This is a genomic window from Alteromonas sp. 4NS20-0143 (genome assembly GCF_057542855.1).
Genome location: NZ_BAAJLR010000001.1, coordinates 230685 through 346027 on the forward strand (window position 1 = coordinate 230685; position 115343 = coordinate 346027).

94 protein-coding genes, 2 tRNA genes and 1 other RNA gene (2 of these 97 cut by a window edge) are annotated in these 115343 nt (G+C 44.4%); 55 read left to right on the forward strand and 42 right to left on the reverse strand.

The genetic code is table 11. The annotated features are described in order from the left end of the window. Nucleotides 1-261: the 3' portion of a DsbA family oxidoreductase gene (locus AC27HD_RS00945; RefSeq protein WP_032096591.1), read on the forward strand. Its footprint begins 378 nt before the window's first position; 261 of the gene's 639 nt are visible here — the last part of the coding sequence; its start codon lies beyond the left edge, outside the window; it ends in the stop codon at nt 259-261. Between the two features lie 98 nt (nt 262-359). Here AC27HD_RS00945 and AC27HD_RS00950 read toward each other — a convergent pair whose 3' ends face one another. Next, nucleotides 360-767, reverse strand: coding sequence for a GGDEF domain-containing protein (locus tag AC27HD_RS00950; RefSeq protein WP_487103217.1), 408 nt, complete (start codon nt 765-767; stop codon nt 360-362). 189 nt (nt 768-956) lie between these two features. Between AC27HD_RS00950 and AC27HD_RS00955 the strand changes: the two genes are divergently transcribed. From AC27HD_RS00955 to AC27HD_RS00970, 4 genes are all read left to right on the forward strand, one after another. Continuing rightward, nucleotides 957-1643, forward strand: coding sequence for a histidine phosphatase family protein (locus tag AC27HD_RS00955; RefSeq protein ID WP_032096588.1), 687 nt, complete (start codon nt 957-959; stop codon nt 1641-1643). Nucleotides 1644-1654: 11 nt separating this feature from the next. After that, nucleotides 1655-2869, forward strand: a complete 1215-nt coding sequence (locus tag AC27HD_RS00960) for an acyl-CoA dehydrogenase family protein (protein WP_163107134.1) — start codon at nt 1655-1657, stop codon at nt 2867-2869. A gap of 39 nt (nt 2870-2908) precedes the next feature. After that, nucleotides 2909-3940 carry a phosphotransferase family protein gene (locus AC27HD_RS00965; RefSeq protein ID WP_487103880.1) on the forward strand — a complete coding sequence of 344 codons (1032 nt, stop codon included), beginning with the start codon at nt 2909-2911 and terminating at the stop codon, nt 3938-3940. 93 nt (nt 3941-4033) lie between these two features. Continuing rightward, nucleotides 4034-5008: an NADPH:quinone oxidoreductase family protein gene (locus AC27HD_RS00970; RefSeq protein ID WP_487103220.1), complete on the forward strand. Its 975-nt coding sequence runs from the start codon at nt 4034-4036 to the stop codon at nt 5006-5008. A gap of 217 nt (nt 5009-5225) precedes the next feature. Here the strand turns inward: AC27HD_RS00970 and AC27HD_RS00975 are convergent, their stop codons facing one another. The 3 genes from AC27HD_RS00975 to AC27HD_RS00985 form a co-directional block, all read right to left on the reverse strand. Continuing rightward, nucleotides 5226-5504, reverse strand: a complete 279-nt coding sequence (locus tag AC27HD_RS00975; RefSeq protein WP_152561564.1) for a hypothetical protein — start codon at nt 5502-5504, stop codon at nt 5226-5228. Nucleotides 5505-5815: 311 nt separating this feature from the next. Then, complete coding sequence (locus tag AC27HD_RS00980) at nt 5816-6580, reverse strand: SDR family NAD(P)-dependent oxidoreductase (protein WP_487103222.1); 765 nt, start codon at nt 6578-6580, stop codon at nt 5816-5818. A 43-nt stretch (nt 6581-6623) separates the two neighbouring features. After that, nucleotides 6624-7529: a haloalkane dehalogenase gene (locus AC27HD_RS00985; RefSeq protein WP_487103224.1), complete on the reverse strand. Its 906-nt coding sequence runs from the start codon at nt 7527-7529 to the stop codon at nt 6624-6626. 243 nt (nt 7530-7772) lie between these two features. Here AC27HD_RS00985 and AC27HD_RS00990 point away from each other — a divergent pair, with 243 nt between their 5' ends. The 4 genes from AC27HD_RS00990 to AC27HD_RS01005 all read left to right on the forward strand — a co-directional run bounded on the left by AC27HD_RS00990 (nt 7773) and on the right by AC27HD_RS01005 (nt 13995). Continuing rightward, nucleotides 7773-9893, forward strand: a complete 2121-nt coding sequence (locus tag AC27HD_RS00990) for a 3-hydroxyacyl-CoA dehydrogenase NAD-binding domain-containing protein (RefSeq protein ID WP_487103226.1) — start codon at nt 7773-7775, stop codon at nt 9891-9893. Nucleotides 9894-9904: 11 nt separating this feature from the next. Beyond that, nucleotides 9905-11086 (forward strand): acetyl-CoA C-acyltransferase, encoded by a 1182-nt coding sequence (locus AC27HD_RS00995; protein WP_032096579.1) that lies wholly within the window; start codon nt 9905-9907, stop codon nt 11084-11086. Between the two features lie 9 nt (nt 11087-11095). Next, nucleotides 11096-12895 (forward strand): acyl-CoA dehydrogenase C-terminal domain-containing protein, encoded by a 1800-nt coding sequence (locus tag AC27HD_RS01000; RefSeq protein WP_032096578.1) that lies wholly within the window; start codon nt 11096-11098, stop codon nt 12893-12895. Between the two features lie 104 nt (nt 12896-12999). Further along, entirely contained in the window at nt 13000-13995 is a 996-nt protein-coding gene (locus AC27HD_RS01005; RefSeq protein ID WP_487103228.1) for an alpha/beta fold hydrolase, read from the forward strand. Between the two features lie 137 nt (nt 13996-14132). Here AC27HD_RS01005 and AC27HD_RS01010 read toward each other — a convergent pair whose 3' ends face one another. Beyond that, on the reverse strand, nt 14133-14531 hold the full coding sequence (locus AC27HD_RS01010; RefSeq protein ID WP_032096577.1) for a DUF3718 domain-containing protein: 399 nt from the start codon (nt 14529-14531) through the stop codon (nt 14133-14135). Between the two features lie 329 nt (nt 14532-14860). Beyond that, nucleotides 14861-15763, reverse strand: coding sequence for a LysR family transcriptional regulator (locus AC27HD_RS01015; protein ID WP_487103230.1), 903 nt, complete (start codon nt 15761-15763; stop codon nt 14861-14863). Between the two features lie 221 nt (nt 15764-15984). Here AC27HD_RS01015 and AC27HD_RS01020 point away from each other — a divergent pair, with 221 nt between their 5' ends. Then, nucleotides 15985-16431, forward strand: coding sequence for a MaoC/PaaZ C-terminal domain-containing protein (locus AC27HD_RS01020; RefSeq protein WP_032096575.1), 447 nt, complete (start codon nt 15985-15987; stop codon nt 16429-16431). Nucleotides 16432-16804: 373 nt separating this feature from the next. On the opposite strand, the gene AC27HD_RS01025 is transcribed toward AC27HD_RS01020, so the two are convergent. After that, a complete protein-coding gene (locus tag AC27HD_RS01025) occupies nt 16805-16960 on the reverse strand; it encodes an entericidin A/B family lipoprotein (RefSeq protein WP_081926709.1) in 156 nt (51 codons plus the stop codon). A 62-nt stretch (nt 16961-17022) separates the two neighbouring features. Next, the gene (locus AC27HD_RS01030) at nt 17023-17928 is read right to left on the reverse strand and encodes a mechanosensitive ion channel family protein (RefSeq protein WP_032096574.1); all 906 of its coding nucleotides are present in this window, start codon (nt 17926-17928) and stop codon (nt 17023-17025) included. A 410-nt stretch (nt 17929-18338) separates the two neighbouring features. Between AC27HD_RS01030 and AC27HD_RS01035 the strand changes: the two genes are divergently transcribed. The 10 genes from AC27HD_RS01035 to rpsO all read left to right on the forward strand — a co-directional run bounded on the left by AC27HD_RS01035 (nt 18339) and on the right by rpsO (nt 28962). Then, a complete protein-coding gene (locus AC27HD_RS01035; protein ID WP_032096573.1) occupies nt 18339-21035 on the forward strand; it encodes a TonB-dependent receptor in 2697 nt (898 codons plus the stop codon). Between the two features lie 163 nt (nt 21036-21198). Next, nucleotides 21199-21501 (forward strand): 4a-hydroxytetrahydrobiopterin dehydratase, encoded by a 303-nt coding sequence (locus tag AC27HD_RS01040; protein ID WP_487103233.1) that lies wholly within the window; start codon nt 21199-21201, stop codon nt 21499-21501. Between the two features lie 193 nt (nt 21502-21694). Continuing rightward, nucleotides 21695-21771 (forward strand) — tRNA-Met (locus tag AC27HD_RS01045). Nucleotides 21772-21824: 53 nt separating this feature from the next. Then, nucleotides 21825-21901: transfer RNA gene (locus tag AC27HD_RS01050), tRNA-Met, on the forward strand. Between the two features lie 584 nt (nt 21902-22485). After that, on the forward strand, nt 22486-22944 hold the full coding sequence (rimP, locus tag AC27HD_RS01055; RefSeq protein WP_032096822.1) for a ribosome maturation factor RimP: 459 nt from the start codon (nt 22486-22488) through the stop codon (nt 22942-22944). A gap of 45 nt (nt 22945-22989) precedes the next feature. Further along, nucleotides 22990-24486 (forward strand): transcription termination factor NusA, encoded by a 1497-nt coding sequence (gene nusA / locus AC27HD_RS01060; RefSeq protein ID WP_032096571.1) that lies wholly within the window; start codon nt 22990-22992, stop codon nt 24484-24486. Nucleotides 24487-24510: 24 nt separating this feature from the next. Beyond that, the gene (gene infB, locus AC27HD_RS01065) at nt 24511-27093 is read left to right on the forward strand and encodes a translation initiation factor IF-2 (RefSeq protein WP_349377715.1); all 2583 of its coding nucleotides are present in this window, start codon (nt 24511-24513) and stop codon (nt 27091-27093) included. Nucleotides 27094-27183: 90 nt separating this feature from the next. Next, nucleotides 27184-27585 (forward strand): 30S ribosome-binding factor RbfA, encoded by a 402-nt coding sequence (gene rbfA / locus AC27HD_RS01070; protein WP_032096569.1) that lies wholly within the window; start codon nt 27184-27186, stop codon nt 27583-27585. Next, nucleotides 27586-28560: a tRNA pseudouridine(55) synthase TruB gene (gene truB, locus AC27HD_RS01075; RefSeq protein ID WP_487103236.1), complete on the forward strand. Its 975-nt coding sequence runs from the start codon at nt 27586-27588 to the stop codon at nt 28558-28560. A gap of 132 nt (nt 28561-28692) precedes the next feature. Then, nucleotides 28693-28962 (forward strand): 30S ribosomal protein S15, encoded by a 270-nt coding sequence (rpsO, locus tag AC27HD_RS01080; protein WP_032096567.1) that lies wholly within the window; start codon nt 28693-28695, stop codon nt 28960-28962. Between the two features lie 181 nt (nt 28963-29143). Here the strand turns inward: rpsO and rluF are convergent, their stop codons facing one another. From rluF to AC27HD_RS01095, 3 genes are all read right to left on the reverse strand, one after another. Further along, nucleotides 29144-29890: a 23S rRNA pseudouridine(2604) synthase RluF gene (gene rluF, locus AC27HD_RS01085; RefSeq protein ID WP_032096566.1), complete on the reverse strand. Its 747-nt coding sequence runs from the start codon at nt 29888-29890 to the stop codon at nt 29144-29146. A 145-nt stretch (nt 29891-30035) separates the two neighbouring features. Next, nucleotides 30036-30851, reverse strand: a complete 816-nt coding sequence (locus AC27HD_RS01090; protein ID WP_487103239.1) for a hypothetical protein — start codon at nt 30849-30851, stop codon at nt 30036-30038. Between the two features lie 224 nt (nt 30852-31075). Then, nucleotides 31076-32626, reverse strand: coding sequence for a carbon-nitrogen hydrolase family protein (locus AC27HD_RS01095; RefSeq protein WP_032096564.1), 1551 nt, complete (start codon nt 32624-32626; stop codon nt 31076-31078). A gap of 220 nt (nt 32627-32846) precedes the next feature. Here AC27HD_RS01095 and AC27HD_RS01100 point away from each other — a divergent pair, with 220 nt between their 5' ends. Together AC27HD_RS01100 and AC27HD_RS01105 are read left to right on the forward strand one after the other, a co-directional pair. Further along, nucleotides 32847-33527: a 2OG-Fe(II) oxygenase gene (locus tag AC27HD_RS01100; protein ID WP_487103241.1), complete on the forward strand. Its 681-nt coding sequence runs from the start codon at nt 32847-32849 to the stop codon at nt 33525-33527. Between the two features lie 170 nt (nt 33528-33697). Beyond that, complete coding sequence (locus AC27HD_RS01105) at nt 33698-35452, forward strand: response regulator (RefSeq protein WP_487103243.1); 1755 nt, start codon at nt 33698-33700, stop codon at nt 35450-35452. A gap of 95 nt (nt 35453-35547) precedes the next feature. On the opposite strand, the gene AC27HD_RS01110 is transcribed toward AC27HD_RS01105, so the two are convergent. Then, nucleotides 35548-38172, reverse strand: coding sequence for an ExeM/NucH family extracellular endonuclease (locus tag AC27HD_RS01110; protein ID WP_487103245.1), 2625 nt, complete (start codon nt 38170-38172; stop codon nt 35548-35550). Nucleotides 38173-38561: 389 nt separating this feature from the next. Beyond that, a complete protein-coding gene (locus AC27HD_RS01115) occupies nt 38562-39881 on the reverse strand; it encodes a DUF2252 family protein (RefSeq protein ID WP_487103247.1) in 1320 nt (439 codons plus the stop codon). Between the two features lie 284 nt (nt 39882-40165). Between AC27HD_RS01115 and ahpC the strand changes: the two genes are divergently transcribed. The 5 genes from ahpC (at nt 40166) to AC27HD_RS01140 (ending at nt 46854) form a co-directional block, all read left to right on the forward strand. Then, nucleotides 40166-40723, forward strand: a complete 558-nt coding sequence (gene ahpC, locus AC27HD_RS01120) for an alkyl hydroperoxide reductase subunit C (RefSeq protein ID WP_442853199.1) — start codon at nt 40166-40168, stop codon at nt 40721-40723. Nucleotides 40724-40891: 168 nt separating this feature from the next. Then, the gene (gene ahpF / locus AC27HD_RS01125) at nt 40892-42505 is read left to right on the forward strand and encodes an alkyl hydroperoxide reductase subunit F (RefSeq protein ID WP_032096559.1); all 1614 of its coding nucleotides are present in this window, start codon (nt 40892-40894) and stop codon (nt 42503-42505) included. Between the two features lie 201 nt (nt 42506-42706). Then, on the forward strand, nt 42707-44890 hold the full coding sequence (locus tag AC27HD_RS01130; RefSeq protein ID WP_487103249.1) for a TonB-dependent siderophore receptor: 2184 nt from the start codon (nt 42707-42709) through the stop codon (nt 44888-44890). An 8-nt stretch (nt 44891-44898) separates the two neighbouring features. After that, entirely contained in the window at nt 44899-45435 is a 537-nt protein-coding gene (locus AC27HD_RS01135; RefSeq protein ID WP_032096557.1) for a hypothetical protein, read from the forward strand. Between the two features lie 9 nt (nt 45436-45444). Next, nucleotides 45445-46854, forward strand: a complete 1410-nt coding sequence (locus AC27HD_RS01140) for a PepSY-associated TM helix domain-containing protein (RefSeq protein WP_487103251.1) — start codon at nt 45445-45447, stop codon at nt 46852-46854. Between the two features lie 140 nt (nt 46855-46994). On the opposite strand, the gene efpL is transcribed toward AC27HD_RS01140, so the two are convergent. The 3 genes from efpL to AC27HD_RS01155 form a co-directional block, all read right to left on the reverse strand. Beyond that, nucleotides 46995-47561 (reverse strand): elongation factor P-like protein EfpL, encoded by a 567-nt coding sequence (gene efpL, locus AC27HD_RS01145; protein ID WP_032096555.1) that lies wholly within the window; start codon nt 47559-47561, stop codon nt 46995-46997. A gap of 474 nt (nt 47562-48035) precedes the next feature. Continuing rightward, the gene (locus AC27HD_RS01150; protein ID WP_032096554.1) at nt 48036-48665 is read right to left on the reverse strand and encodes a demethoxyubiquinone hydroxylase family protein; all 630 of its coding nucleotides are present in this window, start codon (nt 48663-48665) and stop codon (nt 48036-48038) included. Between the two features lie 12 nt (nt 48666-48677). Next, nucleotides 48678-49079, reverse strand: coding sequence for a DUF4149 domain-containing protein (locus AC27HD_RS01155; RefSeq protein WP_032096553.1), 402 nt, complete (start codon nt 49077-49079; stop codon nt 48678-48680). 353 nt (nt 49080-49432) lie between these two features. Here AC27HD_RS01155 and AC27HD_RS01160 point away from each other — a divergent pair, with 353 nt between their 5' ends. The 3 genes from AC27HD_RS01160 (at nt 49433) to AC27HD_RS01170 (ending at nt 52921) form a co-directional block, all read left to right on the forward strand. Beyond that, nucleotides 49433-50563, forward strand: a complete 1131-nt coding sequence (locus AC27HD_RS01160; RefSeq protein ID WP_487103254.1) for an SMP-30/gluconolactonase/LRE family protein — start codon at nt 49433-49435, stop codon at nt 50561-50563. Nucleotides 50564-50792: 229 nt separating this feature from the next. Then, nucleotides 50793-52484, forward strand: coding sequence for a S41 family peptidase (locus tag AC27HD_RS01165; RefSeq protein ID WP_487103256.1), 1692 nt, complete (start codon nt 50793-50795; stop codon nt 52482-52484). Continuing rightward, nucleotides 52484-52921: a hypothetical protein gene (locus AC27HD_RS01170; protein ID WP_032096551.1), complete on the forward strand. Its 438-nt coding sequence runs from the start codon at nt 52484-52486 to the stop codon at nt 52919-52921. Before AC27HD_RS01165 ends, AC27HD_RS01170 begins: the two co-directional genes overlap by 1 nt. 179 nt (nt 52922-53100) lie before the next feature. On the opposite strand, the gene AC27HD_RS01175 is transcribed toward AC27HD_RS01170, so the two are convergent. Beyond that, nucleotides 53101-55419: a YgiQ family radical SAM protein gene (locus AC27HD_RS01175; protein ID WP_487103258.1), complete on the reverse strand. Its 2319-nt coding sequence runs from the start codon at nt 55417-55419 to the stop codon at nt 53101-53103. 182 nt (nt 55420-55601) lie between these two features. Here AC27HD_RS01175 and AC27HD_RS01180 point away from each other — a divergent pair, with 182 nt between their 5' ends. After that, complete coding sequence (locus tag AC27HD_RS01180) at nt 55602-56063, forward strand: EVE domain-containing protein (protein ID WP_487103882.1); 462 nt, start codon at nt 55602-55604, stop codon at nt 56061-56063. Between the two features lie 89 nt (nt 56064-56152). Here the strand turns inward: AC27HD_RS01180 and AC27HD_RS01185 are convergent, their stop codons facing one another. Next, nucleotides 56153-56596, reverse strand: a complete 444-nt coding sequence (locus AC27HD_RS01185) for a hypothetical protein (RefSeq protein ID WP_487103260.1) — start codon at nt 56594-56596, stop codon at nt 56153-56155. Nucleotides 56597-56740: 144 nt separating this feature from the next. Between AC27HD_RS01185 and AC27HD_RS01190 the strand changes: the two genes are divergently transcribed. The 9 genes from AC27HD_RS01190 (at nt 56741) to AC27HD_RS01230 (ending at nt 69289) form a co-directional block, all read left to right on the forward strand. Then, nucleotides 56741-59086 (forward strand): TonB-dependent receptor, encoded by a 2346-nt coding sequence (locus AC27HD_RS01190; RefSeq protein ID WP_487103262.1) that lies wholly within the window; start codon nt 56741-56743, stop codon nt 59084-59086. A 19-nt stretch (nt 59087-59105) separates the two neighbouring features. Beyond that, a complete protein-coding gene (locus AC27HD_RS01195) occupies nt 59106-61259 on the forward strand; it encodes an FAD-dependent oxidoreductase (protein WP_487103264.1) in 2154 nt (717 codons plus the stop codon). Between the two features lie 152 nt (nt 61260-61411). After that, the gene (locus tag AC27HD_RS01200) at nt 61412-62236 is read left to right on the forward strand and encodes a DUF547 domain-containing protein (RefSeq protein ID WP_487103884.1); all 825 of its coding nucleotides are present in this window, start codon (nt 61412-61414) and stop codon (nt 62234-62236) included. 95 nt (nt 62237-62331) lie between these two features. Continuing rightward, entirely contained in the window at nt 62332-63546 is a 1215-nt protein-coding gene (locus AC27HD_RS01205) for an ABC transporter substrate-binding protein (RefSeq protein ID WP_487103266.1), read from the forward strand. Continuing rightward, a complete protein-coding gene (locus tag AC27HD_RS01210; protein WP_487103268.1) occupies nt 63546-65393 on the forward strand; it encodes an ABC transporter permease in 1848 nt (615 codons plus the stop codon). Before AC27HD_RS01205 ends, AC27HD_RS01210 begins: the two co-directional genes overlap by 1 nt. A gap of 26 nt (nt 65394-65419) precedes the next feature. Continuing rightward, on the forward strand, nt 65420-66058 hold the full coding sequence (locus AC27HD_RS01215; protein ID WP_487103270.1) for an ATP-binding cassette domain-containing protein: 639 nt from the start codon (nt 65420-65422) through the stop codon (nt 66056-66058). Beyond that, complete coding sequence (locus AC27HD_RS01220) at nt 66052-66702, forward strand: CDP-alcohol phosphatidyltransferase family protein (protein ID WP_487103272.1); 651 nt, start codon at nt 66052-66054, stop codon at nt 66700-66702. The genes AC27HD_RS01215 and AC27HD_RS01220 overlap by 7 nt, the downstream gene beginning before the upstream one ends. A gap of 29 nt (nt 66703-66731) precedes the next feature. Continuing rightward, a complete protein-coding gene (locus AC27HD_RS01225) occupies nt 66732-67547 on the forward strand; it encodes a sterol desaturase family protein (protein WP_487103274.1) in 816 nt (271 codons plus the stop codon). A 275-nt stretch (nt 67548-67822) separates the two neighbouring features. After that, the gene (locus AC27HD_RS01230) at nt 67823-69289 is read left to right on the forward strand and encodes a sensor domain-containing diguanylate cyclase (protein WP_487103276.1); all 1467 of its coding nucleotides are present in this window, start codon (nt 67823-67825) and stop codon (nt 69287-69289) included. A gap of 122 nt (nt 69290-69411) precedes the next feature. On the opposite strand, the gene AC27HD_RS01235 is transcribed toward AC27HD_RS01230, so the two are convergent. Continuing rightward, nucleotides 69412-71874: a TonB-dependent receptor gene (locus AC27HD_RS01235; protein ID WP_487103278.1), complete on the reverse strand. Its 2463-nt coding sequence runs from the start codon at nt 71872-71874 to the stop codon at nt 69412-69414. 450 nt (nt 71875-72324) lie between these two features. Between AC27HD_RS01235 and AC27HD_RS01240 the strand changes: the two genes are divergently transcribed. Continuing rightward, entirely contained in the window at nt 72325-74910 is a 2586-nt protein-coding gene (locus AC27HD_RS01240; protein WP_487103280.1) for an HWE histidine kinase domain-containing protein, read from the forward strand. Next, on the forward strand, nt 74903-77299 hold the full coding sequence (locus tag AC27HD_RS01245) for an EAL domain-containing protein (RefSeq protein WP_487103282.1): 2397 nt from the start codon (nt 74903-74905) through the stop codon (nt 77297-77299). The genes AC27HD_RS01240 and AC27HD_RS01245 overlap by 8 nt, the downstream gene beginning before the upstream one ends. Nucleotides 77300-77367: 68 nt before the next feature. On the opposite strand, the gene ssrA is transcribed toward AC27HD_RS01245, so the two are convergent. Beyond that, nucleotides 77368-77724: a transfer-messenger RNA gene (gene ssrA, locus AC27HD_RS01250) on the reverse strand. A 129-nt stretch (nt 77725-77853) separates the two neighbouring features. Between ssrA and AC27HD_RS01255 the strand changes: the two genes are divergently transcribed. After that, nucleotides 77854-79092 (forward strand): NADH:flavin oxidoreductase/NADH oxidase family protein, encoded by a 1239-nt coding sequence (locus AC27HD_RS01255; RefSeq protein WP_487103284.1) that lies wholly within the window; start codon nt 77854-77856, stop codon nt 79090-79092. An 80-nt stretch (nt 79093-79172) separates the two neighbouring features. On the opposite strand, the gene smpB is transcribed toward AC27HD_RS01255, so the two are convergent. After that, entirely contained in the window at nt 79173-79652 is a 480-nt protein-coding gene (smpB, locus tag AC27HD_RS01260) for an SsrA-binding protein SmpB (protein WP_032096540.1), read from the reverse strand. 194 nt (nt 79653-79846) lie between these two features. Here smpB and AC27HD_RS01265 point away from each other — a divergent pair, with 194 nt between their 5' ends. Beyond that, entirely contained in the window at nt 79847-80278 is a 432-nt protein-coding gene (locus tag AC27HD_RS01265; RefSeq protein ID WP_032096539.1) for a type II toxin-antitoxin system RatA family toxin, read from the forward strand. Next, entirely contained in the window at nt 80275-80619 is a 345-nt protein-coding gene (locus AC27HD_RS01270) for an RnfH family protein (protein ID WP_269519588.1), read from the forward strand. The genes AC27HD_RS01265 and AC27HD_RS01270 overlap by 4 nt, the downstream gene beginning before the upstream one ends. A gap of 5 nt (nt 80620-80624) precedes the next feature. On the opposite strand, the gene AC27HD_RS01275 is transcribed toward AC27HD_RS01270, so the two are convergent. Together AC27HD_RS01275 and AC27HD_RS01280 are read right to left on the reverse strand one after the other, a co-directional pair. Next, nucleotides 80625-81104 (reverse strand): MarR family winged helix-turn-helix transcriptional regulator, encoded by a 480-nt coding sequence (locus AC27HD_RS01275; protein ID WP_032096537.1) that lies wholly within the window; start codon nt 81102-81104, stop codon nt 80625-80627. A 28-nt stretch (nt 81105-81132) separates the two neighbouring features. After that, a complete protein-coding gene (locus tag AC27HD_RS01280) occupies nt 81133-83097 on the reverse strand; it encodes a BCCT family transporter (RefSeq protein ID WP_032096536.1) in 1965 nt (654 codons plus the stop codon). A gap of 326 nt (nt 83098-83423) precedes the next feature. Between AC27HD_RS01280 and AC27HD_RS01285 the strand changes: the two genes are divergently transcribed. Together AC27HD_RS01285 and AC27HD_RS01290 are read left to right on the forward strand one after the other, a co-directional pair. Then, a complete protein-coding gene (locus AC27HD_RS01285; RefSeq protein ID WP_032096535.1) occupies nt 83424-86114 on the forward strand; it encodes a TonB-dependent receptor in 2691 nt (896 codons plus the stop codon). A gap of 95 nt (nt 86115-86209) precedes the next feature. After that, nucleotides 86210-88231 carry a tetratricopeptide repeat-containing sulfotransferase family protein gene (locus tag AC27HD_RS01290; protein ID WP_487103288.1) on the forward strand — a complete coding sequence of 674 codons (2022 nt, stop codon included), beginning with the start codon at nt 86210-86212 and terminating at the stop codon, nt 88229-88231. A gap of 226 nt (nt 88232-88457) precedes the next feature. On the opposite strand, the gene ppsR is transcribed toward AC27HD_RS01290, so the two are convergent. Then, nucleotides 88458-89270, reverse strand: coding sequence for a posphoenolpyruvate synthetase regulatory kinase/phosphorylase PpsR (gene ppsR, locus AC27HD_RS01295; RefSeq protein ID WP_349377262.1), 813 nt, complete (start codon nt 89268-89270; stop codon nt 88458-88460). A 263-nt stretch (nt 89271-89533) separates the two neighbouring features. Between ppsR and ppsA the strand changes: the two genes are divergently transcribed. Then, complete coding sequence (ppsA, locus tag AC27HD_RS01300) at nt 89534-91909, forward strand: phosphoenolpyruvate synthase (RefSeq protein ID WP_032096532.1); 2376 nt, start codon at nt 89534-89536, stop codon at nt 91907-91909. Between the two features lie 134 nt (nt 91910-92043). Here ppsA and AC27HD_RS01305 read toward each other — a convergent pair whose 3' ends face one another. The 7 genes from AC27HD_RS01305 to AC27HD_RS01335 form a co-directional block, all read right to left on the reverse strand. After that, complete coding sequence (locus AC27HD_RS01305) at nt 92044-92262, reverse strand: PGPGW domain-containing protein (RefSeq protein WP_032096531.1); 219 nt, start codon at nt 92260-92262, stop codon at nt 92044-92046. Between the two features lie 198 nt (nt 92263-92460). Beyond that, nucleotides 92461-92919: a GNAT family N-acetyltransferase gene (locus tag AC27HD_RS01310; RefSeq protein WP_487103291.1), complete on the reverse strand. Its 459-nt coding sequence runs from the start codon at nt 92917-92919 to the stop codon at nt 92461-92463. A 21-nt stretch (nt 92920-92940) separates the two neighbouring features. After that, nucleotides 92941-94053 carry a cupin domain-containing protein gene (locus tag AC27HD_RS01315; RefSeq protein WP_032096529.1) on the reverse strand — a complete coding sequence of 371 codons (1113 nt, stop codon included), beginning with the start codon at nt 94051-94053 and terminating at the stop codon, nt 92941-92943. A gap of 107 nt (nt 94054-94160) precedes the next feature. Beyond that, nucleotides 94161-95528, reverse strand: coding sequence for an adenylosuccinate lyase (gene purB / locus AC27HD_RS01320; protein WP_032096528.1), 1368 nt, complete (start codon nt 95526-95528; stop codon nt 94161-94163). A 44-nt stretch (nt 95529-95572) separates the two neighbouring features. After that, complete coding sequence (gene hflD / locus AC27HD_RS01325; protein ID WP_487103294.1) at nt 95573-96199, reverse strand: high frequency lysogenization protein HflD; 627 nt, start codon at nt 96197-96199, stop codon at nt 95573-95575. Beyond that, a complete protein-coding gene (mnmA, locus tag AC27HD_RS01330) occupies nt 96199-97308 on the reverse strand; it encodes a tRNA 2-thiouridine(34) synthase MnmA (protein WP_032096813.1) in 1110 nt (369 codons plus the stop codon). The genes hflD and mnmA overlap by 1 nt, the downstream gene beginning before the upstream one ends. Nucleotides 97309-97679: 371 nt before the next feature. Next, a complete protein-coding gene (locus AC27HD_RS01335) occupies nt 97680-98228 on the reverse strand; it encodes an rRNA large subunit pseudouridine synthase E (RefSeq protein ID WP_487103296.1) in 549 nt (182 codons plus the stop codon). 31 nt (nt 98229-98259) lie between these two features. Here AC27HD_RS01335 and AC27HD_RS01340 point away from each other — a divergent pair, with 31 nt between their 5' ends. From AC27HD_RS01340 to AC27HD_RS01350, 3 genes are all read left to right on the forward strand, one after another. Further along, entirely contained in the window at nt 98260-98451 is a 192-nt protein-coding gene (locus tag AC27HD_RS01340; protein ID WP_487103298.1) for a hypothetical protein, read from the forward strand. A gap of 406 nt (nt 98452-98857) precedes the next feature. Next, complete coding sequence (locus AC27HD_RS01345; RefSeq protein ID WP_032096525.1) at nt 98858-101077, forward strand: NADP-dependent isocitrate dehydrogenase; 2220 nt, start codon at nt 98858-98860, stop codon at nt 101075-101077. 299 nt (nt 101078-101376) lie between these two features. Then, nucleotides 101377-102246 carry a polyphosphate kinase 2 family protein gene (locus AC27HD_RS01350; RefSeq protein WP_487103300.1) on the forward strand — a complete coding sequence of 290 codons (870 nt, stop codon included), beginning with the start codon at nt 101377-101379 and terminating at the stop codon, nt 102244-102246. A 421-nt stretch (nt 102247-102667) separates the two neighbouring features. On the opposite strand, the gene cspD is transcribed toward AC27HD_RS01350, so the two are convergent. Further along, nucleotides 102668-102886, reverse strand: coding sequence for a cold shock domain-containing protein CspD (cspD, locus tag AC27HD_RS01355; RefSeq protein WP_032096523.1), 219 nt, complete (start codon nt 102884-102886; stop codon nt 102668-102670). A gap of 208 nt (nt 102887-103094) precedes the next feature. Here cspD and clpS point away from each other — a divergent pair, with 208 nt between their 5' ends. Together clpS and clpA are read left to right on the forward strand one after the other, a co-directional pair. Beyond that, nucleotides 103095-103415 (forward strand): ATP-dependent Clp protease adapter ClpS, encoded by a 321-nt coding sequence (clpS, locus tag AC27HD_RS01360; protein ID WP_032096522.1) that lies wholly within the window; start codon nt 103095-103097, stop codon nt 103413-103415. 24 nt (nt 103416-103439) lie between these two features. Continuing rightward, complete coding sequence (gene clpA, locus AC27HD_RS01365) at nt 103440-105716, forward strand: ATP-dependent Clp protease ATP-binding subunit ClpA (RefSeq protein WP_032096521.1); 2277 nt, start codon at nt 103440-103442, stop codon at nt 105714-105716. 259 nt (nt 105717-105975) lie between these two features. Here clpA and infA read toward each other — a convergent pair whose 3' ends face one another. The 4 genes from infA to trxB all read right to left on the reverse strand — a co-directional run bounded on the left by infA (nt 105976) and on the right by trxB (nt 108742). Then, nucleotides 105976-106194 (reverse strand): translation initiation factor IF-1, encoded by a 219-nt coding sequence (gene infA / locus AC27HD_RS01370; protein ID WP_013784390.1) that lies wholly within the window; start codon nt 106192-106194, stop codon nt 105976-105978. A gap of 75 nt (nt 106195-106269) precedes the next feature. Then, nucleotides 106270-106983, reverse strand: coding sequence for an arginyltransferase (locus tag AC27HD_RS01375; RefSeq protein WP_487103304.1), 714 nt, complete (start codon nt 106981-106983; stop codon nt 106270-106272). Continuing rightward, complete coding sequence (gene aat / locus AC27HD_RS01380; protein ID WP_032096519.1) at nt 106980-107726, reverse strand: leucyl/phenylalanyl-tRNA--protein transferase; 747 nt, start codon at nt 107724-107726, stop codon at nt 106980-106982. Before aat ends, AC27HD_RS01375 begins: the two co-directional genes overlap by 4 nt. Nucleotides 107727-107776: 50 nt before the next feature. After that, nucleotides 107777-108742 carry a thioredoxin-disulfide reductase gene (gene trxB, locus AC27HD_RS01385; RefSeq protein ID WP_487103306.1) on the reverse strand — a complete coding sequence of 322 codons (966 nt, stop codon included), beginning with the start codon at nt 108740-108742 and terminating at the stop codon, nt 107777-107779. 392 nt (nt 108743-109134) lie between these two features. On the opposite strand from trxB, the gene yfbV reads away from it, so the two are divergent. Then, complete coding sequence (yfbV, locus tag AC27HD_RS01390; protein ID WP_032096517.1) at nt 109135-109584, forward strand: terminus macrodomain insulation protein YfbV; 450 nt, start codon at nt 109135-109137, stop codon at nt 109582-109584. Here the strand turns inward: yfbV and AC27HD_RS01395 are convergent. From AC27HD_RS01395 to AC27HD_RS01415, 5 genes are all read right to left on the reverse strand, one after another. Then, a complete protein-coding gene (locus tag AC27HD_RS01395; RefSeq protein WP_081926717.1) occupies nt 109581-110075 on the reverse strand; it encodes a SprT family zinc-dependent metalloprotease in 495 nt (164 codons plus the stop codon). The two genes, yfbV and AC27HD_RS01395, sit on opposite strands and share 4 nt — an antisense overlap. Before the next feature lie 150 nt (nt 110076-110225). Then, nucleotides 110226-112091: a signal peptide peptidase SppA gene (gene sppA, locus AC27HD_RS01400; protein ID WP_487103309.1), complete on the reverse strand. Its 1866-nt coding sequence runs from the start codon at nt 112089-112091 to the stop codon at nt 110226-110228. A 328-nt stretch (nt 112092-112419) separates the two neighbouring features. Beyond that, a complete protein-coding gene (locus tag AC27HD_RS01405; protein WP_487103311.1) occupies nt 112420-113367 on the reverse strand; it encodes an MBL fold metallo-hydrolase in 948 nt (315 codons plus the stop codon). A 66-nt stretch (nt 113368-113433) separates the two neighbouring features. Further along, nucleotides 113434-113610, reverse strand: coding sequence for a hypothetical protein (locus AC27HD_RS01410; RefSeq protein WP_487103313.1), 177 nt, complete (start codon nt 113608-113610; stop codon nt 113434-113436). Between the two features lie 66 nt (nt 113611-113676). Next, a complete protein-coding gene (locus tag AC27HD_RS01415; protein WP_487103315.1) occupies nt 113677-113925 on the reverse strand; it encodes a hypothetical protein in 249 nt (82 codons plus the stop codon). Between AC27HD_RS01415 and AC27HD_RS01420 the strand changes: the two genes are divergently transcribed. Continuing rightward, nucleotides 113916-114467 (forward strand): NAD(P)H nitroreductase, encoded by a 552-nt coding sequence (locus AC27HD_RS01420; RefSeq protein ID WP_487103317.1) that lies wholly within the window; start codon nt 113916-113918, stop codon nt 114465-114467. The two genes, AC27HD_RS01415 and AC27HD_RS01420, sit on opposite strands and share 10 nt — an antisense overlap. A gap of 107 nt (nt 114468-114574) precedes the next feature. Here the strand turns inward: AC27HD_RS01420 and AC27HD_RS01425 are convergent, their stop codons facing one another. After that, nucleotides 114575-115343 carry the 3' portion of a DUF2797 domain-containing protein gene (locus tag AC27HD_RS01425; protein ID WP_081926719.1) on the reverse strand. The gene runs 74 nt beyond the window's last position, so only the last 769 of its 843 coding nucleotides appear in the window; its start codon lies off the right edge, out of view — the gene reads right to left on this strand; it ends in the stop codon at nt 114575-114577.

Below are 115343 nucleotides of genomic sequence, written 5' to 3' on the forward strand. Positions count from 1 at the left end.
TATTTTACGGAAGGAAAGGATATCAATAATATAGATATTCTTATTCAGGAGGGCAGCAGCATTGGTCTTGATGTTCAAACCATTAAAGACGTGCTTGCCGATGAGCGGTACAGCGACGCCGTGAGGCAACTAGAATCGGCTTGGATGCAACGAGGAATCCAAAGTGTTCCTACGTTTGTCATAGGCAATCAGGGCGTAGCAGGCGCACAAGATCCCGAAACCCTAGCCGCTTTCATCAAAGAAGCGGCCGGCGCTATTTAATAGCGAATGAGGGTTTACGCCTTATCACCCTTTTCCTGAGAGTGTGGCTGAGCAAAAATAAGATAGTCATTTGGCGCCGTTATTTTATTTTGCTTAGCTTAGTACATTGCGATATCCGCAAGCTTTATTAGTGTATTGATATCTCGGCTCATGCGGGGGTAAAACGCAACACCGACGCTCATGGTAATAACGATAGGCGTAGTTTCGTTGTTAAAGTAAAATGGCTTCTTAACCCCATCACTCACTTTCGATATGGCCGTTTTCACAGACTCTTCATCTTCGGCTTGTAACAGCAAAACAAACTCATCACCCCCCCAGCGAATTGCCATATCGTTTAAGGTCAATTGGTAAAAACGCTCGCCGTCTTCAGTGATCAATGGGCTGGCAATTAATTGAACCCAAATGACATTTTTATTCACTGACTTCAGTTTGAATTCGCCCGTTGCAAACTCATTGCGAGAAAATGACTCCAGTAGCGTCCCTTTAATGGCGGTAGGGTTTTTCAAACAGGTCGCTCAACAACTCGCCATAGTTTTGAAAAAGGCTTTTGGGTATTTATTTCATTTCATAGCCACGGCCAATTCCGCTTATGTCCGAATAGTTTCACATGATGAACTCCCATTCAAAATATCAATTAAACTTATGCAACGAGTTTTCTTAGTATGGTTAACATATTGGTAACATAAGAGTGTGTAATGACAGATATCTATTTAGTTCGTCACGGACAGGCGTCTTTCGGTAAGGCGAATTACGACAAGCTAAGCGAACTAGGCGCACAGCAAGCCGTGTGGTTAGGTGACTATTTTCACCATCGCGACATTCAGTTCGACAGCGTCTTTATGGGAGATATGGTTAGACACCGTGAAACTAACGAGGGTATTGCACAAGGGTTATCCGCTGGAGGGAAATATTTACCAGAGGCTACACGAGACAGTGCACTTAACGAGTTTAATTTTCAGGCGGTTGCTGCTGCGTATCTTAGTCGTTTCCCTGAAGATAAAGTGCCAGAGGGGGCATCACCTGCTGAGTTCTATCGATTATTGAAAAAGGCCATGCTTGCGTGGTCACAAGATGAACTAGAGCATGGGTTGCTCGATGAAACCTGGGCGCAATTTGAAGGGCGTGTAGGTTCAATGCTCACACGTTTGCAAAATAGCGATGCAAAACGCGTACTTGTGGTCAGTTCTGGCGGCGCTATCGCGATGATGCTGAAACATATTTTAGGCTACGATTCTGCAACGGTTATCAACATGAACTTGCAAATACGTAATGCCAGCTTTTCACAATGCTTTGCTAATAAGCGAGGCGTTCACTTAAATAACTTCAATAGCGTACCTCACCTGGATGTGACTGACAGGTTACACGCCATTACCTATAGCTAAACGGGACAGCGATGAATTTTGAATATAACGAAAAAACACAGGCGCTTTTAGAAAAACTAAGAGCGTTCATGAAAGACGAAGTGTATCCAATTGAGCAAGAGTACATTCATGCCGTAGAGAATGGAAAAGACCGTTGGAAAACCCCAGCGATGATGCAGGCATTAAAACAAAAAGCGCGCGAGGCAGGGCTGTGGAATTTATTTTTACCAGAAGAGTACAAGCCCTACGGAGCCGGGCTGACTAACGCCGAATATGCACCACTTTGTGAAGAAATGGGGCGCGTGTTGTTCAGTTCTGAAATATTCAACTGTAGCGCGCCAGACACTGGCAATATGGAAGTATTAGCCAAATACGGCAACGAAGCGCAAAAAGAAGAATGGTTAGTGCCTTTGTTAAACGGAGAGATTCGCTCTGCGTTTGCGATGACTGAGCCTGCGGTGGCGTCGAGCGATGCAACAAATATCGAAACGTCTATTACGCGCGACGGCGATGAGTATGTTATCAATGGTAAAAAATGGTACACCAGTGGCGCAATGAATGAGAATTGCAAAATTATGGTGGTGATGGGTAAAACTGATTTTGATGCACCTCGTCATCAGCAGCAATCGCAAATACTCGTGCCTATGGATACCAAGGGCGTCACCATTGTTAGGCCTATGGCAGCAATGGGATTTTATGATGAACCGATTGGCCATGCCGAAGTCTTGTTTGAAAACGTACGTGTACCTGCAGAAAATTTACTTGTGGGTGAGGGTAAAGGGTTTGAAATTGCTCAAGGTCGCCTTGGTCCAGGTAGAATTCACCACTGCATGCGTTTAATCGGATGTGCACAGCGCGCATTAGATATGGCCTGCGAACGAGTAGAATCTCGAATTGCCTTTGGCAAGCCGTTAGCAAAACAGCAGTCTATTCGTGAAACCATTGCCAAGATGCACTGCGATATTGAGCAGGCCCGTTTATTAACGCTAAAGGCAGCCGATAAGATGGACAGATACGGTAATAAAGTATCTCGCGACCTTATTGCGGCGATTAAAATTGTTGCGCCAACTATGGCGTGCAACGTGATAGACGACGCCATTCAAATGCACGGTGCGGCTGGAACGAGTCAAGACTTTGTATTGTCTGCAATGTATGCATATGCACGCACCATTAAGCTTGCCGATGGCCCAGATCAAGTGCACATGATGCAGTTAGGTCGTAATTTAATTGCTGATAAAAACGCATAAGGAGCTGTTTTGACTGCACAAAACACGACTGCACCTCATATGTTAGATTTAGCGGTACTAAACACCTACCTGACTACCGCGTGCCCAGAAATTGGGCACGTTCAGGAGGCTGAAAAGTTTTCTGGCGGCCAGTCGAACCCGACTTTCAAGCTACTTACTGACAATGGCACCTTTGTTTTACGGCGCCAGCCTCCGGGCAAGCTGCTTAAATCAGCGCATGCGGTAGACCGCGAATTCAGAGTAATTAATGCGCTGCAAAATTCTGAAGTACCGGTTCCGAAGGCGTATCACCTGTGCGAAGACCCAGATATTATCGGCAGTATGTTTTATATCATGGCCCATGTTGACGGTGATATTTTTTGGAATAGTGCGCTGCCTGAGATTGCTGCTTCCAGCACCCGTACGGCGATGTATGATGAAATGAACAGAGTGCTTGCGTCATTGCACAGCGTCGATGTTCAATCTGCAGGGCTTAGCGATTATGGAAAGCCCGGAAGTTATTTTGAACGCCAGTTAAGTCGCTGGACTAAACAATACCGAGCGTCTGAACTAGAGCATATTAAAGAAATTGAAGACCTTATAAGTTACTTAGAAGCTAATTTGCCTGATGATGATGGACAGGTTTCGTTGGTCCATGGCGACTTTAGACTCGACAACATGATGTTTGATATGTCTGATACCAACCAACCTAAGGTAATAGCTGTGCTTGATTGGGAGCTGTCTACACTTGGACACCCTTATTCAGACTTAGCGTATCAATGTATGCAGCTGCGCCTTCCTTCAGACATTGCTCACGCAGCAGGGTTAGGAGGGCTAGATCGCGAGGCTTTGGGTATCCCTTCAGAAAAAGCGTATATTGATGCGTACTGTAAACGACGGAATATTGGAAAAATTGATAATTGGACGTTTTATCTCGCGTTCAGTTTCTTCCGACTCGCCGCTATTTTACAAGGCGTAGTGAAGCGCGCTCACGATGGTAATGCATCTAGCGAGAAGGCGATGCAGTTGGGGGCGATGGTACGTCCTCTAGCGCAAATAGCGAATCAAACCATACACCAAGACAGTGAATAACAGTCACACTTGTTTCCTATGATTTAACCCTTGTGTTAATGCGTTTTGGGTTTTTTTGCCGAATACATAGAGAAAACAGAATACGGAGAAAAGATGAAAGCCATTGTATGTGAAGCCTTTGGGCCAGTAGATGATTTACGTGTAAAAGACGTTGCCGATCCTGTAGCAAAACCTGGGCATGTTGTTGTTGATGTTCAGGCGGCAGGGGTTAACTTTCCAGACGGGCTCTTGGTACAAGGCCTGTATCAAATGCAACCTGACTTTCCGTTTATTCCTGGCAACGAAGTGGCTGGAGTTGTCTGTGAAGTGGGTGAGGGAGTCGGTCACGTCAAAAAAGGACAACGGGTTATCGCGCTCTCTAATCTGGGCGGTTATGCAGAAAAAGTAGCTGTGAAAGCAAGCCACGTTATGCCGTTACCAGACCCTATTCATGTAAATGAAGGTGCGGCGCTTGTTACTGCTCATGCTACTGCTCACCATGCCTTAAAACAGCGTGCGAAGTTACAGCCTGGCGAGACGCTGGTTGTTACGGGTGCAGCTGGTGGCACCGGCCTAGCGGCGGTTCAAATTGGTAAAACAATGGGGGCTAAGGTAATTGCAGTATGTTCTACAGAAGAAAAGCTTGCCCTAGCAAAAGAGTATGGCGCAGATGTACTCATCAATTATAAAGACAAGGATCTCAAAGAGACGCTGAAAGAGGTGACGGGCGGTAAAGGTGCCGACGTTATTTATGAATGCGTTGGTGGTGATACTTTTCATGCTTGTAGTAGAAGTATGGCGTGGGAAGGTAGGTTGCTTGTTGTGGGGTTTGCTGGCGGAGAGATACCTAAGTTCCCAGTAAACTTAGCCCTAGTAAAAGGGTACTCGGTAATGGGCGTATTTTGGGGCTCGTTTACTCAGCACGATCCCAAAGGGTTTGCCGAAAATATGCAAGAACTCCTGACGTGGTATGTACAGGGAAAAGTAAAAGTCGTTGTTGATGAAGCCTTGCCTCTAGAGCAAGCAACTAAAGCGATGACAAAGGTTATGAATAGGGAAGTGAAAGGGAAAATGGTCATCACACCCTAGTTAGCTTTGCCACTTCCACTAAGCCCACATCACTGTGGGCTTTTTTATGTCTGTGTTAAACATGAGGCTGATAGGCGAGTAAACCGAGTAGGGCAAGATACGGTTCTTGAAAATGTCTCAGCAGATTGACACAGACGTAAATGAGAACATTCAGAGCAATTAATTAGAACAGCCAAAACAGTAGGCCTGAAGAGTTTAAATTAACGAAGTTTGCGACTTACTCAGATTGCGACAAAGTGTATGGCAACGCTGTATGAATAAGATGGGCTTGCTTTAGCGAGGTTTTACTATTTCGCGAAGTGATAATGCGTTGTGATACACGGTTAGATAGACCGTTAGAGCTGCGGCGCATTTTTTTAAAAATCGGTTGCGCTTGCTCTGAACTATTGAGATTTGGCTGGTGTTTAGCATCTTCTGCTGCAGCCAAATTGTGAGGAAAAAGGGCAGCCGTTAAACAAGTACTAAGCAACATCATGCTGGTAAATGTTTTCATCATTGGCTCTCTTCTAATGTTTAGTTCAGTCTCCGGTTTATTGCAGTATTTTATTACAGTACTGGGTGCAATAAACGAGAGAGAAAAGACGTCAGAGGCGGTTGCACTCGCCTCATTCGTCAGACTTTGTTTGTTCACCTCCATTACAACTAAAGTCGATGTAAAACAAAACAGAGTAGCTCATACCATGGTATGAAAATTTATACTGTATGCTAGGCAATGCAGCGGCTTTCTGTCTTGCGGTGAGGCCTCTCGTTATCGGCGGTGAGGCCTCTCTATTGGCGGTGAAGCCTCTCCATTGGCGGTGAAGCCTCTTACCACGCGGTGACGCCGCCATCAACGGCTATAGTTTGGCCGTTCATATAGCTGTTTCCAGGAGACAGCATTAGCATCATAGTGTTAACTATTTCCTGTGGCTCTCCTAGCCGCTTCATTGGGCTGCCCTGACCAAGTTGAGCTTGGGCTTCTGGTGTATTGTACCCGTCCACATTTAGAATGTTGGTTGGGCTGTAAAATGGGCATATTGCATTTACACGCACATTCTTTCTTCCATACTCTACTGCTGCGGTGCGAGTGACGCCGGCAACGGCATGCTTTGCTGCTGCATAGGCTGCGCCTTTCGGTGCGCCGCCGAGGCCAGCAAGAGAACTCACGTTTAACACATGCCCCTTTTTCTGAGCGAGCATGGCAGGAATTTGGTATTTCATGCCAAACATCACGCCTTTTACATTAACCCCAAACTGACTATCCATGATGGCCTCAGTCATTTCATGAACGGGCGCTGGCGTGTGAGCAATACCTGCGTTATTGACGGCAATATCCAAGCGACCAAATTTCTCTAACGCTGCGTCTACCAGCACCTTATTCAGACTTTCATCTGCAATGTTGCCTGCGATGCTCACCACATCGGTAACACTTTCAAGTTCATTTATTACCGAGTTGAGCGACGTTTCGTTTATATCGCTGAGCACGAGCTGTGCGCCGCGCTGTGCAAGCCCTGTGGCCAAAAGCCGGCCAAACCCGCTGCCTGCGCCAGTAATAAGCACAACGTGGTCGGTAAAGTTAAGTAGTGAATCCATGATGTTTCCTTAATGTGTTCTGAAATATCTAGGTCAACACGCCCTAGTAATTGTGAATAAATGAAATAAGAACCTGAGCTAATTCTTCACCCTTGTCCTCTTGTAAAAAGTGACCACCAGATTTAATTGTGGTGTGTTCTATTCCCTTACACCCTAAAATGGTGTGCTGCATAAATTTGTCACCGCCTGCCGTCACAGGATCGCTATCGCTAAAGGCGGTCATAAAGGGTTTGTTGAACTGCTTAAGCGACTGCCAAGCGTTTCGATTGGCTTGAGAGTCTGTGCTGTCGGGCTGTGTAGGAACCAAAAGGGGGAACATTCTTGCGCCCACTTTATAAGTCTCATCAGGAAATGGTGCGTCGTAAGCCGCTTTAACACTATCGGATAAGTCGGTTACTGTGCCTTTATCAATGATATCTGAGGTTGGAAACTCCGGCACGTCTTGAGAAAATCGACGCCATGCCGTAAATGCTTTACTGGGCTTTTGGTCGCCTGTGGGTAGCCCGGTATTTGCAGCCACTACACCAGAAAAGCGCTCAGGCATATCTGCCACAAGTCGAAGACCTAACAGGCCTCCCCAGTCTTGACAGAACAACGTAGCGGGTTGCTTCACGACCTGGTTAAACCATTCGCGTACCCAAATTAGGTGCCTTGCATAAGTGTAGTCGCTGCTGCGTGTAGGTTTGTCTGAACGACCAAACCCGATAAGATCGGGTGCAAGCACGTTGAATCCCGCATCAGCTAAAATAGGGATCATCTTTCGATACAGATAAGCCCAGGTTGGTTCACCGTGTAGTAAAACAACGGGATGACCGTCAGTCGGTCCTGCTTGGTAGTAGGCCATGGACAGTTCGCCGCTGACGGTATCAGTTACTTGAACATACTGTGGTTCGTACGGAAAATCAGAGATATTCGAAAAGGCGCTTTCAGGTGTTTTCAGTATCTGCATAGCTTACTTGTCCCTGTAAATTAAATGTAAAATAATTAACGGTATAATAACAAAAACACCCTTATCTCATTCTGTCAATTAATCTGTAACTCCTGTATTACCTAGCGTGAGAGCGGATCCGATGAAAAAACAGGGTTTCGTTGCCGTATTAAATATTGTGATAAATGTCTATAACACCAATAAACTTGGATGATTGGCAACACTGCAATAACATCCGGTTAACGTGATAAACAGGATATGGTTATGACTCAGACGGAAAACAAAGCAGTAGCGTATGATGTGCAGCAGGGTGTTGCCACGCTTACTATGCAGAGCGCACCAGTTAATGCACTCTCTCGAGCACTTCGCGTAGGCCTAATAGACGGCATTGAACAAGCGATTAACGACGAAAGCGTGAAAGCTATCGTGGTGACATCCGCACTGCCAATATTTTCAGGTGGCGCAGATATTAGCGAATTTGCAGGCGGTGATTTATCACCAAACTTACCTGAAGTTTTAGAGAAGATTGAAAACGCGTCAAAGCCGGTCGTTGCCGTTTTACCGGGGCCAGCGTTTGGCGGCGGTTTAGAAGTTGCCTTAGCATGCCATCATCGCATCACGTTTGCCGACATTAAAGTGGGTCTACCAGAAGTTAATCTAGGTATTTTACCAGGCGCTGGCGGAACGCAGCGTTTACCTCGCTTGGCAGATGCGCAAACAGCCTTAACAATGATAGTGACAGGTAAGCCCACTTCTGTACTCAAATTACCAGGCGTATTTGACAAGATATCAGATAAGCCGGAACACCTCTTAGAAGATACCAAAGCGTATTTAGCGTCGTTAGGTGGTGCAACAGCTATTAAGCGTACCTGTGATATTTCCTTAACAATGTCTGATGAAACACAAGCCGTTTTTGACGCAGTAGTCGCTCAAACGAAAAAAGCATCAAAAGGGTTTTTCGCACCGCTTAAATGTATCGAAGCGGTTCGCGGCGCATACACGTTAGCTTTTGAAGATGGCCTTAAAAATGAAGGCAAGTTGTTTATGGAGTGCATGAACACGCCACAAGCGCGAGCGCAGCAGCACTTTTTCTTTGCAGAGCGCGCGGCGGGTCATGTCGGTGACTTCGATAAATCAACACCTGAGCGCGCTATTGAGAAGGTAGCCATTATAGGCGCTGGAACCATGGGCGGCGGTATTGCGATGAACTTCGCCAATGCGGGTATTCCAGTAACGATGCTTGAGCTTAAAGAAGAAGCCTTACAGAAAGGGCTCGCTCTTATTCGCAAAAATTACGAAAACAGCGCTAAAAAAGGCAAGCTTACGCAAGAGCAAGTTGAATCTCGCATGGCACTGCTTAGCGGCACAACCACCTACGATGACTTAAGTGACGTAGATTTAGTGATTGAAGCTGTGTTTGAAAAGATGGAAGTGAAAAAGACGGTATTCTCAACGTTAGATAGAGTATGTAAACCAGGCGCTATTTTAGCTTCGAATACATCTACGCTTGATATCGATGAGATTGCTACGTCGACCTCTCGTCCACAAGACGTCATTGGGCTTCACTTCTTCTCTCCTGCTAACGTCATGCGTTTGCTTGAAGTCGTAAAAGCTGAGAAGACATCGCCTGAAGTTATTAAAACCTGCATGAAGATGGCTAAGCGCATCAAAAAAGTGGCAGTGCTAGTGGGTGTTTGCTTTGGTTTTGTTGGTAATCGAATGATTGAGCCATACGGGCGAGAAGCAAACCGCTTATTGTTAGAGGGCGCTTCACCAGAGCAAGTGGACAGGGTACTTACCGATTTCGGCATGCCTATGGGGCCATTTACAATGGGCGATATGGCTGGGCTTGATATTGGTTACTACGTTCGCCAGTCTCGCCAAGAACATATTGCCCACGACCCGGCTTACGGCGCTGTTGCCGACCGCTTGGTAGAAATGGATCGCAACGGCCTGAAAACCGGTCGCGGAACCTATAACTATGAACCGGGCAGTCGCGTTCCTATTCCAGACCCTGAAGTACTCGATATTGCGAAGAAAGAAGCACAGAGACTTGGTGTAGCGCAGCGCTCTGACATCAGCGATGATGAAATTTTGGTGCGAGTCATGTTCTCTCTTATCAACGAAGGTGCCTGTATTCTAGAAGAAGGCATCGCTGCTAAGTCTAGCGATATCGATGTGATTTACGTCTACGGCTATGGCTTCCCTGTGTTCCGTGGTGGTCCTATGCAGTATGCAGATGAAGTAGGGCTTCAGACTATTCTCGATAAGTTAACCACGTACCGCGACCAACTTGGCGACTACGGAAAGATGTGGCTAGAGCCTAGCGATTTACTTGTAAAATTGGCGCAAGAAGGCGGCAGTTTTAAGCACTATAAAAAATAAGGAACAATACTATGCGTGATGCAGTAATTGTTAGTACCGCAAGAACACCTATTGGCCGTGCCTACAAGGGCGCGCTCAATAATCTACCTGCGCCGTCACTTGGCGGGCATGCGATAAAGCATGCAGTTTCTCGCGCTGGTATTGATCCAGCAAGCGTAGATGATGTTGTGATGGGTGCAGCCCTAACACAAGGCAGTGGAGGAATGAACATTGGTCGCCTAGCAGCGCTTGCTGGCGACCTACCAACGTCCGTTGCTGGAATGACATTAGACAGGCAGTGTAGCTCTGGCATGTATGCTATTGCGACGGCAGCGAATGCAATTCGCACCGGCGATACCAACATCATGGTTGCTGGCGGTTTAGATTCTATTTCACTAGTGCAAAACAAAAGCATGAATATGCATCGTGCGGTAGACCCAGCATTAGTTGCAAAGCATAAAAATATTTATATGCCTATGCTGCAAACCGCTGAAGTGGTTGCTAAGCGATACAACATCAGCCGTGATGTGCAAGACGAGTACGGCTATCAAAGCCAAATGCGAACAGCCGCGGCTCAGTCAGCAGGCAAGTTTGATGACGAAATCGTACCGATTACGGCAACGCAGACACTCTTTAATAAAGAGACTGGCGAAACAAGCGAACGCGAAGTCACGCTGTCTAAAGATGAAGGCAATCGTCCAGAAACATCACTGGAAGGTTTACAAAGCTTAAACCCGGTGATTGAAGGCGGGTGTATTACCGCAGGTAACGCAAGCCAACTATCTGACGGTGCAAGCGCTACTGTTATTATGGATGAGCACTCTGCGGCAAAAGGCAAAGGGCAACCCCTTGGTATTTATCGCGGGATTGCGGTTGCAGGATGTGAACCAGATGAAATGGGAATTGGCCCTGTATTTGCCATTCCTAAGCTATTAAAGCAGCATGGATTAACCATGGACGACATTGGTCTATGGGAGCTTAATGAAGCATTTGCAGTACAGGTATTGTATTGCCGTGACAAGTTAGGCATTCCAGACGAATTATTAAACGTTAACGGCGGTGCCATTTCTATTGGTCACCCCTATGGCATGAGCGGTGCTCGTATGGTGGGTCATTCACTCATCGAAGGTAAAAGACGTGGTGCGAAATTTGTTGTTTGCACTATGTGTATCGGTGGCGGCATGGGCGCTGCTGGTTTATTTGAAGTTCTATAGGTAATTAGTATGGAAGGTTATAAAGCTCCACAACGCGACGCCATGTTTGTAACACATGAGCTACTCGACTTTCAAAGTCACTATCAAAAGCTAGGCTTCGATGAAGCCTCTGAAGACTTGGTATCAGCCATTTTTTCTGAAGCAGCGAAGTTTTCAGAAAACACGCTAGCCCCAATTAATCAGTCGGGCGATGAAGAAGGCTGTAAATGGGAAGACGGTGTGGTAACAACACCTAAAGGCTTCAAAGAAGCTTATCAGACCTATGTAGAAGGCGGTTGGCCGAGTATGGCGCATCCGGAAGAGTTTGGCGGACAAAACCTACCTTACTCACTGGCTTCTATTATTGCCGAATGGTTCTCTGGTGCTAACCACTCATGGGCAATGTACCCAGGCCTAAGTCAAGGCTGCATGGAAACATTAAAAGCGCACGGTACTAAAGAGCAGCAAGAAAAGTTCCTTCATAAGCTTATTAGCGGTGAATGGACGGGCACCATGTGTCTTACAGAAGCGCACTGTGGTTCTGATCTTGGTATGCTGAAGTGTCGCGCCGAGCCACAAGAAGATGGAAGTTATAGCCTTACTGGCACTAAGATTTTCATCTCTGCTGGTGAGCACGATATGTCTGAAAATATCGTACACATTGTACTTGCCCGTTTACCGGATGCGCCAGAGGGCACAAAAGGTATTTCGTTATTCGTTGTTCCTAAATTCAACGTGTCTGACGACGGCGAGAAGCAAGATAGAAACGCAGTAAGCTGCGGCAGTATCGAACATAAAATGGGCATCAAAGCGAGCGCGACGTGCGTAATCAACTTTGATGGCGCGAAAGGGTTCCTAATTGGTCCTCCTAACCGCGGCTTAAACTGTATGTTTACCTTTATGAACACTGCACGTATCGGCACTGGTCTTGAAGGTTTGGCGGCATCAGAAGCGTCTTTCCAGGGTGCGCTTAAGTATGCCAAAGACAGAGTGCAATTTCGTTCAATGACAGGACGCAAGAACCCAGACGGTCCTGCGGATCCTATTATTGTGCACCCAGACGTGCGTCGTATGCTGTTAACGCAAAAAGCATTTGCCGAAGGTAACCGTGCTTTAGCTGCGTACTGCATGCAAATGGTAGACGTAACGCTTTACGGCGACGATGAAGTTGCTAAGCAAACAGCAGAAGCAAAACTTGCATTCTTGACGCCGATTGTAAAAGCGTTTTTGACTGAAACCGCGCAGGAAACCACAAGCTACGGTATGCAGGTTTACGGCGGCCATGGTTTCATTAAAGAGTGGGGCATGGAGCAGCTTGCACGTGATACGCGTATTTGTACTATGTACGAAGGCACCACGGGTATTCAGGCAGTGGATCTACTTGGCCGTAAGGTAATGGGGTCTAACGGTGAATTGCTCAATGTATTTGTTCAGGAAGTTCGCGATTACTGTAACTCTCTTCGTGACAATGCACAGTTTAGCGCGTGGACAAACGCCCTCAATTCTCACCTCGATGAGTGGCAGCAAGTAACCATGGATATCGGTAAAGCGGCTGCGTCTAACCCAGATGAAATTGGCGCGGCGTCAGTTGATTACCTTATGTATTCTGGTTATGTCACAGTAGCTTACTTCTGGCTTCGTATGGCAGTAAAAGCGCAAGAGCAGCTTGATGCCGGAAGCACAGAAACTGAATATTATAAGAGTAAAATACTGACTACAGGCTTCTACTTTGACCGTTTGCTGACTCGCACGCGCTCACTAGTATCAGCGATGCAGTCAGGTGCAGACAACCTAATGTCTATGCCTGAAAGCATGTTTGCCGTTGAGTAATTAACGCTTACAACATCTTGTGGTAAAAGCCGGGTGGGGGTGAATGCGCTAATACGTATTTCACCCTTCCCGGCTTTTTTATTTCCTGCCTATGAGGGAGTGTTATGTTGCAATCGCAATACGTGACAATTGATGGAAAACGCATTCACTATTTGAGTAAAGAGCCTTCAGCGGCTTTAGGTAGAGAGCCTTCAGCGGGCTTAGGTAGAGAGCCCTCAGCGGAGGTAGGTAAAGAGCCCTCAGCGGGCTTATGTAAAGAGCCTTCATCGCAACTAGGTAAGGAACTCACCAGTGATAATACATTGTTTGTATTATTTCATGGCTTTCCTGAAAACGCCCATGCATGGGAAGCTTTTATTCTTACCTTACCTTCGCACTACGATATTGTTGCGCCAGACTTACCTGGTTATCATCTTTCCGATCCCTTAAGTGAAGAACGGCAATATGAAGTTCCTACGTTAATAAAACGTATGGCCACCTTTATTGAGAAGGTTAAAAAAGGCAGAAAGGTGATTCTGGTTGCTCACGACTGGGGAGGTGCTATTGCTTGGCCGCTCACTGCTTTTCATCCCGACTTAATTCATAAACTGGTTATATTGAATGCTGCGCATCCATCCACATTCACTCAATCTTTAATCGTTAGCAAACAACAACGAGTGAAGAGCCAGTATATCTCTTCGCTACGTGATAAAAACACAGTGTCGAGTTTGATATCGACAGATTTCAAATTACTTAAAGACATGCTTGGAGAGACGTTTTTTGAGCAGCAATGGGATTATGCCTCCACGTTGTTGAATGATTGGAGTCAAGAGGCACGCCTTAGCGCAATGCTTAATTACTACAGATGCATGCCTCAAGATATCCCTTCTGTTGATGCGTCGGACGAAGAGCTACAGGCTATACATGTTCCCAATATTCATATTGGGGTACCTACGCTAGTGCTGTGGGGAAGAAACGATTTGGCGTTTGATGATGCAGTGCTACACGGGATTGAAAAGTATGTACCTCATTGTGAGGTTATTTATCACGAAACCGCAACACATTGGATCCACAGAGAGTTTCCAACCTGGGCGTCTGATAGAGTGCTAGCGTTTATTTAGCGCTTATTTAACGTTTTATTTATCAATGATAGGAGCTGGGCTATCTTAACTATGAGGCTATATAGCCTATTAGGCTGCCATTAAATCAAAGAAAGCGCCTTATGAGGCGCTTTTTATGCTCTAACGATTCGTGAGTCTTAAATTCTGCTGTTTAGCTCTTCAGAGATTGGAGAAGACTGCAGTCCCTGTTCTGCTATCCATGCTTGCAGTGTTTTACCGTCTGCTTCAGGCGTTTGTAAAACTTTACTTGGCATTTTCTTAACCAGTAATGTACCTACTTCAACCGCATTGCTAGAAAGTGCTGTTCTAATCAAGCTTTGCCCACCACACGATATACCCGAGTAATAATCATGTAATTTTAATCTGTAATCTGACTGCACACGACGCATCTTTTTACGTAGTTCGCCTTTGTCGTCTGCTTCTACAATAGTGCAGATGTTAGCAAGGGCATCATTAATATCGTCTGCCTGAGCAACGTTTGAAAAGGCGACAGTAGACGCAGCGATAAGTAAAGAAGATTTAACTATTTTCAACATGGTTAAAATTCCTATTCGATATGGGGTGGTTGTTTTGTGTACGACTTAATTAAACGCAATGTCGGGGAAAGCAAAAACATACAAACAGATAACTAAGTATGAGCATTCATACCCTATACTAAAGTTCATGCTACTTTAGTGTTGCTTTTAGCTTTTAGTATTAATGATTTGCGTGTTTTAAATGCGCTTTATCGCCAATGATTGAAAATCACAATTTTGTTAGAAAAGGGGGTTGCTAGTGTCGAAAGGCAAACATAGAAAAGCCCCAATCAGCTTATAAACTCATTGGGGCTTAACATGAGGTGTTTAACAATTGATATCTAAAAGGCTCAGTGAGGCTTAAAGGTGCTCGCTACTTCCATAATCTGCTCTCGCATCCACATATGGGCATAGTCATGGTCAGCACTGACGTGCCAATACAGATAATATTCTACTGGCGGTAAATCAAAAGGCACTTCATAAATAGCAAGGTCGTAGTGCTTGGCCAAATGGAATGGCAAACACGCAATCAAATCGGTCTTAACAATGGTGCTTGGCACTGTTAAGAAGTGCTGTCCGCGCATCACTTCTTTCCGACGCTTACCCATTTTATCCAGTGCAACATCGATAGAGCCTGCTCCCGACTTTCTTTGAGACACATTAATATGACCTAAGCGCAAAAACGTTTCTAAATCGAGGCCGTTCTTAAGCGCCGGATGATTTTTTCTCGCTAATACCACAAACCGATCTTGAGCAATTTTATCTTTGCATAAATGAGGGTCGGTAAAGGTAGATGCATCGGCAAAAAAATCTAATGTGCCGCTTGCCATTGCTGACACCACCTGGCTTCGTGGAATTTCGTAATTGGTTATACCGATATTAGGTGCTAAATTTTGAAGGCGAGACACTAGGCGGGGCATAATACTCGCTTCTAACAAGTCTCGACTCGCAAAATTAAATGATTTTTCAGCCGTAAGCGGGTCGAAAGTGTGACTTTCTTGCACACTTTTTCGCAATAGAGCGAGTGCTTGTCTTGCAGGAACAATGATATTTTGCGCTACGGGCGTTGGCGTCATACTGTGACCTGTGCGCACGAATAAGGGATCGTTTAACATCTCTCTTAATCTTGCTAATGAGTTACTCACGGCAGGTTGCGTTATACAGAGGACATCGGCTGCTTTTGTTAAGCTGCCAGCTGTGTATATCGCATCAAACACAGCAAAAAGGTTCAAGTCGACTCTATTGAGATTCATAAGTAATCCTTCAGTGGGGCGAGTGCCCTGAAAAAGCCAATAGATAAAACGGAAGCTATGATGACGTAATTAAATGTCACAATTATGTTCACAGCAACCACTAATTGTTTACGAGAGTGTAACAAGAATATTTATAAATACCTATTATTAAAAGTTAATTGAAACATTCATCTTAGTAATAGTAGTTTAGTAACATTACAAATAGGACAGGATACAAACCAATGAAAACACTCATCGATTTATCAGTAGGCGATACATTTGAACAGTCAGAATGGCTTGTCGTGTCACAAGACATGATAACTCAGTTTGCCAATGCCACTGGCGACCACCAATGGATCCATTTAGATGAAGCACGCTGCGCTAAAGAAAGCCCATTTAAAACAACCATTGCTCACGGCTTTCTATCTGCATCGTTGATGCCCAATGCATTTTCACAAGTTGTAGGGCACAGCGATAAAATTGCTTCAACGATAAACTATGGCATGGATAAGCTACGCTTTTTAGAGCCTGTGAGACGTGATGATGCTATTCGATATCAATTTAAAGTCACTGATATTTCTGATAAACCTCAGGGTAAATTGTATAAGGTCGAAGCTAGCTGCATGCTAAAATCAAGCGGAAAACCCGCACTGGTCGGGACATTTTTAATGCTTGCTGTATTGGCCTAACGCTAACCCTTTCGTTTACTTTAAGCTCGGTTTTAGGGTAGGGCGACAGAAAATCTGTAAAAAGTTTGGACGTTTGGTGTATGAAAAAATGCGGGTGCAGATGAGAAGGACTTGGTGGTTTAAAGGTTTGATGGTTAAAAGGTTTAGTAACGTTAATGCAACTTGAAATAAGCAGTTGATAGTTAGCGGCAGCCGTTGCTAAAGTTCAATACAGCTTACGTAAAACGAACTTGTAAAAACATAAAGCTGTACACATAAAGCAAAGCCGAAACCAATTCAGCGGATAGTGCGCACCGTGTATAAAAAGCACGGCGCACAGTGTCCGCTTAGCTGTTTTCACATCATTGATGTTTTAACTATTAGCTGTACTCGCTTATGACGCGTCGTCAGCAGCATCTTCAATGGCGTCGCCAGCGCTTTCAATATCTTCTCCAGCGCCTTCAACCGTGGCACAGCCGCCAATGCTTGCACCCATTACTAGTGCAAAAAACGCTGTTCTTAAAATCTTTGACTCTATTAACTTATTCATAATGTATCTCCGTTTTATGATTTGAATAGTCATTCTATCCATTGGTTGTCGCACATCAGTGTTTACTGAGTTTCTTCTTTGTCCTTGAGCATAGTGTCAAGGTTATCGCTCCCTTTTGAATTAAAATCCAAAGTACGAATTGGGAACGGAATTAGAATATCGTTTTCTTCCAGCACGGTTTTAACCGTACAGACTGCATCGTGGCGAACGTCCATGAAGCCATGTTCACCCGGATAGCTTATCCAAAACCACAGCACTAGATTAATACTAGAGTCGCCAAAGGATTCGGCATATACCGCAGTTTCATCATTAATAATGACGTATTCTTTGTCTTTCATCGCCTCGACAATGACCGTGCCGGCTTTCTCAATATCATCGGCATAGGATATGCCAACAGGAACTTCTATCCGTCTTTTTCCGAGGGTGGAGTAGTTAGTAAGAATATTTCTAAACAAAATCTTGTTCGGAATAACTTCTAACTGGCCGTAAAATGTTTCTACCAATGTATTGCGCAGGTTAATACTTTTTACGTTACCAAATACGCCTTCTGCTTTTATTACATCACCAATTTCAAACGGCTTGCGGATGCCCATTGCGATACCGGCGATAAAGTTCTCTGTCATATCCTGAAACGCAAAACCGATAGCTAGGCCAATAATACCTGCGCCGGCCAACAGCGATGTCACCGTGCCCTTTAATCCCACGAAATCAAGAGCAATAAAAATACCGGCGATCAAAACAAGCGATTTAACAATAGAAGTAAGTAACCCCGCAATCTGGCGAGATTCAAACGTACGACGCATCACAGTACCGGCGATATTTCCTACAATCCTTGCGATAAAGCCAAATGCGATAGCAATCAGCAATGCAACCACTATGTTAGGAAGAATAGTTATTGCGCTTTCCATCCAAGTTTCTAGCTTTCCGGTGAGCAATTTATACACGTCGTCGATGCGAGGTATTTCCATAAGCGTGTTGTTTTCTTCTATTTGTGACTAATAAAAGGGAGTTAACAAGAACCGTTCCGCATTTCCAAGTTTTTTAAGGTTATGAATTTGTTGATGTTTATATTTCATTCTGAACAAGAGAGCTGCAGGTCGTGTACTAATTTCACACCTAATCCGCAATTTCTACCCATTATTATCGATATTCACCGCAACGCTTATCCTAAAGTATAACTGGTAAGACCATGTGTAAAATTAATGTAAACATATTATTCACAATAAATTTACAAACTTAGGAATCAGGCATAGTATCAATTTGAGGACATAGGTTGTTTATGCCCTTATAAAAATAACAGAAAATCGAATAGCAGGTCGCTAGCGGAACGCGAGATTATATTTGCCGGTAGTGAAACGCCCAGATTTGGAATCACACTATGAAATTGAATACGCGTAAAACTGCAGTTGCTGCTTATGTTGGCGCTGCATTACTTTGCTCTCCCATGATCGCAACAGCCCAAGAAGCTGACACCGAAAATGAAAAAGAAGCAAAACGGGATGTTGAACTTATTCTTGTTACCGGTAGTTTCGTTCGTCGCAGCGAAAACTTTGAATCTCCTTCTCCTCTAGCAGTGGTAGATAGCGTCGCAATCGACTCGATTGGTGCAAAAAATATCGCTGATATCACACAAACGCTTACTATTAATACTGGCGCAGAAAACAATCCTGACGCATTTACTCAAAATGCGACAGCAGGTACATCTAATATAAACCTTCGCGGTTTAGGTGTTGCATCTACGTTAGTGCTTCTAAACAACAAACGCCAGGTTGTTACCGCTCAGCCTACCAACCAAGGTCTTAACTTTGTTGATACGAGCTCACTCGTACCAATGATAGCGATAGACAGAATGGAAGTAGTGAAAGACGGTGCGTCTGCACTATACGGTTCTGATGCGGTAGCTGGCGTAGTGAACTTCATCACAAAGCGCAACTATGACGGCGCAATGATTACAGCCGACTATCAAGACGGTGCCCATGGCGATAACAGCGAATACGTACTCCAAGGTCTTTGGGGAGCGTCTGGCGATAACGGCAATGTAATGGCCGCTATTAGTTACACTAATCGTTCACCCTTATTTATCGCTGACAGACGTTTAAGTCGCCCAGAGGATGATACCAGTGCGTTAGGTAACCCAGGCTCTTACTTCTTACCAACAGGCACACCCATTATCGACCCTTACGGGTGTGAGGAATTTGGTGGTTCTGAAAGGCTATTAGCGCCAAGTGGAACAGCGCCAGGCGGCTTAGAAGTTGGCTTTTGTCAGTTCGACTTCGGTAAGTTCTACTCTTATGTACCTGATGAAAGTCGCCTCAATACCTATGTTAGCGCAAACTATGAGTTTGATAATGACATAACGTGGTCTGCAGAGTTCGGTATGGCAAGAAACCGCGCTGAACGTGGCGGGGCACCTAGCTTTCCTATCTTAACGTCGCCGATTGTTCCAGATTACCATCCACAAAACCCATTCGGCACAGGCGTTGCGTTTTTCGGCCGTGCAGAGGGTAACGGTTTTGCTGGCGACCCTGCTAACACAGAGTCAGATACATTCAGATTCAGCACAAACCTTCAGGGCGTAACAGACACCGGTTTCTGGGAAGTAAGCTATACCAGAGCAGTTAACGACTTTATGTTCCAAGTACCTGACGTACTGAATACAGAGTTCCAGTTGGCGCTATTCGGTTTTGGTGGTTCAGATTGTAACCCGGTTACAGGCACGCCAGGTGCAGGCAGCTGTGAGTTCTTTAATCCGTTTTCAACGTCTTACACATCGGCGCCTAACTCAGACTATGTTGTTGATTCATTCACAGCAAAACAGGTTATTGATTCAAAATCTGACTTAGAAGTGATTGAAGCGTTCACCTCATTTGATGTATTTGAAATGGACGGTGGTTTTGCTGCGTTAGCGCTTGGCTTACAGTACAGAAACCAAGACCTCAGTATGGATTACGACGCACTATCTAACCAAGATAGCTTTACGTTTGTAATCGGTAACCCTGACATTGACGGTAGTCAGGACGTCTGGGCTGCATTTGGTGAATTAGCATTGCCAATTAACGATCAGTTAGACGTTCAGGTAGCCGTGCGTTACGAAGACTACGGCGGTACTATTGGCAGTACGGTAGATCCGAAGTTAGCGGTTTCTTACAGAGCTACTGACGAGTTTTCACTACGAGGCTCAATATCAACCTCATTCCGAGCACCTACTGTATTCTTAGCTCAAGGTGGCGCGACGACCCTACAGCAGCTTCAAGATCCAGTTCAGGGCGCAACAGCATTCGTTGCAGTTAGAACGGAAGGTAATGAAGATCTTAAGCCAGAAGAGTCAACAGCTTATAATATCGGCTTCTCTTATGAGCCATTTAGAGATCTTTCCATTGAAGTTGATTATTGGAACTTCGAGTTTGAAGACCTGATTATTCAAGAAAATGCGCAAGCAGTATTGAATGCAGACCCTACAAATACTGATCGCGTATTGCGTGCCGGTGACCCACTTACTGGGCCTGTGCTACAAATAAACAATACCTATGTCAATGCGAGTTCATTGGAAACGTCGGGTGTTGATTTTGTTGCAAGTTACAAACTTGAGTCAGATGCAGGCGTATTTACACCTTCATTAAATGCAACCTACATCACAAAGTATGACCTTTCTGACCCACAAGCTGGAAGCATCGACGGTGCGGGAAGACGTAACTTCAACAATATCGGAACTTCGTCACCAGAGCTTCGTGTTAACGTAGGTCTTGGATGGAAACACGACGTTCACGCAGCTAACCTGTTTGTACGCTATATCTCTTCGTACGACGATGATCAAAACTGTGCTGACGGTACCTCTAATACAGGTACATGTGCTGGCGGCTTCTTTGAAGTAGACAGTATGGTAACTGTAGATGCGCAGTATAATATCGATATTGGCAGCATGTACGATACTGAGCAGAGCTACGTTCTTACCATTGGTGGAATCAACTTGTTCGACGAAGAGCCACCTAGATTGTTCACAAACAGTGGCTTCGACTCTAAGGTTCACGATCCAAGAGGTCGTCAAATATATGCAAGGCTTGCTGTTGAGTTTTAATAGTTAGTTTTTTATATAAAATAGCAAAGCCGGCTTCGATGCCGGCTTTTTTGTAAACATTTGTCACCACTGATACCTGAAACTTGGCATTTTAATATTAGCGTTTACTTTTCAATTTAACGCTGAGTTATTTAGAGTATCCAAAACAGTAGGAGATAGTGCTATGACAACGAAACTAGATGACGCCGCCATTGAGTCTAAATTAGTCACACTCAACGAATTGGTCGTTGATGGTGACAAATGGGTGAGAGACGGTGATGCAATAACAAAGACGTTTTCGTTTAAAAGTTTTATTCGAGCGTTTGGTTGGATGTCACAAATTGCTATTTGGGCTGAAAAGCTCAAACATCATCCCGAATGGTTTAATGTTTATAACAAAGTGGAAGTAAAATTAACCACTCATGATGTTGATGGATTGAGTGATCTCGACTTTTCAATGGCTGAAAAAATGGAAAAGTTTAAATAGATAGAGACGTAAAAGCGGATAAAGCGCATTATTTTGTATTATGTTTGCACACATTGTTCAATAAACCTGCGAACAGTCAGAAAAATGCAATATTTTGATGTTAGACGCTTGTGTTAGAAAAGTCCCTATGTATAATACGCTCCACGTTGAGGCGAGGAAGAAAAGCCAAGCAATCTCAACCGATATTTTCTGGCGCGGGATGGAGCAGTCTGGTAGCTCGTCGGGCTCATAACCCGAAGGTCGTAGGTTCAAATCCTGCTCCCGCAACCACAGAAAATATACCAGAATTTTTAAAATGTGAATATCACATTTTACCGTACAGACGCGGGATGGAGCAGTCTGGTAGCTCGTCGGGCTCATAACCCGAAGGTCGTAGGTTCAAATCCTGCTCCCGCAACCACATTAAAAACCCAGCTAACGCTGGGTTTTTTTTTGCATGTTTAACTGTACATGATAGGTCTCTTTAGCGGCGGCTTTACATTCCAGACTCTTTTCCTTTCTGCATCTTTATGTGCAGAAAAAATGTGCAGAAAAAAATCCCAGCGATTACACTGCACCATTATTGTATTGAGTTACCCAGTTAGATTGAAAGTCTACGCGAGATCTTGCCGCCCTTTATAAAAGATACACTTTCCAGTTCCAAAGCTTGTGAAAGCGAAAGCCATGTTCAAAGAAATAGAGTAAATTTTGTATCGCTGTTGCTTAATGCAGTGCCTGTACGTATAATGCAGTGATTAAGTAATGAGAGCGGGCTCCCTCAAGTTTTTAGGAAAGTAACGCACTTATTAATAGCAAGCTATCACCTGACGGTGTTTTTACCCACATAGATGTCGCTTTCTAAAAGTGATGGTATAGGGTTCAGAATTACAACAAAAAGCCCCGCTAGTCCGGGGCTTTTTGTTGTATTAAAACCTAGTGAAGTAACGTTTATCTAGGTGATGACAGGTGGGCTTATGGCCCTTTTTTCGTTTTTGGAGGTTTGGATTGGCAAGACTTGAAGATAAACTAACCGAAATGCTAAATCCTGGTGTTGAAGCACTTGGATTCGAGTTGGTTGGTGTCGAGTTTGTACGTGCGGGGAAACATTCTATTCTTCGCGTTTTTATTGATCACGAGAATGGTATTTCCGTTGATAATTGTGCAGATGTTAGTCATCAAGTAAGCGCAATATTAGACGTAGAAGATCCGATCAGTACCGAATACAACTTGGAAGTGTCATCACCGGGAATGGATAGACCGCTTTTCAACGAAAAGCATTATAAGGCTTCTGTGGGTGAAGTGGTTCAAGTTCGTTTGTCTATGCCGATGGACGACAGACGTAATTTCAAAGGCGAAGTACTTTCTTGCGAAGACGGCATGATAAGTATTGAAGTGGATGGCCAACAGTTCCAGTTAGCTGTGGCGAATATCGAAAAAGGTAACGTTGTTCCCACGTTCGATTAACGGAACAGCTCTGCTTTCATCGACGAAGGCAAAAGAGAGGCGAAAATGAATAAAGAAATTTTGTTAGTGGCGGAAGCCGTTTCAAATGAAAAACAAGTGCCTAGAGAAAAGATTTTTGAAGCGTTAGAGTTTGCGATTGCAAGCGCGACGAAAAAGAAAAATGAAGGCGAAATAGAAGTTCGTGTAAGTATCGACAGAACGTCTGGCGACTTTGACACATTCCGTCGTTGGTTAGTTACACCGGATGACCAAGAACAAGAAAACCCATACGCTGAAATTACAATTTCAGCGGCTCAGGTTGATGAGCCAGAGATAGAATTGGGTGACTATGTTGAAGAACAGATTGAATCTATTAAGTTCGACCGCATAACTACGCAGACTGCAAAACAAGTTATCGTACAAAAAGTCCGAGAAGCAGAACGCCAGCAAATGATTGCTGAGTACGAAGACAGAGTTGGCGAGTTAGTGACTGGTACGGTTAAGAAAGTTAATCGCGACAACATCATTATTGATCTAGGTAATAACGCAGAAGGTGTTATTTACCGCGACGATATGCTCCCAAGAGAGACATTCCGTCCAGGTGATAGAGTACGTGGTCTGCTTTATGTTATTCGTCCAGAAGCCCGTGGTGCACAGCTATTTATTAGCCGTACTCACCCAGACATGCTGGTTGAATTATTCCGCCTTGAAGTACCAGAAATCGCGGAAGAAACATTAGAAATAAAATCTGCAGCACGGGATCCAGGTTCACGAGCAAAAATTGCCGTTAAAACTAACGACAAACGCTTAGACCCAGTGGGTGCGTGTGTTGGTATGCGTGGTTCACGCGTACAGGCAGTATCTGGAGAACTAGGCGGTGAGCGTGTCGATATCGTATTGTGGGATGAAAATCCAGCGCAATTTGTTATCAACGCCATGGCGCCTGCAGAGGTAGCATCGATTGTTGTTGATGAAGATAACAACACGATGGACGTAGCAGTTGAAGCAGATAACCTTGCGCAAGCAATTGGTAGAAGCGGTCAAAACGTACGTCTAGCCAGCCAACTAAGTGGCTGGGAACTTAACGTGATGACGGTTGACGATCTCAACAAGAAACACGAAGAAGAAAACGCGAAGGTACTTAACCTATTCACAGCTGGTCTTGATATTGATGAAGATTTTGCATCAGTACTAGTAGATGAAGGCTTTACCACGTTAGAAGAGGTAGCCTACGTTCCAGTAAGTGAACTTTTAGCGGTTGAAGGATTAGATGAAGATACCGTTGAAGAACTGCGTACAAGAGCGCGTGCCTTCCTAACTACGCGAGCACTAGCGGACGAAGAGTCCCTTGAAGGTGCAGAACCGACAGAAGCCTTATTAAATCTTGAAGGTATGAGTAAACACGTGGCTTATGTGTTGGCCAGCCGCGGTATTACCGACCTAGAAGAATTAGCAGAACAAGGCACCGATGATATCAATGATATCGATGAACTTAACGACGAAACGGCAGGTGCATTAATAATGGCTGCTCGTAACATCGTTTGGTTCAGTGAAGAAGAGTAAGGTCAACAGGGGGATAATTACGTAATGGCAGATGTATCTATAGAAAAGCTCGCCAGCGACATTGGTACGACCGTTGACCGATTGGTTGGCCAATTTAAAGACGCGGGTATTGTAAAGAATGCCGGCGGTCAAGTTAACGAAGAAGAGAAACAAAAACTGTTGGATCATTTAAGTAAGCAACACGGTAGCTCAGCAGAGCCCACGCGCATGACATTAAAGCGCAAGACGACCAGTACACTAAGCGTTGGAAAGTCGAAAGAAGTAAAAGTTGAAGTACGCAAAAAACGTACTTACGTTAAACGTACTGACGTTGAAGAAGAAGCGAAGCGTCAGGAAGAAGAGCGTATTAAGCGCGAAGCTGAAGAAAAAGCGGCAGCAGAAGCTAAGCAAGCAGCGGAAGAAAAAGCACGCAAAGCAGCAGAAGCGAAAAAAGCAGCTGACGAAGAGCGTGCCCGCCGTGCAGAGCAAGCTAAGAAAGACGCTGAAGCTCGCAAGAAAAACGAGCCGGAACTTTCTGAAGCTGAAAAAGCGAAGCAAGAAGCAGATCGCCAAGAAGAAGAACGTTTACGTAAGGCTCAAGAAGAAGAGTCTCAGAAGAAGCTTGAAGAAGATGCCAAAAAGGCAGCTGAAGAAGCGCGTAAACTAGCTGAAGAAAATGAACGTCGCTGGAAAGAAGAAGAAGAGCGTCGTAAGAAAGCGGAAGCTGAAGAAGTTCACTTGCACTCAAATCGCTATGCTCAAGAAGCAGAAGACGAAGAAGACATGCAGGTTGAGCGTTCATCACGCCGTCGTCGCAAGTCGAAAAAACATGCTGGTGAACACCTTAAGCAAGGCTTTAACAAGCCTGCACAACCTGTAGAGCGCGTAGTTAAACTTGGCGCTACTATTACGGTTGGTGAATTAGCAAGTAAGTTAGCGATTAAGTCTAATGAAGTTATCAAAGCCATGATGAAAATGGGTGAGATGGCAACGATTAACCAAGTGCTTGACCAAGACACAGCCGTTTTAGTGGTTGAAGAAATGGGTCATAAGTTTGAGTTAGTGAATGACAATGCGCTAGAAGATGAATTACTTGCTGAAGGCATGGACGGTGTTAAAACAACTCGTGCTCCAGTAGTAACTATCATGGGTCACGTTGACCATGGTAAGACATCATTACTCGATTTCATTCGTCGCGCTAAAGTAGCAGACGGAGAAGCAGGTGGTATTACTCAGCATATCGGTGCTTACAAAGTAGAAACTGATAACGGCGAGATTACTTTCCTAGATACACCTGGACACGCGGCATTTACTGCAATGCGTGCACGTGGTGCAACGGCGACTGATATTGTTATCTTGGTTGTTGCTGCCGATGATGGTGTTATGCCACAAACTAAAGAAGCGGTTCAGCATGCTAAAGCGGCTGGCGTTCCTTTGATTGTTGCTGTAAACAAAATGGATAAAGAGTCTGCGGACCCTGATCGCGTTAAGAGCGAGCTTCTTCAACTTGAAGTTATTCCAGAAGAATACGGCGGTGAGCACCAGTTCTGTAACGTATCAGCGAAAACTGGTATGGGTGTTGAAGAACTACTAGAAGCTATCGTACTTCAAGCTGAATTGCTTGATTTAAAAGCGGTACCTGAAGGTCCATGTCGCGGTATCGTTATTGAATCACGTCTTGATAAAGGCCGTGGTCCTGTAGCGTCTGTATTGGTTCAAGAAGGACAACTTCGCCCAGGTGACATCCTGTTATGTGGTGAAGAGTACGGTCGTGTTCGTGCAATGCGCGATGAAAATGCACAAGAGATGAAGTTTGCTGGTCCATCAACGCCTGTTGAAGTACTCGGTTTATCTGGTGTACCGGTTGCCGGTGAAGATGCGGCAGTAGTGCAGGACGAGCGTAAAGCTCGTGAAGTAGCTGCGAAGCGTCATCAGAAGAAACGTGAGCTTAAGTTAGCACGTCAGCAAAAAGCGAAACTTGAAAACATGTTTGCGAATATGGCATCAGGCGACGTGAGCGAATTGAACATCGTACTTAAAGCCGATGTGCAGGGCTCTGTTGAAGCGATTGCTGAATCACTGACTAAACTTTCTACATCAGAAGTAAAAGTTAACATCGTTGGTAGCGGTGTTGGTGGAATTACTGAAACTGACGCTACACTTGCAGCGGCATCTGGTGCAATTGTTGTTGGCTTTAACGTTCGTGCCGACGCATCTGCGCGTAAAGTGCTTGAAGCGGAAGAAATTGATTTGCGCTACTACAGCGTAATCTACAGCCTTATCGACGAAGTGAAAGCGGCCATGAGCGGTATGCTTGCACCTGAGTTCAAACAAGAAATCATTGGTTTGGCTGAAGTGCGTGACGTATTCAAATCGCCTAAGCTTGGTGCGATTGCAGGTTGTATGGTTACCGAAGGTAACATTAAGCGCAGCAACCCAATCCGTGTACTTCGTGAAAACGTTGTTATATACGAAGGCGAACTAGAGTCGCTACGTCGCTTTAAAGACGACGTGCAAGACGTTCGTAACGGTATGGAATGTGGTATTGGCGTGAAGAACTACAACGATGTGAAAGTAGGTGACCAAATTGAGGTCTTCGAAATCGTTGAGGTTAAGCGCGAAATTTAATTGCCTGTTTTAGTTGGCATTTAAAAAGCGGGGGCCGAGTGCTCCCGCTTTTGTCTATACGCTTATTATAAATAGGGTAAGGAGTTTACAATGGCTCGTGAATTTTCACGTACCGATAGGGTCGCTCAGCAAGTTCATAAAGAAGTAGCGAGTATCCTTCAAAACGAATACAAGCACAGAGTAGGCGACATGCCGCTAATCACTGTGTCTGAAGTTGAGGTATCACGAGATTTAGCACACGCGAAAATCTACGTCACTATCTACAACAGCACTGAAGAAGAAGGCAAAGTGCAGCTTAAGCAGCTTAAAGAACTTAAAGGCTTTGTGCGCAGCATACTAGCGAAGCGTCTACGCATGCGCTCGGTACCTGATCTTCATTTCTTCGAAGACAGGTCGATCATTGAAGGTATGCGCATCTCGAACTTGGTGTCTCAAACCATTGCTTCTGATGAGTCAAAGCGCGACCTTGATGACGAACAAGAGTCGGAGTAAATGGCAAGACGACGTAAAGGCCGTGATATTAACGGCATAGTACTACTTGATAAGCCCCTTGGCGGGTCATCTAACCAGCTGCTTCAAAAGGTCCGATGGTTGTATAAGGCAGTAAAGGCGGGGCACACAGGTGCACTAGACCCTTTAGCGAGCGGCATGTTGCCATTGTGTTTAGGCGAGGCAACTAAGTTTTCTCAGTTCTTGCTCGATGCCGAAAAAACCTATGAAGTTACCGCTCAATTAGGTGTTCGTACCACCACTTCAGATGCTGATGGCGAAGTAGTTGAAGAGAAGCCCGTTGATGTTACTGATGCACAGGTTAACGAAGCTTGCCTTGCATTTTTAGGTAAAAGCAAGCAGATACCCTCTATGTTTTCCGCGCTCAAACATCAAGGCAAGCCTTTGTATTTCTATGCCCGTCAAGGTATTGAAATAGAGAGAGAGCCTCGCGATATTGAGGTTTTTGAGCTTGATGTTTTGCGCATCGAATTGCCTTACGTGGATATGCGAATAAAGTGCAGCAAAGGAACCTACATACGCTCAATTGTTGACGACTTAGGTCAAAACCTAGGTTGCGGCGCGTATGTAACACGTTTGCATCGCACCGAAGTTGCAGATTATCCAACGGATAAAATGGTGTCATTAGATACCCTTATCAGCACGCAAGAATCACTCGATGAGGGTGACTTTGCCGCATTAGATGCCTTTCTTATCCCCATGGATACAGCTGTAAGTCGCTTGCCTCGTATTACTATTAATGACGAAGAACGCAGTCGGTTTGACCATGGTCAAAGTGTTAAGGGTGTGTGCGAAGCAGAGCTTATCGCTGGTGTTTCCTACTGCGTTTATCATCAGCAGGCAGACGATTTGTTGTTTTTAGGCGTAGGCGAGGGGGTAAAAGACCCGCGAGATCAGGGACAGCCCAAAAACGAAATCTTCGTTAACCCTAAACGACGGGTGGTATATCCTTCTTAAAAAATAGTAGAGAAGAAATAATAAAAAGAAAGTGCCTTTGTGGCTTGCTAACTGGGCAAGCGTCATTATAATACGCGCTTCATTCCGTTCTGCTGAATTAGTGATCGGCGGAACATAATTTAGGAGAATGTTATGTCACTAACTAAAGAACAAACTGCAAAAATCATTGCTGAGTATGGCGTTAAAGAAGGCGACACTGGTTCACCAGAAGTTCAAGTAGCTTTGCTTACTCACAACATCAACAAGCTTCAAGGTCACTTTGCTGATCATAAGAAAGATCACCACTCACGTCGTGGTCTTCTTCGTATGGTTAGCCAGCGTCGTAAGCTACTAGATTACCTTAAAGGCAAGAACGCACAGCGTTACCTTGACCTTATCAAGCGTCTAGGCCTTCGTCGATAAGACTTGGGTTATACAAAAAAAGCGTCCATTGGACGCTTTTTTTGTGCCTTGAATTTAGTGCTATCTTTTTACTGCTATCTTACTTGGGGTCTACAGGTGTTTTGTAACTGTTTTATGAGCACGTTTACACGTGCTTTTACGATCACCGATGAGCACTCTTCTTTTAAACACCTATACCGTCTTACTTTTCTTGCGATGTCTTCGTTGAGTGTTTTACCGCATTATTCAAAGTAGCTAGTTCCCGAGTGGTGAGTTCTCGCCATTGTCCTGGACGAAGGTTACTTAACGCTAAATGCATAATTCTCGTGCGCTTTAACTTAGTAACTTCATACCCTAAAAATTCACACATTCTGCGAATCTGCCTGTTCAGGCCCTGGGTTAAAATAATAGTAAATTTATTTCTGCCTGTTTGCTTAACCGTACATGGCTTGGTCACCGTCCCTAAAATAGGCACGCCGCGAGCCATTTTAGTCAAAAACCTATCACTTACCGGTTGATCTACCGTGACTTCATACTCTTTGTCGTGCGCGTTCTCTGCACGCAATATCTTATTTACGATGTCACCATCGCTAGTTAAGATAATAAGTCCCTCTGAAGGCTTGTCGAGGCGACCTACGGGAAAAATTCGCTCTTTGTGGCCAATGGCATCAATAATGTTGCCTTTCACGTGACGCTCTGTGGTGCAGGTGATGCCAATAGGCTTATTATAAACAAGATAGACGCGATCTGATTTGTCCTTGGCAACAGCGCCAATACGCTTTTTATCAACTTCTACAGTGTCGTTAGGGCCTACTTTAGTGCCTAATTCTGGAGTCTTGCCATTAATGGTAACGCGATTTTGTTCAATAAGTTTATCGGCCTCACGGCGAGAACATAATCCTGTATCACTAATGTATTTATTCAAGCGTTTAAGCGTCTGCTCGCTCATTGAACTCGGTTTCCTCTGTTGTTTAGGGCTGTGTGTTGGTAAGTCACCACGACTCGTTAGATAAAAAATAGCGGCTGTTACACGAATAAAGGGGCAGTGAGCCCCTTTATTTATTCATACCGTTTTTGCCAATTGCTTTGCTTTTTTAGCCGGCATTAGGCGATGCAGCAGGGCTTGCTCCTGCTGCAGGAGCGCCGTTTGTATTATTCGCGCTTGTACCTGATACCACTTTGGTAGCAATTTCCCTAATTTCGTTTTCTAAACTGTTCAGCCTGCCAGATAACGTTGCGTTGCGCTTTTCAAGCACTGATAGGGTGTCAGCTAAGTTTTTAACGTCTTGCTGGGTGCCTGCTTTGTCATCTGCAGTTTGCTCAAGACGAACGTTCACTGCTAAAAGCTCATCAGCTACTGAGGCGAGCTGGTTTTTCAAAGAACCCATGGTTGCTGATTGTGCATCTACATCTTCAGATACCGCATTTATGTCTTTATTCGCGGCACTTTGAACCTTACTCACGCGCTCGCCTAAATCTGCAATTTCTTTTTGGTTTCTACGCCATGCAGAAGCCCAAAGCTTATCCATTTGTTCCCATAATTCACTGGTTTTATCATTCAGTTCATTGACTTTTACTTGCAGAGCAACCGTCGATTCGCCCATTTCCTCACCTGTAGCAGAGAGTTTATTCTCCAGCAACATGATGCGCTCTTCTGCTCGCTCAGCAATCGCTTTTTGCTGTTCAAGTAATGTGAATAAATAATAACAGCCACCGCACGCAGATAAGGCAATGAGGGCAATCAAAGCTACCCAAATACCGTTGCCACCGGATGAAGATGAGGAGCTTGTGGCTTGAGAGGGCGTGGAAGTACTACCAGGTGTAGTTTGGCGCTTGGTTTGATAATCGCGACGGTCTTCGTCATCTAACCTAATAGTTGGAAATTCATCATTTTTTGAGTTGTTAGGCATAATATCGTTACATTCTCATTCTGGGTGTTTCTTCATCGATTAAACCTTATTTTACAAAGCCTAAGGCACAGGTTTACCGCAAGAAACGCTAATTCTTTGCACACTACAGCATGGTATCGCTTATTTTAATTAAATGCCACGGCTTATCCGTTTAACGCCTTTACGCGACGGGGATAGTAAAAAGGCGATCACCTCATGCTGTTGTGTTCGCCTTTTAAGGGTGTTTAATCGCCCATCCACTCAACTCGGTACAGGTCGCGACGTCTATCTAAATAGTTTCTCACCGAACCTTCGTTTTGCAGTTTAGTCAGCTTGTCTAAATCTAAATCAACAATCAGAGTCATTTCTGTATTTGGCGTTGTTTCAGACACAATAGCATCGTGAGGAAAAGCAAAATCACTAGGTGAAAATACCGCAGTTTGTCCGTATTGAATATCAACGTTGTCTACTTTCGGTAAGTTACCTACGCTGCCAGCAATCGCCACGTAACACTCATTTTCAATGGCTCTTGCTTGCGCACAGCGTCTAACGCGTAAGTAGCCATTTTTTGTGTCTGTCCAAAACGGTACGAAGAGAATTTGCATTTCCTGATCGGCAAGAATGCGCGCCAGCTCTGGAAACTCAACGTCGTAACAAATAAGCACACCTATTTTGCCGAAGTCCGTATCAAAGGTCTTCAGGCTATTTCCGCCTTTCATGATCCAGTCTTCTTTTTCATGAGGGGTAGGGTGCAGCTTATACTGACTTTCTATCGTGCCATCACGCTTACAGATATAGCTTACGTTATAAAGCAAATCGTCTTCTACCACAGGCATAGAGCCCGCGATGATGGTGATGTTATAAGACACGGCTAAATGAGACACCGACGTAAGGATTTCATCGGTATAGGTAGCAAGATGCCATATTGCATCAATGGACGACTCGGTCGGGCACAGCCCCATAAGAGGTGCATTGAAAAACTCAGGGAAAAGAGCGACATCACAGGAGTAATCTGACAACGCATCCACAAAGTATTCAACCTGCTGCAATAGCTCTTCTACATTGTTGAAGTAGCGCATCTGCCATTGAATACAGCCTATTCTGGCGCTTAGTTTTCTACTGGCAATTAACGACGGTGTGCCTGGCTCGTAGTAAATATTGTGCCATTGTAAAAGCGTAGCGTACCCTTGTGACGCTTCATCTTCGGGAAGGTAGGCCGTCATTACTTGCTTTACTTCAAACCCATTGGACAATTGAAAGGTAAGAATAGGATCGTAAATATCCTTCAGTTTTACCTGCTCAATGTATTCATATGGCGTCAGTTCCTGGGCATGGTTGCGGTAGTTAGGAATACGACCACCGGCCATAATCGATTTCAGATTAAGGTTTCGGCACAACTCTTTTCTTGCTTCATACAACCTTCTGCCAAGTCTTAACCCTCTGTATTCAGGGCAAACGATGACCTCTACGCCGTAAAGTACATCACCATTTGGATCGTGAGTAGTAAGATAGGCATCGCCTGTGATTTCATCGTAGCTATGTTTGTCACCAAATTGATCATAATCAACAATGACTGATATAGCGAAAGCAACCACTTTGCCCTTATCTTCTATACAAATTTGACCATCAGAAAATGTGGTTACCTGTGCTTTGTAATTTGAGTAGGGCCACGCGCCGCCAACATTGGCGTAAACCTTATCCATAAGATCTTTGACATCGTTGTAGTCATCTAATCGTAAATTTCGTAAGTCGAGGTGATGCTCTGTCTCTTCTATCTGTGTTTGATCTTGACTCATTAACAACTCTCTTTTGCGTTACGTCTTGGTAGGGCCGTTCAAGGTATGCCTACATTCAATCATACATTCAATTAAAAATAAGCAAAAACCATGCTTTTTATTTAGCGATGAAAAATTTTGTGGATCACAATAAAAAAATAGCGGCTCATAAGCAGTAATATATGTTGTGAACAAGGCTGATTAGCTCTATAACGCTGACAAATTACTTTTCGAATACATCATGCAAAGTCTTAACGTTACTCACCTTACCAAGGTTAACCCCCTTCCTGTTTTTGATGAGGGCCTTTTCGAGTCAATCGTCAACGACCTAGTGACGCAAGGGTTTAGTGTTCAGCACTCTGCGCTGCCTAGTTTTATTACTGATGCATTGCTGTCTTGTCAGCGTGCTATGGCAGACAGTGAATATCAAAAAGCCGGCATTGGTAGAGCATCAAATTTTCAGCATGTGGACGCTATACGCACAGACGATATTAGCTGGATTACCGGCAGTACGGTTGAGGGGGAAATTTGGCTATCGTGGTGTGATGCACTGAAAACCTATATTAATAAAACCCTGTTTATGGGGTTGTTTTCATTTGAGAGTCACTTTGCTTGTTACGATGTAGGAGCTTATTACAAACGCCACGTAGACGCCTTTAAAGGGCAAAGTAACAGGGCACTCTCACTGGTAGCATATCTCAATGAACAATGGCTAGAAAGCGATGGCGGCGAACTCGTTTTGTACACAAGTGAAGACGATGCTACGGGTTTTACAGTGAGGCCGGAAAAGGGGACGTTTGTGATTTTTTTAAGCGAACAATTTCCCCATGAAGTCTTAACGTCAAAACGTCAGCGTCATTCAGTGGCGGGGTGGTTTAGAGTAAATGGTAGTATTAATGGTCAAATAGACCCACCAAGATAACCATGACTAGCGCAATATGGGAGGTAAGTGCTAATATCAAAACAGATGCAATAGTATGCATACTAGCCCACAGCGTTGTTTTTTCATTACTGTAAGTCTTTTACACAAGTAGATGCGCTTACAATCAACGTTGTGTTACTTAAGGAAAAGACGTAAGAAGTGGTTGTTAAATGTTGGAAAAAATCCCTGATCCCGTACCAAGAGAAGACCTTCATGTATTGGTTATTGATAATCAAGGATTAGTGCACGATGTAGTGGCCTCAGCACTGCACGAAGTTGGGATAAAGCATGTAAGTAGCGCATTTAATGCCTTTCATGCGAAGCGCTTATGCGAAACCAGACAGTTTGATTTTGTTTTACTTGCCTTTAATGTCAGTCACGATAAGGATGGCTTTCACTTATTTGAAGAGTTGAAACATCTTAATTATATCAACGATACCACCACGGTTATTTTCTTAAGCGCTGAAACGTCCACAGAGCTGGTAAACTGCATCGTTGAATTGCAGCCCCATGATTTTTGGGTAAAGCCATTACAGCGAACGAAAATAGTTTCTCGTCTTCAGTATCTTCTTCATATTCGATACAAACTTCATAAAATGCTGCACTGCATGCAAAATGGCGATTATTCCACGGCCATGTATTACGCAGAGCGACAATTAAAAGACAGTTCGTTAATAGAATATCACCCGAGAATAAAGCGCTTAATTGGCGATTGTCTGCTTCAATTGCGAGACTTTGAAACCGCTGAGAATTATTTTCGAGAGCTGCTGCAAAGTATGGATCACGCCTGGGTACACATTGGGCTCACCCGCTCTCTGCTTCGCCAAGACGAGCTGGAAGAGGCTCAGTTAATTGTAGATGATTTGCTTCAGCGGCCTGACACCCGCTTTCTTACGTTCGATTTATTGGCCCAGTATTTTATTGAAAAAGAGCAGTTTGATATTGCCTACGAACAAATGAAAGAGGCGAGTCGGCTTGCACCGAGAAACATCGAACGAAATAAACGCTTATGGGATTTAGCACGGTTAAATCACGACAAGATTGGCCAGCTATCTGCTGTACAAAATATGGCGAAATTTGCTAAAAACTCTATTCATGACTCACCTCAGCTTTCTTTGAATGTAATACGCTCTACCATCGATTTAGCCACTAGCCTAGGCGGCACTGATGCTGAAAAGTATATTCAACGTGCGCAACACGACCTTGATAATGTCGCGCAGCAAAAAGGTGTACGCACTGATCTGGGCGAGCAAGTGAACGTTATTAAAGCCAGAGTGCTGTGTTTAAAAGATGACAAGAAAGGCGCTGAGCAAGTGATGAAGCAAAGTTCAGCGAATACGGATGGTCTGTCTATGGAAGACAGTCTAGATAAGATGAAAGCCTTTCACGAGCTGGGTATGCGCGAGCACTGCATTAGTATTTTGGAAAAACTTCGAAAGCAAATTGAGGGCGATACGTTTTCGTCGCAAGTGGTAGATGAATATCTCAAGCAAGAGTCTATAGAACGAAACGAAATTCAATTTACGCCTAAAGAGCTCAAGCACATGGCGACGGTGAACTACAAAGAAAATCGCCTTGGTCCTGCTTACAACAACCTTCGACAGGCGCTAACAATTTCTCCTACCGACAAGCAAGTGGCCTTAAGCTTACTTAAGATTATTACTAATATCCACGTGGGCGAAGACTTAACTGAAGATCAAATTGCGTCAGCTAAGGCGGCTGCAAAAGTATTGGTAGAGGGCAAGCTGTCTCCTACTCAAGCTGAAAAGCGAGATATGTACATTCAGCGCTTGGGACTTGAAATTGATGATGTGCACGCGTCAGACTTTATTGGCGTTCTGTCACAAGAAGTCAGTGCATTAGACTCCAGCTCTTTACAAAGTAGAGATAAGGACGGCGCTAAGGAACGTGAAGCATCTCAATAGAAAATTACCGTACGAATAAACATTATGTTTTTATAGCTAAATAAAAAGAGGCAGCTAAACGCTGCCTCTTTTTGCTGTCGTGTTATTTTCGACGTTTAGCTAGCGCGTTTTTTTGCCGCGCTGTTTTTAGAAACAGCAGACCAACGGCGAAAGCCAACCATTGCAGCAAGCAATGTTAGAATTCCTCCCATTGAGCCACCAGAACTATCTTCGCCCTCATCGGGTATCGGAAGCGCAGCTGGCTCGTCAGCGACTAAATTGAAGGTAGCAATAAACGGGTCGTGGTCAGAGCTTCTAAACGGACCAATATCAGTAAACGCATAACCTTCTTCATCTGGGTAGAATCGAAGTGCCTGATTATATTGAAGTTGATACGCTTCAACAGAGTTGATGTTCCAATGTGTGCCATCAACGGCGTCTGCTAGCATGGCATCGCTTGCTAATACGTGGTCTAGGCTACCCACTTGCTCGGTACCAAAGAACCAGTAAGAAAAACCATCTTCATCAAAGGTTTCTGCAAGATTATGGTAACCATAGCTTGCGTCAACCTCGACAGCTTCACCCTCATCCATTCCAGTGTTAATCGCAGTTTTAATCGTGTATCCGCGGTTTTCTGGCGTGTAGTCGGTAAGCACTGCAACAGGGTCTTCTGCGCTGTAGGCATTTAAATCGCCCAATATTATTTTGCGCTCAGGCAGTGTTTCATCATTTAGCGCATTACCTAGCGTAATAGCAGCAGATACACGAAGTGCGTTACAGCTGCCCTGAATGGTATCAATATCAGATGGCGCTTCTGCAACATCTTCTGCACACTGAGAGCCCTTTGACTTAAAGTGATTGACTGCAACGGCAAAGGTTTCGCCGCTTTCAGTGTGCTCGAAGGTTTGCACCAGCGACGGACGCATTCTTGCTAGTCTATCTTCCGATACTTGTTGTTCAGGCATCGCCACTATTACCGCATCGCCTTGTGGCGTTACCACTGTGCCGCGATACAAAAGCCCAACGGTAATTGCGTCAGTGCCAATTTGCGAGTTATCAGCAGTACTGATAAACGCGTATTGCTCTGCTTCGCCAAGCTGAGCATTAATAGCATTAAGTAAAGATTGAATGGCACTATCATCGCCAAAACCGTCATTCTCGATTTCCATTAGGCCGACCACATCAGCATTTAAATCAACAATGGCTTCTACTATACGACCTTCTTGAAGTGCAAAAGCTGCTTCGCTTTCAGCGCCGCGATTATCGTCGTAGTCGAAGGTCAGTTCACCGTTTTCATCTTCATCACCATTGAAATAGTTCAGGACGTTAAAGGTAGCCACTGACAGATTGCCTTCGCTAACCACTGGGGTATCTTCACGGGTAGAGGTAACCGCGATGACTTCGGTAGGGTTGATACGGTAAGTTCCAAAACTGAAATTCAGCGGGCCCGATGCAGACACAGTGTCGCCAATACGAATGGTATTTGCGTAGCTAAAGTTGGGGAAGAAGCTGATAGCATCTGGGAATTGTGAACCGCTGTTATCTTCAATAGTTAATAGGCTAGCCTCGCTCTCTGTCTGTGCAGCAGCAAAGGCATCAGAAAGGGGAGGGGCAATATCGCTTGGCTGACGTTTAACACCATCACTCACCACAATTTCACCGAAACGCCAAAGCGAGTTGGTGCTGGTTACCGTGGCATCGGTGACGCTAACTAACATACCTTCAAAAGCTTCTAAATCTTCCTCGTAAGGCATTGAAATGCTTGTTGTCACCACATCATCGCTCGCACCGCAATCTGCGGCTACAACGTCGCTATCCATCTCTATGGTTGTCATGCCGAAGTTTTCAGTCACGCTTCCGTATAAACGAATAACATTGCCAACTGTGATGTCCGTCTCGCCTTCGACAATAATCGCCTCAGATGTCGTTGCATCGCCATCACTATCAGCGTTTTCTTCTTGGATAAAGAAGCCGCCTTGTCGTGTGCCGGTAATAATGGCTTCAACAATATGACTATTTCCTGCCTCTTCAGAAGCAGCGTCAGAGCCTTGTATTGCGCTAATGAGTGTTGCGTCGTCGCCACAAACGCCTAGTGCAACTGGTGGCTCAACAGGTGGAGCTTCTACATCACCGCCGCCTTCTGTGGTAAAGGTACCTAAAGGAAATGGCGTAGATGCTTCTGCGTTAGTGTTGGCGCCGTCAAGGGCATCAACACCGCTGTATGCCCAATTTTCATCATTAAAAGTCCCAGCGTTTGCGGTTTGTCCATTGCTACGGTAGGCCCATCCATCTAGGTATTCCCAAGCAGTGCCGTTTCCATCAACGTTTATGTCGCCAAAGGTATCAATAACGTTGCCGTCTTTAAAAAGCTCGACTGCGTCATCACCGTTAATCCCCATTGCTGAACTATCAAAGTCTGGGGCCATGCCGAAAAAGCTAGTAAAACCGTCTATTTCTGACGCGATATACAGGTATGTTCCTGCTGAAGCGCTTTGAACTGGAAACGTAAATTCTTCACCATCGCTACCACCACCATTATTGGCACTTCCAATGCCGTACTCGGATAGGTCAGCAACGTCATTTATCACATAAAGCTCAACGGCTTTTGGTACACCGCCCGATAAAGGGCCGTCAATCACACCGCTGATGACAATGTCGTTTGCCAATGCGACGTTAGTTGCTGCAGAAAGTGAGAGCGCAGATAGAATGCCTGCGCTAAGCAAAGATAGTGATGTTCTCACGTCATTTTCCCTTTTGTAGTAGTGTTTTTTTATTTTTTTATGCCCGTGGGGGCAGGCAACATTATTGTTGCTTACACTACCGTATAGGGATTTTTTAAGCGTAACTATGACTTAAGCTTATTCAAGCTGTTTTTTAAAATTCCAATTACAAACAGTGGCTTAGGTTGTATAGGTAAGTTTATTTATCACGTTGGCTACTGTTAAGGAACTCGGCGTTTGCGTTAAGTAACAGTACTGCGTTGTATTTAATAGCTAGAAACGTGGTGAAGCAATGCACTAGCGTAAGATACTCTCCTATCTATAAAACCCCACATCTTAAAAGCTCATACCCCAGAAGCTCATACCTTCACAAAAAGTGCATATCGAAGCGCACCCCTTACAAAAGCAAATCATGACAAAGCCAGCTCCCCGCAAAAGTAAGCATAATCGTCGAGCACTTTATTTGCATATTCGTTCGAGGCGGTAACCATTTGTTCACGTGCGTCTGGCAATAAATTACAAGCAGCGGTGGCAAATCGTGTACTGCGACGGTCTCCACGGCAGTGAGCGAGTGCTAATGTATAGCCACAAAGCTCTGCAAAATAGTCAAAGCCACCTTGGGTCGCTTTTTTGCCCATGACAACATCTTCAGGTGAAATGCCAACTTTAGCGTGATGGCGCGAACGGATGAGATAGTGCTTATTCTCGAAAATTGCCTCATCTAAGATCAGGTCTGGATTGCGCTGCATTCGTCGCTGGCTTCGCGCGGTTAAATGAGCAGGGTTCAACTGATTGACGGGGCAAAGGGATGCGAAGTGATGAAGAGGCGCGGCTTCACGCTGTTGCTTTACTTCTACAATATGACAATGGGAAAAACTCACTGAGGTATGGGGTTTTTGGGGGCCGACTAAAAAATAGAAGCGGTCGAGGTTTACCGAGCCGGTTCCGGCATCCTCGCGGCGCACGATATCAACCACCGAGTCATCCATAAAAGGCGCAAAGGCGTTGTAGAGTTCAGAATATTGTTTGTCGGTTAGTGGAGTGAATGTTGGGCTATTCGCGTTAAATGATAAAATATCATTGTTAAAAACTACCGCCCGAGCAAGGGCACTTTTTGTTGTAAAAGCGCTGCCGTTAGCACTTCTCAATACTGCTTTATCGTAAAGCTTGGCCAATTTTGTGGCTACTTTTTCAGGTCGCCAGTTAACCGCTTCGTTAATCAAGCTTTCATCTTCGGTCACTCTGCGGCAGGTTTCGATGTAAGCGCTTAAAAAAGTATGTTGTGCATTAATCACGTCGTTTTTGCTAATGACGGGTTTCGTTGCGTCAACGTCGTTATCCACATAGACCCCACTTACAATACCTTCACAGTGTATTTGAGATAGAGCAAATGACGTGAGCAACCGGATTATGTCCCAGTGCGCTCTGCCAACGCAGGCATCGTCAAAATCATTGGGTGAAAAAATAACGGTATCACCGTGGGAGCCCTCTTCGGTAAGAAACCCAAAATTAGACAAGTGGCAATCGCCCACAATACTTGTTAGCGGTATGGCATTGAGGTTGTCTGGCAGGGATATGACCCCATTATACACATCGGAGTAAAATAGCTGTGCAGTACCGCGGAAGAAAACAAAAGGGCTTGAAGCCATTTTTAGATGTTTTCCGATAGTCCTTGACGGTGTCGAACCATCAATTCTGGCAATGTTTTGGGCAAGTCGCGAGTTTCGCATTAGACTACTCCGGTGTTATATCGCGTTGTTTTTAATCATATTTGATAAGTTTTAATCGTTCGATTCAATAACTTGATTAGACGATTCACATTTACCAATTAGTGTTTTATAAATTAGCGCGCTATTCTTTGCATCAAGTTGAAGGGCACTTGAAGTTAGCGAAACAAAAATTGCAAAACCAAGTGGTCATAAAAAACGTAAAGATTACTCTCGTATGCTACTGGCTTACGAATCTATTTAAAAACATTCTTTCTTAAACCATAACGGAGAATTTAAACATGGCAATGATCAATACTGCTATTAAGCCTTTTAAAGCAACAGCATTTAAAGATGGCGAATTTATTGACGTAAGTAATGAAGATATTAAAGGCAAATGGTCAGTATTCGTATTTTACCCAGCTGACTTCACATTTGTATGCCCAACTGAGCTTGGTGACATCGCTGATAAGTACGAAGAGCTACAGTCTCGTGGCGTAGAAGTATTCTCAGTATCTACTGACACTCACTTCACTCACAAAGCATGGCACGATTCTTCAGACACAATCAACAAGATCAAATTTGCAATGATTGGCGACCCAACGGGCGAAATCACACGCAACTTCGATTGCATGCGTGAAACAATGGGCCTAGCTGACCGTGCAACGTTTGTAGTAGACCCAGAAGGTATTGTACAAGCAATGGAAATCACGTCTGAAGGCATCGGCCGTGACGCAGACGACCTAGTACGTAAAATCAAAGCGGCTCAGTACGTAGCGAACAACCCAGGCGAAGTATGTCCAGCTAAATGGAAAGAAGGCGAAGCAACACTAGCACCTTCACTAGACCTAGTTGGTAAAATCTAAGCACTGACGCAACTAGCGCGTTTTTACAAAAGCGCAACTAGTTGATAGGGAGTGAATTCTCGCTCCCTCTATTCAATTTTTATTTAACTTTCCAGTTTCCGCTTATAAGTTGATCATCAAAAAAATGGTTGGCGGGGATCGGCATGTCGAAAATAAGGCAGGACAACCGTGTTAACTAAAGAAATTTTACAAGCATTGAAGGGTTATACCGAGACAATGCAAAAAGACGTAACCTTTGTCGTACAGACCGGTGAACACAGCAAGCGTGAAGAGCTTGTTGGCTTTCTGTCCGACATTGCAGGTATAAGCGATAAACTTAGCGTTGAAGAACGCGACACAAACGGCGTACTTCGCAGCTCTGTAAGCTTTTTATTAGAAGCTGATGGCGAAGACACGGGGATCAGATTTTCAGGGATTCCGGGCGGTCATGAGTTTAACTCACTGATTCTAGCCATGCTGCATGCTTCAGGAACCGAATTAAAACTAGATGACAGCGTAGCGTCTATAGTAAAAGCAGTGAGCGAACCACTTAATTTCGAAGTGTTTATCAGCCTAAGCTGCCACAACTGCCCAGAAGTCGTTCAAGCGCTTAATCAGTTTGCGCTAATCAATCCGAACATTACGTCTGAGATGATAGACGGCGGTTTGTATCAGAACGTTATTGAAGAACGTGACATTCAGGGTGTACCAAGTGTTTACCTAAACGGCGAATTGTTTGCTAACGGTAAAGTAGATGCTGCTGTGCTTATTAATAAGCTGATTGAGCAGGATCCAAGTTTAAAAGACGCCAACAAAGGCGAGTCAATGCCGTTACAAGACGTAACTGTTATTGGCGGTGGTCCAGCTGGTGTGGCATCTGCTATCTACAGCGCTCGTAAAGGCTTAAAGGTATCGGTTATCGCAGAAACATTTGGCGGCCAAGTTAAAGATACTATGGGCATTGAGAATTTAATTTCAGTGTCGAAAACCACAGGCCCAGAGCTTGTAGGCAACTTGATGGAACACGTGCGCGACTATGACATTACTCTTAAAGAGCATGTGCGTGTTGATAACATCGAAAAAGGCAATATCAAAACGATCACGCTTTCTTCTGGCGAGCAAATTCGTACTCGTAGTCTTATTGTTGCCACCGGCGCTCGTTGGAGAGAGCTAGGTGTGCCTGGTGAGAGAGAGAACGTAGGTAACGGCGTGGCATATTGCCCACACTGTGACGGTCCATTCTTTAAAGGTAAAGATGTTGCAGTCATTGGTGGCGGTAACTCAGGTATTGAGGCGGCCCTTGATTTAGCCGGTATTGTGAAATCGGTGACTGTTTTTGAATTCATGCCTGAATTAAAAGCAGACCAAGTACTGATTGATCAAGCAAACAAGCGTGACAACATTACCATTATCAAAAATGCGGCAACGCGTCAGATTTTAGCTGAAAATGGCAAAGTAAATGCTATCGAGTACCAAGATCGCAGTACCAACGAAGTACACACGAAAGAATTAGTCGGTGTGTTTGTTCAAATTGGATTGGTACCGAATAGCCAATTTATGAAGGATACTGTTGAGCTTACTCAATATGGCGAAGTTGTTATTGACGGTAAATGTCATACTTCTGAGCCTGGCATATTCGCTGCCGGTGACGTGACAACAGTGCCTTATAAGCAAATCGTAATATCGATGGGCGAGGGTGCTAAAGCGTCGCTAGCTGCTTTTGAATACTTGCTAAGTCATGAAGTAGCTGACACTGAAGAAACTAGTGAAAAAAATAGCGAAAAAGAAACAGAAGCTGCCTAATTAAACAGCGGCAGCAGATACCAAAAACCGGATAAGTTTACTTATCCGGTTTTTTTATGGGCGCAGATTTTTATGGTGAGGTCACAATATATAACTAAAAGGAAGATAACCTTGTAATGCTATTGCAAATGAGAGTGATTATTAATAACATTAAAGAGAATGGACTTTAGTATAAAAATAATCACCAGAGACGCACACATTATGAAAAAACACATTATCGCTGTGGCGGTTTTATCCGCAGTGTCACACCTCTCTTTAGCCCATGCATCAGAAGCCCAAACAGAAGGGGAGCAAGCAGAGCGTTCAAAAGCGGGGCTTGCGCAATCAGAAGACTCTGTTACCGAGCCTTCTTCTTTTGTTGAAAAAGTAGAGGTTGTGGGAAAACGAAGCCCCTTTGGCGCTACAAAAACACAGACCCCTATTGTTGAACTTGCTCGCACTATCTCCATAGAAACAGCCCTAGATCTTAAGCAAAAGGGCGTGCTCAATTTGGCACAAAGTGCCACCTATATGGCAGGTGTTACTGGTGAATCTTATGGCTTTGCTACCCGCGTAGATTCAGTTTCTTCTCGTGGTTTGTCTATTCCTCGCTATCGCGACTCTATTCAAGAGCTCTTTGGCAATTACAATTCTACTCGCGCAGAAATTTATACAATGGAGCAGGTGGAATTGCTAAAAGGGCCTGCGTCAGTGCTATACGGACAAGGTTCGCCAGGAGGAATAATCAATTATGTATCTAAAACACCTCAGGCAGGCAAAGACAGCGAAGTGGTGCTTAGCTATGGCTCATTTAATCGCGCTCAAGTTTCTGCAGATATAAACGGTGCACTGTCTGAAGACGGTAAGTGGCTAGGTCGTGTCGTGGGTATATACCGAAATTCTGACTCCCAGGTAGATTATGTTACCGACGACACTCAAGTGCTTATGCCTTCTATTTCCTATTTACCCAATGAAGACACAACGCTAACGTTAATGGGTCTTTTTCAAGACACCGACAGTGATACAGGTGCCCAATTCATTCCTGTTGAAGGTACCTTGTTGCCTTTAGCCGATGGAAGCTATTTGCCAGACCAAGATGTGTATGCAGGTGAGCCCGGCTTCAATAAATTTGATACTACTTCAAATCAGGTCACTTTGCTGGGCGAGCATATAATCGATGACAGTACGTCGGTATCGTTTACGGCATTGTGGCGTGAGGGGACTGCCGATTACCATCAAGCTTGGCCAACCTTTACTGGTACAAGCCGTTACGTAAATCAATTTGCCAATGCGGATATTGCGCCTACAGAGACCTTTGTACCACGGACATTTTATCAAGCTGACAATACCTTCGACCAACATGCCGTGGATGTCAGAGTCAGCAAATGGTTCACAACGGGAAGCGTTGAACATGAACTACTTATTGGCGGGCAATATCAACATGTAGACACCGATGCCAACAGTGCTTATTTTTTCGGGGGCGGTGCATTGCAAGGCGACTTTACTTATATGCTCGACCTCGCAAACCCAGTGTATACTGGGGCGCCAGAACAGTCAGTATTTGACGCAATCTACAACGATGCGCCATCTCAAGAGGTGGGCGATATTGGTGTGTATCTATCAGATCACATCTCTTATGATAATTGGCGTTTTACCTTAGGTTTACGCCACGATCGCGTAAACAACGACAACGGGACAACCGAGCAAGATGATTCAAAAACCTCATTTGCTGCCGGTGCGTTATATCGCTTCGAAAATGGTTTTTCACCTTATGTAAGCTTTGCTGAATCGTTTGAAACTGTAGTGGGCCTTGATGTAAACAATAATCAACTTGAGCCAGAGGAAGGGCGTCAGTATGAAGCGGGTATTAAGTATGAGTTATCGTCTATTCCCGGTTATGTGACGCTAGCTTATTACGATATTGAAGTATCAAACTTACCCAACCCCAACAACTTACCGGCTGAATTTGGTCAGCAGCAAGGCGTGGCGGAGATAAGCGGTGTGGAAGTTGAGGGTGAACTCACCTTTGACACTATTAGCGTTCAATTTGCTGCCTCTTCAATGGATACAGAAGACCCCAATGGCTATGCATTTGCAGCACAGCCAGATAAGAATGGCTCTTTGTGGATTAACTATGCACCAGAATTTACAGCGGGATTGCGCATGGGCGCTGGGGTTAGGTATGTAGGCGAAACCGTGTCAGAAAACGCAAGTTTACGCTACGAAACGCCTAGCTATACGCTAGTTGATGCCATGCTAGCTTATCAGCTTAATAGAGACCTAGATTTACAGCTTAATATCAGAAATTTAGCTGATAAAGAATACCTAACGTCATGTCTCACCCGGGGCGATTGTTTTCCTGGCGTCAGACGCACCATTAATGCCTCTATTACCTATTCGTTTTAGGAGCTAGCATGTTGACGTTTGTAGCTGGAACGCTTTCCATTGCAACTGTAGCAACCTTATTTAAAAGCTGGCGCTCTCAAGCGTCAGCTTTTCTTATCATTGGGCTGTTACTGTTGGTACTTTCTTGTGTCTGCTGGTCGTATGCACAGGGCTGGGAGTTCGGTGTGCTTTACGCTTTATTAGCGCCCGGGCTGTTGGCTTGGTTATTTATTATGGCTAGTCAACGAATACTACCCGCACCTAAAAATACGCCATCACCAAAATCTCTCGACCTATCGCGTAGTACGTTGCTAATTAATGGCGCACACTTTATCAGCGTATTGTTCGTGCTGCTTGTCACCAGCGTGCTTATAAGTCTCGGTTTTTCTGCCTCAATGCCTTTTTCTACGGCGGGGCAGTTAGCCTTATCAGTCATTCTTCTTCCGCTGGTATGGGGGCTTTGTGCTTACCATTACCTAGCGTCGTCAAAGAAAAGACAGCCACTTATTACCTATGTAGTACTTGCGCTACTTGGTTTACTGGTTGTGCGCATAGCGCCTATTTGAAGCTAAATTATGAATAAAATTACTAAACAAAAAGCATTACATGCACACAGCTGGGTAGGGGTATTTCTTAGCGTTTTATTATACCTGGTGTGTCTGTCTGGCACTGTTGCCGTATTTCACTTGGAATTTGAGCGTTGGGAACAGCCTCATATAGAAGAAATGCCATCGGTTACGCCTGACGCTGTAAATAAAGCCATGAACCGCTTTTTAGACAAGCATCCAGAAGACACTAAGCATTTATACGCAGTCTTCCCCACATCTGATATTCCTCGACTTGTTGTTGAAAACGACAACGAAAGCTACTTTGCGACTCAAAAAGGCGAGTTGATTGAGAAAGAAAGTGTGTCGTTTACCGAGATGCTGGTGGATTTACACCTGTACCTACACCTACCAAAAAGTTGGGGAATGATTTTGGTGAGTTCGTTAGGTGCATTAATCTGTACATTGGTTATTACCGGAATTATTGCTCATAAACGAATCGCCAAAGATGCATTCGCGCTGCGCAAAGGGGGTAATCGACAGCAGCACAAAATTGACCTTCACAATCGCTTTGGCTTATGGGCATCGCCGTTTCATCTCATTATAGGGGTAACAGGCACGTATTTCGGTATGGCCGGTATCATTTTAGTAACAGTGGCTCAATTGAATTACAACGGTGATAGAGACGCAGTTGTAGAACAAGTTTTTACGCCCGACCCTGTAATAGCGCCCCAATCAGGTAAAGCAGATATAGCGAAGGCCTTCTCTCAAATGGATGTTCTCGCACCAGAAAAGTCGCCCATTTTTCTCACCGTGCATGAAGTGGGAACGCCGCAACAATTTATTGAAATATACGCCAAAGCGCCTCAAAAAATGATTTACGCAGAGGGCTACCGATTTGACTCGAATGGCGATTTTATTGGTGTTGCGGGTTATGAAAATGGCGAGTGGGGCAAGCAAGTTATTTGGTCTATGTATCGATTACACTTTGGTGATTTTGCAGGGCTAACGAGCAAGTGGCTGTATTTTGTGTTTGGCGTAATGTTAACTATTCTCTGTGTGTCAGGTATGGAGATTTGGCTATCGAAAAAAGCCTATCCGGTATTACCCACACGATTGTGGCACAGTGCTGTCTGGGGCAGTATTAGTGCACTGTCGTTTACCGCAGTGGTTGATATGTATTACGAAGGGTCGTTAACAGCGGTTTTTTGGTGCTTTATTTTACTTAATACCCTTGCTGCAGCCGCGAGCGCGCGGTTCACTAAGTCAGTATGGCTGCTAATCTCAGCGCTAAGCGTGCTTTGCTTGTTGGTTGCTTATGGGGTTACTCACGGAAAAGCCAGTTTCACTGTGTCCTCCCTTCAGCTAAATATACCGTTGACGGGGTATGTAGTGTGGGCGTTTTATCGCTCTTTTCGGTTACGACATGTGCAAGCGTGAACCATAGCAATGAGTAGGGCTGATGATGGAGCAGTGCCTCAGCTTAAAAAATAACGGTAGAAACAAAAAAACAGTGCGTTAAGCACTGTTTTTTTCACAATCAGTAAACCCACATTCCTTGCACCGTGGTTTATAAACACCTAGGCACGGCTTTGGAACTTGCGTTCTTCAGTGTTTACTTTTATCCATTCACCAGTACTGATGTATTCAGGAACTTGCACCACAAGGCCAGTAGATAAAGTAGCTGGCTTGGTACGCGAGGTTGCTGAAGCGCCTTTGATTGACGGGTCAGTTTCAACCACTTCTAGCTCTACGCTCATCGGCAAGTCGAGGGCAACAGGCACATCACTCACAATTAACACCTGAATAGACTCAGTCTTTTCATTAATGAACAAGGCTTCATCAGCAATACTTTCTTTGTTTAGGTGATAAGGTGTGTAGTCTTCGTTATCTAGAAAAACAAATTCGTCGCCGTCCATGTATGAAAACATCACGGGGCGGCGCACTAAATCAGCCATTTCTAACATGTCTGAGTCTTTAAATGTTTCGTCGAATTTAGCGCCGCTAACGACATCGTACATACGCATACGATATATGCTTCCGCCAGCGCGGCCCTGAGGTACTGAACGATCAATATCTCTTACAATACACGTTTTTCCACCGTAAACGATGGTGTGATTTTTTTTGATTTCACTTGCCTTTGGCATGGTCTTACCCTGTTATTAATGGCTTTATCTACGCGTAGCCATGTTAAGTTTCCCTGCTATCTTCCGCTATTTTGCACGAATGAGGAAGTGGATTGTAGCTAAAGTTGTCGCTAAAAATGATGGTTTAAAGGAATTGGCGTTCATATTGTGGGCGATGCTGGTTAGGTGAGTCGCACCCATGCGGTTTTAATTACGCTTATTGCGTTTCCATGTGCCGCCGTAAATATAATCACTGCAATCAGATGCCTCTAGCTGGCACGTTTTACAGATAATATGCCACTCACCCTTATAACTAACGCGATACTGAACATCTGCTTCCACCTTGCAGTTGTCACATTGTCGTGGCGGCCTTTCTCTTGTCTTTTTTCCCACTTACGTTTTCCTATCTACACCTTCTAACTTGTACTTTCAAACTTGTACTTTCCTACTCAGAAGCCCACTAACTTAATGGTTATCTATTTACGCTGACAAGCCCTAGATTTTCTTTGCCATAATAACGGCGATAGCCGAGCCTTTACCTACCATGTTACCCCATAATTTCATAGCATGCGTTGGGGGAGTAGTCATTGCATTGTACGCTTCGTCTCTGTGACTTTGCTCGTCTGACTGGCACTGTCTAAATTTTTCTAAAACATCAAAGGGCGTAGTTTCAAGGTTCTCAAGCAGACAGCACTGTTCTTCGTAGTGCTCATCAACGAAATATTCAACGCAATAGATGGTATAAAAAAACCAGTTGCGCCCCAAAATCCTCGGAAGAAAACCTGTCATAAACCCCGCTACCATCCAAAGTAACAGCATATAGCTGCCTCTAAACGGGGGCATGTGGTTTTCAAATATATCGAGATGATTCTTTTCAGTGGCCAGATGCTCAGAAGCAAACGAAGACACGCCATCTTCTGTCTTTTGCTTTTCCTTTTCTTTTCGACTCTGTGCTTGCGGGCTTAACTTAGCCCAAAGGCCTGCCACTATGCTCACTAAGAAATCGGCGGTAAGGGCGCCGCGGTAAATCCAAACTGCTCCGGTCTCGCCGGCGTGACTAGCTCGTAACTCTTTGTCTACCAGACTTATCGAGTTGTCGGTCATCGCTTTGCTTATTATCGACATCACTTTTCCTCGTTAATAGGGGGCCAACAACCAATAAAAAGCCACGCACAGCGCTACCAGCTGTACCGTATTAATTAACACGGTGAGGCGGTGGTATATTTGGAATTTCTTTTCCTGTTGGTTATCGGTGGCGTGATTTGCCAGTGGCATAAGTATTTGACGGCTAATAATGAAGCCGAGTGTGACAGGCGCTATCAGCCAGGCCACTTGCCAATGGCTGCTTATAATTGCAGAAGCGGTAGCAAGTAAACTCAGTGCGCCAAAATACAAATAGTAAAAGGGAAAAAAGGTGCGAATAAAAGGCCGGGCAACTTCGCTTGGGAGTTTTATAAAAATTAATGGCGCAAATAGAGCTTGGAAAGTCACCATGCCGCCAACGATAACTACAAGACACCCGCACAATAGAAGAAACATAAACACAGCACTCGTAATAAATGAATAGTTAATACCGCTGTGGCTACAGTAAAAGATTGATACTTAACGAATTGTAATTTTTAAGAAAGGGCGAGGCATAAAATTAGATGCATACGCTAGACATTTAACCATTTGGTTTGCCGAAAAAGGGCAGGGTCGCTGACAAAGTGACTAGCAAAGGAAAGCGTGGGCCAGCATCATATGCCCTAGGAAACATGATTTAGTAAAGTACGACTTAGCAAAACATGATTCAGTACAGCATGACTTAATATAACTAAAATAAAGAGTCTATTTTTAAATACAGTTGGTATGTTAATTAAATTAATTGATATGAAACAACACGAGATTGCACCGTGGGCACTGCCATTTTTCGTTTACTTCTAATAACGTTTTTTCTTCTTTGTATCTGCGCGGCCTATTTCTCTTTTTGGCCTGTACCCATTTCACCCGCATCTTGGCAAGCGCCAAAAGATAATGGCCTGGTTGGAAGCTACAAGCAGAATGAAAAATTAAAGGCGCTTCGACATATATCAATGGCTGATGATTATGGCCCCGAGGACCTTGCAATAAGTGCAAGCGGTGTCATCGCTGTATCGAGTCATTCTGGAAATATTCTTAGAAAGCGCCCCAGTGATACCCAGTTTGAGGTTTGGGTTAACACAGGAGGTCGTCCTCTTGGGGTAGAGTACGATAGCGACGACAATCTATTCGTTGCTGATGCACACCGAGGCCTACTTAAGATTGATGTCGCTGGCACAGTTAGCGTATTAGTCGATAAAGTTGAGGATGGTGGCAAAGATACTGCGGTTGTTTTCGCCGACGATGTTGATATTGCCGATAATGGAATGGTCTACTTTACTGATGCGACATCCAAATTTGCTGCTCAAGATTACGGCGGAACGCTGAAGGCCAGTATGCTTGAGATAATGGAGCACAGGGGGAATGGGAGGCTTATCGAATATAACCCCGTTACTGGGGCTTCAACTGTGATAATGGATGCTCTTATTTTTGCCAATGGAGTCGCAATAAGTAACAACGGCGATAGCGTGCTTGTGAATGAAACGGGAAAATACCGTGTATTACGCTATTGGCTAAAAGGTGTTAATAGAGGCAGGGTGACTGTGTTTATGGATAACCTACCAGGGTTTCCAGATAATATTAGTACCACCAAGGAAGGGGATTACTGGCTAGGCTTTGCCGCACCGCGCAACAGCATGATTGATAAACTGTCCGTCAGCCCTTTTTTACGAAAGGCCATAATGCGCTTGCCCGCTGTGCTAAGTCCACGTGCAGAGGCCCTCGGGCACGTCATAAAAGTGAGCTCAACAGGTGAGGTACAGCAAAGCCTTCAATCTGCCGACGGGGGCTATGCGTTTACCACCGGTGCACTTCAAACGGCGGACGGGCTTTATATCTCAAGTTTAACAGAGCCTTCCATAGGTTTTATCCCTAGTGCAGAACTGCCATTTAAAGACAGTGATTAACTCATTTTAAACGAGCAATCTCCTAAAAATGTTTCAGTAATATTCTCGCTGTACTCTAATTTTGTCATTAGCGTTTTTTTACAAAATTTTAAAGTAGATAAATGTTAAATTGCGGATGTGTGTGGCAATATCAACATCGAGTTTATTTTTTGATCAGTGAACTGTGGACAGAGCAACGTTTTCGCAGAGAGCAACATTTACTCCACTGGTTGCTAGAAGGAATATTTGTATGAAGGTAAGCAATTTTTCATCACTAAGAGAGCTCACGATAGCCGCTCTTGTGATTTCATCTGTCACTGCGTGCGGTGGTAGTGGTTCTTCTAACACCACACCTGAGTCGAGCGTCACTCCTCCTCCACCTCCTGTGTCAGAAACGCCAAGTGAACCTGACTGGCAGGCAGGCGTTTACGAACCGGAATCAAATTTTATTAACCAGTGTGAATCGCCAAGAAGCGGTATCGATCCGTTTTCAGGTAATCCCTATCCTGATGAAGCTGGCACTGCAATGGATGAAAAGCTGTGGATGCGATCATGGACCAACGATACATACCTATGGTACGACGAAGTTGACGACAACGACCCGGCCAACTTTACAATCGCTGATTACTTTGCACAGCTCAGAACCACTGAGCTCACGCCTAGCGGTACACCGAAAGACAATTTTCATTTCTCCCGCGCTACTGAGGAGTACAATACGTTAACGCAAACCGGGGTGTCATCTGGCTACGGTGTTGAGTGGGAATTTGTCAGTTTGACTGCGCCTAGAGAGCTCATTGTGCAGTATACGGAGCCTAATTCGCCTGCAGAGACTGCGGGTATTCCCCGTGGTGCGTCGCTGAAAACCATCGACGGCGTAGATTTTGTTAATGCTAATACCCAGGCTGAGGTGGATGTGATTAACGCGGGGCTGTTTCCGAGTGAAAGTGGCACCACCACCAATCTGACTTTTGAGCTTGTAGACGGTAGCGAGTTATCAGTGAGCGTTACCTCTGCTGACATAGAAGTATCGCCAGTTCAAAACGTCACTGTGCTTGAGACCAGTGCGGGTAAAATGGGGTATTTTCAATTCAACACTTTTATTCGTACGGCGCAAGAGCCGCTGGTAAGCGCATTTGATCAATTTGTGAATGATAACGTTACCGAGCTTGTTATCGACCTTCGATATAATGGTGGTGGGTTACTTGCTTTAGCGTCTCAGGTTTCTTACATGGTGGCGGGACCAAATCAAACCGACGGCGCTATTTTTGAGACATTACAGTTTAACGATAAATATCCAACAAGAAACCCGGTAACCGGCTCTACAATTAGCCCTACGCCATTTTACTCAACAGAGATAGATTACAATGCGGGTGTGCTCACTAATACGCTACTCCCTGATTTATCGTTAACGACGGTATACGTCATTACGACCGGTTCTACCTGTTCTGCCAGTGAAGCGGTGATTAACTCATTGCGCGGTGTGGATGTAGAAGTGGTACAGATAGGTACACCCACGTGCGGAAAGCCTTATGGGTTTTATCCAACAGATAACTGCGGAACCACCTATTTCACTATTCAATTCCAAGGTGTGAATAACAAAGGGTTTGGTGACTTCGCCGATGGCTTTATTCCTAGCTCAACGCCCAACTTTGACTTTGAGTTACCAGGTTGCGATGTGCAAGATGACTTCACAAAACCACTTGGCGATGCCAGTGAAGGTATGCTGTCAGCGGCAATACAATATGCAGAATCTGGCGCATGCCCAGTAAGTACTGCATCTTCAGTATCTGGGTCACAACTTAATGCGCCATCTGACAGCCAAGCAAGTGGTCAATCTAATGCGAGCGAGTCGTCCCTAGCAATTAAGCCACCTCATACCCAGCGAGATGAGTTGATACTGCATAATAAAATTAACGAGCCTATTCTTCGAGGCGACAACTAATGGTGTGCTTAAAGCGCAGAGAAAAACACAAAGCAAAACGCCTGTTAGCTTGTGTGTTGACGCTTGTTTTGACAGCGACAGTAGGGTGCACTTCCACAAAAGCCGATTCACCTGAAATGGCCTTACTAGCGACATCATCTCAAAGTGTGGCGACCTCAGGGACTGACAGCGTGGCTGTTATCGAAACGGCGATTGGTCAGTGGTTTGGCGGCATGGATATCACCCTAGCAGATACTGCGTTTACTGCGTCGTCTACCTTAAGTATTGAGCGCAAAGGCGCAATGGATAAGCGAAGTTTGCCTATTGACGGCAGACACAGTAATCCTGCGTTTGTGTTTACGTTGCTAAAACGCGGTGATGAATGCTTTATTCGTAACGAACAGAACAATGAAGAGATGCTGCTTGACGGAGTTGATTGTGTGGCAGTGAAGCGATAGTTCATATGTATTAGTTGTGAATTGCGGTATACACACTCTTAAAGACAAAAAGGGCCTTTTAGTTATCAAAAGGCCCTTTTTTAGTTTTTTAAAGCTTGTGTTTAACACTGCTTTTTTATTGCACTATCTTTCGTTTATTTATACTGCGCTTATTTATACTGCGCTTATTTATACCGTGCTTATTTAGACCGCTGGGCTTTAGGTCTGTTTGACTTGTTGCCAACGTTGACAGCTTGGTTGCCGCTAAATCCGCCTTTGCCTCCGTTCCTATTTGAACCAGAGCTTTGCTCCTGACGGCCTCCTGATTTGGTGTTCTGGGTATTGCCTTTACCACCGGTCTTGCCATTGCTTTTACGCTGAAATGACGGAGGTAAGCCGGTGTGCTTGGTCAACGCTCGCTCACCTTTGCGCCCACGTTGCGCTTTTTGACGCTTTTCATCGGCAGTTTCAGGTGGCACTAAGTGCTGAGGACCACGACCAATAAGATCTTCTCTGCCCATATTGACCAACGCTTTACGAATTTGCGCAAAGTTTTTAGGATCGTGATAACGCAGCATCGCCTTGTGCAGACGGCGATGAATTTCACCTTTTGCTGATGGTACTTCTTCACTGTCCTTCGTGACTTTACGAAGAGAATTTACCTCTGTGTGGTACATGGTGGTTGCTGTAGCCATGGGCGAGGGGTAAAAGTTTTGCACTTGATCTAGCTTAAACTTATTTTCTTTAAGCCATATAGCAAGACTAAGCATGTCTTCATCAGTAGTACCTGGATGAGAGGCAATGAAATACGGAATTAAGTACTGCTTTTTGCCTGCTTCTTCAGAATACTTGTCAAACAGCTCTTTAAAGCGATCGTAGGTGCCCATACCAGGCTTCATCATTTTCGAAAGCGGGCCATCTTCTGTGTGTTCAGGGGCAATTTTTAAATAGCCACCCACATGATGTAAGGCCAGCTCCTTAACATATTCAGGATCTTCAATGGCTAAGTCGTAACGAACGCCGGAAGCAATAAGAATTTTCTTTATTCCCGGTAAGTTACGCGCACGACGATAAAGGTCTATCGTCGGCTTATGATCGGTGTCCATGTGGGCACAAATACTGGGGTATACACAAGAAGGGCGACGACAGGTTGCTTCCGCTTTAGGGCTTTTACATCGCAAGCGATACATGTTGGCCGTAGGGCCGCCCAAATCAGAAATAACACCAGTGAAGCCGGGTACGGTATCGCGAATTTGCTCTATCTCTCTAATAATAGAATCTTCAGAGCGGCTTTGAATAATTCGGCCTTCATGCTCAGTAATAGAGCAGAACGTACAGCCACCGTAACAGCCTCGCATAATATTGATGCTGAAGCGGATCATGTCGTAGGCTGGAATTTTCGCATCGCCATAAACCGGGTGAGGTATGCGCTGATAGGGCAAATCAAACACAGCATCCATTTCTTCAGTTTCAAGAGGCATCGCTGGAGGGTTTATCCAAATATGTCGGTCACCGTGGCGCTGCATAAGTGCTCGTGCGCAGCCTGGGTTCGTTTCTTGATGCAAAATTCGCGATGTGTGTGCGTAAAGCGTTTTATTATCTTTAACCGTCTCGTAAGCAGGAAGCTTAACGTACACATTTTCCCAAGGCTTACGCTTTTCTTTCTCTTTTTGAGGTGGCTGAATAACAATGGGAGCAGCGTCGGGTGCTTCGCTACTTTTGCTGTCTTTTTCCTCAGAGTCACATTCCGGCTCCATAATATAAGGGCTTGGAATAGGATCTATTTTGCCAGGACGGTCAAGGGATGTGGAATCTACACCTTGCCACTCGGGCAACGCCTCTTTCACAATAATCGCGGTGCCGCGAATATCGCGCATGTCCGCAATATTTTCACCCGCGGCTAAACGGTGCGTAACTTCAACCAATGGACGCTCTGCATTTCCAAAGAAAAGCATATCGGCTTTTGAATCGAATAACACCGAACGGCGGACTTTCTCGCTCCAGTAGTCATAATGGGCGATACGGCGAAGGCTTGCTTCAATACCACCAGCAATAACAGGCACGCCCTTAAAGGCTTCCCGACAACGCTGAGCATACACCGTCACCGCTCTATCTGGACGCTTACCACCTACGTTGCCCGGCGTATAGGCATCGTCATGACGCAGCTTTTTATCTGACGTGTAGCGGTTAATCATGGAGTCCATGTTGCCGGCAGTCACACCAAAATAAAGGTTTGGCTTGCCAAGCTTCATAAAGTCGTCTTTGCTCTTCCAATCTGGTTGAGCAATGATGCCTACGCGAAAACCGTGGGCTTCTAGTACGCGACCTATTACCGCCATACCAAAACTTGGGTGGTCTACATAGGCGTCGCCTGTCACCAAAATAACATCGCAGCTATCCCAACCTAATGCATCCATCTCCTCCTTTGACATAGGAAGAAACGGCGCTGTGCCGAGGCAGTGGGGCCAATATTTAGGGTAAGAAAACAGACTGCGGTCGGCTTTAATGGTGGCTTGCATAATGATCACATATAAAAAAACAGAGTTTGCCTGAAAAGCTTGGGCGTGTTGGCGCTAGGCAAATTTTCAGAAATGAGGCGCGATTATAGCAGTGTTGCTGCGGTGGGGGTATAGCGCTGTCATTAAATAAGCGCCCTTTGTATACTTAAGGGAATGTGAATAATAAAAATGAAGATACCGCTATGGCTTACTGGTTGTTTAAAACCGAACCCGACGCTTTTTCTATTGATGATTTAGCACAACGGCCGAACCAAAGTGAACCCTGGGATGGCGTGAGAAACTATCAGGCGAGAAACTTTCTTCGCGACAGTATAAAGCTAGGCGACTTAGTATTTATTTATCACTCGAGTTGCAAAACGGTGGGTATCGCGGGAGTGGCCGAAGTTGTGAAAGCAGGCTATCCAGATGTTAGTCAATTTAACCCCGAGTCCAATTATTACGATATCAAAGCAACCACTGACAAGCCTAGGTGGTACTGCGTAGACGTAAAACACGTAGAGTCGTTTAACCGTGTGCTTCCTCTTTCTGAAATAAAAGCGATGCCAAATATTACCGAAATACCATTGGTAACCAAAGGCGGGCGTTTATCGGTGATGCCGGTAACAGAAAATGAATGGCAGCAGCTATATGCTGCTGCCAAGTAGCGCGTTAGCCCGTCTATTTAGCTCAGCATGCTAGCCCCGCATTTGTCTTAGTGGGCTAGCTTACTGTGTTGGCGCTTCAGTGTTTAAGGCTACTTTTTAGAAAGAGTAAATTTAGTGTCTGCTTCGCGAAGAATATACAGTGCAAAGCACGCGCCCCACATTGGCCAAGCGGCAAAAAAGAGCAAATGACTGAACGCGTCAATGTATTGAGGGAATGACGACAGCGTTGAGCCACCGTGAAGTAAGAAGATAAGCCCATAGGTAGATCGCTTAGCCACGCCGCCAAGAAAAGCAAAAACAAGCGCAAGCTGAAATAGGCCCATAATGTATACTGCCATTTCTGGCACACCGCCAATACCGTAGAATTTTTCAAAGATAGCCATGCCGTGGGCAGGGTTTACAAATTTATCGAGTGTCCACACGAACATCACGATGAACACAGTGACGCGCAGTGCCAGTAACGCCCAAGGTAGTCGAGTAGTAATAACATCTGATTGCGTAGAAAGGTGTGAATGCGTAGCTGATTGACCCATAAAGGTCTCCAATTGGTTATGAGATAAATGTTGTTAATAAAGAACGGGGTCGAGAACAAAAAATTTCAAAAAATAAAAAATGCGCTGAAATTTTTTTAATAACGTATCGGTCTTGTCACATAATATTAAAAAACGGAAACATACATGAATAACCTATTAGGCCTCGCCATCAGTACCTTGGCTCTTGCAGTTAGCCAAGGCGTGCAAGCACAACAAACCCAAGAACGGGATATTGAAGTTGTAGAAGTGAAAGGAAATGCGTCTTCAGTTGGCAATTTAAATCCGGGTGACAATCAGTTAAAAGGTATCTTTGGCGCCGGAATGTCAGCGGCAGAAACACCCCGTTCAGTAACATCCTTGTCTAGCGAGGCACTAGAAGCATTCAACATTAATGATTTACACGACATTGTCAAAGCTGCTCCCAATGCCTATGCATCAAGTGGTTTTGGTACACCAAGCTTGCCAAGCATAAGAGGCCAGCTAGGTGAATTGTTCCAAGACGGTATTCGTCGCCAGGCCGGTAACAATGGTTTCGGACTGCCGCTGTCTTTCAATGGCGTAGAACAAGTCGACGTGGTTAAAGGCCCGTCTCCTGTATTATTTGGTAGTACACAGCGAAACGGCGGGTTTGTTAATTTGCAAACTAAAGCCGCCTCAACGCAAGGAACGCAAGGTAAGGTGACACTTCGCGCAGGCCGTTGGGAGCAATACTCTGGACAGGTCGATGTCAATACGGCGATTGAAGAGGGCAAAAGCGGCTTTCGCATAAGCGCAGAATACCTCGATCACGGCAGCTTTTACGATTTTGCAGAGCGAGACAGCGTTAATCTCTTCGCTGCCTATCGCTACACCCCAAGTGATGCACTAACTTGGGATATTAGTGCTGAATACTATGATACCGATTATCCGGACAACGCGGGTATTAACAGACCCACTCAATCGTTAATCGATGATGGCTTGTACATTACCGGTCAGGGCGTTCAGCCTAACGGCAGCACGGTACCTGGTGCGGGCGCAATAATTTCACCCACCGGTGAGGTAGTTATTCCACGTAATCGTGTATTTACCAACCCTGATGATATTAATGGTGCAACCACCACCGTGGTGCGTAGCAGCATCGACTATCAATACGCTGACAACATCACTATTCGCAACTTATCGTATTATCAATATTTAGAGCGCGAAGAAGTGGCGCAAAACAGCTTTGTTGAAATAATCGATGGTGCTGATACCTTCGAAAATAGAACAGAGGTTGATTATCAGTGGTCTGACTCGCAAACCACAACGGTTGGATTATCAATTCGCTATAACGATGTGTTGGGCTACAGCCAATTTACCACTGAAGCCGATAACCCTATCGATTTAACAGGCCCGCTCTCAAACCGCGTAATTCCCCTTACTGATGCACAAAAAGCCCGTTTAGTGCAGTTGCGCCCAGGCGTATTTGTCTCGCCTGGTGCCCAATACGACCTAGACGGTGACGGGGCTGGCGATTTCAATTTATCTGACACCACAGACTCTACCACGTGGCAAACCGGCGTAGCGGTGCAGCAGCAATCAAAGTGGACCGATAAATTAACCACTATTGCCGGTGTGCGAATTGATTACTACGATGTTGAGGCGCGAGATCCATTATCGCCAGAGGGCGTTGAAGCAGCCTCTGATACCTACAGCGATACCTTAAGTAGCTATCAGCTAAGTGCGGTTTACAAGCTTACCAACGCGATAAATCTTTACGCTGCATTTTCCGAAAACGATGCCACCTCAAATAGCATGGGAGGTGGTACGGTACTGGGCGGAAATAACGAGATTAATCCGCTGAATTTCGCCACTGAAAATACGCTGTATGAAGTGGGTGTAAAATATTCACCTAGCAGCGAATGGTATGCAGAGGCATCGGTGTTTGACCAAACCCGTAGTTTGCGTAACCGCGATGGCAGCAATAGCGGCGTTAAAACCCAAGGTGCAGAGTTTCAGGTGTTTTACCAACACAATGATGTGTGGGTGAACGCAGCGTATAGTTACTTAGACGCGCGCTTTGATGACTCAGCAGCCTTTCAAGGCACGTCACAAGTGATTGATGCCTTCGATAACAGTCGCCCCGATATTGTTAACGGTACAGGCGTTGGCTCACCATCGTTTACGGCGTTTGCCCCTTCGGATAGTCGAGTGCAGGGCATACCTCGTCAAATGGTGTCATTGAATACAGGCTGGCAGTTAACCGATGACTTCGCAGTAGGCGCAAGCGCTCTTTACACCAAGTCGTTCCCATTAGATTTCTTGCAAACGGTAAACATTCGCGACCAGTATTCCCTTGACTTAAATGCGGACTATCGCATTAATGAACAATTACGTGTTCGTGCAGACGTTATAAATGTCACTGATCAGGACAACTGGCAACCACTGTTTGAAGGCGGTTTTTTTGGTGCAACCCTTGTTATGCCTAATGTACCTCGTCATGTTCAGTTAACTATGCAGTATGCGTTTTAAGCGCACTTAAGGAATAAAAATGTTTAAGAAAATCGCGTTGCTTGCCGTCATTGCAGCTGCTGTCGTTGGGTTTTTCTATTTTGACCTAAACACGTATTTGACGCTAGAGGGAATGAAAGGCTCGCTAGATACGTTCAAAACTCAAATATCTGAAAACCCGGTGTTAAGCGTCGCGATTTTCTTTGCGATTTACGTAGCGGTAACGGCGCTGTCGTTACCCGGAGCGGCTATTCTTACGTTAGCCGCTGGCGCGCTATTTGGCTTGTTCCAAGGACTAATTATTGTGTCCTTTGCGTCTAGTTTAGGCGCAACACTGGCCTTTTTAGTTGCCCGGTTCATTTTGCGAGATACGGTACGTAATAAGTTTAAAGAGAAGCTGAAGAAAATTGATGAGGGCGTTGAAAAGCAAGGGCCATTCTATTTATTTACCCTTAGGTTAGTGCCGGTATTTCCATTCTTTTTAATCAATTTATTGATGGGCTTAACGTCTATCAAAACCTGGACATTTTACTGGGTAAGCCAAGTAGGCATGCTTGCCGGTACGGTTGTTTACGTTAATGCAGGTACCCAGTTAGCGCAGATTGATAGCCTCTCGGGCATTTTATCCCCTGAGCTACTTTTTTCCTTCGTTTTACTGGGTATATTTCCTTGGATTGCGAAAGGGATTGTGGCCATTGTTAACCGTCGTCGCGTTTACAAAGGTTATACCAAGCCCAAAACCTTCGACAGAAACTTAGTGGTTATCGGTGCAGGCGCGGGTGGTCTTGTGACTAGCTACATTGCTGCAGCGGTTAAAGCGAAAGTAACGCTTATCGAAGCAGGCGAGATGGGTGGAGATTGTCTTAACTATGGCTGTGTGCCAAGTAAAGCAATTATAAAAACGGCCAAAGTCGCTAATCAAATGCGCCATGCCGAAGATTACGGCCTAAACCCAGTTTTACCGACTATGTCGTTTAAAAAGGTAATGAAAAGGGTGCATGAAGTTATCGCAACCATCGCCCCTAACGACAGCGTAGAGCGCTACACAGAGCTAGGTGTGGATGTGGTAAAAGGCTATGCGACCATCATCGACCCATGGACCGTAGAAATTAAAACCAATGAAGGCGAAGTAAAGCGCCTAACCACCAAAAATATTGTTGTTGCTACTGGCGCTAGCCCGTTTATTCCAGAGCTTTCAGGTATCGAGGAAAGCGGATACGTTACTTCAGACACCCTTTGGACTAAGTTTGCCGAATTAGACGATGCACCTAAGCGATTAATCGTGCTGGGCGGCGGACCTATTGGTTGCGAACTAGCGCAGGCCTTCGCCCGATTGGGCAGTGAGGTTACTCAGGTAGAGCGTGCGCCGCGTTTAATGGGGCGTGAAGATACGGATGTGGCCGACTATGTGGAATCGGTGCTCACAGAGAGCAACGTTAACGTATTAACACAGCATGATGCATTGCGATTTGAAACCCGTGGTGATGACAAAGTGTTGGTGGTTGCTAAAGATGGCAATGAAATCGACGTTGCCTATGACGAAGTTATTATTGCAGTAGGACGTAAAGCGCGCCTCAATGGCTTTGGCCTTGAGAAGCTGGGTATTCAGTTTGACAGAACGATTGAAACCGATGAGTACCTGCAAACACTCATGCCGAACATCTATGCTGCGGGGGATGTAGTGGGGCCGTATCAATTTACCCATGTTGCAGCACACCAAGCTTGGTTTGCAGCGGTAAATGCATTATTTGGAACGTTTAAAAAATTCAAAGTGGATTACAGCGTTATTCCTTGGACAACGTTCATCGACCCTGAAGTGGCGAGAGTTGGTTTAAGTGAACGAGACGCTGTGGAGCAAGACATTGACGTAGAAGTGACGCGATACGAGTTTGCGGAACTAGACAGAGCGGTGACAGAAAGCGCCCGCAAAGGATTTATTAAGGTACTTACACCGCCTGGCAAAGACAAAATTTTGGGTGTAACTGTGGTGTCTGAACACGCTGGAGACTTACTGGCAGAGTTTGTTATCGCCATGAAGCACGGATTGGGGCTAAACAAAATTTTAGGCACCATTCATACCTATCCAACGTGGGCGGAAGGCGCTAAGTACGCTGCCGGTAATTGGAAACGCGCGAATCAACCTGAAAAGCTATTAAGCTTTGTTGAGAAGTTTCACACATGGCGCAGGGGCTAATCATGCAATTGAGTAAAGTGAAGTTCGGTATATTCTCACCTACCGCTGAGAGTGACTTTTGTACCAGTGCACCTAATCTAGCATTTAAACTAGTACCTAAATTAACAACTAGAAGGGCACCTAAAAAAATACGTGAAAATGCACTGATGAAAATGCTCAAGAGAATAAGCACGGGCGCAGCAATAGGCTGCGCGTTATCCATCCTTTCGCTAAACGCGTTCGCAGACAGCAAATTACATGAGAAATACAGCGCACTACTCGATAAACATGTGGTGACTATCGACGGTGGAGCCAGTACTCAAGTTGACTATAAAGGTTTTAAGCGTGATCAAAGCCAATTAAGCAGTTACCTTGACCAACTAGCCGCAGTGCCGCCGCGTACTTTCGACTCGTGGGATCAAAATACACAGCTAGCATTTCTTATTAATGCGTATAACGCCTATACCATCGATTTAATTCTTACCGAATACCCTGAACTTGAGTCTATTCGAGACTTAGGCAGCTTTTTTTCCTCTCCTTGGGACAAAGAGATAGCCCCGCTTCTCGGTAAATCCCGCTCCCTTGACGATATAGAGCACAATTTAATAAGAGGGGACAATAAATACAGCGAGCCACGTATTCACTTTGCGGTTAACTGTGCAAGCGTTGGCTGCCCTGCGTTGCGAGAAGAGGCCTATGTGGGCGAGCGATTAGACGCTCAGCTCGATATGCAAACTAAGCGTTTTTTAAGCGATAATTCCCGCAACAAGATAGAAAACGAGACACTCTATTTATCAAAAATTTTCTCATGGTATGAGGGCGATTTTGAAAAAAACTGGAAGAACACTCAGTCGGTGTCTGAGTTTATCCTTTTATATAAAGACGCGATGGCGCTAAGCAGTGCTCAAGTTGATTTAATTGAAAGCGGTAAAGCTGATGTTGATTACCTAGAATACGACTGGTCGTTGAACGACACAAAAGCGGCAGTGAAAAATTAGTCATAATGAGAAGTACGTGCGTTTTTTTACCTGTGAGCATCGCAAAAAACACTTGCGATGCAATCATAGCTTTTGTCCGGTTAGCATGCCTAACAATGCTTGTAATCGCAGGTAGTGCTTATGCCGAGCCGTCTGTAGATGGTAATGACATTGCTATTCCTGACCCAGGTGCTAATCCCAAAACTGATCCTAGCCCCGTTGTGCGATTTCACGCATGGGGCGGCAGTGCGCAGGTAAATAGTTACCTTAAGTGGGTTGCCGATAGGGTTGAGCGCAAACACGGCATTACGTTAAAGCACGTAAAGCTTGCCGATACCAGCGACGCGGTTTCAAGAGTACTAGCAGAAAAAGCTGCGGGTAATTTAAATAATGGCAGTGTCGATCTCATTTGGATCAATGGTGAAAACTTCGCTGCTATGAAAAAGAATGCGCTGCTGGCAACGGGATGGGTACGTGATATTGCAAACTTTGTGTTAACAAATCCAAGTAATAACTCAGCGATGGTGACAGACTTTGGTGAGCCAACGCTGGGAATGGAAGCGCCGTGGGGTAAAGCATCTATGGTGTTTTACTACCGCAAATCGCACTTTGATTCATTCAATGAGCCAGTACCCCAGACTCTTCAGGCCCTTTTGCAGTTCAGTCAACAGCAGCCTGGTCGGTTTACCTATCCAGTGGTAACTGACTATTTAGGTATAAGCTTTATCAAGTACGCTGCTATTGCCCTCAATTCGTCAAACCAATCGCTATTTTATAGCCCCGTTACCCAAAAATCCCTAGAGAAGATTACTCCCTCGTTATGGGCGTACCTTGATGCGCTGCATCCCACAATGTGGCGTAATGGCGAATACATGGTACGACAAGCATCTCAGCTACAGCGATTAGTTGGAAACGGTGAACTTTCGCTGGCTTTTTCGTTTACCGCTGCAGAAATACCAAGTGCGGTAGAGCGGTTTGATTTACCGCGGGATGTGCGGACTTTTGCAATGTCAGACGGTAGTTTGGCAAATGTCCATTTTATAGGGCTAACGTTTAATTCGCCTAATCAAGCGGCGGCAAAGACGGTAGTCAATTTTCTATTGTCCCCTGAGGCCCAAGCAAAAAAACAACGTTTACAGGTATGGGGAGACGACACCGTACTTGATACTAGCGTGTTATCCGCATCGCAAAAAAGCATGTTTGAAACCCAGCAGTCTCATCCTTCAGCACTTGATAAGTCTCAGTCAACGCCTCTGTACGCAGAGCCTCACGCAAGTTGGACCGATGCGCTGAGACAGGCTTGGGAAGAGCGATACGGGGCGAGATACTGATGCCTAATTTCAATTCTCAATCTAAGCCTCAATCTAAGCCTCAATCTAAGCCTCAATCTAAGCCTCTGTATAAGAATAGAAACCGAAGCTTGTCGCAAGGCCCATTTAATAGTCTTACCGTTTGGGCGAAGTGGTTATTACTTTGCTTACTGATTATTCCCGTGGTGGCTGGCGTTATTGGGGTCTTCTTGCCTGCCATGGGTTACTTTCCGGCCATTGGCGCGGATCAATTTGATTTTCGCGTTTTCGCCGCATTATTCGATGTGGCAGGCATTCACAGCATGATGTGGCTTTCACTTTTCACCGGCGTAGTGGCGACGGTGATTGCAGCGGTATTTGCGTTTGTGTTGCTGTCTGTATTTTATCGCTCGCGAATGCTCTCTCGATTACAGATAGTGTTAAGCCCCTTTTTGGTGCTGCCACACGCCGGTGCAGCAATAGCACTCGTATTCTTACTGAGCCCATCGGGGTTCTTTGCCCGGCTTTTTACGTTTGATAGCAGCGCCATTGCCTCTGCAAATGAAGGTGTTTTCCTTTTCGATAGTTGCGGCATCAGCATTATATTAGCGTTAGTGTTAAAAGAAATTCCGTTCATTCTTCTCATGGCAATAAGTGTGATGTCACAGCCGCTGATACAGGAGAAAATTAACGGTTACTTCAAAGCAGGTACCGCTCTTGGGTACTCACCTATCGCTATTTTCTTCAAATTAGTGCTGCCCGTAGTATTTCCACAAATACGACTGCCCCTTTTAGCCGTATTGGTTTTTGCGGTTTCAAACGTAGAGATTCCGCTCATACTTGGGCCCAATGATCCAAGTACCCTAGCCGTAGTCGTACTGCATTGGTTTAATCATATTGACTTATCTATGCGTTTGCAGGCCTCCTCTGCAGCTGTCGTGCAGGTGGGTATCGCTGTGTTTGCTGTTATTGTGATGTTGGCAGTCGAGAAAGGAATCATCTTTTATGGTAAAAAATGGCTGCAGCGCGGGAAGCGACACGCTACCGATAAAGCAATTAGCGCCACAGCCTACCTACTATTGGTAGCGTATGTGGTGCTAGTGGTGAGTGCAGTTTACACACTGGTTGCGTTTTCGTTTGCAAAGCAGTGGACGTTTCCTAACATTATACCGGCTGACGTCACTATGCTTCACTGGAACACTGTGTTCGACGCGGTGTTAACGCCCTTATCGAATACCGTGTTATTAGGTGTTAGCGTAAGCTTCAGTGCGTTAGTATTAGTGTTACTTACGCTTGAGAGCGAACCATTGAATGCTGCAAAGACACGGGCTTCGCTGCTACTTCCTACCGCCTTATTTTTACCTCTGTTAGTACCTGGGGTCGCCTTTCTGTATGGCTTAGTGTGGTTCCAGCAGCTTATTTTAAAGGATGCCGTTTGGTTTCATGTGTATGTGGCGCACATGGTTTATGTGATTCCTTATGTGTACCTATCACTGGCTGTAGCGTACCGAAAGTTTGATAACCGTTATGTAATGGTGGCGCTAAGCCTTGGCAAATCACCAATGGAAGTGTTCTTTTTAGTAAAACTTCCTCTGCTCATTGGGCCCATTCTGGTCGCCTTCGCTTTAGGGTTGGCAATTAGCTTCAGCCAGTACCTTCCTACGTTACTCACCACGGGCGGGGCAATTTCTACAGTTACCACAGAGGCAGTGGCGTTAGCTGCGGGAAGCAGCGCAAGGTTAAGTGCGGCCTATGTGGTTATTCAAGCTGTAATGCCATTGTGTGGGTTTGGTTTGGCATGGTGGCTATCGAACATACTCTTCAAACCTAGCACAAACACACGAAGTACAAATAAATCTAACACAGGTAAAAGTGTAAGAAGCGTATGATCTATCTAACAGAAAAGAGAGCGTAAATGGCACTGACACTCAAAGAGCTTAAGGTTTTTAAAGGGAGCGCTTTACTACTTTCCCTTGATGTCACCGTTGAAAAGGGTGAAATTTTAACGGTAATGGGGCCAAGTGGGTCGGGTAAGTCAACGCTGCTTCAGGCAATAGCAGGACATCTCGACACGCCTTTTTCGTTCTCGGGTTCCATTTTAATAGATGGAACGAATTTAGCTAGTAAGCCGCCACATCGGCGCGGCGTTGGTGTTATGTTTCAAGATGCACTTTTGTTTGAGCACATGACGGTAGAGCAGAACATTATGTTCGCTATGCCTAGTGCTAAGTATCAAACAAAGAGCAGAAAACGAGACGCTGTGGCAAAGCTGCTTCACGCTGTTGAGTTAGAGGGAATGCAGCATAGAGTGGTAACCACACTGTCTGGCGGTCAGCAAAGTCGTATTTCTCTATTGCGTACGTTAGCTGCAGAGCCGCAGGCGGTATTACTTGATGAGCCCTTTAGTAAATTAGACACAGCGCTTAGACAGCAAATTCGAGAATGGACATTCACGCAGTTGCGCGAGCGCAATATACCTGCACTACTCGTTACCCATGACAACGCCGATGCTGTGTCAGCGGGTGGTCAAACGATTGAGCTATCATCATGTTAGATGCCAAAGTAACCCCGTTTATCAAGCCGCTGCTAAGGCCTATAGTTGTTGAGTTAGACAAGCGCGGTATCACGCCCAATCACGTTACTCTTGCAGGGTTTATTGTTGGTTTGATAGCCGTGCCTTTAATAATACTTAACTGGTGGTTAGGGGCCCTTGGCGTCATCATACTCAATAGAGTGTGTGATGGCATCGACGGCGAGCTTGCTAGATATCAAAAAAGCAGTAGCAGTGCCGGTGGCTATTTAGATATTTGCTTAGATTTTCTATTCTATGCGTCAATTCCATTAGCGTTCGGCATTGCGAACCCCAGTGAATGGGGCATACCTGCGGTGGTATTGTTGGCCACTTTTATTGGCACGGGAAGCAGCTTTCTTGCATTCGCAGTAGCGGCAGAGAAATTCAATATTGACCGCCCGCAGTTTGCGAATAAAAGCTTTTATTACATGCAAGGGCTAACTGAAGGTGCCGAGACGATAGCTGTCTTTTTAGCGTTTTGTATCTGGCCTAATCATTTTCCTATTATGGCCTACTGTTTTGCAGCGGCCTGTTTCGTTACCATAGTGACAAGAATAAGCGGGGGCTTTGCTACACTTAAACGGGTAGAGCAGTCTAACGCGAGTAATCAGAAATCAAACCAGTAATTAAACCAGCAATAAGAAGAGTAGGGTGAATGGACACTACATCAGTAATCCGACTTTCCGTGTTTATTTCGGTATTCTTCATCATGGCGATGCTAGAAGCGTTTTTACCTGCGCGCAAATCAACACTATCTCGCAAAGAGCGGTGGGTAGGCAATCTGTCTATGGTTGTCTTTGGTGCAGTGGTTTCTCGACTGCTTGTGCCAGCTTCATTAGTAGGCGTATCGTTGTGGGCTAGCGAAAAAGGCCACGGCCTATTCAACATTCTGTTTGCATCAGATAGCACGCTAGTCAGTGCAGTACTCGTTGTCGTGGGGGTATTGTTACTGGACGTGGTTATTTATTGGCAGCACAGGTTGTTTCATACCATTCCATTGTTGTGGCGCATTCATAAAATGCATCACGCAGATAGCCATGTAGACACCACCACGGGTTTACGTTTCCACCCAATAGAGATAGTGATCAGCTTAGGTGTAAAAACTGCTGCTGTAGTCGCATTTGGCGTTCCAGTATTAGCGATTGTCATTTTTGAAGTCGCTTTAAATGGTTTTGCGCTATTTAATCATGCCAACATACGACTGCCTCAAAAGTGGGACGATAGACTATCGACTCTCATAATTACTCAACGATTACACCGCATTCACCATAGCCAAGCTAAAGAAGAATCTAACAGCAATTTTGGTTTTAGCGTGTCGTGGTGGGATAAGGTGTTTAATAGCTTTAAGCCCCGTGCCCATGAAAGCGACGATAAGTTGCCGATAGGGCAACGTGATGTGCCGCCCACAAAAGACAACGCAAGCGTGCTATCGCTGCTCCGTCAGCCCTTTTCTAAACCGGCTAAAGACTGATCTGAATAAATCTTCCAATCGTTTTAGTTTATAGTAATTTGAGTCTTGCTACCGCGTACACGTTTAGTCGTATAGAAAAAACGGTACAAAAAGGTAAGTGTTGTTATACTTTGGATGTACGCAAGGTCAGTTTATCAATACGTTCGTTTTTTTATGTTATAGCCTGAACTCACTTGGCGTTTATTTTCCGGTCGAAGTTACGTAAACGAAATATACAGCTTAGAAGCCTCTAAATAATAAGAGCTTACAAGCCTCAAAGTAACGAGAGGTTGAGATTGCACGGTAATAAAAGGAATGAATTGCTTCAGCAGCTTCCCACACCGCTTATGTTTAAGCGGAAAGGTGATAGTACCTATTGCTTAAATACCGCGTTTCTTTCACTTTTCGGTATATCATCTGATGGCAAAAAAGGCAGTGAACCCACAGACTTTCGTTTTTATGATCCCCTCACTAAGAATGAACTTACTGGTGAGAAGTGTCCTTTTCAAGCACTAGAAAAAGGTGATGTAGCAAGCACCTGGGTTCGCCTACAAACACCTGAGCGCTCGTTACACTGCTTTCTTAGTGGCTCAACCATTACCGACAATGACACACAATGGCTGGTGTTTCACATTGATGCGAATAATCGAGTAACCGCCAATAACGGAAATGATAGCGCTGGTGCACAGCGGCATATTGAATTTAACCAACTACTTACCAAATTTTCCTCAAAACTCATTAATGCCAGTGCACAAGATTTGGACGTTATTATAGCGCAAAGTCTCGCTGCTTTTGGTGAGTTTTGTGATGTTGACCGCTGTTATCTTTTTGAGTTCTCGGACGATTTTGCATTGATGTCTAATACCCACGAGTGGGTGGCCGCGGGTGTTAACCCCTACATTGACGAATTACAGAATATGCCAACAAAGGAAATGCCGTATTTAATAGGTCATATTGAGCATGGCCTATTTAAAGTGGATGACGTACGCAACATTCCCGACTCAGCGATTGCCGAACGTGAAGAATTTCAGAAAGAAAATATATGTTCTATCTTGTGCTCGCGAATTATGGCAGATGGTAAAACTCACGGCTTTATAGGTTGTGACATCACCGGAAGCCCTTACACCTGGAGTGCTTCAGATATAGAGTACTTAAAGCGGATTGGGGACATGCTGGGCAATACGCTGCAAAATATTTATAATCGTAAAGCCATTCATGCTATGCAGCAGGAGCTGATTGAGGCTAATAGACAACTGCAAAAATTAGCCAATATTGATGGATTAACGGGCATAGCAAACAGACGCCTGTTTAACACCACTTTAGATAAAGACTTAGCCCAAAGTTGTCGAAAACAAGACACTCTTTCCCTGCTACTTATTGATGTGGATTTTTTCAAACTATACAACGACCAATATGGTCATGTTGCCGGTGACAATGTGCTTCAGAAAGTCGCTCAAACACTAGTAAACAGTTGTGTGGGTACAGATGACTTAGTCGCCCGCTACGGCGGAGAGGAGTTTGCTGTTATCCTGCCTTCTACAACCACCGACCGAGCGAAAGAAGTAGCCAATCGCATTATTGGGGATGTTAAGGGGTTGGGTATTAAGCACGAAGCATCGCCTCATGATGGTGTGTTAACGGTGAGTATTGGCATTGCTACTCAAGCAGATAATTGTGATGAGAACTGCATTGAATTGATTGATAAGGCTGACAAGGCGCTTTACCGAGCAAAATCGACGGGCAGGGGACGCGTCTGCGCTTAGTGCAGCTTAGCGCATTGTTTAATTAAAGCGCTCTTTAATAGAAATAAAAATAAATATAAAAAAGCCCGCTTTAAGAAGCTAAAACACTTCAAAAGCGGGCTTTTATGTTTGTCTGTTAGAGCTTAAAACTCATAAGACACGGTTGCACCGAATGTGCGCGGCTGATTAGGGTATGCATTGTAACTACCGGCTTGAATTGGTGGTGGGAATGCAGATAAGAAATACTCATCGTTGTTCAAGTTGCGAACCCACACTTTAAAGCTTAAGCCGTTATCCATAGTTAGGCCCGCACTCGCGTTTAATGTGCCTACTTCACGAGTAAGTTCAGCGGGAACGTTTTCTACAAGTCGTGCTTCACTCTCAAAAAGATAGTCTGAACGAACAAAGCCATACATGCCGTTACCTAGTTCGAAATTATAGGTAAGCCCCGCAACAAAGCTGCGTTCATGTATGCCTGCAGGTTGCGTTCCTGATAAATCCACTGGCCCATCTACGCCGTTTGCTCCAACAAAAGAGTCGTACACTGGGTCGAGAATGGTTCCACCAAATGAAAATACCAGTTCATCGGTTAGGTTATACGTAGAGTCAAACTCTATACCTTTGGTGGACTGTTCTCCCGCATTCGCCAAAACAAAGCCCGTACCTACGAAAATGCTCGATTGAAACCCTTCAATGGTTTGGTCGAATAATGTGACGTTAAAGGCGCCCCGTTTAAATCTTGCCTTAACACCAAGCTCGTAAACCGTAGACTCCTCAGCCCCTGCGTAGCGTGTGCCGTAGCTTTGATTTGCTCGCGTTAAGTTCGCAGTTTCAAGTGCTTGCTGATCGCTAGGAAAAGGACGAGTATCTCGCGATAGGTTCCACGAAGAGGCTTTAAAACCCGTTGCAGCGGAGGCGAAAACGTTAAAATTTCGATTAATTTCATAGGCTAAACGTACATTCCATGTGGTTTTGCTGTCGCTTGTATTTCCTGCCTCCACTTCATTAGGAAAGATAAGCTGCGGTGGAAGGAACTGAACGCCTTTTAACGTAGGTACGAATGGCTGTAAATCTGGAATGAAAGCCAGTGGTACACCGAAAACGGTAGGGTCGGTATCAAAATCAATGGCAGACAAAGTTTCATTGTAAACTTGGGAAACAGTTACGTCCTTTTCATCGTCGGTGTAAGAAATGCCAAGCGTTGCTGTAAGTTTGTCACTTAAATCATAATCGAAGGTAGCAAATAGACTGAATGCATCGTTTTCCTGCAAAAAGTCAGTAGCAATAAAATTATCTGCGGCAAAAAAAGCGTTTCGAGGCTGGGCATACAAATCTTCGGCACTCTCTAGAAGAGGTTGTAAACCAAGAATGTTGAAAAATGGCCGTGTTCCTTCCCCGTAGTAAAGTACATCGCCTGTATCCACTTCTTCAGAGAAGTAAAATCCGCCTACCATCCAATCAAATTCGTTATCGCCAGTCGAGGTTAAGCGAAACTCTTGGGTAAAGGTTTCTATATCGGTGTTACCCGTTTCGGTAAGAATATCCAGTGAGGTGTAATCTACATCAGAGTCGTAGCTGCTCGTATTTTTTCGAAACGCGGTAATTGATGTGAGGGTAAAAGAATCATAATCCACGTCTACTTGAACAGATATACCGCCATCTTCAACGGTATTAGTAGAGTTTTGGTTAAGCGCTGATTTAAATTCAAACTGGTCTTCTACATCAAGAACGGTTCCACCAAGAGCCCGCACTGCAGCTGTTGTTGGGCCATTAATAACATCGGCCACGGTGCAGCAGCGTTCATCAATTTCACTGTAATCTGCAATAAATCGTATGCGTGTATCTTCGGTTGGTTCGTACAGGGCTTGACCACGAACATTCCATCTATCGCGATTATTCATATCATCAAGGCCAACGACACTGTCGGTATAGCCGTCTCGCTTGTTAATACCGCCAGATACGCTAAACGCCAACTCTTCGGTAATTCCGTTTGTGTAATAACCTCTTAATAAGCGCTGATTAAAGTTGCCAACACCTAACTCCACTTTGGCGGCTTCTATAAACGAAGGGCCTGCTGTTCTAACATTGATAACACCCGCAGAGGCGTTTTTGCCAAACAGGGTGCTTTGCGGGCCGCTTAACACTTCAACTTGTTCTAGGCGAGGTAAATCACCAATTTGTGCAGCAGCTCTAGAGCGATAAACGCCATCGATGAAAACGCCCACAGAGGGTTCGATACCTGTGTTATTTGTACCGTTACCAAATCCGCGAATTGAAAAATTTGTATTCGATGAGCGCTGCAGCGGCGTTACGCGAAGGGTAGGAACTAAAGCCTGTAAGTCTTGAATATCCAATACTTGCGTTTGCGCTATATCCTCTCCGGTAGTGACGGTAACAGCGATAGGCGTTTCTTGGAGTCCGGTTTGTCTTTTTGAGGCGGTTATCAGAATTTGTTCAAAGAGATCGTCATCGGATTGTGCTTCAGCTTGCGGTGTGTTGGTAGTTGATTCTTGTGCGTGGGCGACATGGCCTGACAGGCCGAGTGTAACTGCAACCATAAGCGCAAGTGGCTTTCGTTTAAAAAATGAAAGTGGGCACTTTTCCATAGTACGTTCTCTTGTTGTGTTTATTTTTATAAGACGTTCGTCAATATTGCGTGTTATGTGAAATTAATATCGGCGAACAAAGACAGATGTCTAACTTAACGTAAAATCAATCTATGTAAATGAAATGTTATCATTTAGTTAAATGATGTTTTGTGTAAGGTTTGAGTGATATTTGAGCAATTGCTGATAAGTGGTGCGCGTTTTTTTCCATTTTTAGATTACTATCTTTAACTAAATAGCATTCTTTAAGTTGCTGATTTATCGAGCTTAATGACACTTATGATATTGCATGTACATGAGGTACAACTTTTGTCTAGATTGGTGATTTGCGTGTAGTATTTTATCATTTAATAGTCTATTGCTTATATAAGTCGTAGATAAAGCAGACTGCAGCTCGGCATGCTTTGATGTTGCGATACAAATAAAGGCTTGTATACAAGGTAAACAGCAATGGATTTACAACGGCAAAGCAACAGTGATTTAGAAAGCGAGTGCGACAAAGAGCCTATTCATGAACTCGGCCGAGTACAGTCTTTTGGTTTTTTAACTGCAATAGACAAAGAAGGTAGATTTACCCACATTTCTAGAAACGCAGATTTTGGCCCAGGTATCGACAATAACGCACTGTTGGGCACCTCTTTCTGGGAGCTTGTGGGACGAGACGCAAGTCACTCTATTCGCGGAGCTCTCCATCAAGCCTCGATAATCAAAAAACCAACTCGACTTTATGCTTTCACACTTCCTACAACAGACACACTCTATGATGTAAGTGTTCACCAAAGTGGTCGTTCCTCAATTATAGAGTTTGAAAACAGAGATCACCGCGCTGCACAAGACAATATTCTGGCCGCGATGATGAGTCAGATAGTAGAGCCGGATACCTTAGACGAACTTTACGCCGCTTTGGTTGCGGGAATAAAAGTAGCATCAGGGTTTGATAGAGTTATGCTTTATCATTTTCTTGATGACGGGGCTGGTGAAGTTATTGCTGAAATGAAAGAAAGCAATATGGAGCCTTTTATAGGACTGCGTTATCCGGCTTCAGATATTCCAAAACAGGCGCGAGAGCTGTATAAAAAGAACCTAATTCGCATTATTACAGATGTTCACGACGTTACTGAGCCTATCGAATGCGTCCATGATATAAAGCAGCCATTGGACCTCTCGTTTTCTAGAACCCGCGCCGTTTCAAAGGTGCACATTCAGTATCTAAAAAATATGGGTGTTGCAGCTTCCATGTCAATCTCCTTGATTGTTGATGGCAAATTGTGGGGGCTAATAGCCTGCCATCACAATACGGCCAAGCTCATGTCCTCGCGTGTATTAGAGGAATTAGAGCTGTTTAGTGAATTATTTTCGCTAGAGTTGGCACGAAGACTGGTGATGGAGCGGATAATCGTTAGCGAAAAAGCGAATGCCTCGTTTGCTAAGATGCTCAGTAATCTGTCTATCGGCAATTCGTTAACGCTTTCAACGGTTGAGCAGCTTGATTTGATTAAAAAGCTCATCGACATTGACGGGATTGGTTGTGCATTTAATGGTGACTATAAGCACAATGGGGTGTCGCTGAGTGAAAAGAAAATTCACATGTTGGTGGAAGTGCTTCAGAAACTACCGAATACGGAGGTTCATGAGCTCGACCATTTAGTTGCCGCGGACAGTAGATTATCTGACAAACATGTGGCCGGTGTATTAGCGCTGCAGATATCTAAGCTTCCTTGTGATTACATCTTTCTATTTAGAACCTCAGTCACTCAGGAAGTTAATTGGGCCGGCAACCCTGAAAAGAGCGTTACCCAAATTGGCGATCGTAAAGTGCTCACCCCACGCACAAGCTTTGAAAAATGGGTGGAATACAATGAGGGTAAAGCAAAATCTTGGACGACGCTGGACATTGAGCGAGCCAAGTCAATTCGACTTGGCATCATGGAGCTTACCATACGGCATCTTCACGAAAAAGAAGTGTTACAGCGAGAGGCCAACGAACGACTCGAACTCTTAATTGGCGAACTGAACCACAGAGTGAGGAACATTCTCAACTTAGTGAGCGCCCTAATTGGGCAAACCTCGCAAAGCAAGACAGATTTAAACGACTTTGTTGTATCACTTTCCTCTCGCATTACTGCTCTCGCTCTTGGCCATGATCAACTTACCCATTCTTCTTGGAATAGCATCAGTTTTTCCACATTACTGTTAAATGAACTGAAAGCCTACATGGTTAATGAGGCTGCTTTTAAGATTGAAGGGCCAAACGTAAAGTTAACCGCCTACGCTGTCACCCCACTGGTACTTGTTTTTCATGAACTCATTACCAATGCTGCAAAGTACGGAGCGCTTAGCGCAACCAGCAGCAATGGCTCGGTGTCTATTACTTGGGATTACAATGAGGCAGGAGATTGCGAGATAAATTGGCAAGAATGGGGCGGTCCGCCGATTACCAAACTGCAAGACGATGGTTTCGGTATGACGGTGATTAAATCGGTTATTCCTCATGAGCTTGGTGGGGAAGCTTTGATAGAGCCTAAGATTACAGGTTTGCAGGCTTCATTTGTCATTCCTAAAAAATACGTTGAGAAGGGAGAAGGCGAAGTACCGTCTATCGAAAACCATGGAGCGGCCAATATAGATACGAGTTCTGTAACTCGTCATAAGCAACCAAACAGGCAACAGTTAGTGAGGGCGGTAGTTGTAGAAGATAATTTACTTATATCACTAGACCTTCAGAAAAAGCTTAAACGAGCGGGATTTGAAAATGTTGATATTTACGGCGACTTAGCCTCTGCAAGGGCTGGGCTAGACCGAAATAAGCCACAAATGGTCTTTCTCGATGTACATCTAGGCAACGAAAACTCCTTTGAATTGGGAATAGAAATTTTGCAAATGCACATCCCATTTATGTTTATAACGGGATATGGCGCGGGCATGGACCTACCTCCAGCGTTAAAAAACGTTCAGGTACTGACGAAACCGGTAGATTTTGAGGTGTTGCAGGATGCCATAAGCGAGAGCGTTGGTGCGAGTGCAGTCCATGAGTAACTTTAAAGGCAAAACAGCAGTTATTGTTGAAGATCAAACCATTGATGCATTGAATGCGAGTAGATTCGTTGAAGGATTGGGCATGCGAGTACTAGGCATTGCGAAATCCGCTGAAAAGATTTTTTCTTTACTAGAAAACGAAATACCCGATCTTATCCTGCTTGATATTAACCTAGGTGGAGAAGAGACGGGAATAGAAATAGGGCAGGCGATAACAGGCTCTTACGGCATCCCCATAATTTTTACCACGTCTTACAGCGACGATGACACCATAGCCAGTGCGCTTACCATCTCTCCGTACGGGTATTTGATTAAGCCCTATGGACGGTCGTCGCTAGAAACGGCGATACGTGTCGCTATGGAACGCAAGCGAATCGAAGATGATATAAGAAACACAAATTCTCGATTCTCAATGGCATCAAGTGTGGCGAAGCTTGGTGTGTTAGAAGTTGACGTTGCATCAAATTCGGTAGTGGTTAATGGCGTCGAAGAACTAATGGATTTTCCGCACTCCCTTAGCTTAGAAAGCTTTTATAACCTTTTTCCAGAGGAGGAAAGAGTTAAGCTTAAAGTCGCCGTTACAAAGAAAAATAGCTATCGCACCATGCTGCAAGTTCAACTTGATGGAAGCGATACACGTTGGTACGAAGTCATATTGTCTGATGTCACAATGTCGGAGGGGGCAATTCAAATTGGTGCGGTTCAAGATGTTTCACCGATGGAGTCTGTCAAAACTAAGCTGAGTATTGCAGATAAAATAATAAGCGAGATTCAAGAAGGGATATTGGTGTGTGACGACGCCGGTATTGTGATGAAAGCTAACGATGCCTTCTGTGACATGATGGGCAAGGTGAAAAAAGAAGTGCTTAATCATAATGTCATGTCTGTATTCCCTAGTGATAGGAAAAACGACGTGCAGCCAGATGTGTTAACAGACGGTTTAAGAGCAGAGGTGACCGTGGTGAACGACTTTGGCATTAGGCATCACCTTGTTATGTCTGTTACCTCTTTATATCAAGATAGCCCTAAACAATTCTTTGTGGCTATATTCACCGATATAACAGAGTTAAAATCGTCTGAGAGTCAGCTAAAGCAGTTAGCGTATACCGACTCATTGACAGGTGCTGGCAACCGTAATTATTTAAACACGATCATAGAGACTTACACGGCTTCTAACGAACCTTGTGCCATTGTGTTCATTGATATTGATGAATTTAAGCTGATCAACGATTCACACGGTCACGAGGTGGGTGATGAGGTGCTGAAAGGCTGTGTCGCTAGGTTGAGAGCCATAGTGCGGGAAGAGGACCATATAATTAGGTTTGGTGGCGACGAATTTATCATTGTAACCAGCTCAATTTTACGAGAAGAATTGGATGGTATTTCTAAACGGCTTAAAGACATATTTGCTGAACCTTTTCAAACCAACATTGGCAAATTTAGGATAACTGCTAGTTTGGGCGTGGCGGTATCTTCAGAATCGATGACGGCTGGTGAATTACTTAAAAATGCAGATATCGCCATGTATTCTGCCAAGCGAAATGGAAAAAATAGCGTGGTTAATTTTGACGAGAGCTTGTCAAAAGATATAGAGCATAGACTGTTTATACAGCAAGGGTTGGATAACGCAGTAGCCACTAAAGAAATATGTGCTTATTTTCAACCAATAGTAGACACCAACGGCAAGGTTTTGTCGTTGGAGGCATTGGCTCGCTGGCACGTTCCAAATTATGGCTCTGTTAGCCCAGAAAAATTTATCCCTATTGCGGAGCTTACGCAACATATTCATGAAATTGGTCTTCATATGCTAGCGGAAGGGTGTACAGCATTAAAAACCCTGAATTCTTGGGGCTTCGACGATATCAAAGTTAATCTTAATTTGTCAGCAGTGCAGCTGCAAAAGAAGGGGGTAGTTGAGGCGTTTAAAACGGTCATCGACGCTAATAACATCGATTCATCAAAGTTAGTACTCGAAATTACCGAGTCTACGCTGCAAAACTCAATAGCGCGGGTTACGCTGAGTAAGCTCAAGCTGCTTGGTTTTAAAGTGTCGATAGACGATTTCGGTACAGGCTTTTCATGCATATCTGAGCTTGCCGAAGATATTTACGATGCGATAAAAATCGATCGCTCCTTGTTACCCTCTTTTCCACTTAACGACGACAGCGCTAAGCGAAGAGCGCTTATCATAGAGAATGTAATTAGGTTATGTTCTGCTTTAGATATGCCATGTACCTTGGAAGGCCTTGAAACTAGCGAGCAGGTGAGCTTTGCCAGACGCATTGGCGCAACGGCAATGCAGGGCTATCATTTTGCGAAACCCTTGAGTATGTTTGCATTAATGGAGTATATGCAAGCTAACCATGCCACTAAAATTCAAGCGGGATGAGTTGATAAGACTTTATTTACTGAATTTCAGGCACAAAAAAAGGCGTAAAGTACGCCTTTTTTATGAATTGGTGGAGCTGGCGGGATTTGAACCCGCGTCCAGAAAATGTCTACCTTTGGTACTACATGCTTAGTTTGTCTTTTCTTTAACTACTTTAGACCCCGACAAACAGGGTTCCTGGTAGCTGTCCTAATACTATTTCGCGGTTCAACCTTAGGAAAGTTTCCCTCGCTAGTTTGCTTATATGACCTTCCAAACCCACGCTAGCAAACTAAGCTGTGGTGGAAGGGCCTATACCGGTTATTAAGCGGCTAGTGCGTAGTTTTCGTCGTTTGCGACTATTTAAAGCGGCTTTTTTAAGAGGCCAGCCGCACCTCTGCATGCACCTCCGGCTTCCTAGATCCTGTCGAATCCTAATCAGCCCCGAGCGTGAAAGTGAAGTATAACATAACTCAGTGTACGTTAAACGTTTCTTTTATAAATTGCTTTCAAAAGATGCATTTATAATCAATTACCTTTAAAATGCGAGCCATTCAAATCTAGCTGTGTTGTGCATGTCTTCAAACTCTATTCTATATTCACCCTATACATTGCCCTGTGGTATTACGGTTAGAAATCGCTTAGTTAAAGCGGCAATGGAAGAAAATATGTCAAGCAAGGGGTGTGTGCCTGGCGAATCTCTTTACTCTCTCTATCGCTATTGGGCTCATGGTGACCTAGGTATGGTTATCACCGGAAATGTCATGGTAGACAAAGAGGCTATGACAGGGCCAGGTGGCGTGGTGCTAGAAAAAGACACAGATCTTGCACCCTTTCAAAAATGGGCAAAAATTACAAAGTCCAACGGCGCGCTTGCCGTAATGCAAATAAACCATCCTGGTCGCCAAGTATTTAAAGCCATGCAGGGTAAAGCGATAGCGCCTTCTGCGGTACCGCTAGACATGGGTAAGCACTCTAAATTGTTTGCCGAACCACGAGAAATGACCTGCCAAGACATTCACGATGTGTGTCAGCGTTTTGTTCAAACAGCCAAACAAGCCGAAAAAGCTGGGTTCGATGGCGTAGAGGTTCACGCGGCTCATGGTTATTTGCTCACCCAGTTTCTGTCACCCCTAACTAATCAGCGTCAAGACGAGTGGGGCGGTTCTATTATTAATAGAGCACGGCTACTGATTAATATTGTCAGTCAAATACGCGCGGTGTGTGCAAAAGATTTCATTGTTATGGTGAAGTTGAATTCAGCCGATTTCCAAAAAAATGGCTTTTCCTTCGACGATGCCTGTGAAGTGGTAAATCGATTAGAGGCGCTGGGTGTCGATGTTGTCGAACTTTCAGGGGGAAGCTATGAAGCGCCCGCCATGCAGGGGCAAACTAAAGACAATACCACCCTTGCCCGAGAAGCTTACTTTTTAGAGTTTGCCCACACGTTAGAGAGTAAGACGGATATACCGTTAATGACAACCGGTGGAATTAAACGTGCCGAAATAGCTGAGCGAGTAGTGCAAGAAGGGTGTGAGCTTGTTGGTTTAGCGAGTGCACTTGCCATTACGCCGAATTTGGCGAAAAAGTGGCAACAGGAATGGACATATTCCGGCATTATCCCGCACTGCACATGGAAAGATAAATCTTTGGCGAGTCTTGCGAACATGGCCATTGTAAGAAGACAGCTTCGTCGCCTTGGAAACAACCTTACGACACTGCGAAGCCCATCTCCGCTGTGGAGTTTAATTTTAGACTTGTTGCACCGCAAGAAAATGACTAAGCGGGATGTGGCTTTTAGAATGTCTCAGTAGCAACGGCACTTAGAAGCAAGACTGATAGAACGTTTGATAGGTCTGCTTTAAAGGCGTTTTATAATGGGGAGTGCACAGCGTTACACGCTGTGCTTCATCATTCTTTCTTTCTGGCGCTGCCAGTCTTTGTCTTTCAGCGTATCTCGCTTGTCGTGTGCGTGCTTACCTTTCGCTAGGTGAATTTCTAGCTTAACCCAGCACTTCTTCCAATACATAGACGTAGCAACAATCGAGTAACCTTGTCTATCACGGGCTCCCATTAAACGGTCAATCTCTCGTTTTTTAAGCAGCAGTTTACGTGCCCGTTCGGGAGCAGCAATAACGTGGGTCGATGCCTGAGTTAGCGGACTTATTCTACACCCAACAAGGTATGCTTCTGCGTTTTGGATAATGATATACGCATCGGTAATATTGACTTTACCAGACCGAATACTCTTTATTTCCCAGCCTTGAAGCTCTAAACCAGCTTCAAACTTGTCTTCTAAGAAATAATCATGACGCGCTTTCTTGTTCTGCGCGATGTTTCCGGTGGTATTTTTGTTTGCTTTATTCTTTTTCATGGGCGCTATTATACTGATAGTGTGAATAAATGTCTTTAAATGTGTCTTACAAATTTGGGCGTGTATCGTTTTATATTCGCTGAAAAGCATCAACTGCTAACAGATTATTCATGCACAAATGTGGTTTCAGATCTAAAAAGATGAAAAATAACTGTGATATAATTTTGTGATTAGACATTGTATTAGTGAAGTAGATGCCAAGTATTCATAGAAGTGCACTTGTAGCTCATAGTGCAGAGGCCATGTTTAACTTAGTGAATGACGTTGAGTCGTATCCAAAGTTTTTACCAGGTTGTGCAGACAGTAAAATTCTGAACAATACAGAACAAGCGATGAGCGCATCGTTATTAGTCTCAAAAGCAGGGATTAAACAGTGGTTTACTACCGAAAACGTATTGTATCCAGCTGAGCGAATTGAAATGCAGTTGGTCGACGGTCCTTTTCGGTCTCTATCCGGCGGTTGGACGTTTTCAGCGCTATCTGATGAAGCGTGTAAAATAGAACTTAACTTGCACTTTGAGTTTGCCAATAAGCTTGCGGAAATGGCATTTGGAAAGGTGTTTAATAGTTTGGCGTCGAGCATGGTGACCGCGTTTACTGAAAGAGCAAAGAGTGTATACGCATGAGTAGTGAGCTAATTACCGTTGAGGTAGCCTACGCGCTGCCTACTAAGCAGTCTCTGGTTAGCATTGCCATCGATAAAAACGCGACCGTGGAAGAAGCTATTCAGGCCTCTAATCTTCTTCACGAGTATCCAGATATTGATTTATCAAAAACTAAGGTAGGTGTGTGGAGTCGCGTAGTTCGGCTTAAAGATACACTTATTGATGGCGACAGAATAGAGATTTATCGCGGACTAATTGCCGATCCTAAAGAAATAAGAAAACGTCGAGCGGAGAAAGCGAAAGAAGAGGGTAGAGCCGACAAAGTGACTGGCGGCAAGGTCAACCCTCTCAAAGCGAAGTAAACGTACTACACAGATTTATCGGAAATGCTTCCTAGCTCCAAAAATGGAGAAGCGTCGATATTTTCTGCATCCATCATGGTGGCTATGCGTTGCATTGTTGCCACCATCTGACTTTGTTCCCATTCTTTAAGCTGAGAAAAACGCTCAACAAAATGTTCTTGCAAAGGGCGAGGTGCGTCTTTCACTGCTACTTTACCGCGGTCGGTAAGAAACACGCCTACCTTTCGTTTGTCTTTGGTGCTTCTAATTCGTGTGGCTAGGTCGCGAGACTCAAGCCGGTCCAAAATATTAGTGATAGTTGCAGGGCTCAAATTAATGTTCTCTGCAATTTCGCGAACCATAATGCCTGGCTGCTCTTCTATATTTTGCATAACGAGCAATTGCGGGCCAGTTAGACCCACGTGCTTACTAAGCTGTTTGCTGCGCAAGTCTACGGCGCGGATAACGCGCCGTAGTGCAACAAGCAATTCTTCTTCTTTTCGCATATTTTTTCCAACAAATGCGTAACGTGTGTTACTTAAGCAAATGAATAAAGTGCTGATGCTTGTGATAGTGATCTATCACGTCATTGATTACCGATAGCTTCGACCAACCCATGATGTCGTAGTTTTGACCACCTTCACTCAAGTGAACCTCGGCGCGATAATACGTCTTTTGTGTACCTTCGTCCATTTGCTCTGATGGCGCGAACTCAGGTTGATCAGTCGGAGTAGGGTATACCGCATAAATAAAGTCTGGGTCTGTACCCATAGTGACGGTAAGAATAAAGGCTTCATCAGTTTCTTCAACGTTCACTTCGAAGTTCTGCTCTTCAAACTCTTTACCCACTTCATTCATTGCTGGCAGCGCTACTTTTCTCATAAAGCGAAGGACCGCTTCTTCATCAGGGAACGATACGATGTTCTCTAAACGCCCTTTCCAGTTTCTGTCAGCGTCGCTGTGCTGTGGTGTACCCGCAAGCACTTGTAAACTCTCGCGTTTGTACCCTTCCACTCGCAGCGCTTTCAGTAAGCCAAACATCGCAATAAGCAATACAATAGCAAACGGCAAGGCTGCGGCAATGGTCATGGTTTGCAATGCACCAAGCCCTCCTGCGTATAGCAGTACAGCACTCACCACACCGACACCTACGGCCCAATAAATTCGTTGCCATACTGGTGTGTCGTTGCGCCCGTGTGAACACAACATATCGACAACCATGGCGCCAGAGTCGCAAGAGGTAACGAAGAAAACGATAACCATGAGTACTGCGATGAAGCTAAGTACGCTTGAGTATGGGAATTGCTCTAAAAATACAAATAGTGCTACGGCGGTATCTTCATTCACCATATTGGCAAGCACGTCTTGTCCCTGCACGAGTACTTGGTCAATGGCGCTGTTCCCAAACACGGTCATCCAAAATAACGTGAATACCGATGGAATGAGCAACACGCCGAGTATAAATTCTCTGATTGTTCTACCGTAAGAAATACGAGCGATGAATAAGCCAACAAACGGTGCCCATGCTAACCACCAACCCCAGTAGAAAATTGTCCATCCACCAATCCAGTCGGTTTTGTCGTAGGCGAATAGGTTAAAGGTGTTTCTTACAATATCAGCAAGGTAAGCGCCGGTGTTCTGCATGAATGCCTGCAGTAAGAAAACCGTAGGACCTAAAATTAGCACGATCAGTAACAGTACTATGGCTAATACCATGTTTGTTTCTGACAGTCTTCTTATGCCCTTATCTAGCCCAGTGGTTACTGAAATAACAGCAAGACCAACGACACACGCCATAATCAGTATCTGAACGCCGGTACCCGACGGCATGCCAAATAAGTAATTGAAACCAGCATTAACTTGAGAAGCACCCAGGCCGAGAGAGGTTGCAATACCAAAAACCGTAGACGTTACCGCAAAGATATCGACTACATGACCAGGCCACCCATAAATTCTTTCACCAATAAGTGGGTATAGCGCAGAACGAAGGGTTAGCGGGAGGTTTTGTCTGTAGGAGAAATAGCCCAATATGAGCGCGACAATCGCATAGATGGCCCACGCATGAACACCCCAATGGAAAAAGGTGGTTTTCATTGCCTCTCTTACCGCGTCTATTGTACCAGCTTCAGCTGTTGGGGGAGCTAAAAAGTGCATAAGCGGTTCTGAAACGCCAAAGAACATTAGCCCAATACCCATTCCCGCAGCAAATAACATACTTAACCATGTTGGAAAGCTGAATTCAGGTGAAGCGTGGTCGGGACCGAGTTTTATCTCACCATAGCGAGACATGCCAAGATAAACGACAAACAGCACCACGAAAGCAACTGCAAGCACGTAAAACCAGCTGCCGTTGGTAACAATAGCACTTTGAACAGTTTTAAAGAGAGCGTCAGCTACTGTTGGCATTAAGGCCGCGAAGCACAACAGGCAAATGATGATGGCAGATGATGTGTAAAACACCGGTTTGTTTAGGGGAGACTTGTTTTCATTTTCTATCACGCAGAAAAAATCCTTCCACTTATGTTTGGTTTAAACGATTGCTATCAAATATACCGCAAACTCTCGTTTTTATAAACATGAGTTTAAATAATTAGCTTTGAAGTTAACAATAAGAAGAATTCTCATATAATGCGCAATTGAGGTGTGCTTTTTCGCTTTTTATTAGTCATTAGTTCATATTTTCGGTGTTTTTGCATGAAACTTAATCGTTAGAGTAGAAATTAATTTCTGTTTGTGGGTTAATAATGATGATCTTATTGATACGTGTTTCAAGTAAACAGTATCCGAAGAATAAAAAATCCATTTTCAAAGGGAAAACACACATTATGCGTAAAACTCAGCTTAGCTGTGCGATCGTCGCTGCATTGGCAACAACATCTATAGCCGCGCAGGAGTCGAAAGCACCCGCGAAACTCGAAACTATTGAAGTCACTGCAACAAAACGTACTGAATCAATTCAAGACGTGCCTGTTGCTGTTCAAGCTCTTAACGGTAAAGCCTTGGAAAACCTTGGCATTGATAACTTCCAAGAGTACGTCGAGTTCCTACCTAACGTTGTTTTCCAAGGAACGGGACCTGGCCAAAACGAGATTTACATCCGCGGCGCCGCAACAACACAATCAAATATAATGCTTTCTTCAGTCCAAGCATTACAGCCTTCGGTAGCCTTCTACCTAGATGAAATGCCTGTTTCAATGGCAGGTCGTAACCTTGACGTTTACGCCACTGACGTAGAGCGTGTTGAAGTGCTACCTGGGCCACAAGGCACGTTGTTTGGTGCTAGCTCGCAGGCAGGTACTATTCGTTTAATTACTAACAAACCAGACCATACAGGTTTTGGCGCTGGTTTCGACACTAACATTGGCTTCACCAAAGACGGTGAGATGAGCAACTCTGTTCAGGCCTACTTCAATATGTCACTTACCGACGACCTAGCAGTTCGCGTAGCGGCGTACAACGACCAACAAGGTGGTTGGATTGACAACGTAAGAAACGTGCCTGGTGAGGGTGGTTATATAGGAAGCGCGGTTGTTGTTGACCGTATTTCTGGTGGTGTACTTGCCGACCCAGTGGCGATGGATGCTAACCGCATTACTAACCCTAACATTTCTTCAAGTTCGGAAGCATCGGTAGTATCGCCTCAGAACGACGCACTCGTTGAAGAAGATTTCAATGATGCGGTTTACTCTGGTGCTCGTTTTGGTTTGTCGTATCACATCAACGACGACTGGGACTTGCTAGTACAGCATACTCAGCAAACGCTAGACACTGAAGGTGTATTTTCTTACGACCCAACGTTAGATGGCGAAACGTCTGCTATTCGTTTCCAAGCAGATGAAAACAGAGATGAATTCGGTCTTACAACGTGGACCGTTGAAGGTCGTATGGACAAGCTTGATGTTGTATATACCGGTGGTTATTTAGACCGTGATATCGACACATTAGCAGACTACACGGGCTACACTAACGGCGGTTTGTTCTCGGCATATTATCTTTGTAACCACTATGATACGCCGGATAACGCTGCAGATGAGCGTTGCCTAGATCCAACTAAGTATTATCAAGAAGATACTTCTTCTACACGTAATACTCACGAGCTGCGCTTCAATACCACTATGGATACGCCTTGGCGTGTAACTGCTGGTTTGTTCTACGACGAACAAGAAGTAGCCACCGTTGGCCAGTTCAAAATCGCTAACACAGAACTTTTTGATAACCTTCAACGCACGCTAGTTGGTAACGAAGGCATCAATAGCGACGGCGGACCATTCCCAGCTGAAGTAAGTTTTGTTAACGACATTACCCATACTATTGAACAGATAGCGGTATTTGGCCAGGTTGAGTACGACCTAACAGAGAAGTTAACTGCCAGTATTGGTGCTCGTTGGTATCAAATTGACGATATCTACGTAGGTTCAACATCTACTGTGGACGTAACTCGCCGAATTCGTGCATTTGGTACCCAAGATGCTGACGAATTAGCAGCAGTGGGCTTAGACCCTGATGCCGTTAATGCAGCTATTCAAAGCGGTCAATTAGAAACAGACCTTCTTGATAGCAACGGTGTGCTAACGGTTGACGACACCATTTTCAAATTTTCACTCGATTATAAAGTGAATAAAGACGTACTCGTATTCGCTAACTACTCTGAAGGTTTCCGTCCTCCAGTAACGAACCGTGTTGGCGGTGGTTTGTCAACGAACCAAGAAGGTAAGTTTAACAACTTCCGTATTCCAGTGTATTCGACAACGGATACGCTAGATAACTACGAGCTTGGTTTAAAAGGCGACTTCTTTGACGGTCTATTCCGTGTAAACGCGACTGCGTACTACTCAGAAATTACCGACCTTCAAACGTCACGTTACGACCCCACAAATATCTCATTCCTAGTATTTACTGATAACGTTGGTGATGCTGAGATAAAAGGGTTAGATGCTGATTTAACGTGGCTTGCCACTGACGACTTAGTTATTAATGCAGCATTTAGTATATTAGACACGGAACTAACAAGCGTAAACTCTGAGCTTGAAGGTATTGCGGCAGGTGTTGGTTCACAACTACCTTACTCTGCAGAATTCTCTGGTAACATTAACGCACGTTACTTCTTTGAACTTGAAGGCGGAAAGCGTGGTTACGTTAACGGCTCTGTAAGCTACACGGGTGACCGTTATGCAGGCATGGTAATGGATGCTTTCGTAATGGAAGATGCCACTCAGAATATATACGGCACAGGTTCTGGTCTTAAAATAGAGCAAGAAGCAGCTGTATATGAAGGTGTTACTTACGCAGATTCAAACGGTGAAACCTTCCGAGGCGGCCGTTATGTTCAAGAGTCATACTTCCTTGCTAACTTAGCAGTAGGTGTTACTAACGACGTGTGGAAAGCTGAACTATACATTGATAATGTATTTGATGAGCGAGCGGTGTTAAACATCGATACGCAACAGTTTACGCCAAAAGTAGTTACAAACAGACCTCGCACTATCGGAATGCGTTTCTCTTACGACTACTATTAAGTTATTGTTTGAGACATTGGCTAAGCCATAGGTAAAAATTAAAACGGTAAACTTTCGGGTTTGCCGTTTTTTCTATTTTTAGGCATGCTGTATAGATGAATACAAAAGAACAACAAATACTTCTTACTATTAAGAAATCATTAATGCAGTCTCACTTTCAATCGGTGATTACGCAATGTAGTGAATTGCTGACTGCACAGACTCAATCTAATGTGACAGACGCTGGTCTAATTGAAGCTAGTAACGCAGGTGAAACTGGGCTCAGCAGTGATGCACAGCGTGAAGCGCTGTATTTACAAGCGGTCGCCTACAGGCTATCAGGTAACACGCAAAATGCGATTGCTACTCTTGATAACGTTATTGCTTTATTTCCAGATTACGGAAGAGCGTTTCAAGAACTGGGTTACTGCTACGCGAACATAGACGGTAAAAAGTCTGCCCACAGCTTTTATCAAGCTACTCGATTTAATCCTGCATTACTTGCATCGTGGCAACAGCTCGAAAAAGTGTATAAAAGAGATGACCAGAAGCAAGCACTGACATTGTGTCAGCAGCAAATTCAATTTTTAACCTCACTGCCAAAACCGCTATTAGGTGCTACAGATTTAATGCACGAAGGCCAATTACACAAGGCTGAACAGGTTTGCAGGCAGTTTCTTACTAATAACAAGCATCACCCCGAAGCCATGATGCTGCTTGCTGAATTAGGCATTCAATTAAAGGTATACAGCGACGCTGAGTTTTTATTAGAAAGCTGCGTTGAAATGTATCCCGACAATGACAGAGCCGCTGCGGCTTTTCAAAGCCTGTTATCAAAGTTAGGAAAATTTCCTGAAGCAGCGGCGCTGGCTAAAAAACGCTTGGCGCTATCACCGGATAATTTTACCGTGCAAGTCTCACTGGCTCATGCCCTGGTAGGCATTGGTTCCTTAGATGAGGCAATTCACATATACCAAGAACTATTATCTGCCAATGACGATCGCCCTGCGTTGTGGGTTGCTCTGGGTCATGCTTACAAAGCGCAAGGTAACATGGAGCAAGCGGTAAGCGCTTATCAAAAATCAATTGCTTTTGCCGCTGATTTTGGTGATGCCTACTGGAGCTTAGCCAATACTAAAACCTACCGTTTTGATGATAAAACAATGGATAAAATGGTTGAGCAGGAGTCGTTGGCGTCGACGAAATTAGATGACAAAATTCATCTTTGTTTTGCATTGGGTAAAGGTTTTGAAGATAGAAAAGACGCTAAAACCGCGTTTCACTATTACAGCCTAGGCAACGCGCTTAAAAAACGAACCTTACAGTTTGATATTGGAAAAACTGAAGCGGCGTTAGCAGCACAGCAAGAGGCCTTTAATGCAGAAAGCTTTAATAAGGCCCAAGGCTGTCAGGCACCAGACCCTATTTTTATTGTCGGCCTGCCGCGCGCTGGCTCAACCTTACTTGAGCAAATACTGGCCTCTCATTCTATGGTAGATGGCACTATGGAGCTGCATGACGTATTGGGAATTGCTTCTTCACTGAGTCATAAAAAAACGCCTTATCCGTTTAATGTAAATGAATTAGACGATGAAGCGTGTAAGGCACTGGGTCAGCGATATATTGATCAAACTCAAGCTTATCGTCAGGGTGCTCCATTTTTTATTGATAAAATGCCGAATAACTTTATTCATATCGGCCTTATCAAAAAAATACTTCCTAACGCAAAAATTATTGATGCTCGCAGGGCGCCCATGGATTGTTGCTTCAGTGGCTTTAAGCAATTGTTTGGAGAAGGGCAAGAGTTCAGCTACGGACAAGACGATATTGGCCGTTACTATGTCGCTTATGAAGCGTTAATGACTCATTGGAAATCAGTACTTCCCGGTGAAATATTAACGGTGCAGCATGAAGATGTGCTTGATGATCTAGAAGGGCAGGTAAAGCGCATACTCGCGTTTTGCGACCTTCCTTTTGAAGAAAGTTGCCTCTCATTTTATGAAACAAAGCGGGTTATCAAAACCCCAAGCTCAGAGCAAGTTCGCCAGCCTATTTACAAAACAGGTATGGAACAATGGAAGCCTTTTGAGGAGTATTTGGCAGAGCTGAAACAAGCGTTAACTCGTTTACGGTCTTAGTGTTGCCTAGCGCAGCGAGGCTTAGCTTTGATTAAAAGACTAGAAAAAGAACTTAACGTAAAGGGCTAAAGCAGAAGCTAATAGTAAAAGGTTAGAGTATACGGCAAGATAACAAGCCATATAATGTAATGACGAAAAAAGCAGCCTAGGCTGCTTTTTTCGTTTTAGCTTATATTGACTGTAAACGGCTATTTCCCAGCCTGTTCTTATACCGCATATAGCATTACTAATATTTTCTTCGCTTAAGTCCGGTTTCGGCTAAGATCTTTGCTGATATTTCTTCAATGGAATACTTAGTACTGTTCAAAAAAGGAATCTTTTCTTTGCGGTACAAATTTTCCACTTCTCTTAACTCCATCCGACATTGCTGCATCGATGCATACTTACTGTTGGCACGTCGCTCAGAGCGTATTTGATGCAAACGTTCTGGCTGAATAGTCAAACCAAACAGTTTGTTTTTATAACGTCTTAACGCTGGAGGTAGCTTAAGCATGTCTCCCATGTCTTCTTCAGTAAACGGGTAATTAGCGGCTTTTATTCCAAACTGAAGCGCCAAATATAAACTTGTTGGTGTTTTTCCTGAGCGAGATACACCTGTGAGAATAATATCCGCTTCGTCATAGTCTTTTAAGTTTGAGCCATCATCATTTGCTAATGCGTAATTTACCGCCTCAATACGAATATCGTAGGTTGTTTCGTGAATACTGTGCGTGCGATGTTTTTCTGGTTTTGACGGCACGCCAAGCACTTTTTCTAATGGAGCAACAAATTGGTCGAGGAAATTGTAGTTAATACCGACCGATTTAGAGATAATTTTGCGAACATCTACATTCACAATTGTATAAAAAACGAGCGGTCGTTCTCCGGTATCTTGAAAACTTTCAGAAATTTGTTCTAAAACTTTCTGCGCTTCTTCCTCAGTTTCTACAAATGGGATGGTGTTGTGATTAAACTCAACGGGGAATAATGATAGTAGAGCGTGACCAAACACCTCTGATGTGATGGCTGTACCATCTGAAATATAAAAAGCTGTTCTCACAACATATCCTTAACATTGTCGTAATTTAATTACAGAATTAATAAAGAGTTTACATTCTTAATACGCCCATTCTATGATGATTTCGTCGAAAAGCCAGACGCTTATCGCGAATGACGACCATTTAAAACAGACTTACGATGTCGCGCTAAAAGTAATGGCTATCAACATTTCGACTAACGAATTGAATTTTTTCAGGTAATAAAATCAATAAAACCTGAAATTAACCTCATACCCTACACAAAAAAAAGCTGGAGGCTTGGGCTGTGCAAGATTACGTACTTTGGTATCAAGAACTGGGCATGCACGATGTAGGTCGCGTAGGCGGCAAAAATGCATCATTGGGCGAGATGATTTCAAACCTTTCAAACGCCGGTGTGCAGGTGCCAGGTGGCTTTGCAACAACCGCCGAAGCGTTTAATGCGTTTTTAGAACAGAGCGGGTTAGAGGCAAAAATTCACGAAACGCTAGATGCGTTAGACGTTGACGATATTGGCGCACTTACTGAAGCGGGTAAGAACATTCGCCAATGGATTATCGACACGCCGTTCCAACCACAACTCGAAGACGCTATCAGAGATGCATTTGTCACTTTGCAGGGTGATGCAGGAGATGAGGCCTCTTTTGCAGTTCGTTCTTCAGCTACCGCAGAAGACATGCCAGATGCGTCATTTGCTGGGCAACAAGAAACCTTTTTGAACGTGAAAGGCTACGACTCAGTGATGGTAGCCATTAAACACGTATTTGCTTCATTGTTTAATGACCGCGCCATTTCTTATCGCGTGCACCAAGGTTACGACCATAAAGGTGTTGCGCTATCGGCAGGTATTCAGCGCATGGTGCGCAGTGATATCGCGTCTTCGGGCGTTATGTTCACCATCGATACTGAGTCAGGCTTTGAAGATGTTGTGTTCATCACTAGCTCGTTTGGTTTAGGCGAAATGGTTGTTCAGGGTGCGGTAAACCCTGACGAGTTTTATGTGCACAAGCCAACCCTGGATAAAGGTTTACCCGCTATTGTTCGTCGTAACATTGGCAGCAAGCTTACTAAAATGATTTATTCTGATGATGAAGCTCACGGCAAGCAGGTTTCAATTGTGGATATTGAGCCAGTTCAGAGTAAAACTTTCTCGTTAACCGACGATGAGGTGATGGAGCTAGCTAAACAAGCACAGATCATTGAAAAGCACTACAAGCGTCCTATGGATATTGAATGGGCCAAAGACGGTGTAGACGGCAAGCTTTACATCGTACAGGCTCGTCCAGAAACAGTTCGTAGCCGTGAAGATTCTCAAAGTATTGAGCGTTTCCAGCTTAAAGGCCAAAGCAACATTGTTTGCGAAGGTCGCGCTATTGGCCATAAAATTGGTGCAGGCGTCGCGAAAGTTTTAGGCTCTATCGAAGAGATGGATAAGATCCAAGCGGGCGATGTGTTAGTTACCGACATGACAGACCCTGATTGGGAACCTATCATGAAAAAAGCATCAGCGATTGTGACCAACCGCGGTGGACGAACTTGTCACGCAGCAATCATTGCTCGTGAGCTGGGTATCCCTGCGGTTGTGGGTTGTACTAACGCAACAGACAGCATTCAAAACGGCGATAGAATTACCGTGTCGTGCGCAGAGGGTGATACTGGTTACATCTATGGTGACGTGCTTGAGTTTGATGTTGTAACCTCACGCATCGATTCTATGCCAGACCTTCCTCTTAACGTAATGATGAACGTGGGCAATCCGGATCGCGCATTCGACTTTGCACGTCTTCCTCATGCAGGAGTAGGCCTTGCCCGTTTAGAATTTATCATCAACAGAATGATAGGCGTTCACCCTAAAGCCCTTCTTAACTTCGACAGCCAGCCTGAAGAGTTAAAAGAAGAAATTACCGATATGATAGCGGGTTACGAGTCGCCAACGGAATACTACATCGAGAAACTTGTTGAGGGTATCTCAACCATTGGTGCAGCATTTGCGCCTGAAAAAGTTATCGTTCGTATGTCTGACTTTAAGTCGAATGAATACTTCAACCTTGTTGGTGGTTATCAGTACGAGCCTGATGAAGAAAATCCAATGCTGGGATTCCGTGGTGCAAGCCGCTATATCTCAGAAGACTTCAGGGACTGTTTCGCTTTAGAGTGTGAAGCGATAAAGCGCGTTCGCAACAAGATGGACCTTACGAATGTGGAAATCATGATCCCATTTGTGAGAACCGTTGAAGAGGGACGTAAAGTTATTGAGCTTCTAGAAGAGCAAGGGCTTAAGAAGGGCGACAAAGGTCTGCGCATCATTATGATGTGTGAGTTACCGTCAAACGCACTGCTTGCTGACCAGTTCTTAGATATCTTTGACGGCTTCTCAATTGGCTCTAACGACCTTACCCAACTTACCTTGGGGCTAGATCGTGACAGTGGTCTTATTGCTCACTTGTTCGATGAACGTGATGATGCAGTAAAAGCCCTGTTGTCTATGGCAATCAGAGCCGCTAAGAAGCGTGGCAAGTACGTGGGTATCTGTGGACAGGGTCCATCGGATCACGAAGACTTTGCAGCCTGGCTAGTGGCTGAGGGCATTGACTCTGTATCGTTAAACCCTGATTCAGTAGTCGAAACATGGTTGTACCTTGCTGAAAAGCACGGACAGTAAACGCCAAAAGTAAAACGAAAAAACCGCTCAATTGAGCGGTTTTTTTATGTTCATAGTTCGTGTTCATAGTACTTGTTCAGAGCTCGTGTTCAGAGCTCGGCTAGTTAACTGCTAGTTAGCCTCGTTTTTCAGCGCTACTTTCTTAACCGACGCATTAACATTATGCGGTCTAATTTTCTCGCACTGGTTGTCATCGATTTTTGGCTAAACTTAAGCCATCCGCGAGCGCGGGGCCAATCGTAACTGAGCAGCATCAACCCCCCAAGTACAAGGAGAATAGAGCCAGGTAATAAGGTAAGGATAATACCGCTGATTAGCAGCAACCCACCAATGGTTAATCGCACTGTCTTCATGTTTATCTATCCCGCTGAATATGTCTTGATACAAAGACGACAAAAACGCTGTTACTACTAAAAGCATGTGTTCGTACTTTATATATCTGAATAATGCGCTTTAGTTAGGTAAAAGCCAATAAGTTAAATGTAACTAAGTGTAGATATCGTTCTTTGGAAGAGGGGGCACTGAATACACTAGCAGTAGTAAAAGTGGTGTCAGTGCAACTGGGTAACGTCGGGGAGGGGAAACTGTTTAGCCTTACATTTAAGACGCTGCCTCGGCACGCCTGCATCCATAAATACTCTACCCGCGGGTTTAAAACCAATTGAGCGATGATAGGCAACGCTGTCGAGGTTACAAACCACATTGAGTGTAGGAAAAGACTGTTGTTTTGCAGTTTTAAGAAGCGCGGCAAATAACGTTTTATAAATAGACAGGGTTCGATGGCTTCGTTTCACTGCTATTCGCCCTAATTCGCCCCCTCTAGTGAGCCGAGCAGTGGCAACCGCCTCGTCGTCCCCGTCTATAATAAGAACGTGCGTTGCCGTGCTGTCTTGATCATCAAATTCACTGTCCTGCGGAATTCGCCACTCAACTACAAACACACTTTTTCTGAGTGATTGAATGATTGGCTTTCCATTTTCCCAGTCGACGCTTTTTACCGTAAACGCCATAGTGGCATTCCACCCTATTAACTATTCCCAATATCCGTTATTAATAAGTGTAGTTAATGTCTGCAAAAATGCAAAAGAGGGGGCATCTTGGCTCGACGTGGCATCGAACGTGTTGCCTGAGGCAAGTATTTCATACCACTCAATATCGTTCTCGGTCACATCAAATCGGCTACCATTGACATATAAAGCTAGCGGTAGTCCGTTCGTACCATCGCACAGCAATGGTCTTATACCTGGTGCGGGCTGAAAGCTTAGGCCCGTTGCAAGGTCGTTAGACACTTGCTCAATGCTAACTTCTTGTTCTAATGGAAACTCAGGAATACCTTGTTCGCTCATTGCTTCTAACAGTGAGTGGGTATAATCCTTTGAATTAATGGTGTCGATTAACTGTTGTTTTAGCGCATTCACATCGCCAGCAATAACTTTTGCGGGTTGTACTGTGGCAGGGCGAGAAGGGTCGCTAAAACGCTGGTTGCCCGTTCCTTTATCAAGCATCATCGCTAGGCTTTCTGCAAGCTGAAGATTATCAGGTGCACGATAACCAACGGAATAGGTCAAGCTGTCTTCTATTGTTTTACCGTCATGAGGCCAACCTGGCGGTACATAAAGTACATCGCCTGGCATCATTGTTTCATCAATGATAGGGGAGAAATCTTCAATTTGACGAAGCTTTCCATGGGGATGTATCTCAGCATAATTACCTGGTTCGCCTACTCGCCACCGTCGAGAGCCTTTTCCCTGCACTAAAAATACGTCGTACTGATCGATATGAGCACCAACGCCTGCGCCTTCGGTTGCAAAACTAACCATTAGGTCGTCAAGGCGCCAATTTGGAATAAATGAGAAAGGCGCGAGCAGGGGTGTTACGTCCCCAATGTATTTGTCCACACCTTGAACGAGTAATGTCCAGTGTCCTTGGCATACGCGCTCGAAGTCTTGTATTGGCCCTTCTTCTACATGCCACTGCCCATTGTCATGGCTGATTATTCTGCTGTCTACTTCACTCTCTTGTGCTAAGCCCGCGAGGTCGTTTTCATCAATAGGGTCGGCAAAGTTTTTAAAAAAACCTTTAAGTACAACGGGTTTCTGCTGCCAGTATTCATTGAGAAATGTGTCGATATCAAAGTTTTGCATATAGTGTCTCGCTAAAAAGGCTCGCTAAAAAAGGAAAGAGAGAAAGAAAAAAGCGCGGTAAATAACCGCGCTTTGATAGGGCTAATACACCCTAGTATTTACACTTGTTACAGCTGGTCTACAAGCCTAATCGCATCGCCAATGTAATTAGCTGGCGTTAGTGCTTTTAGCTCATCTTTTGCAGACTCTGGCATTTCAAGATTATCAATAAAAGCTGCGATACCGTCAGCATCTACCTTCTTACCGCGAGTCAGTTCTTTTAATTTTTCATAGGGCTTTTCTATACCATAGCGACGCATCACGGTTTGAATTGGCTCAGCAAGAAGCTCCCAATTATTATTAAGCTCGTTAGTGAGGCTTTTTTCGTTTACCTCAAGCTTACTAATGCCTTTAAGCGTAGCTTGGTATGCAATTACTGCATAACCCACACCCACACCTAAATTACGCAAAACGGTTGAATCGGTAAGGTCACGCTGCCAACGAGAAATAGGCAGCTTAGCGGCTAGGTGATCAAAAATAGCGTTGGCCAGACCTAGGTTGCCTTCTGAGTTCTCAAAATCGATAGGGTTCACTTTATGCGGCATAGTTGATGAACCAATTTCGCCGGCAACGGTTTTTTGCTTAAAGTGACCCAGTGCAATGTAGCCCCATACATCTCTATCAAAGTCGATAAGGATAGTATTAAAGCGGGCAATAGCATCAAACATCTCGGCAATGTAGTCGTGGGGTTCGATTTGCGTAGTGTATGGGTTCCACGTTAGGCCTAGCGATGTTACAAAGCCTTCTGACACACTGTGCCAATCTACATCTTTATACGCAGATAAGTGAGCGTTGTAATTACCCACAGCACCATTGATTTTACCTAACAACTCTACATTTGCGATTTGCGTGCGCTGGCGCTTAAGGCGGATAGCCACGTTTGCCATTTCCTTACCCATAGTGGTAGGCGATGCAGGCTGGCCGTGTGTTCTTGCCATCATAGGTACCGATTGATACTTTTTCGCTAGTGTAATAAGCGCATCTATGAGTTTATCGCAGTAAGGTAATATAACGCTTTCGCGGGCTTCATTAAGCATAAGTCCGTGAGAAAGGTTATTGATGTCTTCTGATGTACATGCAAAGTGAATAAATTCGTTAACTGCTGAAAGCTCAGCGTTATCCGCCACCTTTTCTTTTAGAAAATACTCAACCGCTTTTACATCGTGGTTAGTGGTGCGCTCGATATCTTTTATACGAGTGGCATCTTCAACACTGAAATCAGCCACAATACTGTCTAACAGCGTATTTGCTGATTCAGAAAAAGCGGGAACTTCCTCAATGTGCTCGTTGTTCGACAGCATTTGTAGCCAACGAACCTCTACTTCTACTCGGTACTTTAATAAGCCATACTCGCTAAAAATACTGCGTAATTCTACGCTTTTGCCAGCATATCGACCATCGACAGGGGAAATTGCAGTTAACTGACTCAGTTCCACCTTGAGCTCCTCACTAGTTTATTAGTATGAGCGCCTTAACGGCACTAGTTGATTAATCTGAGCGCTTTAACAGCACTACTTAAAATTTGTTTGCGCTTGAACAAAATGTTGCGTCTTTTACCACCCATTTGGCGCCACATTACCGCCGCTCTAACACCTGACAGTAATATTGCTCGCACTTTATGTTGGGTACCCGGTTGGCTTAGGTAATCGGGATTGCCTGCAACCTGAATTTTCGGCGCAAGCGGGCTAACAACATCGCTGTATATACTTGCAAGGGAAGACACAATTTGTGGATTTTGAAAGTCCACGTGGGCAAGCTGTCGCTGAACGTGTGAAATGCGGTCGCCCAGCTCGTGCATGGCTTTTGATTTGCGCGCTAGCTTGCGCTCAAGGCCAAGAATACTCGCAATGTAACGAGTAAGCTCTGTATCTTTGGTTGCCTGCTTGTCGGATAGTTGTGAAACCAGCGTAGAGTATCCCAACTGCAGGTTGCTCAGTTGACCAAACACCTGCTGTGGTGTTTCTGGGTCGGTAACAAGGATACTTGATAAACTAGCCTCAATGGCGTCACTATCTGCTGTACCTTTTCTTGCCAGTTGCTGAACAAGCGCTGCCGCTTGGCATACACCAGCAAGGGCTAAGTTATCTTCAATATCTGCATCTAACATTATCGGATATAGCTCTCAATAATACCGCCACCTAAACATACTTCATCGAGGTAAAAAACGGCTGATTGGCCTGGAGTAACGGCTTTTTGTGGCTCGTCGAACATGACTTCGATAGTGTCATTGTCTTTCGGCGTAATGGTACAAGGGATATCAGCCTGGCGATATCGTGTTTTCACCATAGCTTTAAACGGTGCACTCACATTTTCGCGGTCAACCCAGTGTAGCTGTTTCGCCACTAAACCTTTTGAATAGAGACGAGGGTGGTCTGCACCTTGACCTACAATAAGGACGTTACGTGCTACATCTTTATCTACTACGTACCATGGGTCTTCACCAAATTTGGCAAGGCCGCCAATATGAAGCCCTTTACGCTGGCCTAATGTGTGATACATCAAGCCTTCGTGCTTGCCTATTTCCTCACCTTCAGCGGTTTCAATAATACCTGGCTGTGCAGGCAGGTACTGCGCTAAAAAGTCTTTGAATTTTCGTTCACCGATAAAACAGATGCCAGTGGAATCTTTTTTATCATGGGTAATTAGACCTTGTTCTTCAGCTATTTTTCTAACCAGTGGCTTTTCAATGTCTCCTACTGGAAACAACGTTTTGGCGACGTGCTCTTCGCCTAGTGTATAAAGAAAGTAGCTTTGGTCTTTGTTGTTGTCTAACCCGCGCAGCATTTGCCATTGACCGTCAACCTCGCGACGGCGTACATAATGACCCGTTGCAATATAGTCGGCGCCTAAGTCTTCTGCCGCAAATTCTAGAAACGCTTTAAATTTAATTTCCTTGTTGCACATAATGTCGGGGTTTGGTGTTCTACCCGCCTTGTATTCTTCAAGGAAATATTCGAATACGTTATCCCAGTACTCTGCAGCAAAGTTGATTGTATGCAGTTCCATGCCAAGCTTGTCAGCGACTGCTTGGGCATCTTTTAAGTCTTCAGCTGCGGCGCAATATTCGTCGTTGTCATCTTCTTCCCAATTTTTCATGAAAAGCCCTTCAACCTGATACCCCTGCTGTTGAAGCAGGTAAGCTGAAACGGATGAATCTACACCGCCGGACATTCCGACAATAACTTTTTTGCTGGCGTTTGAATCTATGTCAGTCACTACGTCTTGCACACTCAATAATTAGGAAATTGCAGGAAAAACCCAAGCTGTTCTCTGGGATAGTTCTTTCAACCGGCTTTTTGACCGGTTTTTCAATGTCGCTCTCTAAATGAACGACAACTTGCTTGCGTATCAATTTTTAGGTCGCGGATTTTATCAGAATTGGAGGGGTAATTCACGCTAATATCTTTTCAATACGGCATAGCTTATAAGGTAGGGTGTTTAAATCTAATTTCAATATGAACAGTTGTTTTGACTCTTTATCCACCATAGGAGCTAAGGCTAAAAAGGCGCATCTCCTAGTACCGAATACAGGCTCTCAAAACACAGTGGCTATTTCATTAAGTTATTTCATCACACTATTTTACACACTATGCATCAATGCTTACGAACTTGCCGTTTTGAATGCCGTCTATGGTCCAGTTTCCAACACGATAACGAATCAGGCGTAGAGTAGGGTAGCCCACGTGAGCCGTCATTCGTCTAACTTGCCTGTTACGTCCTTCGGTAATAGTAATTTCAAGCCATGAAGTAGGAATAGATTGACGAAACCTTACAGGGGGATGCCTATCCCATACCGTAGGCTCAGACATTAATTTAACTTTTGCAGGTTGAGTCATGCCGTCTTTCAGCTCTACACCCGCTTGCAGTGACTGAATAGCGGCATTATCTGGTATGCCTTCAACTTGAGCCCAATAGGTTTTGCTGGTTTTAGCTTTTGGGTGGGCAAGTTTGTGCTGTAATTTACCATTGTTGGTAAGCACTAAAAGTCCTTCAGAGTCTCTGTCTAGTCGGCCCGCCGCATACACATCAGGAACCTCTATATAGTCTTTTAACGTTTCGCGACCATCTGCATCGGTAAATTGAGAGAGCACCTGGAACGGTTTGTTGAAAAGAATAACTTTTGTATCGGACTGCATAGAAAGCCTGTTTAAAGTAGGATTGATTTACGTGTTGTCAAAAATACGGATGCTGCGTCGCGGTTTTCACTTGCGTGACGAAACTATGCTTTGGATATCGCTCATCAAGCATAACCCTTATGGTGTTTATACCTATTTAGTGCATTTTTATCACCCTCAGCATGTTAACGATCGTAGCACGGTTCAAATAATGGTTCCTGTATTTCCCCCTGTATTTCTCTGACTTTTCAGACCAAATTGCCAATTAATACGTTGATCTTTATCACTAAGACAATGGTATGACTTGTAACTCGAACTTTCGACCCTATACTAATGAACGCAGCTAATGTTATAGGCTGTGCATTCGTTTATCCGTTGTAAAATGACAGAGTGATATGTGAAGGGCGTTTGTTGCAATGACTTGTAGCATTGATTGTCACAAAGACACGCCGCTTAAGCACATTGTTAAAAGGATGTGCGGCGGAAAACGAAGACGAAAGAAAATTATCGCGTTTACAGACAGCAATGCTTTGTAAGGCGAAAGAGTAATTACGTATTGCAATGACCGTGGGCGCTACCCTTTGTAGCGGGTTGTTGTAACAAAATGGATTAAAAACGGCAGCACTCTGCCGACTTAACAGAGGTATATAATGACCAAGTCTAAGATCATCTATACGAAGACGGATGAAGCGCCAATGTTGGCAACGTATTCGTTACTTCCAATTATCAAGAAATTTGCTGCTGCAGCAGGCATCGATGTTGAACTAACCGACATCTCACTAGCTGCCCGTGTTTTAGCAAACTTCCCAGAATATCTGAAAGAAGAGCAAAAAGTACCGGATGCATTATCTGAACTTGGTGATTTGACTCAAGATCCTAATGTAAACATCATTAAGCTTCCAAACATCAGTGCCTCAATTCCACAGCTTCGCGCAACCATCAAAGAGCTTAACGACAAAGGGTTCAATGTACCTGCGTTTCCTGACTCGCCTAAAACCGATGAAGACAAAGAGATTCGCGAACGCTACAGCAAAGTACTTGGTAGTGCAGTAAACCCTGTACTTCGTGAAGGTAATTCTGACCGCAGAGCACCAACAGCAGTTAAAAACTTCGCTCGCAAGCATCCTCATTCAATGGGTGAGTGGTCTCAAGCGTCTCGTTCACACGTGGCTCACATGCGCGGCGGCGATTTCTACTCGGCAGAAAAGTCGGTTACCGTTGAAAAAGACGGTCACGTAAGCATTGAATTTACGGGTAAAGATGGCAGTAAGAAAACCCTTAAGCCTCGCGTAGATTTGCTAGCTGGCGAAGTTATCGACGGCATGTTCATGAGCAAAAAAGCGCTTTGTGAATTCTTTGAAGAACAGATTGAAGATGCGAAAAATTCAGGCGTATTGTTCTCACTACACGTGAAAGCAACGATGATGAAAGTGTCGCACCCTATTGTATTCGGACACTGTGTTAAAGTTTTCTACAAAGACCTGTTCAACAAGTACGGCGACCTTTTCGAAGAGTTAGGCGTTAACCCTAACAATGGTTTAGGTAGCGTTTACGACAAAATAGCGACCCTTCCTGAAAGTCAGCGTTCTGAAATCCAAAAAGATATCAATGCGTGTTACGCAGATAGACCACCAATGGCGATGGTTAATTCAGATAAAGGCATTTCAAACCTTCACGTACCAAGTGACGTTATTGTAGATGCTTCAATGCCTGCAATGATCCGTAACTCTGGTCAAATGTGGGGGCCGGATGGAAAAGCACACGATACTAAAGCGGTTATTCCAGAAAGTACGTACGCGACTATTTATCAAGAAGCGATTAACTTCTGTAAAACCCATGGTGCGTTCGATCCAACAACAATGGGTACAGTGCCAAACGTTGGCCTGATGGCGCAAAAAGCTGAAGAGTACGGTTCTCATGATAAAACATTTGAATTGGAAGCTGATGGTACAGTGTCTATCGTAGATCAAGACGGCAACGTGCTTATTTCTCATGACGTTGAGGAAGGCGATATCTGGCGTATGTGTCAGGTGAAAGACGCGCCTATTCAAGACTGGGTGAAGCTAGCGGTGACTCGTTCACGTCAATCAGGCATGCCTGCGGTATTCTGGCTAGACGATGAGCGTGCACACGATGCCCAGCTTATTGAGAAAGTGAATACCTACCTAAAAGATCACGATACATCTGGCTTAGACATTCAAATAATGTCTCCAGTACGCGCTATTCGTTACAGCATGGAACGCGCGATTCGCGGGCTTGATACTATTTCTGTAACCGGTAATGTGCTTCGTGATTACCTCACTGATTTGTTCCCAATTTTAGAGCTTGGTACCAGTGCTAAGATGCTATCCATTGTTCCATTGATGGCGGGCGGTGGCCTTTACGAGACAGGTGCAGGTGGTTCAGCACCGAAGCACGTTCAACAGTTTGTTGAAGAAGGCCATTTACGTTGGGATTCACTAGGCGAATTCCTTGCGTTAGCCGTTTCTCTAGAAGATGTTGCTATTAAGCACAAAAACCCGAGAGCGAAGATTCTTGCAGAAGCATTAGACAAAGCAACTGAAACACTGCTTAACGACGGTAAGTCACCACAGCGTAAAGCAGGGCAGCTTGATAACCGTGGTAGCCACGTTTATCTTGGTCTGTATTGGGCACAAGAAGTGTCTAATCAAAGCGAAGATGCTGAGCTTGCTGCGCAGTTTAAGTCTGTGTATGACGAACTTTCTGCAAAAATGGACGACATTATTGCAGAGATTGATGCGACACAGGGTAAAGCGCAAGAAATTGGCGGTTACTACTACCCAGACGAAGACAAGGTTTTCGCTGCAATGTCACCTAGTGAGACGCTTAAAGCAATTATCGGCGCTTAAGAGCTTTAGCTCAGTTGATAGGGCGCTATTAGCGCCCAGTTAACACGTAATTAGCGCGCAAATAGCGCGTAAGTAGCGAATAAATACCGCGCTAATTAGTGCATATACCAAAAACCCAGAAGTGCTGCTTCTGGGTTTTTTATTGTCTTTTTTTCGCCATAAAGCCCCTTTCTGCTATGGTTGATGTAAACGCTAGCGCCTATTTTTACGTGCTGACATATTGCGTCTGCGTCTACGTTGGCGTTAGCGAATGTGATGCAGCTTGAGTGAATAAGGCGTAATGCGAAGGGAATTTAAAGATGAGCGAAAAAGAACAAAATTCGGTGGTGTCGAGGGAAAAGACTCAAGAGCAGAGGCGCGAAACCGCGAACACACTCACTCTTCAGCATCAGTTTCCTGCGTCCCGCTTTACGGATAAAGAGACTTACAAAGCAGAGGAGAAAGCCCTTCAAGAGCAGCTTTTTCACGTTCAGCAGGCGTATTTCCATCAAAATCGACGAGCATTGATTATTTTTGAAGGCTGGGACGCATCGGGGAAAGGCGGTGCGATAAGGCGAGTTACCGAAAAACTCGATCCCCGCGGCGTGCGAGTATTACCCGTGGCTAAGCCTGATGAAAAAGACCAGGCTAAGCATTTTCTTTATCGTTTTTGGCATCATGTTCCGGCCCCTGGGAATATGACTATATTTGACCGTTCCCACTATGGAAGGGTGTTAGTCGAACGCGTTGATCAATTGGCCAGTGATGCACAATGGCAGCGTGGGTATCGAGAAATTAACGAGTTTGAAGAGACACTTCACAATAGCGGCGTTCGGATTGTAAAGCTGTTTATGCATATATCAGCTGCAGAGCAGCGAAAACGCTTTGAAGAAAGACTTCGTAATCCATATAAACGCTGGAAGCTCACTGCAGAAGACCTGCATAATAGTAAGCAACGACATTATTATATTAGTGCAATTAATGACATGTTTGCCAAAACAAACACGCCATTCGCACCATGGAAAATTATTGATGGTGAGCATAAGTGGCAAGCTAGGGTTGAAGTGCTGCGCGCTATTGTTGAGGGGTTAAGCGCTGATGTGGATATTGTGCCGCCACCTCTCGATGAAGACCTAATAGCAATGGCCACGCAAGAACTTAATATTACTGATGAGTTACCGGGTATTTAGCTCTTTGCTCTTGGGCTTTTACTTTCGAGCTTTATATATTTTTCTATTGGGAATTCTAATGGGGGGAAGGGTGTTGTTCGATGAAAAGATGCTAGCCTAGCTAGCGGCATGTGATTTACATCCACTCATAGCTATTACAATTTATCCATATTCGAAGAAAATTTTGATTCAAAATACGAAATGTGACAGGACTTTTATTTAAAAAAGCACAATATTCGGGTGCAAATCAAGTTAAGAAAACGGGGATTTAAGGCTTAGGATACGTCGCGGAACAATGTATTTTGGTAAGGATGGGCCGTAAACCTATAAAGCATAGGTAATAGTTGGGACGACAAAAACCGCTCTTTTTCCTTTAATGTTGACCGGAAAAAAGAGTGTTAGAAGAGCCCGACATGGCAGTCGGGCTGCTTAGAATTTTTCTTTAACGCTCTGGTTCTTCTACAAAACCTATGTTCTCTGCATGCAAGCCCTTTGGACCTTGTTGCACCTCGAACTGAACTTCTTGACCTGCCTTCAATGAGCGATAACCTTCCATCTGAATTGTTGAGTAGTGAGCGAATATGTCATCACCACCTTCCTCTGGAACGATAAACCCAAAACCTTTCGCGTTGTTAAACCATTTAACTTTGCCAACCGCCATACTTCGACTTCCTCTTAATCCTTGAACTCACACGTTTATGCCCCCATTATAGATCCGAGAGCATAGTGTATTGAGTATCGATATAGACAGATACTCAATGTCACTATCAAAATGTAGATTTTTTAACCATATTATGTCAAGAGCTAATGTGAATTAATTTTATCCAAAAGTTTAACGACATCTGCCAGTAACACACTATTATTAAGTTATGAGTAAAGACAACGCTATTAGTATTGAAAAGGAAAAGCAAAAAGACGCGCAGCGACAAAAGCCGCAGCCGCCTCCCATGTATAAAGTGTTGTTGAATAATGACGACTATACACCAATGGATTTTGTTATAGAGGTTCTCACGCAGTTTTTCAATTTGGACGCTGAGAAAGCCAATCAACTTATGCTTACCGTGCATTATCAAGGTAAAGCGGTTTGTGGTGTGTTTACCGCTGAGATTGCAGAAACAAAAGTGATGCAAGTCAATCAGTACGCACGCAAACATCAGCACCCATTGATGTGCACTATGGAGCAGGCATAAGGCAATTTGTAGAGGGCGAGCAATATGTTAAATAAAGAATTAGAACAAACGCTAAATAGTGCGTTTGTATTTGCCAGAGAGCACCGTCATGAGTTTATGACGGTAGAGCACTTGTTGTTGGCATTGCTGGACAACACAGCAGCTCGCGATGCATTAAAAGCGTGTGGCGCAGACGTTGAGGCCGTTAAAAGCGAATTGCTATCTTTTGTGAAAGATACAACGCCGCTAATTCTTGACGAGCAGCTTAACGAACGCGAAACCCAGCCAACGCTTGGATTTCAACGCGTATTGCAGCGCGCGGTTTTTCATGTTCAATCTTCGGGTAAAGACGAAGTGACTGGCGCAAACGTGCTAGTAGCAATCTTTAGCGAACAAGAGTCGCAAGCGGTATTCATTCTCAAGAAAGCAGACGTCACCAGATTGGATGTGGTTAATTACATCAGCCATGGCGTGAGCAAAGCTGAGGATGATGAGTCAATCAATTCTGAAACCCCAGAAGAGGCTGAGAGCGGCGAAGAAAACGGCACAGCGTTAGGTAAATACGCTACCGATTTAAACCGCCACGCTAAAGATGGCAAAATTGACCCCCTTATCGGCCGTGATGCAGAGGTTGAACGTACGATTCAAATCTTATGTAGACGTCGTAAAAATAACCCTCTACTTGTTGGTGAAGCTGGTGTGGGTAAAACGGCCATTGCCGAAGGGTTAGCTTATCGTATTGTGAACGACGACGTCCCTGATGTTATCGCAGAAAGTACAGTTTACTCTCTCGACCTTGGCGGTTTATTGGCGGGAACAAAATATCGCGGCGACTTTGAAAAACGTCTTAAGGCTATCCTAAAGGAGCTAAGCAAAGATGAACACGCCATATTGTTCATAGATGAAATTCATACCATTATTGGTGCAGGTGCTGCCTCTGGCGGCGTCATGGATGCGTCTAACTTGCTAAAACCTAAGTTATCAAGCGGCGAATTACGCTGTATTGGTTCAACGACGTATCAAGAATACCAAGGTATTTTTGAGAAAGACCGTGCCTTAGCTCGTCGTTTCCAAAAGGTTGATGTGACTGAGCCAAGTGTTAGCGACACTACGAAGATTTTACTTGGACTGAAAAGCCGTTACGAAGATCACCACAATGTGCGCTTCACGCAAAAAGCGATTCAGGCTGCAGCAGAGCTGTCTGCGAAGTATATCAATGAGAGACATTTGCCTGATAAAGCCATTGATGTAATGGACGAAGCGGGCGCTAGTCAGCGTCTCCTTGCACCGTCAAAGCGTAAGAAAACAATCAATGTGGGTGATATAGAGCAAATTATTGCGAAAATGGCTCGTATACCTGAGAAGTCCGTATCGGCATCTGACAAAGAAGTACTTAAAAACCTAGGGCGCAACCTTAAGATGGTCGTGTTCGGTCAGGACAAAGCGATAGAGACCCTCAATGACGCTATATTGCTGTCTCGCTCTGGATTAGGCGCTGAAACAAAGCCAATTGGTAGTTTCTTATTTGCAGGTCCAACCGGTGTAGGTAAAACGGAGGTTACTCAACAGCTTTCAAATATTATGGGTGTTGAGCTAGTGCGCTTCGATATGTCTGAGTACATGGAACGTCATGCTGTAAGTCGCCTAATTGGTGCGCCTCCAGGTTACGTTGGGTTCGACCAAGGCGGGTTGCTGACTGATGCGGTAATTAAAAACCCGTATTCGGTTGTGCTATTGGACGAGATTGAGAAAGCTCACAGCGATATTTACAACATATTATTGCAGGTAATGGACCACGGCACACTAACTGATAACAACGGACGCAAAGTTGATTTCAGAAATGTTGTGCTAGTGATGACAACGAATGCTGGCGTTCAGGAAACCGTGCGTAAGTCTATTGGCTTTAAGCAACAAGATCACAGCCACGATGCGTTAAGTGAAATCAATAAGATATTCACCCCTGAGTTCCGCAACCGTCTTGATGGCATCATTTGGTTTAATCACTTGGATGCTGAAATCATCCTACAGGTGGTAGACAAGTTCATTATCGAGTTGCAGGCCCAGTTAGACGTGAAAGGTGTGTCTTTAGAGGTGACCTCTGAAGCAAGAGCTTACATGGCAGAAAAAGGGTATGACAAGTCGATGGGTGCGCGCCCAATGGCACGTCTCATAAAAGATGAGCTTAAGAAAGAACTGGCCAATGAGCTGCTGTTTGGTGAGCTGGCGAAAGGCGGAAACGTGAAAGTGGATTACGTCGATGACAAATTAACGTTTGAATACAGCGGCGTGGATACGAAGTCAGAGCAAGCTGAGCCTAGTTAATTGTGCAAGGCTTTTAAGAGCGAATTTTAAAAGCCTATTTAAGAGCCCATTTGAAGAGCCTATTTAAGAGAGTGGCCCGTCAGTAATGACGAAGAGAAATCCAAACTGTTGTTAAGGCAGCAGTTTGGCTTTGATTAAGCAACGCGTAAAGCTGTTGCGTATTAGTGCTCTAAGTTACGCGTTCGCAGCACAAATGAAAAAGCCCGATAATTAAAAAATTATCGGGCTTTTTTTTATGCGTTACCGCTTCAATGGCTCATTATCTTGCGCGATAAATGATACGACCTTTGGTCAAATCATAAGGAGTCATCTCAACAGTGACCTTATCGCCAGTAAGAATTCGGATATAGTTCTTACGCATTTTACCAGAAATATGTGCAGTCACCACGTGACCGTTCTCTAGTTCTACGCGGAACATAGTATTAGGTAGAGTGTCTTGCACCGTACCTTCCATTTCAATACAATCTTCTTTTGCCATGTAAAGCAGTTACCTCAGTAATTCAAAATTTTTGCCGCGCAGACATTAACCAATCTTGCGAGCAGTGTAAAGCGATTAAGCTGGTTTTTTAGTAAATAGACGCCATTGGTTGTCTATAAACTGTTCAAAGGGGTGAAATTTGTGCTTATAGCTCATTTTTTGACAGCCTTCCACATAGTACCCTAAGTAAACATAATGGTGGCCTGCTGACCTTGCCTGCTCAATTTGCATGAGGATCATCCACGTACCGAGAGATGAGGCAGCATAGTCAGGATCAAAAAAGGTATACAACGCAGATAGCGCGCTTGTGTGTACATTGTCCTCTAGTACGTCGGTTACTGCAACCGCTACGAGCTTATCATTGTCATAAGCTTCCAAAAAATGCGGTGCCATCCATGTGCAGCTTAAAAAATTGTCAAATTGCTCATAGGAGGGCGGGTACATAGACCCATCCGAATGCCGTTCGTTGATGTACCGCTCGTATAACGGATAATATTCAGGCTTTAAAGAAGTGCTTAACTTTACAGATAGTGTGGCATTTCCTTTTAAAATCCGCTTTTGGCTGCGAGAGGGGGCGAAGGCATCAACGGGTATCCTCACAGACTGACATTTATTACAGCTAACGCAATGGGGGCGATAAATTTGCTCGCCACTGCGTCTAAAACCAGCTTGAATGAGCTGTGAATAACGCGCTGATAAAAATGTATCTTCCTCTGCATATACCAGTAAACGTTCTTCCTCGTGAGGAAGATAGCTACAAGAAAATGATTGTGTAATACCAAACTTCATGGCGTTATTACCCTCGGACGCCAGCGCTGTACATACTCAGAGCTTAGCTCACCCTGTGAATTTACGGTCTGATTATTCTCTCTCAGCGTCTTAATGAAGTCGTTTCTGCTGACTGTGCGTGCCCCTAAAGAAGACAAATGCTCTGTAGGTAACTGGCAATCTATAAATGCCATCTGTTGTGAACGCATGTGTTCAACAAGGGCAACCATTGCAAGCTTAGATGCATTACTTTTCTTATGAAACATAGACTCACCGCAGTACACCTTACCAATACCTACGCCGTAAAGGCCGCCAACGAGCTCTTCGTTTTCCCATACCTCAACAGAGTGGGCAATGCCTAAGCCATGAAGCTGCGAATAGGCGGCTTTCATATCGTCGGTAATCCAGGTTTCGTTAGATACGCCGCTTCCAGATTGCGTAACCCGAGGTATTGCAGAGCAAGTATCGATAACTCTATTAAATGCATGATTAAGGGTTACCGTGTATTTTCGCTGTCTGACGAGTTTCTTTAAACTTTTTGAAACGCAGAAATCATCCAAATTAATAATGGCTCGCGGATCAGGAGACCACCATAACAAGGGCTCGTCATCACTGAACCAAGGAAAGATGCCTTGAGAGTAGGCAGAAAACAAACGTTGCGGGCTCAAATCGCCGCCAAAAGCAAGCAATCCATTGGGATCGTCTAACGCCTCATGTACTTCAGGGAAGGGCGCATCATTTTCAATGTAGTGTAGTGCTAGCATAAGAGAGGCCTCACAAATTCCTATCAGGATAAGTAAGGCCTATATCGTGATTACCCTTGTTCAGAAGCTATTCCGTCCAAGAATTTTTCTGCATCAAGTGCTGCCATACAGCCAGTGCCGGCAGACGTGATCGCCTGACGATAAACGTGGTCACTAACGTCACCTGCGGCAAAAACGCCTTCAACGCTAGTTTGTGTGGCGTTGCCGTGCAAACCACTGTTCACAACTATATAGCCGTCTTTCATAGTGAGCTGGTCGGCAAATATATCTGTGTTAGGCTTGTGACCAATGGCGATGAATAAGCCCATTACATCAAGCTCTTCAGTGGCATCGCCGTCGGTATCTTTGATTCGGATTTTTGTAACACCCATATCATCACCCAGTACTTCATCGAGTGTCTTATTTAGATGCAATACAACGTTGCCGTTTTCCGCTTTGTCTCGTAGACGCTGCTCAAGGATCTTCTCACTTCTGAAAGTATCCCTTCTGTGGATTACATGAACTTCAGAAGCAATGTTAGACAAATATAGCGCTTCTTCTACTGCGGTATTACCACCGCCAACAACCGCTACTTTTTGGTTGCGATAGAAAAATCCGTCGCAGGTTGCGCATGCTGATACGCCTTTACCCATGAAGGCTTGCTCTGATTCAAGACCTAAATACTTTGCTGATGCACCTGTAGAAATGATAAGTGCGTCGCAGGTGTAAGTACCGTTATCACCATGTAGGGTAAATGGACGTTTGCTGAGGTCAGTTTTGTTAATGTGATCAAATATGATTTCAGTATCAAATTTTTCAGCATGTTTTTGCATGCGAACCATCAAGTCTGGTCCCGTTAGTCCTTCAGGATCGCCAGGCCAGTTTTCAACTTCGGTGGTGGTCGTAAGCTGTCCGCCTTGTTGAATACCGGTTAATAGAACCGGTTCTAAGTTAGCACGTGCTGCATATACTGCTGCCGAGTAACCCGCAGGACCCGAACCTAAAATAAGTAGACGGACGTGTCTGCTTTCTGACATTTTCCTCTCCAATAACACCCATCAACAGGGTATGTAGACTATTCATAAATTTGTAAAAAGAAAGTGAGGTCGTTTGGATTTAAATCAACCTTTAAAGCCCCATTCTTTTCAGTCATGAATGCTAAAAAAGTGCTGGCTAAGCAATTCGAAATGATTCGCCAAGATTTCAAACCTCGTTATGAGCGCTAGGATATCAATATTCGAACATGTACGTGGATAAAATTTTTGAAATTTCAGTCAATATAAATTAAGAATCGGCAATCTAGCAATAAAACACGGCAGAAAAAGTGGGCAAGACGTCGGTGTTTCTTGTATTAAATGTAAAGAAGATTACAATTTACGTTAAGCAATAAATCAGTGCGTAGTGCAATACGCACGTTTAGAGGTGAAGCATGTCTCAGTCAGTGATGGCAATGTTGAAAGATGGCCAACAATACATGAAAACATGGCCCATGAGGAAAGAGCTGTATGGTTTTTTCCCAGAGTGCAGAGTTGTGGCTGCCACTAAATTCGCTATAAAGACCATGCCGCCAGCCACCATGGTAATGTGTTTACTGTTGCTTCAAAACTTAGGTACACAGTTTATTCCACAGACCATTGCCATGGGCATGTTTTTTCTTAGTCTCCCCATACAAGGTTTGCTGTGGTTAGGCCATCGCTCTGACCAATATTTACCGCCCCAGTTGAACAGCTGGTATCAAGAAATACATTCTTCAATGCGCTCACAGGGCTGTAACGTCGCTTCGGTCAAATCAAAACCAAAATATAAAGAACTAGCGCAGTTACTCAAAACAGCGTTTAAAGACTTAGACAATGCGTTTACCGAGAATTGGTTTAATTAAGTATTCTGTTTTAGTTCTGAATTACACTTCCTACAACGATAGCGTGTACCGGTGAGAATGCTTTTATGGCGTCGCATTGACAGGGCATGCTCACTGCAGTCACAGGAATAAGCCACGGTGTTCGTCACCGCTTTGACATCAAAGCTATGCGTTGTTTTTGCCTCACATCCAAACACCTCAATCATAATGCTCTGCCACTCGTTACCATGAGGCTTCACCCTTCCAAACAAAGTCCAAACCAGAAGATGACTTACCTCATGAGGTATCACTTCTTCTAAAAATGCCTGTTGGTTTTGCTTAAACAGCAATGGGTGCAGATTAATTCTATTTTGCTGTAAGAATGCAGTGCCTGCGTTTTTACCTGAGCGTCGAAACGACAGGTGAGGGCGGACGAATTGTCTATTAAAATAGTCATCTGCTTTGTCATAACAAGCGTTTAGCGCAGCATGGATTTCATGTTGCTGTTGCTCAGATAAGTCACGAGTAGCGATGGCGTTCGTCCTGCAAGATAGAAGGGGATAGTGTGGCGAATTGCCCCCCTAGATTATTTGAAAATTACAAAAATTGAAAAAGATAGTAAAAAAAACGCCGTTTAAGACGGCGTTTTTTTAAAGCTTTGTGAGGTAAATGTCACTGGATTATTATCTCACATCGCAAGGTAAGCACAATATGTACGTGCCTTTTGGATCGTTAAGCTCATTGAGGGTATTAAACTCACCCATAACGCGTTTAAATTCATTGATAAGCGCAGAGTTGCTGTTAGCGAACTGCCATTTACTAACAAATGTCATAGCCTGACCAAAGAATTCCTTCCAAAACAGTTCTTGAGCAGAAAGGCTGCGCTGCACATACACTGTGTCGTAGTTTTCTAGTTCAGCGAATTCAGCAGCAGTTGCTACTGCATCATCAAGCTCACCAAGCTCATCAACAAGCCCTAACTCTAATGCGTCTTCACCAATCCACACGCGCCCCTGAGCAACAGTGTCGACTTCTTCAACAGTCATATCCCTAGCGTTTGCTACTAGTGATAAAAAGTTTCCGTAAGTGTTTTCCACATTGCGCTGAAGGATTTGCCCAAACGCCGGAGAGAGCGCTCTTGCTGGCGATAAGCCTGCAATGTCAGTAGAGCCAACGCCATCGCTGTGTATGCCTAAATAGTCTAGTGAATTTTCGTACGTCATAAACATACCAAACACACCAATTGACCCTGTGATTGTACTTGGGCTTGCAATAATTTTATCAGTGCTTGCTGCTATCCAATAACCGCCAGATGCTGCATAAGTACTCATTGAAGAGATAACCGGTTTACCCGCTTGACGCAGCTGTAATATTTCTTGGCGAATCACTTCTGAGGCAAAAGCACTGCCGCCTGGTGAGTCTATTTGAAGCACTACTGCTTTAATATTGTCGTCTAAGCGAGCCTGACGCAGTAATCGTGCTGTGCTGTCGCCACCAATCGTACCGGCTTTTTGATTACCGTCTAAGATGGTACCTTTCGCCACTACGATTGCCACCTTGTCCATGTCATTATTGACCTTAGGCATCGGCGGATTAATGACTTTTAGGTAGGTGTTAAAGGCTGTTAGGTTGATTCCCTGCTGGTTATCACCTTCACCCACTAATTCGATAAGCTCTTGTCTCACTTCTTCACGGGTTTTTAGTGCATCTACCCAATTGTTATCTAAGGCATATTGAGCGAAATCGCCTCCAGCAGCCTCAAACTTAGACAGCAATTCGTTAGCCGTTTCATCAAAGTTAGTGACGTCTATACCGCGGGCGGCTGCAACATCTTCTTTATACTGCTTCCAGTATCCGTCTAACCACTGCTTTTCTGCTTCTTTTGCTTCAGCAGACATGTCATTTCTCATGACCGGCTCGACTGCCGACTTGTATGTGCCCACTCTGAATATATGTGTAGTCACTTTGAGTTTATCTAGCATGTCTTTAAAATACATACCGTAACGGCCGTAACCCTCAAGCAACAGGCCACCCATAGGATTAAGGTACACTTTGTCAGCTTGGGCTGCTAAGTAGTATTGATCTTGCGAGTAATAATCGCCTATTGCGTAAACAGGCTTTTCAGATTCTTTAAATGACTCAATGGCCTCTGCAACAACGCGAAGCTTGTCTAGTCCACCACCAGTAAGCCCTTGAAGATCTAGGACGAGTGCTTTAATTCTTCTGTCTTTTGCCGCGTTTTCAAGCACATCTACGACATCACGTACAAGCACTTCTGGATTGTCGGGTTCGCTGCCTAATGACTCTTGCAAAAACTGCTCGAAGGGGTCAACGCTCTCTTTTTCAATCACCAGCTGGCCATTAAGTGTGAGGTATAGCGCACTATCGGATTTAACTGTCAGCTGCTCACCGTCTTGGTTCGCGATGGCCATGATTATGCCAACGAAAATTACAATGAATATTACGTTGAAGAAAAGTTTGCGGGTGAAGTTCAGTACCGTCCACAAGCCAATAAACAAGGATTTAGTCCAATTTCCCTTGGCCGCCATATTTTACTACCTTTTTCTAAAGTGTGATTGTTTTTCAAATTTTTAAGCGCTATGTGCGATGGTAAATCCAACTACACTAATGTCATTATGTTACCTGTTTCGCATAAGATCGCTAAGTTAATTGTAATTTTTTGTAACTTCCACCGATAAAACAGCATTCAGCACCTTAAAACTAGTAAGTAACGGACAATCAAATATATACCGCATAACGACGGAACTCATTTTATTTCCCCATCAGTACAGTCTTTTTAGCGTCAAGCCAACAATGAAATCAACGTTAATTTATATTGGATAAACACGGCCATAGTTCAATAAAGGCAAGCCATAGCTAATCCAGTGATGAAATTTTTTCCTTCACATTATTTCTTAATTCGTTGTCTATGTAATCGTTGATAGCTTCATTGCCGACGACCAACGGATTTGGCATAGACGCTTTCTGTTGGTTCAATAATTTCATTTTCTCTATTAAATTATTCGAAAACGGATGATTTGAAATAGTGACGTCGGCTCTTTTTTCATTAACGACGCTTTGAAAGTAGTTTAGAGATTGAAGGTAACGTTTATTTGCCTCTAATGTATCTGGTAATCCTGTTCCGCCCCATAACGCTACAGTATGTTTTTTTCCACCATCTTCTGCTGATATTATGAGCGATGTCGCGCCTGGTGTGTGCCCCGGTGTGGCAAGAATGGTTACTTGGGTATCCCCGAAGTTTAAGACGTCTTTATCAGCCATAGATGTATAGGTCGTTGGAGTGGGTATTTCTGTAGAGTAATTGCCAAAGGGATCTGTTAAGACTGGTGCCTCTGGGTTATTAATAAAACGCCACTCTTGTTCCCGCATTAATATTTTGGCCCCATATTCCTGTTCAAAATAGTGCGCGCCGCCATAGTGATCGCTGTGCCCATGTGTTATCAAAACAAACTTGATGTCGCTAGGGTCTAATCCAAGTTCTATCATTCCCGGTACGATCACCGTTTTGGCATCGTTTGGCGTCCACATCGAGTCGATGAGTACAATTCCATCGGAGGTTTGTATAACAAAGGTACCGACGCTGACATACCCAACAAAGTAGAAATTATCAAACAACTGAGTGGGTGTAAGAATAGTGGTGTCAAAAAGCTCGCTTGATGTGAGCGCGTCAGGTAACTCACTCAGTCTCGCCTTTGCAGTATTCTCAGGTTGTTCTTCCCTTACTTCGTTAGATACGGCTTTGCAACCGACTACGACCGCTATTGAAAAAACCATTACAAACAGATGTATCAGTACACTTCTCACGAATCCTCCGTTATTCCCGTTCGTTTATTTCATATATACATAGCGCTACAGACGAGTGCTATGTCACTATTTATCGCGTTCTAACCAATTGGCAATTAGTTTAGCAATTCGTTTGTGGTCGTTTTCACTCATCTGCATAAGCAAGTTTCCAGAGGTTGATTTATAACCTGTTTTTGACTGGCCTTTTTTCATCAAACGAGACAATGGAGAAGCATTAGGAGTTGTATTAGATGGCTTGTTCAAAATCTTAATCTCCTTATTTGCAGTGCATTGTGAATATTAAAAATACGTAATCTGACAATAAAAGGATTACACAAGCACACAGACTTTGCACAGGTCACTCTTTAAAACATCGCAGAATATGTAATTAATATACTGCGTTGCGATTAAATGACTTTCTTTAATCTCAAACAGGGTGGTTAGGGTCGACAGCCACGGCTGACCTCCGTAAGATTGACGCGCAAACGAATTAGTTTCTTTATCAAAATACTGACGCCACAGTACATCAAGATCTTGTTTCAATGAGGCGTCATCAAGGAGGCCCCAAAGTGGATGCACTAACTTTACTTCTTAATCGAAGCTCTCAGCCACGCTTAAAAGAGCCTGCTCCAAGCGGAGATGCGCTGGAAAATATTATGCAAGCGGCATTACGTGCCCCTGATCATGCTTGCCTTACCCCATGGCGATTTGTGGTATGCCAAGGTGAAGGGTTAAACAAGCTTGGGTCACTTTTTGAAGCATCCGCAATTGAAAACGACAAAAGTCAGAAAGAAATAGATAGGGCGCCACAACTTCCTTTGCGTGCGCCTATGGTCATTGTTGCCATTGCACAATATAAAGAGCACGAAAAAGTCCCTCGTGTTGAGCAGATAGCGTCTGCCTCTTGTGGTGTTATGGCCATGCAGATGGCGGCGGTAGCACAAGGGTTTAACGGAATGTGGCGCACCGGTAGCTATGCGCAGTGTCCCGTTGTCAAAAGTGGGCTAGGGATGTCAGAAGAAGACGAACTCGTTGGGTTTTTGTATTTAGGTACGCCAGCTTTCGAGCCAGCACCAAAGCCAGAGCGTGACACTACTGCGTTTTTTGAGCATTGGAGTTAATGAAAAATACCTGCTACTGAAGATAAGTGTTGAGGCGCACGTTGCGTGCGCCTTTAGCAGCTCATTTTCTTTGTGGCATCTATAAAATATGGCTTTAAGCGTAACGTCTAGAAAACTTGAAGCGTGACGTTATAGCCAGCAAATTTTCGGATGTTGATGACCCTGTCGCCATCAAGCATCCAGTATTGCCCTTTAATACCCTTAAGCTCACCAGAAAAGTCAGGGGTTTTGTCGAGATTAATCGACTTTATTTTTTCTGGGTAAGTGTCTACGGGAAAGTTGATTTGATGTACTTTCGACTCTACCTCAGATACAGCTTGAAGCCCTTTTTCTTGTTTTAATGCAGCAAGTTCATCGGAAATTTTCTCCATGAGCTCGTGTTTTACCGCTATCAAATCCACTTCATCTGGCTTGCCTTTTAACATGGTGCGCCAGTTAGTCTTATCGGCAATATGGTTTTTGCATAACGTTTCCACAAGCCCGCTAGTTAACCTGTCTGGAACGCGCAACATAACCGTGGCTTGCGTTGCGCCTTGGTCCATCCAGCGAGGCGAGACAGATTCGGTTATTTCTCGGGTAATACCCACTTTCACGTTGCCTGTATTAGCTAAGTAGACAAAGTGTTCGTTAAAGCAGTGGGCTTCGCCCCATTCTGGCTCGCGACACGTACCTTCGTGGTAGTGGCACTTTTCAGGTTTTATAATACAGCTGTCGCACTGAGCAAGTGAAATTAGGCAAGGGTAGCAATAACCCTGGTTGAAACTCTTTTTGGTTTTTCGGCTGCAGTGAACACAGTGAATTTCATTGTTAAAGGACAATGAAATCTCCCGTCCTATCAGTGCGTTCATGTCTACGCTGCTATCTCCAATAGGGAGT

What these genes read in the sequence shown, in the direction of transcription:
- AC27HD_RS00955 (WP_032096588.1), top strand. Translation starts at nt 957, where the DNA reads ATGACAGATATCTATTTAGTTCGTCACGGACAGGCGTCTTTCGGTAAG.
- AC27HD_RS00960 (WP_163107134.1), top strand. Translation starts at nt 1,655, where the DNA reads ATGAATTTTGAATATAACGAAAAAACACAGGCGCTTTTAGAAAAACTA.
- AC27HD_RS00965 (WP_487103880.1), top strand. Translation starts at nt 2,909, where the DNA reads ATGTTAGATTTAGCGGTACTAAACACCTACCTGACTACCGCGTGCCCA.
- AC27HD_RS00970 (WP_487103220.1), top strand. Translation starts at nt 4,034, where the DNA reads ATGAAAGCCATTGTATGTGAAGCCTTTGGGCCAGTAGATGATTTACGT.
- AC27HD_RS00975 (WP_152561564.1), bottom strand. Translation starts at nt 5,504, where the DNA reads ATGATGAAAACATTTACCAGCATGATGTTGCTTAGTACTTGTTTAACG.
- AC27HD_RS00980 (WP_487103222.1), bottom strand. Translation starts at nt 6,580, where the DNA reads ATGGATTCACTACTTAACTTTACCGACCACGTTGTGCTTATTACTGGC.
- AC27HD_RS00985 (WP_487103224.1), bottom strand. Translation starts at nt 7,529, where the DNA reads ATGCAGATACTGAAAACACCTGAAAGCGCCTTTTCGAATATCTCTGAT.
- AC27HD_RS00990 (WP_487103226.1), top strand. Translation starts at nt 7,773, where the DNA reads ATGACTCAGACGGAAAACAAAGCAGTAGCGTATGATGTGCAGCAGGGT.
- AC27HD_RS00995 (WP_032096579.1), top strand. Translation starts at nt 9,905, where the DNA reads ATGCGTGATGCAGTAATTGTTAGTACCGCAAGAACACCTATTGGCCGT.
- AC27HD_RS01000 (WP_032096578.1), top strand. Translation starts at nt 11,096, where the DNA reads ATGGAAGGTTATAAAGCTCCACAACGCGACGCCATGTTTGTAACACAT.
- AC27HD_RS01005 (WP_487103228.1), top strand. Translation starts at nt 13,000, where the DNA reads ATGTTGCAATCGCAATACGTGACAATTGATGGAAAACGCATTCACTAT.
- AC27HD_RS01010 (WP_032096577.1), bottom strand. Translation starts at nt 14,531, where the DNA reads ATGTTGAAAATAGTTAAATCTTCTTTACTTATCGCTGCGTCTACTGTC.
- AC27HD_RS01015 (WP_487103230.1), bottom strand. Translation starts at nt 15,763, where the DNA reads ATGAATCTCAATAGAGTCGACTTGAACCTTTTTGCTGTGTTTGATGCG.
- AC27HD_RS01020 (WP_032096575.1), top strand. Translation starts at nt 15,985, where the DNA reads ATGAAAACACTCATCGATTTATCAGTAGGCGATACATTTGAACAGTCA.
- AC27HD_RS01025 (WP_081926709.1), bottom strand. Translation starts at nt 16,960, where the DNA reads ATGAATAAGTTAATAGAGTCAAAGATTTTAAGAACAGCGTTTTTTGCA.
- AC27HD_RS01030 (WP_032096574.1), bottom strand. Translation starts at nt 17,928, where the DNA reads ATGGAAATACCTCGCATCGACGACGTGTATAAATTGCTCACCGGAAAG.
- AC27HD_RS01035 (WP_032096573.1), top strand. Translation starts at nt 18,339, where the DNA reads ATGAAATTGAATACGCGTAAAACTGCAGTTGCTGCTTATGTTGGCGCT.
- AC27HD_RS01040 (WP_487103233.1), top strand. Translation starts at nt 21,199, where the DNA reads ATGACAACGAAACTAGATGACGCCGCCATTGAGTCTAAATTAGTCACA.
- nusA (WP_032096571.1), top strand. Translation starts at nt 22,990, where the DNA reads ATGAATAAAGAAATTTTGTTAGTGGCGGAAGCCGTTTCAAATGAAAAA.
- infB (WP_349377715.1), top strand. Translation starts at nt 24,511, where the DNA reads ATGGCAGATGTATCTATAGAAAAGCTCGCCAGCGACATTGGTACGACC.
- rbfA (WP_032096569.1), top strand. Translation starts at nt 27,184, where the DNA reads ATGGCTCGTGAATTTTCACGTACCGATAGGGTCGCTCAGCAAGTTCAT.
- truB (WP_487103236.1), top strand. Translation starts at nt 27,586, where the DNA reads ATGGCAAGACGACGTAAAGGCCGTGATATTAACGGCATAGTACTACTT.
- rpsO (WP_032096567.1), top strand. Translation starts at nt 28,693, where the DNA reads ATGTCACTAACTAAAGAACAAACTGCAAAAATCATTGCTGAGTATGGC.
- rluF (WP_032096566.1), bottom strand. Translation starts at nt 29,890, where the DNA reads ATGAGCGAGCAGACGCTTAAACGCTTGAATAAATACATTAGTGATACA.
- AC27HD_RS01090 (WP_487103239.1), bottom strand. Translation starts at nt 30,851, where the DNA reads ATGCCTAACAACTCAAAAAATGATGAATTTCCAACTATTAGGTTAGAT.
- AC27HD_RS01095 (WP_032096564.1), bottom strand. Translation starts at nt 32,626, where the DNA reads ATGAGTCAAGATCAAACACAGATAGAAGAGACAGAGCATCACCTCGAC.
- AC27HD_RS01100 (WP_487103241.1), top strand. Translation starts at nt 32,847, where the DNA reads ATGCAAAGTCTTAACGTTACTCACCTTACCAAGGTTAACCCCCTTCCT.
- AC27HD_RS01105 (WP_487103243.1), top strand. Translation starts at nt 33,698, where the DNA reads ATGTTGGAAAAAATCCCTGATCCCGTACCAAGAGAAGACCTTCATGTA.
- AC27HD_RS01115 (WP_487103247.1), bottom strand. Translation starts at nt 39,881, where the DNA reads ATGCGAAACTCGCGACTTGCCCAAAACATTGCCAGAATTGATGGTTCG.
- ahpC (WP_442853199.1), top strand. Translation starts at nt 40,166, where the DNA reads ATGATCAATACTGCTATTAAGCCTTTTAAAGCAACAGCATTTAAAGAT.
- AC27HD_RS01130 (WP_487103249.1), top strand. Translation starts at nt 42,707, where the DNA reads ATGAAAAAACACATTATCGCTGTGGCGGTTTTATCCGCAGTGTCACAC.
- AC27HD_RS01135 (WP_032096557.1), top strand. Translation starts at nt 44,899, where the DNA reads ATGTTGACGTTTGTAGCTGGAACGCTTTCCATTGCAACTGTAGCAACC.
- AC27HD_RS01140 (WP_487103251.1), top strand. Translation starts at nt 45,445, where the DNA reads ATGAATAAAATTACTAAACAAAAAGCATTACATGCACACAGCTGGGTA.
- efpL (WP_032096555.1), bottom strand. Translation starts at nt 47,561, where the DNA reads ATGCCAAAGGCAAGTGAAATCAAAAAAAATCACACCATCGTTTACGGT.
- AC27HD_RS01150 (WP_032096554.1), bottom strand. Translation starts at nt 48,665, where the DNA reads ATGTCGATAATAAGCAAAGCGATGACCGACAACTCGATAAGTCTGGTA.
- AC27HD_RS01155 (WP_032096553.1), bottom strand. Translation starts at nt 49,079, where the DNA reads ATGTTTCTTCTATTGTGCGGGTGTCTTGTAGTTATCGTTGGCGGCATG.
- AC27HD_RS01165 (WP_487103256.1), top strand. Translation starts at nt 50,793, where the DNA reads ATGAAGGTAAGCAATTTTTCATCACTAAGAGAGCTCACGATAGCCGCT.
- AC27HD_RS01170 (WP_032096551.1), top strand. Translation starts at nt 52,484, where the DNA reads ATGGTGTGCTTAAAGCGCAGAGAAAAACACAAAGCAAAACGCCTGTTA.
- AC27HD_RS01175 (WP_487103258.1), bottom strand. Translation starts at nt 55,419, where the DNA reads ATGCAAGCCACCATTAAAGCCGACCGCAGTCTGTTTTCTTACCCTAAA.
- AC27HD_RS01180 (WP_487103882.1), top strand. Translation starts at nt 55,602, where the DNA reads ATGGCTTACTGGTTGTTTAAAACCGAACCCGACGCTTTTTCTATTGAT.
- AC27HD_RS01185 (WP_487103260.1), bottom strand. Translation starts at nt 56,596, where the DNA reads ATGGGTCAATCAGCTACGCATTCACACCTTTCTACGCAATCAGATGTT.
- AC27HD_RS01190 (WP_487103262.1), top strand. Translation starts at nt 56,741, where the DNA reads ATGAATAACCTATTAGGCCTCGCCATCAGTACCTTGGCTCTTGCAGTT.
- AC27HD_RS01195 (WP_487103264.1), top strand. Translation starts at nt 59,106, where the DNA reads ATGTTTAAGAAAATCGCGTTGCTTGCCGTCATTGCAGCTGCTGTCGTT.
- AC27HD_RS01200 (WP_487103884.1), top strand. Translation starts at nt 61,412, where the DNA reads ATGCTCAAGAGAATAAGCACGGGCGCAGCAATAGGCTGCGCGTTATCC.
- AC27HD_RS01205 (WP_487103266.1), top strand. Translation starts at nt 62,332, where the DNA reads ATGCTTGTAATCGCAGGTAGTGCTTATGCCGAGCCGTCTGTAGATGGT.
- AC27HD_RS01210 (WP_487103268.1), top strand. Translation starts at nt 63,546, where the DNA reads ATGCCTAATTTCAATTCTCAATCTAAGCCTCAATCTAAGCCTCAATCT.
- AC27HD_RS01215 (WP_487103270.1), top strand. Translation starts at nt 65,420, where the DNA reads ATGGCACTGACACTCAAAGAGCTTAAGGTTTTTAAAGGGAGCGCTTTA.
- AC27HD_RS01220 (WP_487103272.1), top strand. Translation starts at nt 66,052, where the DNA reads ATGTTAGATGCCAAAGTAACCCCGTTTATCAAGCCGCTGCTAAGGCCT.
- AC27HD_RS01225 (WP_487103274.1), top strand. Translation starts at nt 66,732, where the DNA reads ATGGACACTACATCAGTAATCCGACTTTCCGTGTTTATTTCGGTATTC.
- AC27HD_RS01235 (WP_487103278.1), bottom strand. Translation starts at nt 71,874, where the DNA reads ATGGAAAAGTGCCCACTTTCATTTTTTAAACGAAAGCCACTTGCGCTT.
- AC27HD_RS01240 (WP_487103280.1), top strand. Translation starts at nt 72,325, where the DNA reads ATGGATTTACAACGGCAAAGCAACAGTGATTTAGAAAGCGAGTGCGAC.
- AC27HD_RS01245 (WP_487103282.1), top strand. Translation starts at nt 74,903, where the DNA reads ATGAGTAACTTTAAAGGCAAAACAGCAGTTATTGTTGAAGATCAAACC.
- AC27HD_RS01255 (WP_487103284.1), top strand. Translation starts at nt 77,854, where the DNA reads ATGTCTTCAAACTCTATTCTATATTCACCCTATACATTGCCCTGTGGT.
- smpB (WP_032096540.1), bottom strand. Translation starts at nt 79,652, where the DNA reads ATGAAAAAGAATAAAGCAAACAAAAATACCACCGGAAACATCGCGCAG.
- AC27HD_RS01265 (WP_032096539.1), top strand. Translation starts at nt 79,847, where the DNA reads ATGCCAAGTATTCATAGAAGTGCACTTGTAGCTCATAGTGCAGAGGCC.
- AC27HD_RS01270 (WP_269519588.1), top strand. Translation starts at nt 80,275, where the DNA reads ATGAGTAGTGAGCTAATTACCGTTGAGGTAGCCTACGCGCTGCCTACT.
- AC27HD_RS01275 (WP_032096537.1), bottom strand. Translation starts at nt 81,104, where the DNA reads ATGCGAAAAGAAGAAGAATTGCTTGTTGCACTACGGCGCGTTATCCGC.
- AC27HD_RS01285 (WP_032096535.1), top strand. Translation starts at nt 83,424, where the DNA reads ATGCGTAAAACTCAGCTTAGCTGTGCGATCGTCGCTGCATTGGCAACA.
- AC27HD_RS01290 (WP_487103288.1), top strand. Translation starts at nt 86,210, where the DNA reads ATGAATACAAAAGAACAACAAATACTTCTTACTATTAAGAAATCATTA.
- AC27HD_RS01305 (WP_032096531.1), bottom strand. Translation starts at nt 92,262, where the DNA reads ATGAAGACAGTGCGATTAACCATTGGTGGGTTGCTGCTAATCAGCGGT.
- AC27HD_RS01310 (WP_487103291.1), bottom strand. Translation starts at nt 92,919, where the DNA reads ATGGCGTTTACGGTAAAAAGCGTCGACTGGGAAAATGGAAAGCCAATC.
- AC27HD_RS01315 (WP_032096529.1), bottom strand. Translation starts at nt 94,053, where the DNA reads ATGCAAAACTTTGATATCGACACATTTCTCAATGAATACTGGCAGCAG.
- hflD (WP_487103294.1), bottom strand. Translation starts at nt 96,199, where the DNA reads ATGTTAGATGCAGATATTGAAGATAACTTAGCCCTTGCTGGTGTATGC.
- AC27HD_RS01335 (WP_487103296.1), bottom strand. Translation starts at nt 98,228, where the DNA reads ATGCAGTCCGATACAAAAGTTATTCTTTTCAACAAACCGTTCCAGGTG.
- AC27HD_RS01345 (WP_032096525.1), top strand. Translation starts at nt 98,858, where the DNA reads ATGACCAAGTCTAAGATCATCTATACGAAGACGGATGAAGCGCCAATG.
- AC27HD_RS01350 (WP_487103300.1), top strand. Translation starts at nt 101,377, where the DNA reads ATGAGCGAAAAAGAACAAAATTCGGTGGTGTCGAGGGAAAAGACTCAA.
- cspD (WP_032096523.1), bottom strand. Translation starts at nt 102,886, where the DNA reads ATGGCGGTTGGCAAAGTTAAATGGTTTAACAACGCGAAAGGTTTTGGG.
- clpS (WP_032096522.1), top strand. Translation starts at nt 103,095, where the DNA reads ATGAGTAAAGACAACGCTATTAGTATTGAAAAGGAAAAGCAAAAAGAC.
- clpA (WP_032096521.1), top strand. Translation starts at nt 103,440, where the DNA reads ATGTTAAATAAAGAATTAGAACAAACGCTAAATAGTGCGTTTGTATTT.
- infA (WP_013784390.1), bottom strand. Translation starts at nt 106,194, where the DNA reads ATGGCAAAAGAAGATTGTATTGAAATGGAAGGTACGGTGCAAGACACT.
- AC27HD_RS01375 (WP_487103304.1), bottom strand. Translation starts at nt 106,983, where the DNA reads ATGAAGTTTGGTATTACACAATCATTTTCTTGTAGCTATCTTCCTCAC.
- aat (WP_032096519.1), bottom strand. Translation starts at nt 107,726, where the DNA reads ATGCTAGCACTACACTACATTGAAAATGATGCGCCCTTCCCTGAAGTA.
- trxB (WP_487103306.1), bottom strand. Translation starts at nt 108,742, where the DNA reads ATGTCAGAAAGCAGACACGTCCGTCTACTTATTTTAGGTTCGGGTCCT.
- yfbV (WP_032096517.1), top strand. Translation starts at nt 109,135, where the DNA reads ATGTCTCAGTCAGTGATGGCAATGTTGAAAGATGGCCAACAATACATG.
- sppA (WP_487103309.1), bottom strand. Translation starts at nt 112,091, where the DNA reads ATGGCGGCCAAGGGAAATTGGACTAAATCCTTGTTTATTGGCTTGTGG.